A 115343-nucleotide genomic window follows, 5' to 3' on the forward strand; every position below is an offset into this window, starting at 1 on the left:
CAAAATTGGACCACGGTTTCTCATACGGTTAATGTAAACGCAGGTACATATCCTTTTGGTATTTATGCTGTATCAGGTGGTTGGAATATGAATTGGATTAAAATTACGAATCAAGATATACAAAGGCTCAATGAAATTGTTGGCACTCAATCGGATGATTTAAAAATAACAGTATATCCTAATCCAGTAACTAACCAATTAACTATATATGGAGTTACCAGTGAATCAAATTTACTTATCGTTGATGTTTCTGGAAAAACAATTAAAAAAATTCAAAAACCTAAAAATGTTGATTTGCTAACGGTTGATGTAAGTTCATTACAAACAGGAACTTATTTCATCAAGACGTATCAGAACAATGCTTGGAAGGTTTTAAGATTTATTAAAAAGTAAAATTATCTAACACAAACTAACAATTTTAATTATGAAAAAGGGCTTATTTTTTAAAGCTATTACTATTTGTATTTTTCTTTTTTGGACAAAAGAAAAAGGATATGCACAATGTTCAGAACTTATATTCAATGATGAATTTGATGGTTCATCTGTAGATCTTACTAAGTGGAGTTTTGATAATGGAGATGGATGTCCCACGCTCTGTGGATGGGGTAATGCAGAGGAACAATGGTACCAACCAGAGAACACAACGGTACAAAATGGAAATCTAATAATTACTACTAAAAATGAAGCAGCGGGAGGCAAACAATTTACCTCGTCAAAGTTGATTACATCAGGTAAGTTTAATTCAAAGTATGGGCGATATGAAGCTAGTATAAAATTACCTTCTGCTGGAGGAATTTGGCCAGCATTTTGGATGTTACCAGAGAATGGAAGTTGGCCTTTTACCGGTGAAATCGATATTATGGAAGCGGAACATAAAAACCCTGAAAGCATAGGTGGTACCGTACATTATTCTAATGGTGGTTGGCAATACAATGGCAGAGAATTTAATGCGGGATTAGATCTTTCTGCTGGTTTTCATGAGTATGCTGTAGAATGGGAGCCTCAGGAAATAAGATGGTATGTGGATGATCAATTATTTCATACCGTAACACCTGCTAACACAGTTGATCCTTGGCCTTTTAGTGAAGGAGATTGGTATTTAATTCTTAACGTCGCAGTTGGAGGACCTGGAACTCCTTATACAGGTAATATCCCGCCTACACCAGCAGATTACCCTACACAAATGGAGGTCGATTATGTGAGAGTATACAGCGGAACTTTTAATACACAACTTATAGGAGATAATAATGTTTATGAAGGAGAGATAAACAAACCTTATACAATTACACAAACTGAAGGAGCATCGTACAGTTGGACAGTACCTGCAGGTGCTACAATAACTTCTGGTCAAGGTACCAATACTATTTTAGTTGATTGGGGAACAACTGAAGGAGACGTAAAAGTTACTGTGAATGTTCCAGAATGTGGTACTAATGAATTTAAAATGAGTGTTTCTGTTAATCCTGTTAAAACTTTAGAATATGTTTTTGAGGATTTTGAAGGAAATAGAAACCTAACTTATACAGCTACTACAGATGGTACATTAAGTGAATCTGTACAGAATCCTGGAGCTAGTAATGTCAATAATTCTTCAATAGTAGGAAAGTATGTCCGAGCAACTGGTGCGCAATATGATGGATTATACATGACAACCGCTAATATAGGGAATGCTTTAGAATATACATCTGGAGAAAAATCTATTTGGTTAGATGTTTATAGTAGTGCTCCAGTAGGAACAGAGTTTGTTTTGCAAATTGAGAATAGCTCACTTTCATCTGGAGATTGGCCATCAGGTCGTCATAGTAGATATAGTGCAAAGACTATTTCGCAGAATCAATGGGAAACTTTAGAGTTTGAATTGCTAGATCGACCAGATGCCAGTGTGGGAGCCCTTGATGTAGATCAGTTCGTGCTACTGATTGACCCCGATAGTTATACTGGGCATACCGTATATATTGATAATATGAGAAAGATGGATGCACCTGATCCCGTATTATTAGAAGAAGTTGTTATAGCAGATTACGATGGAATTAATGAATTAGAGTTGTTTTTTGAAAATGGAGAATATACATCAACTGTTGCAAATCCAAGTCCCAATGGTGTTAACAATAGTGCTAACGTAGCGCAATATGAAAGAGGAGCCTTTGAATCATATGATGTTGTTAGTTTTAATATAGACGTTATAGAAGACTCAAGTCCTTTTATTGATGGAAAAAATATCTTTTTTATGGATGTTTATACATCAGCACCTGTAGGAACTGAAGTTTCTTTGAGTTTAGAAAATCGTGAAGGATCGGATAATGATTTTCCCGCAGGAAGAAATAGTCAATATTCGAGTGTTGTCAAAGAACAGAATCAGTGGCATACTATTGCATTTAGTTACACCGCAGCGCCAGATGCAGGAACTTCTAATTTATCGGTCGATGAGATTTCAATTCTTTTTGACCCTAATTCGAATGCTTCTGAAACATATTATTTTGATAATTTCAGATACGGTGTTACCGAATATCCACCTACTTATGAATTCTCTGAGATGATTCATAACTACAACGGGGTAAATAATATTTCATTAAACAATACTACTACCGGTAATTATGTTGAGAATATTGGGAATCCAGATACAAATGAAGTGAACAATTCATCCCAAGCGGGAAGATATGTCAGGGATAATACGGAACTATATGATGTTTTATTTTTTGACACGAATTTTATTACAGATGCTAGTGCCTACGTTTCTGAAGATAAGAGGTTTGCAATGGATGTCTATACAAGTGCACCCGTTGGAACCATTATTAGTTGGCAACTAGAAGCTAGCTCGCTATCAAACCCTTCAAATTATCCAACCGGAAGACATAGTGTATATCAGGCGGCAGTAAAAGAACAAAATAGTTGGCACACCTTAGAGTTTATTATTACTGGAACACCAGATTTAATTGTTGAAGATAGTCAAATAGACAATATAGTATTTCTTTTCGGACCAAATAGTACTAGTGGAGACACATTCTATATTGATAATCTAAGATCATTAAGAAAAGAGGATGTTATACAAACCCCTGTATTGGCATCAATTATTATTTCTCCTAACAATTCTGAAATTAATCAGGGAGGAACCATACAGTTCGAAGCAGAAGGGTTCGATCAAAATGGAGAACCGTATGACACCAATTTTAATTGGACAACTACTGGTGGTTCTATAGATAGCAATGGATTGTTCACAGGTTCAGATATTGGAAGCTATACAATTACCGCTGCCAACGGTTCAGTTACTGGTTCGGCGTCAATAATCGTGAATGAAAATTCTGGAACTTTTACTACTATCCCTGGAATCATTCAAGCCGAAGATTATGACGATGGAGGAGAAGGTATAGGATATTACGACCTCACATCAGGTAATACTGGAGGTGCTTATCGACAAGATAATGTAGATATAGAGAATACAGGGGATGCTCTTGGAGGAGCCTATAATGTTGGATGGATTGATGCTGGCGAATGGTTAGCCTATAGTATAAATGCTACAAATTCTAATAATAATTATGATATCGACTTTCGTGTAGCCTCCCCCAATGGCAATGGTAGATTTCATTTAGAGCTGGATGGAGTGACCATTACGGAAGTGATATCAGTACCTAATACCGGCAGCTGGCAACAATACGAAACAGTTTCAGTTACAGGTGTATCTATTAGTAGTGGAAACCACGAATTACGTCTTGTTTTTGATGCCAGTGGATTAAACCTAAATTATGCGGAGTTTAAAACTGCTACTGATACCACTATTAACAATTGTGATGGTCAGGCAGCAAATGGCCAATATAGCTACAAAGTTTCATCAGATAGTACAAATCCTTCAATAACATTTGTTCCAGAAATTACTGGAATGGGGGACAATGTTTGTATTCTATATTACAGTACGACTGTTACAGGGCCATATCCGGGATATATTGTTGAGCCAAATGTACCTTTTCAGATAAATGCCAATGTAGGAGAAGAGGTTTATTTCTATTATACCTACAGCTTACCAACTGGAGGAGAGAATAATACAGCAGCAACTAAACATGATTTTATAGTAGGGTCTTGTAGTAATCGTTTGGGAGTTGATACGGAAAAAGAACCCAATATAGAGGTGTATCCTAATCCAGTGAATGATGTTTTGATTTTCTCAAAAATGGAAAGCACATATCGGGTCTCTATTTTTAATATGACTGGCAAAGCCGTGCAAACAATTTCAGTAAATAAGACACAGACCGACCTAAGAATGAATGTTAGTTCTCTATCTAGTGGTTTTTACATCATAAAAGCATACAGTCACAATAGAAAACCTTCGATATACAAAATTTTGAAGGATTAATTTTAGATAAGGATTGATTCTACAAAAGGAACAATCCTTATTTTTTGACAATAAAAATTTAATATAAAATCAAATAACCAAAATTATGAAAAAGAATAAATTCATGTTAGTAATAACTTTACTATGTGTGATTTTTTCAGTGAAAGAGTTACGTGGTCAGATTGTTCCTGTTGGAAATGGGAGTTATACTACTTCTTTTCCTGGAGTAGATGCTGCCGGGAGAAATAGTTACCCTTCTGGAACTCCTTGGCTTTCAGGAGTAGCAGCTTCTAAACCTGTCCCAACCAACGATTGGTGGTCAGATATGATCAAGACTGATCACGGATCAAAAGCATTTAATTATCCTTTGTCCTTTAGATCTATAGATACAGGATTAAATATTAATTATACAATTCCTTTAGGTTCAGGACCTAGTGATTACAGACAACCTATGAGTGATGTACAAGCTATAGTTGTTGGTACAGAAGGTCTGAATGCATCAAATTCTACAGTGTCGGATCATTCCGATTGGAGCGTTACTATGAATTGGGATAATACCTTCTATAGTAAAGTTAATATTGGTTCTCCTTTTGTTTATTTTGAAAAAAGTAATACCGCTGGATTGGCAAGAGTATCTGTTAATTTTAATCAGGCAGGAGTAAGTATCGATACTAATAAATTGATTATTCAAAACAATATGAATAATTCAAACTACGTAGTTTTTGCCCCTTCTGGATCTACCTGGTCAGGAAGTAACGGAGTATATACATCTACCTTAAATGGCAAAAATTACTGGTCAATGGTATTGTTACCTTCTGGTGTAAATATAGATAATGCGATAGCTAATTATGAGAAATTTGCATTTGTATTTCCAGGCAACACTCAAGTTGATTGGGATTATAATGAAACTAATGGTAAAGTAAGAACCACTTTTAATATAATACCAGAAGTAAAAGAAGGAAGTTATAATCAAGTATTGCAGGGTTTGCTACCGCATCAATGGGATCGTTTAGCTTCAGATTCGCCTATACCAGCAGGTTATGAGTATCCGTCAGTAAGAGGAACGATAAAGACACTTGAATCGAATACATTTATTGTGGAGAATACCTTTAGCGGAATTTTACCTACACTACCGGATTTAGGGAAATACACCAATGGTTTTGATCTTAGCTATCTTTCGAATTCTATTGATCAAATTAAAAATGATGGTATGGCAGAATGGACTGATTCTTATAATCAAGGTCAAGACATGAATAGATTAGTTCAGGCAGCCAGAATTGCTAATCAAATTGGAAACATAGAAGCCAGAGATCAGTTAATTAATACCGTTAAGGTACGTTTAGAAGATTGGTTGTCTGCAGAAAGTGATGAAGTAGCTTTTCTTTTTTATTATAATTCAGACTGGAATGCCATGTTGGGTTATCCTGCAGGACATCGTCAGGACAATAATTTGAACGATCACCATTTTCATTGGGGATATTTTATTCACGCTGCTGCTGCTATCGAACAATTTAACCCTGGATGGGCTTCAGAGTGGGGAGAGATGATTAATTTATTAGTTCGAGATGCGGCTAGTCCTTCAAGAACAGATTCAATGTTTCCTTTTCTAAGAAATTTTAGCCCGTATGCAGGGCATAGTTGGGCAAATGGTTTTGCTACCGAACCTTTTGGTAATGATCAGGAATCAACTTCAGAATCTATGCAGTTTAATTCTGCTCTAATCCATTGGGGAACGATTACAAATAATGATGCAATAAGGGATCTTGGAATATATTTGTACACAACTGAGTTGTCTACCATACAAGAATATTGGTTTGATGTAGAACAGCGAAGTTTTCAGCCGGAGTATGCCTATGATATGGTTGCACGAGTTTGGGGAGGTGGTTATGATAATGGTACTTGGTGGACCAGCGATGTAGCGGCTTCTTATGGTATACAATTGTACCCGATTCATGCGGGTTCTCTATATTTGGGACATCGAAAAGATTATGTGGATAGAGTATGGGAGGAAATGACACAGAATACAGAGGTACTAAGTAACACACCTAATGACAATCTTTGGTATGATACATATTGGAAATTTTTGTCGTTTGCAGATCCTCAGCGAGCACTAGATTTATATAATTCTTATCGAGAAAGGAATATTAAGGTTGGTATATCAGATACACAGACGTATCACTGGTTACATGCAATGGTTACATTAGGACAAACAGCAAATGAGATCACAGCAAATCATCCAATTGCAGCTGCTTTTGCCAATAACGGAAGTCTAACCTATGTAGCTCATAATTATAATGATAGTCCAATTACAGTCAGTTTCTCTGATGGATATAATTTATTTGTACCAGCCAATAGTATGGCAACTAGTAAGGACATAGATATTGATGTAACGTTAACTACTGATAGTACAGAAATTCTATCCGGAGGTAATATAAACTTGACTGCAGTACTTACAGGAACAGCTGTGTCTAAAGTAGAGTTTTATGCTAATGAAACATTATTGAGTACTGATACAGAAGCTCCCTATATCATAAATAGTGGATCTCTGGCTCCTGGATTCCCCAGAGTTTATGCTAAGGCTTATGTTGGAGATAATTTCAATCTTTCTAATGCTATCCCTATTCAAGTAGGATCGCAATTATCATATTCAGGAACACCTGTAAACATTCCTGGAACTATTGAAGCTGGACATTATGATGTGTTTGAAGGAGGAAGAGGTCAGGGAATAACGTATGTAGACAACGATGCATACAACCAAGGTGATTTTAGAACAAATGAAGGCGTAGATGCTAACATTACGGACAATGAAGGTGCAACTGTTGGATGGACTGGTTCTGGCGAATGGCTAGAATATACTATCAATGTGTCCAGTTCAGGGTTATATAGAGTTACATCTAGATACGCATCGGGTGATGCTAATGGAGGAGGTCCGTTTTGGTTTGAAAGAGATGGAGTGAGAATTAGTGAGGATATTATCGCTCCCTTTACAGGAACCAATTGGGATGTATGGCAGGATGTAGTTACCGAAGATGTGCGGCTTATTGCAGGAGAACAGATTATCAGAGTAAATATTGGTGCTGGCGGGTTTAATTTAGGAAGAATGACTTTCGAATATACCGGATCCACTGATGATCGCGTATTAACCAGTATAGATCTAACACCTGTTTCTGGGAATATGGAACCTAACAGTACACTTCAATTTACTGCTGTAGGTTATGATCAGTTTGGGGATATTTTTACTACAAATTTTTCTTGGTCTACTACAGGAGGTTCTATTAATCAGAACGGATTATTTACTTCATCTACCAATGGCACGTATATAATCACTGCTACTAGTGAGAGTGTTACTGCGAGTGCTCAAGTTGTTGTGTCAACAGCAGCTAATATTATTTCTTTACCAGGTGTTGTTGAAGCCGAAGACTATAAAGAAGGAGGAGAAGGAGTAGGGTATTACGATCTGACCTCAGGAAATACAGGAGGTGCGTATCGACAAGATAATGTAGATATAGAGAATACAGGAGATGCTCTTGGAGGCACCTACAATGTAGGTTGGATCGATGCCAGCGAGTGGCTAGCATATAATGTAAACGCTACAAATTCTAATAATAGTTATGATATCGACTTCCGTGTAGCCTCCCCCAATGGCAATGGTAAATTTCATTTAGAGCTGGATGGAGTGACCATTACGGAAGTGATATCTGTACCTAATACCGGCAGCTGGCAACAATACGAAACAGTTTCAGTTACAGGTGTGTCTATTAGTAGTGGAAACCACGAATTACGCCTTGTTTTTGATGCCAGTGGATTAAACCTAAATTATGCGGAGTTTAAAACTGCTACTGATACCACTATTAACAATTGTGATGGTCAGGCAGCAAATGGCCAATATAGCTACAAAGTTTCATCAGATAGTACAAATCCTTCAATAACATTTGTTCCAGAAATTACTGGAATGGGGGACAATGTTTGTATTCTATATTACAGTACGACTGTTACAGGGCCATACCCGGGATATATTGTTGAGCCAAATGTACCTTTTCAGATAAACGCCAATGTAGGAGAAGAGGTTTATTTTTATTATACCTACAGCTTACCTGCAGGAGGCGAGAATAATACAGCAGACTCCAAAGATAATTTTATAGTGGGATCTTGTGGTAATCAAATACAGCGAGTCAATGATAATATTTCAGATATTTATATATTTCCAAACCCTCTATCAGATAAAGCAGAAATAATTTTACCTGTCAAGCATCAGTTTATTAGCTACAGAATAGTAGATATTACCGGGAAGATAATTATTGATAAGCAGATTGATCAAAACCAAGAAAAAGTCGTATTTGATCTAGGACAAAAACAGACTGGAATATATTTTCTTAAATTATATGGAAAGACATCAGCACCTAGTTTCAAATTAATAAAAAAATAATAACACGTTAAACGTAAGATAAGTAAAGTAGTTCATTTCTTTTGAACTACTTTACTTTTTTTGGATATGATATGTACAGACAATTTCTCATCGTACTTTTACATAGAAAATGTACGATGGTGTTATAAATGATACCTTTTTACACGGCATACGGTATTAAAAATAGTAGTAAAATACAAAAGGGGGAAGTTATAACTTCCCCCTTTTTATAAGGTTACTAAGTAATCGAATAGATGAATTACTTAGCCTTTTTAATAATATACTTAGCCATTTCTTTAGCAAGCTTAGCATAACTCTCAGCGATTCGTATTCCAGAGTTGTAATCACCCCCACCAAAAGTAGCGCCTGGCATATTTTTGTAAGCTACAGAGCAAAGAATGTTATCTCGATTAGCCGTTTCATATACTGTAATGGTGGCATTTACCTTAGAAGGTTGTTTCATAACACCCACATTATAACCAGGATAAATCCAAGTAGTCTTTACTATCATAGTGTGTTTAGCACTTTCAAGACCTTTGTCTACTTTTACTTCTTGCTTTTTGAATCGTTTGTTGAAAGATTCGATGTATTTTGGTTCATATAAATTCTCTCGATCCGCAAACCAGGATTTTTTGAATTTTTCGCCCCTACCTTCTCCAGGGTGTTTTGCTTCTCTCTTATCCATTTTATCCTTTAAGAAGTCTTCTTCTGTATCGAATTTGTGAACTTTTAAATTTTCGTAATCAAAAACAAGGTTGTATTCAGAAATTCCTTTTAGGTTTTTAATACTTCCTTCTATTTTCTTTTGAGCAAAGGTAATTGAGGTTACCATAAGAATGGCGAATAATAATAATTTTTTCATAATTAGGTTTTTTTTAACATTTGCAAATATATTTAATTTTTAAAAACATTAATGATTAACGTTGTAGAATTAATACCGCTACTTGGCAGATATCAACTAATATGCCAATTTTATGCAACTGGTAAGTTGTTTAAAAATAAGATGGTCCGTTCTAAAAGGCAACACCATTAGCAATTATACCGCTTTATTACCTTGTTTTTATATCAAGTATAAAGCTTACGAAATTCTTTCTGCATAAGAAGCAGGTTGTATTCCTGAACCGTATTTTGAAGCAAGCACACGGGTAAATTCAGCGCCAAAAAATAATATTAGACTAGAGTAGGACACCCAGAGCAGTATCAATATTACGGATCCTGCTGCTCCGAATGCAGATCCTGGATTAGTAGTTCCAAAATAGATTCCTAAAGCGGTTTTTCCGATACTGAATAATACTGTGGTAACAAAAGCCCCCAACCAGACATCTCTCCATTTGATTTCAACATCAGGTAGAATTTTAAATATTAAGGCGAATAATACAGTAGTTAGAGCAAATGAAAACACAAAATTTAATGCTTTTATTGCAGATACTATAAAATCAGGAAAGTGCAGGCCTATCCAGTCTGTGGTTGCAGTGATCAATGCGGTTAGCACCAAAGATGTTAAGAGAAGAAATCCTATCATTAGTATGAGCCCTAACGAAAAGATACGATCTTTAATCATTTTCAAGATTTCACTTTTAGGCTTTGGTTTTACTTTCCATATGGTGTTCAATGATTTTTGTAGAGCAATGAACATTCCTGTTGCACCGTACAAAAGAGTGATAATACCAATGACGATTACTAAGGTAGATTGTTCTTGATCGATTGCGTTTTTAAGCATAGACTCTACAGATTTTGCAGCATCCGGGCCGAGTACTTCAGTGATTTCACGTATGATTTTTCCTTTCACTTCATTTTTTTCATAAAACAGACCTGTAGTTTGTATAATAATGATCAGTAGAGCAGGAAAAGAGAATAGTGCGTAGTAACTTACAGCGGCACTCATCTGAAAAGGCTCGTTGTTATTCCAATTCTTAAAAGTCGTAACCAAAGTATGGAAAAAGGATTTTACTTTATTGATGGTTTGCATCATTCATATTTTTTCAAAGTTAATCAATTACTTGATCCAGGGGATTTCCTGTTGTGCTATTCGGAAAAGCAATTCCTAATAAGGTAGCAATTGTAGGGGCAATGTCTGAAACGGTAGTTCGTTTATATGTTTCTCCTTGTTTTATTCCGGAGCCATAAAACAATAGAGGAACATGTGTGTCATAGCTATATCCGCTACCGTGGGTAGAACCTGTCCTAGAATAGGCAACTATGGATGGATCTAAAACATAACAGACATCTCCGCTTCGTTTTGGATTAAAGCCTTTTTTTATTTTTGCTCCCATGCCGGATCGAAAATTTGAACTTTCTAACTGAGAACGCGTGTATACTTCGTGAATCCCTCTTGAATTTAAAAGATAGTTGGCTATTTTATTCTCAACAAGTTCAATATTCATTGAATGTTTATTGATAATTGAATGGTTCAAAAAAACTTGGTTGTTAGATATATTTTCGATAATACTGTCTTTTTTATAAAACGACTTTATGTGATTCTTCAACTCTAAATGTATGGAGGCTTCTTTGAAGTAACCCGAAGGAATTTTAGTAGAAGTTAAGAAATTAGGTACATGAGTCGCCCCGTGATCCGATGTAAGAAATAACATGTATTTTTTCTTACCTACCAATTTATCTAGGCTATTTATCAAACGTGCAAGATCTTTATCCAATCGTATATACGTATCTTCAACTTCTTTAGAATTTGCTCCAAAGTTATGTCCGATATAATCCGTACTCGAAAAACTAATCATCAAAAAATCTGTATAACTATCTTTTCCAAGCTTTTCATTTTTGATGGCTTCGAGTGTAAAATCTATTGTAAGACTATTACCAAAAGGAGTCTGCCTGATGATGTCATACATTCCATTGTATTCTTTTAAAACACTAAGATCGTAAGGTAATGTAACATCATCTTTACCTCTAAAACCCCTTTCGAATCGTGTAAGATCGGATCCACTTTCTATATAAGTGTTTACATTATATAACGTATTCCAAGTATCATAATAGGCATCAATAGTAGCAGATTCATTAAAATTTATCACCCACTTTGGTAATTTTTTCATGTAGTATGATGAAGAAATCCAACTGCCTTGACTTTTTCCTCTAAACCAGTATGCAGCATTTGCGGTATGTCCTCCAGATAATACAGCTCCTCTTTCTTTGATAGCAATACTAATAGATTTTCCTCTCATCTGAGTATGAAGTCTGTTTTGATCAGCTATTGTAGTAACCTGAAGTTTTGTTGGAGACATTTTGCCAATAAAACTACCAGTTCCTACAGGAGAAACATTAGAATCTGCTACACAATAAATTTTTTGTTTTTTATCTCTGTTATACCAATTATTACCTATAATACCATGAAAACGTGGAGTAGTACCTGTATAGATGGACGCATGTCCTGGGGCAGTATTGGTTGGCAGATAATCATAATGATGATTATTAAAAGCGAATCCCTTATTTATTATTTTTTTAAATCCTTCTTCACTATATTGATCATAAAATCTGGTTAGATAATCATAACGCATTTGATCTACAACAATACCAATCACAAGTTTTGGTTTTATCTTTTTCTGATCAATATCTGTTTGTAGCTGTGCGTTTACAGATACAAATGTCGATAGAAAAAATAGTAATATCCTATAAGACATAAATTTAATGTTTTTTAAAACCCTCAAATTAATCAAAAAGCAGGTAACTTAATAGAAAATTATGGATACAGATACAACTTCTAGGGATCGTGTTAAGTTTTTGGTTGTTCTGTTCCCGTATTTGTTTTTTTTGAAAAGCTGCCGTCGTGTACTTTCCTCATAGATTGAATACTATAGAGTTTTGATATGGGCTTAACCAAAAGAGTCACCCTTTATTTCATATGCATTAAAGACTGTCACTGCTCCCAATTATCTTGCAAGTTCAAAATGCAATATCCGATATTTTTTAAAACAATGATTAATAGCCACTTCATTGTGGTTCTAAATATATTTATGACTTTTTCCCAAAATTCGAATACACTTATAGAAAATAAAATTATTCCGGATGGTATCCAGAAAGAAGTACTTATTGCGTTGTCTCATTATCCGGAATTGGAAGAAGTGTATATTGAATTTAAGATAAAGCCTTCTTTGAAGAAATCATTCATGAAAGCGCAACCAAGATTCTCTTCACTTCTAAAATCTAAAAGTAAAAGAAAATACGTGATCCTAATGAGCGAAACTTTTAAAGTTGACGATTTAGAATTGAAATTTAAAGATGTTCCACCTAGGGTTTTGATAGGCTGGATCGGTCACGAATTAGGACATATTTTGGATTATCATCAAAGAAGTAGCTTAAATTTAATTTTTTTCGGTTTAAAATACTGGCTTTCAAAAAATTATATTAGAGAAGCAGAACGTGTAGCGGATACCTATGCGGTAACACATTCGATGAAAGATTATATTCTGGAAACCAAAAAATTTATCCTAAATCATAGTTCATTATCAGAAAAATACAAAGCAAGAATTAAACAATTATATCTATCTCCAGACGAAATATTGTTATTAGTTAAAGAACAGGAGGAAAATTAGTCCTTCCTTTTCTTACCTTACATATTACTAATTAATACAATCACAATGGGAACTATATTAGAAAAAGCAGAAGACTACATATTTAATCTATTCAAGAATGAATTGCCAAAAACATTTTTATACCATAATTTTTTACATACGCAACGGGTAGTAGAGAGTGTAGAAGAGATTTCTAAAAGTTCTGATTTAACGAAAGAAGAGAAGGAAATTGTTCTGCTATCAGCCTGGTTTCACGATGCTGGTTATGTAAAAGGAGTAGAAAACCACGAGGAGGAAAGTGTAATATTCTTAGAAAAATTTCTTACTGACCAGTCTTTTGATGAGATAAATAAAGCTAAAGTAGCAGGTTGTATAAGAGCTACAAAAGTGGGTATAGAACCTGATACCAAGCTCGAAGAAATATTAAAAGATGCAGACAATTCTCATCTGGCAAAGGATTATTATAGAGAAGTTAGCGAATTATTAAGACAAGAGTTGCGTTTACAGGAGATATCAGAATACTCATCTGTAGAATGGAGAGAAGAAAATTTAAGACTCTTTACAAAAGAGCATAAATACTATACCAGATATGCGATTGAAAATTGGGAGCCGCTAAAAAATAAGAACTTATTAAGCATTATTAAAAAAGGAAAAAAAAGAAAGAAAAAAAGAAAAAAAGAAGACTTAAAAGCTAAATTGAAAGCAAAATATAAAGACGAAAGCCCAGAAAGAGGAATTCAAACATTGTTTCGTGTAACATTGCGTAATCATATAAAACTAAGTGATATTGCAGATACCAAAGCTAACATATTGCTATCAGTAAATGCTATTATTATTTCGCTCGCATTGGCAAATCTAATTCCAAAACTAGACGCTCCTTCAAACAGACACCTTATGATACCCAGTTTGGTTTTAGTGTTGTTTAGTGTGGCTGCTATAATTCTTTCGATAATGTCTACTCAACCAAATGTAACAGGTGGAGAATTTACGAAGGATCAGGTACGAAAACGAAAAGTGAATTTATTGTTTTTCGGAAACTTCTTCAAAATGCCATATGAAAAATATCAAGAAGCAATTGATGAGGTTATTAATGACAAAGAATATGTGTACAAGATGCTCACTAAAGACCTGTACCTTCTTGGGTTAGTGCTCAAAAGGAAATATAAACTTTTAAAAATCACGTATATCGTATTCACTATAGGAATTATACTTTCTGTTGTTGCATTTATATTTGCTTTTGGCAATGTAGATCTTGCAGAAAAGGTAGCAGAACCAATCATTTCAAAATAAAATTCTATGAAAATTATAGGCAGTATTATTAAAGGCGCTATTGATTTGAAAGGAGCTTTAACCTCAGAACCTAATCATATAGAATCTCAACAAAAAGTATTGGAGCAGTTACTTACAAGTGCTTCAAAAACAGCTTTTGGAAAAAAATATGGCTTTGAAGAGCTACTGAAGTCTTCGCAGATTCAAAAAGATTTTGCAACCAACGTTCCCTATTTCGACTATCACCAATTATTCGAACAATGGTGGCATAGAGTTGTTGATGGAGAAGAGAATGTTACTTGGCCAGATAGTCCTAACTATTTTGCGCTCAGTTCTGGAACAACTGGAAAAACAAGTAAACGTATTCCTGTGACGAATGAAATGATAGAATCTATTCGCAATGCTGGAATCAAGCAGGTCGAAGCGTTATCGAATTTTGATCTGCCAGCCTCTTTTTTTGAAAAAGAAATTATGATGCTAGGGAGTTCAACAGATTTGCAGGAAAGAGACGGTCACTTAGAAGGTGAAATCAGCGGAATTAGCGCAAGTAATATTCCATTTTGGTTTGAAGGTTTCTACAAACCCGGAAAAGAAATTGCCCGTATTGATGACTGGGATAAAAGAGTTCAAAGAATTGCAGAAAATGCCAAGCAGTGGGATATAGGAGCGTTGAGTGGAATTCCATCGTGGATGGAATTAATGTTACAAAAAGTAATTGAGTATCATAAAGTAGATACCATACACGATATATGGCCCAATTTACAAGTATATACTTCCGGAGGTGTAGCGTTCGAACCTTATGAAAAAAGTTTTAATAGTTTATTGAAGCATCCTATAAAAGTAATTGATACCTATCTGGCTTCAGAAGGGTTTGTTGCATATCAAGAGCGTCCTGGAACGGATGCTATGAAGTTAATTACTGATAATGGAATTTATTTTGAGTTTGTTCCTTTTCAACCAGAATATATTAACCAAGATGGATCATTAAAACAGAATGCGCCTTCGATTGCGTTAGCAGATGTAGAAACAGATCAAGACTATGTATTGCTTATGAGTACTGTTTCTGGAGCTTGGAGATATATTATTGGCGATACTATAGAATTTACTGATGTTGAAAGAGCAGAAATTAGAATTACCGGTCGTACCAAGTTTTTCCTTAATGTCGTTGGATCTCAGTTATCAGTCAACAAAATGAATGCCGCTTTAAGAGAGATAGAAGAAAAATTTGACATAGAAACACCTGAGTTTACGTTGGCAGCGACTCGGATAAATGATGAGTTTCATCACCATTGGTACTTGGGAACAGAAACTTCTATTGACAATGAAACTTTAGCAGAAGCACTTGATAATGCTTTAAAAGGTGCTAATAAAAATTATAAAGTAGCCCGTAGTAAGGCGCTCAAAGGAGTTAAAGTAACGACTGTTCCTCAGGCCGTATTTTCAGAATGGAGCGGTGCTCAAAAGAAAAAAGGTGGACAAGTAAAAATGGAACGTGTCATGTCTGAAGAAAAGTTTACTGAATGGGAGGCTTTTTGTGAAGATTCAATTCAAAAAAAGCCAAAATAGTTTAATACAACCTATGAGTTATAAAAATATATTCTACATAATAATCGCGTGTATGCTATCAGGTTGTGCACTTTATGACCCACAATATAGGGATGAGTATGTTGAGGTAAATCCACCAAAAGAGAATAAAATAGAAAAAACATTTTATTTAATTGGTGATGCAGGGTATGCAAATTTTGGAGGTAGCACACCAGCATTGCTAGCGTTTGAGAAGTATTTAGAGAACAATAAGGAAACAGGTAACTACGCGATATTTTTAGGTGATAATATATATCCTGATGGGATGCCAAAAGAAGATGAAGAAGATAGGGAAATAGCAGAACACCGTCTAAATGCTCAAATAAATGCCGTTAAAAACTTCGCAGGACAGGTATTTTTCATACCAGGTAATCACGATTGGTATAATGAAGGCCTTAAAGGGTTAGAAAGAGAAGAAAAATACTTTGAGAAGAAACTAAAAGATAAAAAGGTGTTTAAACCATCCAAAGGCTGTGCACTGGAGAGTATAGAAATTACAGACAACATTCAGTTAATTATATTGGATTCTCAATGGTATCTCGAGGATTGGGACAAGCATCCTACTATAAACGATAATTGCCCTGAGATTAAAACTCGTGAAGCAATGTTCCTCGAGATTGAAAGTGAGTTGAAAAAAAGTCAGGATAAAACGATTATTTTCGCTTTGCATCATCCACTGTATACAAATGGTGTCCATGGAGGAAAATATGCTCCTGTAAAACACCTCTATCCTTCTCAGAAAAAATTACCATTACCAGTTTTGGGTTCACTCGCTATGCAACTTCGTACAAGTGGAGCAGTTTCTCCTCAAGACAATCAAAATAGGTTCTATAAATCTTTAGTAAGAAGGTTGGAGACAATAGCAAAAGGCTCGGATCGAATTGTTTTCGCATCTGGTCACGAACATTCTATTCAATATATTGAACATAATGGAATCAAACAAATAGTATCAGGAGCGGGAGCAAAAAATTCGTATGCTACGTTGGGTAATGATGGACTTTTTGCCTATGGAGGACAAGGTTTTGTAAGGTTAGATATTTACGAAAATGGTTCCTCTTGGGTTTCTTATTTCGGGGCTAAAAATAATGAGCCTCAATTATTATTTAAGAAAGAGATAGTAACAAAGAAGGAGTCTTTTGATTTATCAACTATCCCAGAGATTACAGAGAAAACCGTTAAGACATCCGTGTATCAAGAGGAGACCGATAAGACAGAAGTTTACGAGAGTATATGGGGAGATCATTATAGAGAATTATATGGAACGAAAATAAACGCTAAAGTAGCGGTTTTGGATACGCTATATGGTGGATTAAGCGTAGTTCGAAAAGGAGGAGGACACCAAACAAGATCATTACGATTGGTAGATAAAAATGGAAGAGAGTATAATATGAGGGCTCTCAAAAAGAGTGGAATAAGATTTTTACAGTCAACTGTATTTCCTAATAATTATATTGAGGAATCGTTGGAAAATACAGTTTCTGAAAGCATTCTACTTAATTTCTATACAGCTGCTCACCCTTTCATTTTTACAGTCATACCTGATCTTTCTGATGCAATCAATATCAATCATACAAATCCACAGCTTTTTTATGTGCCAAAACAAAGATCTTTAGGAAAATATAATGTTGATCACGGGGATGAACTGTATATGATCGAAGAAAGACCAGAAGAGAACCATAAAGATTTGGCATCATTTGGAAAACCGGATGATATAGAAAGTACATCTGATGTATATGAAAGATTAAGACGAGATGAAAAATATAAGATAGATGAATCAGCCTATATAAGAGCTAGAATGTTTGATATGTTAATAGGTGATTGGGATCGTCATCAGGATCAATGGAGATGGGCAGAATATGAATTAGGGAATGGAGATCATGTTTTTAAACCTATTCCAAGGGATAGGGATCAAGCATTCTCAAATTTTGATGGGGGATTTCTAGGTACACTAAAAGGACTGCTTGGTTTTGCAAATCAGTTTCAAATATATGATGATAAATTGAACGATGTGAAATGGATTAATGCATCGGCTATCAAATTAGACAGAACACTCATTAGAAACAGCGGAAGAGAAGAATGGGTAAAACAAGCTACTTATATCACAGAAAATCTAACAGATGCTGCCATCGAGAATGCTTTTAAAAATATTCCTCCAGAAGCTAAAGGAGAGGACTTAAAGGTCATCAAAAACAATTTAAAAGGGAGAAGAGAGAACTTAGTTGATATAGCAAATAGATACTATGATTTTTTATCGGATATAGCTGTAGTTATGGGAACTGATAAAGATGATCTCATTCAGATTGAACGGAAGAAAGAGGGAATTACTAAAATTACACTTTCAAGAATCATAGACGGTAAAAAATCAACGTCGTTTAGCGAAAGGGTTTTTGATAAAAAGGATACTAAAGAAATCTGGATTTATGGATTAGATGATGACGATATTTTTGAAGCATACGGTACACCAGATGAACCAATTAAAATTAAAATAATTGGCGGTCAAAACAATGACATTTATCGATTTGATAAAGGAAGAAGGATCGCTGTGTATGATCATAAGAGCAAACCAAACACCGTTCATAAAAAAGGAGGGGCAAGAATTAAGTTTACTGACAATTATGAGATAAATAACTTCGATAAAAATGAAAAAGTATTTATTGATTCTTCGATTCTACCTGTAATTGGTTATAATCCGGATGATGGGATGCATATCGGTCCATTGTCAATAGTCACATTTAATGGTGTACAACGGAATCCATTTTCCAGTAGTCATACATTTTCAGGAGGGTATTATTTTGCTACTCATGGATTTAACTTAGGGTATAAAGGAGAATTCGCCGGAATTTTGGGCAATTATAGTATGTTTATAGAAGCGAAATATACCAGTCCTAGCTACGCCGTAAACTTTTTCGGATTTGGAAATAACACTGTTAACAATCAGGACACAGTAGGTTTTAACTTTAATCGCGTTAGATTAAACAAATATAGTGCTTCATTAGGGGTGTTAAAAAGTGGTCGTTTTGGAAGCTATTTCGAGTACAAAGTAACAACAGAAAGTATAAAAATTGATGATACTCCTAATCGATTTATCACGCAAGGAGCAAACCTACAAAGTACAGAAGATTTTGAACGTAAGTGGTTTGTGGATCTAAGTGCAACATATAGGTATGAGAGCTACGATGTGATAGTAAACCCTACTAGAGGCATGAAATTTGAAATTAATGGAGGAGTGACTACCAATGTTCAAGATTCCAAACGAACTTTTGGACATATAGAATCATATTTGGGATTTTATAATTCAGTAAGCCGCAATCGTAGATTAGTATTGAAAACTGCCGCACAAGCGCAATTTAATATTGGCGAAAATTACGAATTTTATCAAGGTACTCGAATAGGAGCAGACCATTTATTAAGAGGATATCGAACTGAACGATTTACAGGACAAACTGCTTTTTCAGGTAGCGCAGATTTACGATATAGTTTCAAACAATTTAAAACAAATTTACTACCTCTTCAAATAGGAATTTTTGCAGGGGCGGATTCCGGTCGTGTGTGGGTTAGTGGTAATAATTCAGAGAAATGGAATAGTGATGTAGGTGGTGGATTTTGGATTAACAGTTTAAATGAGGTAAAAGGAACCTTCAATTTATTTGCTGGTGATGATGGAGCTAGATTCTCGTTCACATTGGCTTTGAAAATATAATAATTAATACTATTTATAAATTCTATGAAAATGAGAAATAAAATTACATTGGTCGCAATGCTTATTGCAGTTATGTTCAACGGGAGATCTCAAGATACAATGCGTACAACATCTCCTTATCAAACAGATTTTTGGAAGGACGGCGCTTGGGTAGCAGGAGGTCTTGCATTATCTACTTACGGACTTATTTTAGTTCAGAACAAGGATGATCTAACCGAACAAGAATTATCTGAATTAAACCGAGATGATATTAATGGTATTGATCGATGGGCTGCCGGATATGATGATGAAAATGCTAGTAAAATTAGTGATATTCCCTTTTATGGATCTTTTGCAACTCCATTTTTACTGTTACTTAATAAAAATACTAGAAATGATGCAGGACAATTATCTGTAATGTTTTTAGAAACAATGTCGACTACTGCTGCTATGTTTACAATAACAGCGGGTTTGGTACAAAGAAGCAGGCCGAGAGTTTATAATGAAGAACTAGCATTAGATAGAAGGTTATCCAACGACAATCAGCGTTCTTTTTATAGCGGACACGTTGCAGCTTCGGCGGCAGCCACATTTTTTGCAGCGAAAGTGTACAATGATTATTTTCCTGATTCTAAAGCCAAGCCTTACATTTGGGCAGGAGCAGCACTAGTACCTGCAACTGTTGGATATTTTAGAATCAAATCAGGAAATCACTTTTTAACTGATGTTATCTTGGGGTATGCTCTGGGAGCCGCAACCGGTATCTTAGTGCCAGAACTTCATAAAAAGAAAAATAAAAACCTAACTATCTCAGCTGGTTTGGGAAATCGCCAACAAGTAGTTTATCTTTCTTACCGGTTCTAAAGACTCAAGTCCGATTTTTAACTTAAAAAAAGCATTCTATGTATAGATATTTATTGATATTCATAATTTTTCTAAGTTTTTCTGCACAGGCTCAGGTAACAGATATTGCCAGAGTTGAATACACCTATTTTCCTCAACGAAGCAGTGATAATTCGTTCAAGCGTTTTCGTGCATTTGTAAATGTGCCAATTAAGCTAAATGACAAAGGATCATATCTAGTTCCTGGTTTTGAGTATAGAAGTGTAGCGTTTGATTATGAAGATGTCGTTTCTTTTAGTGTAGAAGACTTAGATCGTTTTGCCTCTTATGAACTTTCTTTGGGATATACATTTAAGATGAAAAATGATTGGCGCTTTGCAATAAAAGGAGGAGTGATGGCAGCGTCTAATTTTGAGACTAAAAAATTGATATCAGAAGATATACTGTATTCTGGCTCAATATTTTTTGTAAAAGACAGAACAGATAATCCCACTAATAAACCCTGGAGATTAATTCTGGGGTTGCAGTACTCGACCACTGCTGGTAGACCATTTCCGCTGCCGTTTATTAATTATTATAAAAAGTTTCATCCATCTTGGACATACGCTGTAGGTGTACCCAAGAGTAATCTCAAATATTTTATTAATAAGAAAAATGTGGTTCAAGCATTTGTAACTTTAGATGGTTTTTATGCTAATATTCAGAATAATAAAGAAATACCTAATCTTTCTTCTCCTGATCAACCAGATGTAGCAGAAGATATCTCTATGCTTATCGCTCTTGCAGGTTTAGGTTATGAGCGCTTTTTTACAGATCATCTATTGGCGTATGCCTATGGGGGATTTACAGTGCTTAATGATATTAGATTAAGAGATGTGGATAATAATGATGTGTTAACTATTAATGACGAGAATAGTTTCTACATTCGAGCAGGAATTAAGTTTAAAATTTAAATTACTACAACAGTGGACTAAAAAACCGGGCAATACCTTCTGATAATTTTCTTTGTAAAGGTCTGTTCTTGTAAGTATCATATGTAAGTAATAAGCTTTTTTCACAATCTGCCATAAAGTCTTTACAAATACTTTCTGCAACGGTTTTGTCATAAATGAGTGCATTAGTTTCAAAATTATGCTCAAAACTTCGATGATCAAAGTTACCAGACCCAATAGAAGCTATTTCTCCATCCATCACAATTACTTTGCTATGAAGAAAATCATCTTTTTGTTGATATATTTCAATCCCTAAAAATAATAGTTCTTCAAAAAAAGAAAGCATGCTGTATTTTGCTAGCCAAGAATCTGACTTTTTTGGAACCAGTATTTTAACCTTTACACCGCTTAATGCAGCAATTCTCAATGCTTCAAGCATAGCACTATTTGGAATAAAATAAGGATTCGATATATAGATATATTCATCTGCCAGGTTGATCATGGTAATATATTGCTGCATGATTGAAGGGTGATCTGAGTCGGGTCCGCCGGTAATTATCTGTACCGTTACGTCTCCTTTTTCTTCAATTTCAGGAAGATAACGTTCTTCTAATAATAATTCTTGATCACTGGCAAAATAGTAATCTTTAATGAATACTCGATGTAAATTACCTACCGCAGGACCTTTAATATATAAATGCGTATCATCCCAAATGCCTAATTCGTCATTTGATTTAATATACTTATCCGAAATATTGACACCACCGGTGAAACCTACTTTTCCATCTATAATCATAATTTTTCTATGATTACGATAATTTAATGTAAACATAAAACTTCCGTAACTCAAAGACATAATTGGATAAACTTTTGCACCGATGTTCTTAAACTTTTTAATGACTTCTTTTCGTAGAGAGTAACTGCCAATAGCATCATACAGAATACGAACTTCTACATTTTTTTCGAGTTTTTCTTTTAATAAAGAATAGATCCTGTCCATTAATTCACCTTCTTCAAAAATGTAATATTGGAGGTGAATAAAATTTTCAGCTTTCTGTAATTCCTCAAAAATGGTATCAAATGTCTTCTTTCCATTTTGTAGTACAGAAATTTGGTTAGCGGGTTGTGCGGCAAACTTAGAGCTGTTTCTTAATAATTTAGATAGTTTTGCGCTCTTCTTGTTTTTAAATTCAACCTGTCTTTCTTTAACTAATTTATCTCGAAACTTATCTTCATATAAACGTCTTTGAACAGTTTTTTTAAGTTTAAAAATCTTAATCCTTCTTCGGTTAATACCAAAAACAACATATAAAAAAACACCAACAATAGGTAAGATTAAAACGATCAGTAACCAGCTCAATGATTTGGTTGGTCTAGAACCATACAGAATGATATGTAAAATAGCAAGTATAGTAAGAACTCCATAGAGAACGAGTGCAATAATCATATCTAATATTTTTTACAGGGTTAAGTTTTTTTACTATTTTAAATGAGTTACTATTTATCCGTAATGAACTACATCGATTACGTGAAAAAGAATAATTTTATTAAAATTAAAAATTTAAATACTATGGGGGTCATTTCAACAGATAAAAATAAAATTACTTTGATTTATAATTCTGAGAATTCTATTGGTAAGCAGACATTAGGTTATGTAAAATCTTCCAAAAAAAAGATATTATCTATTGATACTTCTAAAACTAACATTGCGAATACGCAATGGATCGAAATTAAAGATCGTTTAGGTATTGATATCGATGAATTGATAGATAAACAGCATCCAAAATTTAATAAGTCCTATGGTACTGATGCACGGCTAGAAGTCGATGATTGGCTTAAAATTATTAATAATCATCCAGAAGTCATTAGAGGTCCCATTTTAATATTGGGAGAAAAATTTTATCAAATAGAAAATCCTTCGGATTTTGTAAAGCTTATAGAGCCGGATAGCGCAGGCGTATCTAGAAATCCATCTAAGAAAGAGGAGTGATCAGGATGTAGTATCAAGCTAATTTCGTTAGTTAAATTATAGTCTCTTATTTTCAATACTTTTATCCTATGCGGTATTTTTATCTGATCGAAGAACGCTTTCTTTTAAATTCAGGTTTTCCAGAATTTGTCAGCGTGTTTCGTGATCTTTTAATGTTATCTCCAAATTTTTGATTCCTAATTTATATCTTATATAAAGATATTAACAAAATATATGCACATTACTATAAATAATAGTACAAAAAAGTGAATCGCCAATCGTACAACTTTTTTTGGTTGAAAATTCTTCATGCTTGTTTTTTTTCAACGCTATCGTATATTAAAAAAAAAACAGGTAATTGCCTACCTTTATTACCTGTTTTTATTGCAGAAATTTCTACAAATAGCGCTTAGTTATCATCTGTAGCATCATCTACAGCGTCTTTGACATCTTCTGCTCCTTCTTCTACTTCGTCTCCTACTTCTTCTACAGCATCTTCAACTTTTTCTCCAGTAGTTTTCTTTTCTCTACAACTTAATGTAGTGGCGACAATTAAACACATTGCCGCAAATGATATGATTGATTTTTTCATAATAATATTAGTTTAATTTTAGGTTATGCTTTAAATCGTTTGCCGAATATAAGTGATAATAGAAATAAAACTATAAACACAAAGAAAAGGATTTTAGCAATACTGGCAGCTCCTGCTGCAATTCCTCCAAATCCAAATACGGCTGCGACGATAGCTAAAATGATAAAGATTACTGTCCAACGTAACATAATTTATTTTTTTTGGTTTTAAAATGACTCTTCACAGAGCGATCTGATGTTCAAATCTTTCAATAGTAAAATTCCTTAAATTATATAGAACTTGTTAGCTGTATCACTTCTATTATTAACTCCTTTAGTTTTAATCATTTTTTTAAGTCAAATATTACATATTAGAAGTATCTTTATATGCTATTATTTTCTAACCAGATTAAATGAAAAAAAAGATACAGATAAAAGACGAGGATGTTAAGGACATTATTGCTGATCTGGCTACAGTCCTAGGTGTTGCGCATGAAGAGTCAAATCGTGAACGTTGTTTGCGGTTACCTGAAGAGTTCGGATCCGGATATGTGAAATCGTATCATTTTGATTTTGGAATAGGTGTCATAGAAACTGATTATTTGTTAAAGAAGGATTTTCGTTTTGAAATGAAGAAGGGTGTAATGCATCCTCTAAAAATTATGTTTAACAGAGAATCAAGTTTTTATTACAAGTTAGAGGATACTGAGGATTTTCAGGAGATAAGAAGACTAGAGAATGTTATGATCTCTAGTACACCAAAGAATAATCATATCTTTAAAATACCCTCAAATACACCAATCTGTATTTTCACACTTCAGATCGACCGGAAACAGTTTGAGGAGAAGATTGAGTCGTTCCTTCCAGATATGAATGAGGATCTGATTGAACTATTTAGGGATGTAAATGGGATTAATGAGTTTTTTTATAAAAACTATTATAGCCTCGAAATTTCTAAGTTTATTTCCGAATTTACAGAATGTGAACTTACTGGGTTTATGCGTCAGGTGTTTCTAGAAGGGAAGGCGTATGAGATTTTAACACGCTTGTTGCAACAATACTTAGATGACCTTAATAAACCAGATAAAAGATTAATACTCAGACAATCTACTGTAGAAAGTATAGAGGAAGCTGTATCAATCATCAAAGAAGAATTAGAAAGTGTGGACAACGTAATAAACTTAGCAAAACGTGTCGGGTTAAACCAAAATACGCTTCAGAATGGATTTAAAAAATTATATAAAACATCTGTAAATGAGTTTATCAAAAACCATAGAATCCATACGGCTAAAGATCTTTTAGAATCATCTGACCTTAACATTACCGAAATTACATATAAAGTAGGAATTAATTCCAGAAGTTACTTTTCTAAACTTTTCAAGAAAAAATATGGTGTTACGCCAAAACAATATCTGGATCAAGTAAGAAATAAAACAAGAAGTTCACAATCTGCTTAAAACTTTGGATCAAAAAAAGTTATAGCTTTTTTTCCTATTTCATCCTCTATTTGATTTCCTTCTATAATTAAAACTGACCAATTGTGTTAGTATAAGTTTCAAAATTGTTAATCCGTTTAAGCTAAATCTAATTTCTTTGTACAAATTGTGAAACCAAAGTTAGATTGAGCAGCAACATGCAAGAAATTGACATACGTAGTGTTGAGGGTACAAAAATTTTAGAACAATTACATAAGTATTTACGAGGGGATATTATTGAACAATGGGGTGAATCTGTTCTCGAGTTTGATAATGAACTTGGTAGCGGAACAATTAGAAGTATTGCTTTTGATTGGGGAATAACATTAGTAGATTATGATGTTCATTTTTTTGAAGATACCAAGATCATCTTCAATATCGAAAATGCAAATCCGATAGAGTTTGTTTTTATATCCGAAGGGAATTTAGATTATATCAATGATGCCAGTAAAGATTCATATTCTTTCGAGAGTTATCAGAATATCATAATATCCACCAGGAAACTATCAAAAGAAACTTATATTTTTCCTAGTGCAGTTACAGTAAAGGTTAATTTTATATACGTTCTGCCAGATGAATATTCTAAGAAAAAAAACAACAATCTTTCATACCTTGGTAAGGGTTTACAATCGGTTTTTAATCAAGAAGAAAATGCTTTACCTTTTAAGCATTTAGGTAATTACAATCTTAAAATTGCTGATCAAATTAGGCAATTGCAGGAAAGTCATGGCAGTGGTATCGTAAGAACACTTTCTATAGAGGGACAGCTTAATTTGATTATAGCCATGCAAATGTTAGAGCATTATAATCACGAAAATAATGAGAGTTTACCCGAATCACTGTGCAAAGAAGATATAAAAAAGGTTCATGATTTGTCTGGCTATATTATTGATAATATTTCTGAACCCCTTTCGGTTAGCTCATTAGCAAGTAGAGTAGGTATGAGTCCCAAGAAACTACAGCTTGGGTTTAGAGTGTTGTATTCTAAATCTGTTAATGAATATATCCGTCAGTTAAAATTAGAGATATCTAGAGACTATATAAAAAACACTGATGACTCTATTTCTGAAATAGTGTATAAAATTGGTCTTAAAAGTCGAAGTTATTTTTCGAAGATTTTTTTCGAAAAGTATGGTATTCTACCTGCAGAATACAGAAAGAAAATCAAAGTGAAAAAATCAAAGTGAAAAATAGATTTGATTTTTTGAATACCTCAAGGAGCTTTTATTTACATTTTATCGTTTCAAAATTGCTTGATTATCAGTAAGTAAATCTTTTTACTAATAGTACCATATAACCCCAAATTAAAAATAATGAATTATAAAAAGGCAATAGTGAATCTGAAATTCAAGTCTAATTTGTCAATGGAAAGTATTGGTGAGGTTTCTAAGGAGAAAAATCAAATGCTAAAAGATACCAAAGGATTGATTTGTCTATTTTGTTATACAAATAGGGAAACAAAAACCATTGGAGGAACTTTTATATTTAGAAATATAGAATTTGCCCAACAATATATTGGTAAATTCTTAACTGAGGGTTTTGGTCCAAGGTATGGAATAATACCAATGACCTTAAAAATTGATATAGGAACTATAGAAGAAGAAATTATAGGTGCTGGCTGATGCAGAGTGACTTAATGTTAAAAACTAGGGATACCTTCATAATATACTGGCGTTAACATGGAGTCATAGGAAATATCATTTTTAAAAAATTCTTTGGCAATGGGATGTGCGCACAAGTCAGGCATTTCCCAATTCTCTAAAATATAATCAAGCTCTTTTTTATCAGCATGAACATCCAGCCAGGTGTTTTGATATTTTTTCGGAATAACTAAAGGCATTGATTTATTCAGATTCTGAACATTTTCAATTAAACCTTTTGATTTAGTCATTAACATAGAGCAGGTGATAAAACCATCATCTAATACGTTATAAATTCCAGCAATGTAAAAAGGTTTTTTATTTTTTAAATATACATAATAGGGATATAAAGAACCGCGGTATAAGTGGTAGACAAAAAAACCGGTAGCTATAATTAGACAGCGCCTTTGGAGATAGGGTTCCTGAAATATTTCATCAGAATTCAAATCTTGTCTTGAAACATATAGCGTATTGCGAACCTTTTGAAAATCAGTCCATTCATCCATATAATCCTCTGGTAATAACCCCCAAATACCATAAGAAATGAAAGTAGGATCTTCCATAGTGATGATGGATAATGTACATTCTTCAGAACCATCAATTACCTGCATTGGAAAATGAAGTTGTGGAAATTTATATCGTATTCCTACTTCATTCTCAATCAATTCCCTTTCTGCTATATTAGAAATTTTTTTGTACATATCTTCTGTTAACCGATGCAATTAAAAAAAAATTGCTTATAAGCATTATCTCTTATAGATTAATTAATGACGCATTTAATAGGGAAAATATTATTTTTTTAAGAGTGCTGGCATTTGTTTCAAAAAAGTTAACCAAAAATCGTAAAACGATAACGATTCGAGTTTACATGGATTAATTTTGTAATGTAACTTGGTGTAACTATTTGCTATTCAGATAGGATACCTTTAATATGGGGCGGTTTGGAAAAAGTAAGAAACGAGTATAAAAAAACTCCATCTGAGTTAAAAGATCTTAAAGCTCACCTTTCGGGTAATGTCAGCGTGAAAGGTGATATACATACACTCGCAATAGCTCCTTCATTAGGTCAGGGACAAGTTCGATATTCAAGTCTTCAGAATGGTTTGCAGACCTATGATTTCAATCTAAAATTACATAGTGATATAGAAATTCCTGTATGCTCTATTACATCAAATTCTTTGCAATTTATATACTGTCTTGAAGGACATTGTTATCATCAATTCGAAGCTTATGAAGAGACTGCAAAAATAGAACAGTTTCAAACTGCCGTGGTTCATAGCGATAGTGGTTTGTCAAGTAGTCTGTTACTTAAAAAAAATATTCCTTTAATACTAAATATTATCTGCATCGATAAAAATCAATACTTTGATAACCTTGGTGATGAGAACAACCATTTTAATGAAAAAATCAAAGGTTTATTAATCGATATTAAGAGTAAAGCAAAACACTTTCATTTAGGAAATTATAATTTAAAAATTGCAGAACATTTAAAACTTTTATTTAGTGTAGAATATGAAAACGAAATATCTGAATTATTATCTCAAAAAGCAAGATACTACCTTGTTTTAGCAAAGCATATTGAACAATTTCACGGTGAAATAGAAAATAATTCCAACACTAGTGGTTTGCTTAAAGATGAACTCAAAGCAATATCCGAAGTAAGTGACCGAATAAAAGAACATCCAGAGGTGCAATACTCAATTAAGTCCTTATGCCTGGAATCTGGGCTATCTCCTGCTAAGCTACAAGAAGGTTTTAAGTTTATGTTTGATAGAACAGTTTCTGACTTTGTTCGAAATGTACGCCTAGAAAAAGCAGAAAGACTTATTAAAACCACAGAATTAACAATTTCTGAAATCGTATATTCTATTGGGCTAACCAGTAGAAGTTATTTCTGCAAAATCTTTAAAAAGAGATATTACTGTAGCCCAAAAGAATACAAAACCAAAAAGTAAAGCACTTCATTCATATAGCATTTATTTTAGGACAAGAAGTAACTTTTGTGGGATTTGAGATATTATGAGATATCTTTTATGTTTATCTTTAAAATTATTCTGACGAATTTTAAAATAGATGAAAAAATCAAAAAACAGAAACCTATTTAGAAAAAAAAGATTCTTTATTCCTTTTGTTATTATACTTATACTTATGGTTGCAAGACTATTGCTGCCTTATTTTGTGAAGAAACATGTAAATACAGTTTTAGCTACTATCCCAGGATATTATGGACAGGTTAAGAATATTGATATTTCGCTAATACGTGGAGCCTATGTAATTGATTCCTTGTACCTCAATAAGATAAATGGCAGCTCTCAAATTCCGTTTTTGAATTTTCCTAAGACTGATATTTCTGTTGAATGGAAATCATTGATTAAAGGAAAAATTGTAACCGAAATCATCATGGCCAAACCAGAGGTGATTTATATATTTGAAGATCATAAAAATGATAATGAGGATACAGAGTTAAATGATTGGACTACTGCACTAACTGACTTAGTGCCTATTGACATTAATAGATTACGTATCGAAAGAGGAAAGGTCGCATTTGTAGAGCTTTCTGCTAACCCAAATATTGATTTGTATTTTGATGATATTCTCTTAGAAGCAAAGAATTTGAGAAATGTGGTTCGTGCGGACGAAACACTACCATCTGTTTTAAATGCTAGCGCGGTTTCAATCGGGCAAGGATCAGTAAAACTTAATGGAAAGATGGATCTTATCAAAACCATACCAGATATGGACATTTCTTTTTCTCTAGAAAACTCTGATGTAACTTCGCTAAACAATTTTACGAACCATTATGCCGGTATCGATTTTACTAGTGGAAGCTACAGTATTTTTAGTGAAGTGGCGATTGCAGATGGATACCTTACAGGCTATATTAAACCGATCGTAAAGGATGCTAAGTTGCTCGGGAAAGAAGATGGTTTTTTAAATACACTTTGGGAAGGGTTCGTCGGGTTTTTTAAGTTTTTACTTAAAAATCATAAAAACAATACACTGGCAACAAAAATTCCTTTAGAAGGTGATTTGAATAAAGTACAAACTAACCTCTGGTCAACTATCTTTAGTATTTTCGAAAACGCATGGATCAAAGCTTTTGAAAATATCACAGATGACTCGGTTAAGTTTGAGGATGCTCTAAAAGCAGGAAATGATAAAAAATAAAAAGATCACTCTTTATATAAGTCTAAATGGGAAAAAAGACATAAACAAAGAGCGATCTTTTTGGATAACAAATACTTATTTTAATTTAAATCTTCCAATTTTTTAATAGTGGATAATCCAGTTTGGATTTTCTGTTTTTGATTAGCCAAAATAGTTTGAGTACTTACCGGAAGCGATGTTTCTGAAAGAACATCATCATATTCATCTACAGATGCTTTTTCTCCCTTAATTGCTTCCTCTAACATAGATTCTTCATCATCCATTGATAAGAATGACTTTATGTCCATCCAAGCTCTATGAGCACTTCCGGTCACACTACCACCTTTATCAACATCTTGTCCAAATGCTTTGATCTCGTTTTTTAATTCATGACCAAAATCATAACGTTCTTGCGCCTTTCTGTTAAAATAATTTTTTAATGAAGAGTGTTCTACATTTTCTGCAGCTTTTTTAAATCCTTTTTCTGCATCATACGTTTTTTCAAGTAAGTCGTTTAATTTGTTACCGACTGTTTCAGAATACGTTGCCATATTTTTTTGAGTTTTAAGTTTTACAGTATTTTTTTAAAGATGTTTACCGCTTACCATCTTATCACTTCCTTTTAATCTTTGGAAAATAGTTGTCTAAAATTAATTTTTATCTTGAATATGTTCTTCGAGATCATAACAACAACTCCAAGAGCAAATCCACAAATAAAAATTAGAAGTATTTCTAATTCCATACGTAAGTTATTTCTATGTTGATAAAATTAAGCAGCTTATAGCTAAAACAATTGTTCAAAAAAATGAAAAGTGGACTCATTTGAAAATTAACATTTTATTGTCAGCTCACTGTATACAATGGTTTGAGTCAATAAAATTTTTGATTGGATCAATTGATACTTAGAATTAAAATAATCTTGCAGTAAAACAATTATGATACGAAAAGGCAGTAAAGTGAAATGGAAATGGGGGCAGGGAACTGCTCAAGGAAAAGTTATTGAAACTTACGTGAATACGGTTACTAAAACAATAAAAGGAAACAAAGTGACGAGAAACGGAGAAGAAAGTAATAAGGCTTTATATATAGAACAAGAAGATGGTGATCACGTATTAAAGAGTGAAAATGAAGTAACGAGATTAGATGAATGATAATAACTATTTAAAACCTAGAAATTATGATAAAGAAGGGAGTGAAGGTTCAGTGGAATGAAGGTAATATTTCGCTATCTGGAATTGTAGAAGAAACATATGCTTATAAAATTACAAGAAAAATTAAAGAAAACACTACGGTGCGTTTCAGTAGTGCAAGTATGGCGCTATACATAAGAACTGCAGATGGATCTCACACATTAAAAAATGATTCTGAAGTCAATTTTGTAGGAAATTAAAATAGAAAAATAGAAACAATACTAACTAAAACAAAATACGATGTCATTATTAACAATTATCTTAAACATTCTTTTACCACCTTTAGCAGTTTTTTTAAAGCATGGATTAGGATCAACCTTCTTAATCAGTTTACTTCTAACAATTATTGGATGGTTACCAGGTGTTATCCATGCTTTTATAGTCAATGATTAAATGATGTGATGCATAGCAGAACTGAATTGCAAGAACTATTGAGTATGTTATCTGTAGCTGAGAGAAAATATTATAAAGCGGCAAAAGAGGTGCAGACTGTACCTCTTTCAAGGTTTCTAAATCACCAGAATGTTATTCGGAATAAATATTATTTTGAGTTAAGAGAAGTTTGCTTTTATAATAATATTTATCTCGAATCAGTGGTGGATGATAGTTTGGAAAATATCATAAAGGAGAAATATAATTTGAATATACATTCTGTTAATTTTCGTTACATTCCTTTAGTTAGTCGATGTTTGGAATATGATCAAGAGCTGATAGTTAAGTGTGCTGAACTCCTGAAAAATAAAATGATTTCAGTAGATATTCTAGAAATAGTGACTAAGATGATGACATATATTATTTTTCAAGGTATTGAAGGTGAGGCTATTATCGATAGAATCCATTTTGAAGAACTTCAGCGTAAAAGATTGATGCGACTGGATAATAGAAAATATTTAAATTAATTATCAGTTTGATAATTAATTAACAAAACAGCTCTTAATGAAAAGAGTTTTTTTGTTTTAACTAGTATTGTCAACTTTTGAACGCCACTTATGGAATACCGTCAATAGGAAATGAATAACATTTCTAAATTAATTCATAAGAGAGGTTTGTTTTGGTATTACTTTTGAAAGTATATTAGTAAAACTTTAAGTATTCATATTTGTGAAATACTTTTTTTATGATAGATTGTATGGTATGGAGTTAAATTTTAAGCAATTATTTGAACATAGTGTCTTATCAACAATTTTGATTTTCTTTTTCTTTTTAGAAATGAAGGGGCAGTCAGAGTTGCCAATTACCTTAAGTGACAATATTCAACCAATCAGGGAATTACAGAGCGAAAAATTACAACAATTATTAGAAACTGAAATATGCTCAAAACCTAGATGGAAAAAATTAATTGATAGGAGGAAAATGTCTATTGGTATTGTAGATTTAAGCAATATAAATCAAATTGAATATGCAGGTCTTAATGATGATTTTATGATGTATGCGGCTAGTTTGCCAAAAATTGCAATTCTTCTGGCCGCCATGGACGCCATGGACAAAGGAGAGCTAGAGGAAACTAAAGAAGTTTTAAAGGATTTAAGATTAATGATTAGTAAGTCCAATAACAGGGCTTCAACAAGAATGATAGATAGATTAGGGTATGAAAAAATAGAATCTGTTTTACGAGGTCCAAAAAATAAATTGTATGATGAAGAAGTTGGAGGTGGTTTATGGGTCGGAAAAAGATATGCCGCTGGAGGTAGAAGATATCCTGAACCTCTGAAAGGATTGAGTCATGCAGCAACCACAAGACAGGTTTGTAGTTTTTACTACCAACTGGTATTAGGAAATTTAGTAAGCACAGAAAGATCTGCTCAGATGTTAGAAATAATGAAAGATCCAGCTTTACATCATAAATTTGTGAATACGCTGGATAAAATTGCACCCAAAGCAAAACTTTTCCGTAAATCAGGATCTTGGAAAAGCTTTCACTCTGATTCCATTCTTGTATGGGGTCCTAAACGAAAATATATATTAGTCGCTTTGATTGATGACAATTATGGAGAGCAAATCATAAGAGACTTAGTAATTCCGTTAGAAAAAGTTTTGAAAAAGTCACGTTCGTAATAAATTAGAAAGTATTTTTGGCTTTTATGATAAGAGAATTCTTTAAAAAAGCTTTTGATATAAGAGATGGAGAAATATTCATCTCTTTTTTAATGCAGCTATATATATTTATCATCATTACAGTTTTACTAATTGTAAAGCCTACTGTAAATGCCCTGTTTTTATCAAATCTAGGAGCATCCCATTTGCCTTACGGATATTTATTAGTGGCTCTAATAGCCGTAGTTAGCTCCTATTTTTACAATCGTGCTATTCAAAAGTTTTCAATTAAGAATGTCGCTATATTTTCATTAATCACATTTGGAGTAAGTTTTTTAGTATTAAGTGCATTGCTATATTATACGGTTATAAATGCCTGGGTACTCTATTTTTTCTATACCGCAGTCTCATTGTTTGCAGTACTTGCTACTTCTCAATTCTGGATTTTAGCTAATTTGGTTTACAATGTAAGAGAAGCAAAAAGATTATTCGGGTTTATTGGTGCTGGTGCTATAGCCGGAGGTGTTTTTGGAGGATATTTGACTTCAATTTTAGCTCCATATGTAGGTAATAGAACATTGATCTTCATAGCATCAATCTTGATCGTTAGTTGCATACCAATTTTACAAATAGTTTGGAGAATCAGAGTTCATAAATTAAATGTCTATATAAGAAAACAACGAAAAGAAGAAAAAGTATCAGGATATAGATCTTCTTTTCATTTAATCTTAAAATCAAAACATTTATCTTATTTGGCAGCGATCGTTGGGGTAGGTGTCATTGTTGCGAAACTGGTAGATTTTCAATTTAGTGATTTTGCCAACGCAGCAATTCCTAATACCGACCAATTGGCATCTTTTTTTGGTTTTTGGTTCTCTACTTTTAATTTGATCGCTCTGATATTACAACTATTTTTAACAAATCGAGTGTTACGATACTTAGGAGTAACTTCATCTTTATTAATCTTGCCTCTTGGTATTGCCTTAGGAAGCCTATTATTTCTTACGTTTCCAGAGTTATGGGTTTTAGTAATCATCAAAGGTATGGATGGTAGTTTAAAACAATCATTAAATAAAGCTGCTACAGAGTTATCTATTCTTCCGATTCCTTCTATTATAAAAAATCAGGCGAAATCGTATATTGATATTGTCGTTGACAGTATCGCAACTGGTGTAGCCGGATTTCTTCTGATTTTTATAGTACGGAAAATGAATTTAAGCAGTTCATACGTTACTGTGATCATTCTATTGTTTTTATTTATTTGGATTACGTTGATCTATAAGCTTAAGGAAGCATATTTTGATTCATTTCGTAAGAATCTTCAAGACTCCGTTATTTTTGATCAGGAAAGTAAAAAAAATCTAGCCAAAGAAACCACACTTAAAACTGTAACCAAGATCTTAAATAGTAAAGTAGAGAGCGAAATACTAGTGCTTTTTGAACGACTAAAAGATCATAAGATAAAACCATTAAAACATTCAATTGTACGATTACTGGATCATCCATCAAATCGCGTGAAAGCTGCAGCTATTGGTCAGTTATATGCTTATGACAGAGGTACAGCAGTAGAAAAAGTAAAGAAGTTGATGTTGATAAAAGATCATGAATTGGTTTATAACGCTCTTATGTATTTAATCGAACATACAGATCATATAGCAGAAACTGCTTTTAGGTCGTACCTGGATAGTGAGAGTGATTACATGGCAAATGCTGCTTTATTGTGTCTCGCAAAAGAATCTTCGCGTAATCAGAAGTTGGCAGCTAAATATAATCTTATTTCCAGAATTGAAGCTAAGATAAAAGAGTTTAGTGCTCCCGAAATTGACCATAGAAAGGAGAAGATAGCAGAGTTATTGATTACAATAGGATATACAAGAATACCTAAATACTATTCCTTTATTTCTGCTCATTTTAATCATAAGGATGCTTATGTTGTAAAACATGCTATAAAGGCCGCGGGGCTTACTTCGGATATTGACTTTCTCAATATTTTAATAGATTTTTTAACAGAAAAGAAATACAGAAAAGCTGCAACTAAAGCACTAAAAAAATATGGGCATGAAATAGCTAGAACATTGTTTCTATTAGATCAAAAAGAAGATTTGCCGGATAAAGCAAGGAGACATATCCCAAGGGTTATCGAAAAATTTAAAACCCAGACTTCAGTTAAGTTTTTAATTAAATTATTAAGAAGTAGAGACATATTAATCCGATTAGAAGCTTCAAAATCGCTAAACAAATTGAAACGAGGTTCGGTAGATTTAAAATTTGATCAGCGTAATTTGACCAGTCTTATTTTAAGAGAAAGTATATTTTATAAAAATACGATTAGAGCAACAGCTATTTTGCAACATGCAAATGACGCCGAACTACAAAGAAATGAAAAGTCTGATGATTATGAGGAAAGGCGTTTGGCAAGAGAAGGACTCATTGAAATTTTGTCATTTCAAATGGAGCAAAGTCTGGAGTGTATTTTTAAACTTTTGAGTTTGAAATATGAAAAATCTGATATGGACGTAGTTTATTTTGGATTAAAAACAGATATCACAGAAACTAAAGTAAATGCAATAGAATTTTTGGATAATTTACTTCATCATCGGTTAAAATCAACATTGTTACCTCTTTTGGAGATATATACTTTACAGGAAGATACCACCACTATTTATAGAACTTTTAATCTTAATAGAATAACAGAGAAAAAGTGTTTAGCCAGACTTATTAAGAATAGAGGTAGAAGGATAAAACTGGCTGTAATTAATCTTATACAGTATTCAGAAGACTTGAACGATATAAAGTTATTGAGTAAGCTAAAAAAACATAAAAATAACGAAGTAAGAAGATTTACTAATATAGCTATAGAACGATTATCAGCGGATCCCGAGCTTCAGGTTTAATACGCTATAAAATATGGCAAACTTATAACCTTTTACTATTCTGCAGGTTATAATTTTGTAATTATATACATAAAAGCTCTAAGACTACTATCGTTTTAGAGCTTTTATCATTATGGATAAGTACTATTGTTGACTTTTTTTATTTGTCTAGGGTATTGATAATCTTATCAATGCTACCGGCTAAATACATATGAGCACCTGCAGAGTTTTTATTTAGAACGTTTGTCATGAGACATACAATGTATTTAGCTCCATTGGGCTGTTCGACTATAATAACAGAGTTCATATAGTTAAAAACATTTCCTGCATAACTACTACAGTTAGGATCTTTTACTCGATCACACTTGTAAAAACTACCAGATTTAAAATAAACAGCGGCACTATCCAGTCTTGGAGATTTGGCATAACGAATTCTTCTATCCGTAAGATATAATAACCTCTTCATCTCTAAGCTTGATTTTTCATCAATTATATTACCTTGCTCCAACTGAACTAAGTATTTCATCAATCCTACCGGAGTTCCTATGCTACCTCCTTTGTCTCCTACGTAACGATTAGATGCGCCAGTAAAAAAACTCCCTAATCTCCATTCATCTTCACTTATGCCAAGATCCCGCAAAGGTTGGTTTACAACCAAGTTTGCTAAATTTGTTAAAGAATCTCTGGGAGTTTCCTTGAAATAAGTTTCCGCTTCTTCTTCTGTAAGGTATTCATACTTATCAGAAAAAGCAGCCATTAGTAAGGCTTCTCTCCAAACGACACTCGCAGCACCATTATTGCTCACCGAAACCATATGATCTGTCCATTCATATAATGAAAATTCATCGCTGGCAATGACTCTTCTTCTCGTTAATTTATCACTTTCTATATCGTAGATTGGGATGGTATGATGATCTCCAGTTCCCCAATATCTTGCGCTTACTCTTTTATTTTTAAGTAACGCTGTGCGCGCATCCCAAGACAGGGGACATAGGTTACTTAACTGTGTAAATAACGCTGTCAAAACAGCTATTTTACCAACACTACCAGGTTGATACCCTGCATTCTCTCTGTAAGCAGCGTATCTAATACTATCGGGATTGCTGATATCAAGTACGGTTGCAGAATAGCCACTTCCCGGAAATAAACGATTGATTTCTTTAGCAAATTCTGGATCTTCCGTAAGAATATCATTTATACTATCGTCTTTTCTAGACAGTAAATTTAATTTAATATCTGAAAGTTTTAAATGAGCTCCATCAGTAATTCTTCGTATATCGATACTATCATTCAGCATTTTCTGAAGTTGATATAATCGAGCGATTCCTGTTGTTTCATATCCATCAATTGGATAATATTTGGTAAAACCAAAAGATAGTGAAATCAGAAGCAACAGACTAAATTTTAAAATCTTTGTCATAGTTTAAAGTTTTGATGATAGTGCAATTTTTTTATCGTAATTGATTTTGGGAGTAATAGATAACAGGTAATCAGAAGTCTTAGCCTTTTTATTTTCTACAAAAGGTCTAATTTGAAATAACCATAGCTTATCATCCTTAAATCCTAATTCTACATCATAAGCGCCCTCATATTCAGAATTTGTACTCTTAGGAATTTCTTTTCGTATCAATCCCGCTATAGTTCTAATCTCCTGGATGTTTTTAGCGTTAAGAATTGGTTTTTCAAAATTTGTGGTGTTCTTAGAAGTACCACCAGTTACCGGTAATCGAATAAAATCTGGTTGTCTGGCTGGAGCTAATAAACGATTGTCACTTTCTGTTATCAATCTGGTTTCAGCAGATTGTCCATCAACAGCACCACCGGCGCCACGACTGAAAGCAACAGTTAAATCTTTTTCATTCCCAACATTAATGCCCTTGGTAATCATAACACCAGAATAATCTACATCCACACTAGGAATGATCAATATAGAAGGAAAAACATTTTCTGGATTTAATAGATATTGTTGTCGCCATTTAAAACTTCTTTCTGTATATGGTGAGGCCCAAACATCTTTGATGCCCTGAATTATTTTTTCTTCAGACAGGATATTAAAAAGGGTCAAGTTGAGTCCAGCTCCCGTAAACTCTTTTAAGTCTTCCATATTGGTATCGCTTCTTAAAAAAACAGGTACTGCGCCAATCGAACTTCCAAATACTTCTTGAAACTGATTTCTCAATTCAGTTATAAATTCTTTGTCTAAGGGTATTTTACGAATTTCGTTTCTTAGAATTTCTAATTGTTTTAATTGGAAATTCTCTATTTCTTTCTCAGTAACATTGTTTTTTCTCTTTTTATCCGCTTCGGTAAAAGTGTCATTTAGGAATTTCCAATACGTTTTACTGGAGTTGGGCATTGTTTTATCCATGTGCTTTCTAAAAATTCCGAAGGGTATTACCAAGCCTTCTACAACATGTTCTGGAAACATGGATTTTAGTTGCCCCAAGTTAGCAGCTTTGGGACCACAAAGTTTACCAGAGTCTTCAGCATTCAATTTTGCCATATTCAAAATGTTTGTTTGATCCAACCGAATTTGATCAACAGGAACAGTAATTTTATTTTTGTTTCTTTCCTTTTTACTAAAAAGAGCTATTTCCGCCTGATTCATTGTATTCTCTGGTTTCAGAATTACATTTCCTTTGTTGGAAACTGCATAGAAGACCTTTTGCCCATTGTACGGCAAAAGTGCTTTAAGGTTCTCTCCAGACAATGCCGCATTTGGAATCCCTAAATTTCTAGCAAGTAATTGTACATGAGAAACAAGATTTCCTTCAGAAACGGTCAGTATTCCTGCAACTGGCTTTAGATCCGATGGTGGTTTTTGAAAAATGTATATATTTTTAGTATTTACGACTACATTTTCAGGAGAACCTTCGACAACGATAAGTGTTCCATAGGCAAATCCAGGGTTGAGTCCACGTATCGAACTTTGATTACTAATATCCATTACCGTATTGGTTATAGATGATTTCTTGGCAATATATGTTCCTAAACTGCTAACTGTTTCCCCAAAATTAAGTGCTATTGATGATCTGATTCTGTCATCAATAAAGCCGTATGCTTTTGGTTCGAAAGAAGTGTATATGTCAGTTATGTCCTGATAATTTCCTTTTACAAGGGCTGTACTCCACTCTACTACGCTTCTTGCAGTTGATAAAAAATCGTTTAATTCCCGAAGTGTTAGTTCGCTTTTTACCAAATATGATTGAAGAGTGGATTCCACAGATTCCCATTCCCAGATTTCTATTAATCCAGTTCCCATAGTTGCTTTTCCTAACGTAAATATTTTTGACAGACTTTCCTCAATCGTAATTGGATTCCAACCCTGAACATCTTTGAGGATAATATTCTCCAACTCATTAGAAATGTCCAATATTCTCAGTCGATCACTACTCTTAGGAACTGCAAGGATATCTTTTCTGATCATGCAGAGCAACTCGGTTATTGCTGTAATACGTTCTCTGTTAGTGTTATAACTTTCGATTTGATCCGTAAACAGCAGTAGATTTTTCTTAAGGTTGTTCTCGGCTGTAATCTTCAGTATTTCTTGTTTTAAAGCAAATGCATCTACAGGAGCATAAAATTTTCTCATGGTATTGAGCAACTCAGAAAAGTCTTTTTTCAAGTTTGACGTTAGCTCGTTTGAATATTTAGATTCAAATTTTTCAACTAATTGTATGTCTCCCTCATCTGGTTTTCCATGAATTTTTATTCTTACATCCATAAAATCTGGGAAGTCTTCAGCTATTGTCTTTGATTGACTTCGCATTAATTGAGCAAGATTATTATCGCCATTATGAGGAATATCTCTAAGGGATTGTCTGATTAGAAAATAATTTTCTTCTAACTTTTGATTATCCTTAAGTAACCATTGATAGAAGTTAACGCCCCATTCTTCTTCATCCTCTGATTGGATAGCACCTCTATAATATTGCCCTTTTCTCATGATCCAACCGTTATCAACACTGGATAAATATTTCCCTAATTGATATTGCTTTAACCGACTATAGAAATTAGATTCGTCCCAAAAATCTTCTTTTTGAGTATGTGCCAAGATATCCCCAAAAAACAGATGATGCTCTTTTCCAAGTTTTTTCACCTCTTCTTTATAACTGGCGTGTTGTATTCCTCCTCCGATATCATCTGGGCACGGATCCCTAGGTTCTCTAATAGAACCATCTTTACAAAACCATTTTATTCTATAATAAGGTCCTCTTCTATCAAGTTTATAATCAGCTATTTGTTTTTTAACATATTCGACTGGTATTTCCTGTCCTTTTATTAAAAATGTACTAAAAAACACGAATAAAATGAAGAGCACTTTTTTTTGCATTATATTGTTTTTAGGGTTGTCGAGGTTATTTACTGTTGCTAATAATGAAATAAATTTATGCGGTACAAACATAATAATCAGATCCCAATTAGTGACTCTTTTTCCAATAAAGGATAGTAAAAGAATAACTAATTGAGACCTGATCAGTAATTGCTAAAATTTAGAGTGATAGCAGTTTTTTATTAAACTTATAATCTTCTACCTGTAATCAATTTGTAAACTATCACAATTATCGCAATTACTAGTAAAATGTGTATCAAATTTCCTACCGGAAATACTGCGAACCCTAGTACCCACCCGATGATTAAAAGTACTACAATGATCCAAATTAAATCTTTCATGTCTATATTTTATTTTAGTTAGTAGCTATCTTTATACTATCCGAATTGATGTATAAAGAAATTATAGATAATAAAGGAAAAATTCTAAATTATCTGCATCAAAATTATCCTGAAATTACTAATAATGTGTGCTATATCGCAAGAGATTTAAGCTGGTATAAATAAGATCGGTAATTAAATAAGAATCTTGAGTTAAAATGATTTTTGTTTGGTCAAATACTAACTTAATTTTATTTCCTTTTGATTTCCGCTCTAGATTATAGTCGGTTTCTTATGATATGTTGCATCTTTTAACTCAGCTTTTAGAAGGTTTTATTTGAATTTCAACTTATTCTGAAAGCGCTTTTTCAATACTTCTTTCTGTTTCCATACATTGACAGTAGGAGAGGAGTTAGCAAAATAATGTTTTCCTTTTATTGAAAAAAGAGACCTGTAGTCGTCATTCTTATCAATAGTATAATTAAGATCTGTTTTTTTAGATATTTCTGTATTTCTTTTCCAAAGATTTACATACCTCTTCAGGAACTTTTATTTGGGCTACAATTTTAAAATCTACTAACAGCTAATTTGACAAAGACTTACTGAGTTTACATTGTTTTCCGAAAGTACCAAATGATGATAATCATAATATTTCACCTTTTTTATTCGAAGATTTACCGTATTCAGATTTATAAATCTGTACAACAATTAAGAATAAACTTATTAGTAATGGTCCAAAAATAAGTCCGATAAATCCAAATAACGGAACACCAACAATGACTCCGATAAGTGTAATAATTGGGTGTACATTATCTAATCTTTTTAATATATATAATCTTACTAAATTATCTGAGGATCCCACAATCACCAGTCCGTAAATGAGGATTCCCCATGCCTGAAACGTATTTCCTGCGGAAAGCGTTATTATAAAAACAGGAAGAAAAGCTATTAACGTACCAATAAATGGTATCATAGAACCAACGGTAACTATTACAAACCAAAAAAGAGGATCTTCTATACCAAATATTAAAAAACCAATTAGAGCAACTACCCCTTGTATGATGGCAACTAACGGAATACCCAAGGTATTGGATCGAACCATTTTTTGACTTTCCTTACCGATAATTTTTAAGTTATCGTCATTAATAGGTATATATTCAAATAAAGATTCTTTAAGCATTTTTCTGTTCGTAAACATATAGTATAAAAGAAAATACATAATACCTATGGAGATGAAAACGTTAAAAGTGCCTCCTGCAAAAGTTTGAAGGTTTTCAGTGGTCCAATTTGATATAGCTTCAGCATCCAATTGCGCGCCTAGGTCATAACCAATTTCGTTTCCCATGGACTTCAATCTACCTTCTAATGCTCTGATCACTTTTTCCGAATTTTCAGCAACATAGCCGATCTTATTACCCAACATCAATATTAAACCGGCAACAGGAACCAATATTCCTATAAATGACCCAATAAGTAAAGTGGCGGCGGCGAGATCCGGATGCCAACCTCTACGAACAAGAATCACCATCCATTTCCTTAAAATTACATATATAGTAATTGCTCCTAGGACTCCGGAAAGATAGGGCAGAATCTCTCTGAAAATAAGACCTCCTATGAGTATCATCATTAAAAGAACAAAGATTTGTCTAATAATACCTGGGCTAATCGTTTTCATTTATATTGATATTTTTCAAAAAGTTACTTACAATGTACAGTTTATTTGTGTACTTCTGGTATTCAAAAATGCATAACGTTCACAAATATTTTTTTTGAGCTACACAAGGTTCAAATGATATTATATTTTTAACAAAAAGTTTAATTATGAAATCATCATCCATTCTAGGTATCGCTTCTATTTTAGTAAAAGGCAAGAAATATAGATTACTCCTTGCAGGAGCTCAATTTGCTTATTTAGGCTTTAAATATTATCAAAAGAAAAAAAGAAAGCACAACATATCCAACACAACTCCTCCTGGTAAAGAAGATCTCATTTCTTAAGCAACTTTTCATATTTTTTAATCGAGGCTCTCATCATCATCATCATTATAAATTAAAGGATGATCGGATATTCCTAAACCAATAATCTTGATGATGCTCGTAACCGCATTATAAAGCATTAAAACAACACTTATCAATGCACCACTTAGGATGGCTGACAGAGAGAGACTGGTATAATATATTATAGAATACCAAGAGCTAGGAACATTATCTGCTTCAGTAATTGGTATGTTTAAGATCTGGAATACAATCATAGCAGATACAAATACAATCGTATCGATTTTGGCAATGATCAATACGTGTTTATAGTGTTCATCTTTTAATTTTGATTTTGTTCCTGAGCTAACACTTAACAATGTTAGTAACAACGCTAAGATTGTTGCAGAAGCTAAAACAATAGTATTACAAAGTGTATTGATACCAGGTAAGGATGATTTTATTAGAGATTTTGCTTCGTATCCGCTCAAACTACCAAGTAAAAAAGCTCCTACACCTGTTATTAAAGCTGCTATAACGCCTCCATACAAAGCTCTTTTATTATAAGTTGTTAGCTTCAAATTAATCATTTTTATCGGATTCTTTATTTTGATTTTCAATTGTTTTAGAAGCTTTATCTTCTTTTTGATTTAGATTAAAACCTTCAGGAAAATCCAAAGTTCGAATTGGAAATGGGATGTTAATATTATTCTCATCATACACTTCTTTTATTAGCATTATTGTTTCACTTTTGGCTTTGGCTACTTCTAATGCCGAAGTAGATTTGATCCAAAACCGCAACTCATAGTTAATAGAGCTATCGCCAAACTCTTTCCATAAAAACAGAACATCATCCTTATTTTCAACTGCTTTAAAGTGATTTACGACAGTTTCAATAGTAAGTTTTTTAACTTGTTTAAGATCCGATTTATACCCTACACCACATTCTAAAATTACTCGCGATTGAGCAGTAGTAGAGTAATTTTTAATTGGATTTTCTACTACTAATTTATTAGGTATGTATACAAGGTTGTTGTCAATTTGCTTTACGGTAACGGCCCTTAGATCGATATCAATTACCTCTCCTTCATAATCATTGGTTTCTATCCAGTCTCCATATTTTAGATTCTTGATATACGACAGAACGATACCGGAATATGTATTGGCGAGAGCCCCTTGCAGTGCCAAACCAACAGCCAGACCGGCAACCCCAGCACCGGCTAAGATAGTATTCAGAGCTTTTCCAAGATTTAATATACCTAGAACTAGAAACAGTCCAAAAAGTATCACAATTATAGAAACTAGTTTTGAGATAACTTTTTTCATGGAGCGCTGGAGACTGCTTTTATCCAAAAGTTTTAAAACGAGTCTACTTATATATTTAGATGCTATCAATGCAATAATAAAGACTATTAAAGCAATTAATAAATTAGGCAAGTTTACCACAATAGTATCGAGCCAAGACTCTAGTTTTGAAAGCATTTTGCTCCAAGCTTCTACTAGTTGATCATACATAATTGTTATATTTTTATTTGTGTTATTTTTATTTTAGAAATTCTGGCGTATAGTTTTTTAATAATGCTAAAATAATGTGTTCTGTACTAGAAAAATATTCTGTAGTATCTGGATTCTTGTCAACTTTCTCAAAATATTGTTGTAATGATCCATCAGTATAATGCGAAATTATCGCGGGATGTACATAGTATTTCCTACAAACATTTCTGGTGTTCCCTAAGCTCTGCGCTGCTGCATCATATGCAGCAAGAACATTTTTATGCAATTTTCTTTCGTTCTTTGCGATCCCTAATTCCATTAGTTTTTCAAACGCGATAGTAGTAGCTCCCCAAGTTCTGAAATCTTTTGCAGTAAAAAGTTCACCACCGATTTCGTGAAGATAGTTATTAACCATACTGCTTTCTATAGCGTTTTTGATACCTTTATCATCATAATATTGAAAAAGTTCCCATCCTGGAATCTCTTCACATCGGTTCACCAAATGTATTAATTTTTTATTTCGTAATGTAACCGCGTGTTTTTTCCCTCTTTTCCCTACAAAACTGAATTTAATTTTATCTTTTTGAATATTGACATGACGAGTTCTCATAGTGGATAAACCATATGTTTTGTTTCGTTTTGCATATTGCTCATTACCTATACGAATATGTGTTTCTTCCATCAACCGTATAATAAGCGCCAACACTTTGTTCTGTGGCCAGCCATTTTGTTCCAAATCTTGATCTACTTTTTTTCTGATTTTAGGAAGTTGTTTTCCAAAATCATACATTTTATAGAATTTTGTCTGATTTCTAACTGTTTTCCACAGCGGATGATAGCGATATTGTTTTCTTTTTTTTAAATCTCTTCCTATTGCTTGTAAATGACCATTATCCAAAGCGGCGATTCGTACATTTTCCCAAGCTGGGGGAATCACCAATTTTTTAATTCTATCAATATCGTGTTTAGCTGATAATACCTCTCCATTAAGTTTATAAATAAATTTGTTTCCTTTTTTATGTCGGTAAATGGTTAGTTTATCATCATTTAGATAAACAAGATCTAATTTATCAATCACCTTTTCTGGTGTCTTGATAAGTTGTTTTATAAATGTTGGGTTTGTTATGTTCGTAATCATCAATTAAATTACTCCATTTGTATTATCGATTCTCTTTGATATAAGAAGAATATTCGTCAGCTAGTGTTTGTTTTTGCTGTTCTGTTAAAACTTTTCCTGCCATTTGGAATATCTCATGCTCTTCTTCGTCCAAGTGATGTTCTACTTTTTCTTTAAGTTTCTTTGCGATTTGAAGCCAAACCGGAGATGAATATTCCGTTTTTTCTAATTGCTCAACAAGTTCATCGATTTCATGGTGTTCTGCAATACCGTGTCTTGACTTTTCCTGAGTGTTATCATCATCAATTAAGGGTACATAAAAATGTCGTTCTTCTGCATCCGCGTGAATAGATAATTCGTTTCGCAGTTTTTTAAAAATATCATCCCTTTTTGTTGTATCCCCAGAAGTGTTGACTAGATTCTTCAGTAAAGTCCGTTGTATTTCATGATCTTCTCTAAGCGCTTCGAAAATGTTCATTGTATTCTATTTTAAATGAAAATGATCTCGTTTACCAGAAGCAAAGAGACCATTTTCGGTTAAAAATCAACCATATCTATCGTTGATATTATCTAGTATAAATTACTTTAGTATTTTTTAGATCAGATTTAAAAGTGTTGATGCTATTTACATACTTATACTGATCATTAAAAACACGATCAGGTTTTTCTCCTATTATAATATGTTTTACGTTTAAATCAGGAGCATTTAGAATTACTCTGTCGGACACACGTAATTTTTTATCACCTAAGGTTTGATCAGTTTCTTTTAATTCAGAAATTACATATAATTTGTCACCAGTAGCAATAATCTCTTGTATTTGTATGGTATGTTCATTATCACTTACTTCCGCTTCTACGGTAAGGGTGAGTTCTTCTTTTTCATCATCATTGGGCATATCTACATCCACATAAGGTACTTCAACCTCTACTTCTTCCATCACAACAACAACTTTAGGAACGGTTACCATTTTTGTCTTGGTACCTACATTAACGTCTGCCCAATCTACATCATAAGTAGGTAATTGCCCAGCCTCTGTATCAACTTCTACATCAACTTCAGGTAATTTTGCTTCTTTTTTCTGTTGTACATCACAACTCGTTACAAGGAGAATGACTATTACGATTCCTATTAGTTTTTTCATAATTATAAAATTTTAATTTAGATTAAAAAGAGCTACTTATAGTAACATATTACATTTGCCCTAATGATATTTTACGTATTTATTTTTAGTAGCCCTTTTTACGATTTGTATTAATTTATGAATCAAAGGTAAGTTACATTAGTTTATAAGTTGTGCGCATATACACTTTTGGTTGACTGATTTAGTAGATACTGATAATAAAAAATCTGAGAATAATTTAAAAGTTGTTTGAGTTAACAATAGTGGCGATTGCGCACCTTTACTAAGTGTCAATTAGTGACCTTACCAGATGGTATTATAACTAATAACTCTCTCTACAATGAATAAGGATGTTAACAGCGATTTTTCTCATCTTAAAGCAGTTTATATTAACTGTACTTTAAAAGACACTTCTAAAAAAAGTCACACAGAAGGATTAATGAAGGTTTCTATGGATATTATGAAGGCCGAGAATGTGTCAGTAGAATATCTTAGGTTGGTAGATTATGATATTGCTTATGGATTGATGCCAGATATGAAAGAAGAAGGAAAAGAAAAGGATGATTGGCCAGAGATTTACAAAAAAATTATGGATGCAGATATATTAATAATAGGGACACCTATATGGTTAGGAGAAAAATCATCAGTGGCAACAAAATTAATAGAAAGATTATATGGGATGAGCGGAAAAACTAACGAAAAAGGTCAGTATATATATTATGGTAAAGTTGGCGGTTGTGTAATAACAGGAAACGAAGATGGTATAAAACATTGTGCCATGGGAATCCTATATGCTTTACAACATTTAGGCTATTCAATACCACCTCAAGCAGATTGTGGTTGGATAGGTGAAGCTGGGCCAGGTCCAAGTTATCTTGATGAAGAATCCAATGCCAAAAATAATCAATTTACGAATCGAAATACCACTTTTATGACGTATAACTTGTTACATCTGGCAACTATTCTTGGAAAAAAGGGAGGGTATCCGGCCTACGGAAACTCCAGGTCAGCATGGGATGACGGAACTCGATGGAATTTTGAAAATCCTGAATATAGATAACTAAACTCTGTTTGATTGATATGAAATTTTTAACTATGAAATCTACCTTTAAGTTTATCAAAAAATTAAAACGTACCATATTTCATAGTATTGCTTTTTACCCTGTTTTGATTAGTAGCGGATTTTTTTTTCTGGCAATTGTATTAATATTTGTAGAAAATCTTGAAGTAATTGATGCTATCAAGAAAAAAGTACCTTACCTTTTAGTACAGGATAACGAAACAGCAAGAACTATTTTATCTACATTATTTGGTGGAATATTATCGCTTACCGTATTTAGTTTTACGATGGTTATGGTGGTATTGAATCAGGCGTCTTCTAATTTCTCACCAAGACTGTTGCCAGGATTAATTTCTAATAAAAGGCATCAGATTATACTTGGGTTTTATATAGGAACGATATTATATACGATTATCGTTTTAATGTCCTTAGGAGCCTATGGTTCTGAGACCAACGCTGTAGGTTTTTCTGTGATGGTAGCCGCAGTACTAGGTTCCATTTGTATAGGATTATTCGTTTATTTTATACATAGTATTTCTCAAGCGATACAAATACATAATATTATCGATAAGATTTATGATTCTAGTTATCAATTGATTAAGAAAGAAATTGAAGAGCAGCAAAACTCAGAAACGGTAATTAAGCTTGAAAAGGAGAACTATTGGGAAACGATTTATAGTAGAAAGACAGGATATTTTAGATCATTTGATTCGTATTTATTAGACGACTCTTTAAAGGTAAAAAAGAATGTTATCGATATAATTCCATACGCCGATCAACATATTTGGAAAGGAGCTCCTATTTTAAGAATAAATACATCTATTTCAGAAAAAGAATTAGAGTCCTTACAGATCGGCTTGTCTATATTATCTAATCAGCATGAAGACGATAGCGGTGTAGGAGGAATGATTAAATTAACAGAAGTAGCCGTTAAAGCCTTGTCGCCTGGTATTAACGATCCTGGTACAGCAATAAACGCAATTTCTAAACTTGGACAACTTTTGCATGAAGCATTGCGGATCAGACCAAAAATAACTATCTGTGAACCTGATTCTGAGATATTAGTCATACATAATAAAATTTCGGCTTCAGAAATGATGCGAATTATCGTGGAACCGATTCGTGGATATGCAAAAGCAGATAGTGCAGTCTCTTATGAGTTATTAGATGCCTTAATTTATCTAAGAAATAGTAGTAAGATTATTCCTGAATATTTAGTGGCTGTAGAAAATGAAATCGATTCTTTGGTTCAGGATTTGAAAAACAATATTACAAATACTCAAGACCTAAAACGTATCCTAGGCTTACTAAAAAAGTGATTTAAATATGAGTTCAGAATCTATATTAATTTGTATACCAGATATTAGCGGTTTTACCGAGTTTATGAGTTCTACAAATATTGAGTTAAGTGCTGAGGTAGTTCCAGCTTTGTTAAATAAGGTTATTTATGCTAATCAGATTGGTTTGAAGGTGTCGGAGATTGAAGGTGATGCTGTTTTATTCTATAGATCTGGCAATCTTCCACCATTCACAGAACTTATTAATCAGTGTAGAAAGTTCTACGAAGAGTTTTATGTTCAATTAAAAATGTTATATGAAAAACATAAAGGAAATGAAGAAAGAAACCACATTCCAGATATGCTTGGTCTAAAAATTATACTTCACTATGGTAAACAAATAAGTGCTGTACCTATTGGTAAAAATATCAAACTAATGGGAGAGGATGTTATTGTAGCGCATCGATTACTCAAGAATGACGTTCCTTTTGATGAGTACATACTTCTTTCGGAAGCGTTGTTATCAGAATACAACGATTTGGTTATAGAACGTAATTTTGGGTGGGGCAAACTATATGATCACGAAACCAACTATAATCATATAGGCGAAGTCAATTATAGCTACGTGAACTTAAAGCCACTAATACCTTAGTATTTTATTATTTATTGGGGTATGACGGACTAAAAAAAGTCTTCTTGAATGATAACGTTAAGATTAATGGTATATGAGCAAAAGATCACTTTTGTATTATAGTATATTTGAAATGAAGCACTGAGAACAATATACTTGGTGTTTAGTTTAATAAAACAATTAATCTTACAAAACTATTATGAATTATTTAGATATAGAAGAGAAAAAGTTAGTGCCAGTCGTTTTAGAACTTAATGTTTTACTGGCAGACTATAACTTGTATTATCAAAAATTGAGAGGATTTCATTGGAATGTTTTGGGAAAAAACTTTTTTGATCTCCACGTTAAATTTGAAGAATTATATAATGATGCAAAAATTAAGATAGATGAGATTGCAGAACGTATTTTGACACTACAACATCACCCTGCAAGTCAGTTCAAAGAATACATCAAATTGGCATCAGTAGAAGAAATTACTCCGTTATTGAAAGATACTGAGATGATTAAAGAGCTTTTAGGTGACCATAAGAAAATATTGAAGCAAATGAGGGCGATTTTAAAACTTGCAGACGAGGCTAGAGATGAAGGGACCATAGATATGATTGGTGCCTATATAAGAGAATTAGAAAAATATAGCTGGATGTTATACGCTTGGTCAAAAAGCACTTCTGATAATTTAGACACGAGTTTAATAAAGCAGTAGTCGAAAATGAAAAATAATAATAACCATCAAATTTTTATATCATGAATATAACTAAATTAATAACAGCATTCCTTATTACTTTTTCAATAACTGGAGTTATTGCTCAAAGCAATTCCCAGATGATGAAAACAAAAACAACCAAATCGTTTGAATTTAAAAAAGACGGTAAAACAGTTCCATATCGTGTGACTGTATATAAATCAAGTAAGACTCCGCTAAAGTTACAGAAGGAGGAGAAAGGAGAATTAAATCAAGATAGAAAAATTACTTCATCCCAAGTGACAAAGTTAATTTATGTAGATAATGACATGTGGAGTGATTATGATAAATATATTGTATTGCGTTATGATAAAGAGGGTAATGATAGCTTTGAGTTGAAACCAACAGAAAGAGGTTTTATGGTTGTAGTAAATAAGAGAAACGTAGAGTATATTTTTGGAGAAGGATTGTACTTTGTGAATAATGCAGACCGGGATTTCTTTTATGTAGATGCATTTGATGCTATCTAGACATTAAGTAATAGAAAATTTTCAAAAACTCCTGTGCGCAGGAGTTTTTTTAATATGAAGTTTTTGGGTTTCAGTTGTTTAGTGTTTTGAAGATAGTCTTTTAACAAACTTTTATAAATTACCCGTGTTTTGTTCATTAAATTTGACATATAAGTTAAACAAAATTAAATTAATATCTTCCATATACCTATGCCATCAACCACAACCATAGAAATTAATATTACTGCAAACGATACAGCAGGAACTGTAAGACAAATTCAAGAAGTTATAGGTGGTGATATTGAAGAACGCTGGGGCGAATACATTCTTACAGTAAACAATCTCAACGCACATGGTTCCATTCGTTTTATTACATTTGATTGGGGAGTCAACTTATTAGAGTATGATATTATATTTCATAAAGAAGTTGTGCTTATTATGGACGCTTCAGAGTATAATCCCCTACATTTTTCGTACTGCCTCAAAGGTGAGTGTGAACACCGTTTTGGATTTCAAAAAGAAACTCACACTTTAGAACAATTTCAATCGGTTATCATCACCAGTCGAGATGGCGGTTATAATTATGGATATTTTCCAAAAGAAGAAAAGCTAGAGATCAATGTTATACAAATAGTTAGAAAAAAGTATCTAAAGAAAAGATTGAATAACGTATCACAACTTAATGAAAAGCTCCATAAAGTATTTGTTGATGAAGATCATGAAAAAGCCTTTGCATATTTTGGGACGTACAATCTTAAATTAGCTGATAAGATTGGAGCTTTACGAAAAATCAAACAAAAGGGTATGATTCGAATGCTCCAAATGGAGGGAATGGTTTATCAAATTTTGTCAATGCATATTCAACAACACGACAAGGACATGAAAAAAGAAGTTTTGCCAACCACATTATTAAAGAGCGAACTAAAAATCATTAGAAACCTTGCTAAGAAAATCATTAATAACGTAGCAAAAGATTATTGTTTAAACCAATTATCTGAAGAAACTAGATTAACACAAGCTAAATTGCAGGAAGGATTTAAGTTGTTATATGCAAGAACAGTTACAGAGTATATACGTCACGTAAGATTAGAAGCAGCCAGGGATTTGATAAGAACGACTGAAATGAATATCTCAGAAATCGTATATTCTATAGGATTTAGTAGTCGTAGTTATTTCTCGAAGATTTTTAAAGAGAAATATAATATCAGCCCAAACGAATTTAAAAACCGAACAGAATATCAGGTAGAAGAATTGCAGGCTATAAAATAAAAAACTATCTAAACAATCGTCGAATCAAATATAAAATCCCATATTTTTTAAGTGCACTTAAAAATGTCGAAACCCATTGGTAAGGCTGTAAATCTTCTTTGAAATCTGATTTAACAAGTTTTAATTCTTCTAAAGCTATTTTTCTTCGTAATGATAGCATTTGCAAGTCATTATCTATTTCATCAAAAGAATTATACATTTTAATTTTACTCATAATTACTAATATTAATCAAAAAATTCTTTTGATGTTTTACGAATAACATATTTGTCAATTTTTTTACGAAGTAAATATCCTACTAGGGCACATATAAAAAGGATGCCAGCGATAAGTAGACAAGACAAAATAATACTGCCTACTAATTTTCCCAACCAAATTGCTCCGGCGACAGTAATAAATATCAACCCTAGAAAAAATAAACTTCCTATTATTACCACCTTAGCTAGAGTACTAAAAGATTTCGTTAATTGCTGAAAAACTTTTAATTTGTAATAGTCTTTGGTGGTTTGGAAATATTCTTCTCCAGAGTCGATTGCTTTATTGGAAGTTTGATTTAATGCATCAAAAACACCCATATTATGATTTCTGTAGTTTTTTATTCTTAGCTTTCAGTTCACTTAATTTTTTTTCCAAAGTGGAAATAAGATCTTCTGCTTTGTAGCTTGCATCAGACACTAAAGATTCAACTCTTGTATCTAAAGATTCTTTTTTGGTAGATACCGTATCAGCAATTCTATGTTGCAACACCGATGCTTCACGAGACAAGTTATCTTTCGCGATTTGAGCTTCCTCTGCTATTTTTCGTCTTGTATTCTCGCCCTTGTCTGGGGCAAATAAAACTCCTATCGTTGCACCAATTGCTGTAGCCGCTAGGATACCTAATAATGAATTACTGTTATTGCTCATTTTTGTTATGTTATATTGTTATGTTATACAAAATTCGAAAAAAATAATTAACAACATTGACTCAAATCGTTGTGATGTTGACGTATTTGAAAATTTAGTAAAAGAATTAAAATTTATCTCAAATGCGTTCAGTGAGTCAATAGTATCATAATATCTTTGATTGTTAATTAATTTCAATGATTATGTCGAATAAAATTACAACAAAATATCCTTTCACTGGCGAAACTATTCAAGAATATAATGAATACAATGATCATGAAATTGATACTATTTTAATAAAAGCAAACAATACCTTTCTGGAATGGAAAAAAGTTTCCATAAAAGATCGAACAGAACACTTGCAAAAATTGGCAAAAGTATTGCATCAGGAAAAGGAAATGTACGCAAATTTGATCACACAGGAAGTAGGAAAGCCTTACAATGAAAGTATCGATGAGATTGAAAAATGTATTTGGGTAATAGAATTTTATGAGAAGAATGCTGAACAATTTTTAGCAGATCAACTCATTGAAACAGAAGCTCAGGAAAGTTTTATCAGTTATGACCCTTTAGGGTGTATATTAGCGATTATGCCATGGAATTATCCTTTTTGGCAAGTATTTCGTTTTGCTATACCAACAATAACTGCTGGAAATACAGCTTTGCTAAAACACGCTAACAATGTAACAGGTTGTGCTTTAGCAATTCAGGATATTTTTGAGGCAGCGGAATTTCCTAAAGGAGTTTTTCAAACATTATTAGCTTCACACGATCAAATAGAAGAAGTCATAAATAACGATATTGTAAAGGCAGTTAGCTTAACAGGAAGCGAAAAAGCAGGTAGAATTATTGCTAAAATTGCAGGTCAGAATCTAAAAAAAACTGTTTTAGAACTAGGAGGTAATAATGCTTGTATTGTTTTGAAAGATGCAGATTTGGATAAGCATATGGAGACCATTGTAAATGCAAGAATGCAGAATGCAGGGCAAAGCTGCATAGCCGCAAAACGTTTTATAGTTGCTGAAGAAATTTATGATGAGTTTCTCAAAAGATTTAAGGATAGGGTTGCTTCGCTGAAATTTGGTGAGCCATTAGATCCTAAAACAGAAATAGGCACTATGGCTAGAGTTGATTTAGCCGAAGAAGTAGAGCGTCAGGTTTTAGAATCTATGGAAAAAGGTGCTAAAGTTGTTGTTGGTAATAAAAGAAATGAGGCTTATTTTGAGCCTACTATTTTGACAAACGTAGAACCAGGTATGCCGGTTTTTGATGAAGAGGTATTCGGACCAGTTGCCGCAATTATAAAAGCAAAAAACACCAATCACGCTGTAGAATTGGCTTCAAAATCAAAATTTGGTTTGGGAACAATGATTTTTACAGAAAAAAAGGAAGAGGCCAAAAGACTTGTTGGTACTATAGAAGATGGAGCCTTTTTTATCAATGAGTTGGTTAAATCCGATCCCAGATTGCCTTTTGGAGGAACCAAATTATCCGGCTATGGTAGAGAGTTATCAAAAGAAGGAATCTTAGAGTTTGTAAATAAGAAAACAGTGTATATTAAGTAACTAAATTATAATTTTAAAATAGAGCAGTACCATATGAAATTCGTAAAAGACGACGAGGAAAAGAGAAGTGATTATATACTTCAAAAAAATCCAAAGACCAAATTTGGTGTAAAATTTATAGTAATCGTTTTGGCACTATTAATTGTAGGGGTAATAGTTTCCGGATTAATTTTAGGCTATTTCTAGAATTCAAAAGAAAACAAATAATGTTGCTGTTATAGAAATTTAAAAATAACTAAAAAATGGCAAAAATTAAGCAAGTAACGCTAGATAGAATACCCGAGTATGTAGAGGTTGATAATAGGAAGACAAATTCAATTATTGTGAATACTGAAATTGAATTTCATCCTATAGATATATCTGGAGATATGGAATATTTATTACATGTCTTTGTTTATGATGTTCATGGGATAAATGATGTTCCTGTATTAATTGCAAATTGGGATGATACTGAAATATCCAGAGTGGTAAAAAATGATAGAGAGGATGATTTTTTATGTAGAGAAAGTCGACTGATAAAATGTAATGAGGTTACCAAAGAGCAAGTGACCATCAAGACCCCAATGTCTGTTTTGTTAGGCAAACTGCAAGGAAATACTTCTGTGTATACAAGAAAATTTAAAGTATTCGCTACATTGATTCCGGCAGTTTATCGGGCATCAAAATGGTCAGAAACTTTTGAATCCCATTTGGTATTTTGATTTAGATCCACTAATAGGAGTACAGATTAATTAATAAAAGAAAGATAGAAGATGAATGTATCCGAACAATTACTAAAAATACTACAAGACGAAGGAGTGAAACATGTTTTTGGTGTAGCGGGTGATGCACTCAATCCTCTAGTCGATGCCATAGGAAGACAAGATGTGATTAAATGGATAGGAGTAAACCATGAAGGAAATGCTTCTTATGCTGCGTTTGCACAAGGAGAACTAAATGGTAATTTCGGTGTTTGTGCCAGTACGGTAGGACCAGGAGCTTTACATTTAATTAATGGTTTGTACAACGCAAAAAAAGAGAGATCTCCAGTCATTGCAATAACAGGGCAAATTCCTATTGAACATTTAGGGACAAATTATCATCAGGAAGCAGATCTCAAAAAGATTTATGATGATGTTTGTGAATATCAGGCAATCATAAGATCACCAGAAGAAGCACCTAGGGTTATTTTAAGAGCCATTCGTATCGCGGTTAACCATAAATGTGTATGTAGAATAGAATTGCCAGCAGATATTGCACAAATGAAAGCCGAAAATGGGGACTATGTACATACAGTTTTTAGATCCAATAGTACTATCGTGCCAAGTTATCCTGAACTGGAGGCAACAGTAAAACTTATTAATGAATCTAAAAAAATTGGTATTTTAGCCGGAGCAGGATGCAGAGAAGCCAAAGACGAGGTAGTTCGCTTTTCGAACTTGTTAAAAGCACCCATTACACATACCCTAAGAGCTTCAGATGTGTTCGATCATACGATCAATAATGTTGTGGGGTTGTCAGGACTTATAGGAAATCCATCTGGTTATAAAGCAGTGATGGACTGTGATCTGTTACTGATGCTGGGGACAGACTTTCCATACACTGATTTTCTTCCTGAAAATACGAAGACTATTCAAATTGATATCAGACCAGAGAATATTGGCAATCGTTCGTCCGTAACGCTTGGACTTCACGGAGATATTAAAAGTACCATTACATCACTTATTGAGTTATGTGCAGAAAAGCTTGAGGATAGCTTTTTACAGGAGTTAACCGAAGAATTCGAAGAATGGAAAACTTCTAATGATCAAAAAGCCGATCCCGCTCGTGATATGGAGCCTTTACATCCTCATATTTTTACAAAAGGAATTAGTGATATTGCTTCAGATAATGCTATTTTTGCAATCGATACCGGAACGGCGGCTATATGGGCTTCTAATTTTATGAATTTCCATTCTGATCGACGGATTATTGGTTCATTTAATCATGGTTCAATGGCTGTAGGATTACCTGCTGCAATCGGGGCACAGCTCCAATTTCCTGATAGAGAGATTTGGGGATTGATAGGCGACGGTGCTTTTAATATGTCGTTACAAGATTTTTCTACTGCAGTATATAATAAACTGCCTATAAAAATCATAATATTCAATAACGCTCAACTAGGTTTTGTTAAAATTGAAATGGAAGAAGCAGGATTGGCGCCTAATTTTGATGCCCTAAGAGTAGATAATTTTAATTTTGCTGAATATGCTAAATTATGTGGAGGAGACGGGATAAAAGTTGAACATGCTAAAGATATTCTTGCCGCAATACATCTGGCAAAAAATGCTACAAAACCATTTATAATCGATGCCGTAGTTACCAACGCAGAATTATCTTTACCTCCAAAAATAGGATTTGAAGAAGCTAAAGGCTTTGGAATATCAAAAGTAAAGGAGCTCTTTAGAGCTTTTAATGGAGAAAAAGAGCAATGGGAAAATATTAAACAAGAAATCGAAGCATATTTTGATTAATAAAATTTAGAGCTCATTTCAATATATTGAAAAAACAATTTAATAATTAACTATAAATATTTTAAAATTAATATGGAAAAATTGGGGCTTACAGAAGAAAATTGGGAACAATTTGTAGCATGGATTTGGGATTTTGTACCCGGAGTAATTTCTGCAGTTGTAATATTTTTTGTGGGAATATGGATTATCAATGTTTTTAGTCGAGGACTTCGTAAGTTCTTTAAGAGAAAAGACTACGATGAAACCTTAGAGAGATTTTTATACGATCTTATAAATATTGGTCTTAAGATTTTATTAATTGTTTTGGTAGTTACCCAGTTAGGAGTGCAAACTTCTTCCTTAGTGGCTATTTTGGGTGCTGCTGGTCTGGCAATAGGTCTCGCACTACAAGGTTCATTAGCTAATTTTGCGGGAGGAGTATTAATTTTATTTTTTAAACCTTTTAAAATAGGCGACTTTATCGAAGCGCAAGGTGTTTCGGGAACTGTAAAAGAAATTTCAATATTTACTACAAAGTTGAATACTTTTGGTAATCAGTTAGCAGTGATCCCGAATGGTAAGATTTCTAACGGAAACATACTCAACTACTCTGCAGAAAATATGAGAAGAGATAAAATAGAAATAGGGGTTTCTTACAATAGTAATATAAAAGAGGCAAAAGATATATTATTGGAGCTTATTAATAGTCAGGATAAGGTAATTAAGGACCCTGCTCCAGAGATTTATGTGTCTGAACTGGGAGACAGTTCTGTAACATTATCTTTGCGATATTGGGCAATGAATGAAGATTTTTGGGCTATTCATTTTTATACTATCGAAGAAGCTAAAAGACGTCTTGAAGATAAAGGAGTTTCAATACCGTTCCCACAGAGAGAAATTAGAATGATTGCCGAGCATACTACAAACAAGGCGGTAGAGAAGGATGAAAATAAAAACGAAACCCAAAAGTGATTGAAAACCTAATTAATAAAAAATGTAATTATAGATATGGGAGATATACCCAACATAAAAAATGAAGATCAATATGAGGCGCTAAAGAATCAGGGCTACAGTAAAGAAAAAGCTGCGCGTATAGCGAATACTCCTAACAGTGGTAAAAAAGGAGGAGCTGCCAAAAAATATGAAGATCGTACCAAAGCAGCCTTGTATAATCAAGCAAAGGAAATTGGTATCAAAGGCCGGTCGAAGATGGATAAAGAATCGTTGATAGAGGCTTTAAGGAATAATTAAATTCGAATTATGAATTATGTAATCATTGCAATGCAGGTTATTGTTGGATTAAGTATTCTAAATGTTTGGCTTATCCAGAATAAAAAGGAAACAAAATGGCGAGGAGGTAATGCTTCTACTATTATTGAAGAATTTGAAACCTATGGACTTCCGAAATGGTCGTGTTATTTAGTAGGATTTTTAAAAGTAGTCCTTGCCATTTTATTGATAATAGCTATCTGGTATCCATTAGTAAAAGAACCATCTGCTCTTGGATTGGCATTTTTGTTACTAGGATCTATAGCTATGCATTATAAAATAAAAGACCCTCTATATAAATCTTTCCCGGCATTTTTGCTTCTAATTATGTGCACATTGATAGCTGCAAGTAGTCATATCAAACTTTATTTTTAAATAAATCCAAAAGTGAAAGCATATTTGCACATGCATTTACCTTTATAAAAGTGTAAAAAAGGCGATACAAAAGTGATCATGGGTATAAGACTTTTAGTAGTTGAATAAGCTTATAAGAGCTATTTTATACCATTTCTTCATCTGTTAGGATAAATCAAAGAAATCAAAGGTTTCTAAAAAGAAGAAGCCTATAATAAAGAAATATTGTTATCTCTTTATAATCTAAAGAGAATTGTTCGAAGATTTATGAATATAGCTGGAGTAATTTTCTTCTTGGTGTATATACATAAAACGTACGGTTTGATAAAAATTTAAAAGCTGTAGTATATCTAATACTTCAGCTTTTTTAATATAAGCGTTTAGCGCGTACATATTTCTCCAGAAGAAAGTAAGGTGATAATAATAGCAGGTTATTTCTGTTAGAAGTTACGAGCTAATTGGTTTATACATCGCTCAGAAACCTTGTTATAGCTGTATTTACAGGATTGTATAAAACTATCTGAAAATTGTGTAACGGATTGTCGTCTATTGTTTTGGATATTTGTGTAAATGTAAACGCGATTGATTTAAAACACCTTTAAAACGAAGCCAAAATTAAGGGACTTGTAAATTATTAAAGGAAAACATCTTTTTCAGGTAGTTCCATCGTTTTAAGCGCCAATTTGGCGACAGATCATCATCAGGTATCGTATAACAATGTATTGTTATGCAAAACAATCCAACAAGCTCACCGTATAATTCTAAACTTAACATTATGATAGTTCTACAAGAACCTCAAGAAATAACTCATTTTTTTTATAATCTAAATGATCAGCTTCAAGGCAAATTATCCCAAAATTTTGGGGAATACGTAATAAAAGTTAACAATGCACTCGTAACGGGTACTGTCAGGGGAATGAAAATTCAAGAACATAAGATTTTCTTAGAGTTCGATTTACGATGTCATGAAGAATTTTCGCTAGAATTGACTGATTCTAACTTAAATCCTGTTCATTTTTTATATAGTCAAAAGGATCAAAGCTTGGTTAGTTTTACAGGTGTAACTAATCAATATTCCTTAGAAGAATTCCAAACAGCAATCATTTATAATAAATTTAAAAATTCTCAGCTTCATTTTCATAAAAATTCTCACGTAAAAATATGTGTTATCTCTGTATGTGCTCCCGAAAATATTAACATAGCTTCTCCACTTGTCCTAAACATACATTCATTATTTACGAATAACTTGGCAGAAGGGGCATTTGTATATTTTGGATCATATAATTTAAAAATTGATACTCAAATTTCAAAATTAAATGAAGTGACGGAAGAAGGGGTTATTAAAAAGTTATTTATAGAAGGGATGGTGCAATTGATTCTGGCTATGGAGATTCAGCATCATCAAGATGATATAAATTCTAATATTCCTGTTTTTGATTCGCTTTCAAAAAATGAACTTAAAATTATCAAAGATCTTTGTAAGCAGATTAAGGATCAAGCAGATGTACAGTATTCTATTGAGGCGCTAACACTTCAAACAGGTATATCCGCTGCAAAATTACAAACCGGATTCAAACACCTTTATGGTAGAACTGTGACTGATTTTATTAAAAACACTCGATTAGAAATTGCTGAAAATTTAATTAAAACTACCGATTTGAATATTTCTGAAGTGGTTTATAGTGTCGGGTTTAGCAGTAGAAGCTATTTTTCGAAGATATTTAGAGAGAAATATGGATGTAGTCCAAAAGTTTTTCAAGATAATGTCAAATACAGAGCAGTTTGCGCTTAAATTGATTTTAGTATACACCCTATTAAGTAAAAAAAAGAGCAGGTTAAAATTACCTGCTCTTTTTCTGTTGTTAACGCTAGTTTTAACTATATCAAACTTCTTAGTTTTTCAATAGGTTTAAAAGTTTTTCTGCCACTTCTTCAGAAGATGCTGGATTTTGTCCTGTAATCAAATTTCCGTCCTGTACAGAATACGACTGCCAATCATCAGCTTTACTGTATGTGGCACCATTTTCTTTTAACATGTCTTCAACTAAAAACGGTACTACATTGGTTAGTTCCACAGCTTTTTCTTCACTATTTGTAAAACCGGTAACTTTTTTTCCTTTAACCAAATACTCTCCGTTTGCTGTTTTTACGTTTTTTAATGCTGCAGGAGCATGACATACCAATCCTGTGGGTTTATTATTTTCATAAAATGACTGTATTAAATTAATAGAGTCTTGATCATTGGATAGATCCCACAAAGGTCCGTGACCACCTGGATAAAAAACGGCATCATAATCTTTTTCATTAACTTCAGAAAGCTTCAGCGTTTTGCTGAGTTTTTCTTTTACTTGATTGTCGTTATGAAATCGCTTTGTAGCTTCAGTTTGATTTTCGGGTTTGTCGCTGCTAGGATCGATCGGAGGTTGCCCGCCTTTTGGAGAAGCAATAATAACCTCAGATCCTTTGTCGGTTAAATAATAATAAGGTGCGGCAAATTCTTCAACCCAAAACCCAGTTTTTTCTCCAGTATCGCCAAGTTGGTCGTGTGATGTTAATACAAATAAAACTTTCATATAATTTTTTTTAATTAATAAGTTTTCATTTTATCTTTCCTTTTTTGCAATTGATCGTTGAGATCTCGAATCGTTTCGGTAATAGCTTCTTCAAAATTTGTTTCATCAGATGAAGCGTACAACCTTGGACCAGGAGCACTTAATCGAATACCGCAGACGTGCCCGGTATTATCATCTCTATTTTCTTTTTTTAGAAATATGTCTCCTCGAATTACAAACGGATATTTTTTGGATAGGTTATTTAATTTTTCTTCTACAAACGATTCTAGTCGATCACTTGCTGATACATTTGTATATTCAAATACTGTTTTCATATAATTTTTTAATTTTAATTAGAAGGCTTTTTTACGACAACGGGTTCTATTGGTTGATAAGTTGACTTTAACTTTTTATATAAATCTAGTTGGGGTTTTGTTAAAATATCACCCATATCTTTACTTTCATTAGCATAGTTTAATTTAAGTTCAGTAATTTTTTGTTCAGTTTGCAAGTTACTGTTTCTTATTTTTTTTGCATTGATCAAATATTCTTCCACTTTAGTCTCAAAGAGCAGTATTTGTTTGCCAGTTAGCCCTAATTGATCGTTGTACTTTTGAGTAAGTTCCTTAGCTTCTTCTTCGAGCTTAGGGTCTTCCATATTTTGAGTGATTGGATTTTGTGCCAGAGCTATTGCGCTCATAGACAAGGCAAATGCTATTACTAGATTTTTCATAATAATTATTTATATGTTAGTTTAGTAGATATAATTCTTACTGTATTTAGGACAGGACAATTGCTAATCGTCTGAGGCGATAGCCCCTGAAGTTGAAGAGTTTAACCCTGGTTCATTCATGTAATCACCATTAAAAGTAAACTCTCGTTGCAAGAGTCTCGTTCGAGTTGCGGGACTTTCATCTTCTCTTAAGTCTTCTGGTAAATCACTTACATCTCCTCCGTAATATCCGACGGCAACTGCAGTAGCTACGTGATATTCATCAGGAAATCCAAATTCTTTCTTAGCCTTTTCGTAATGTACACCGGCCATTTGATGTAAAGCAATACCAAGATGTTGTGCCTGTGCTGTGACGTTTCCCATAAATAAACCTAAATCGTGCAACGCGTGAAAATTATCTTTCCCTTCTTCTGTTGTTTTTTTGTATGCATTTAGCAAAAGTACAGGTGCATTACTGGCCCAAGATTGATTAAATTCATCTAAGCAGTTAAATATTCTTTCGTATGTTTTACTGCCTTTGAGCCCCCAAATCACTCGCCATGGTTGTCTGTTGTATGAGCTTGCTGCCCATCGTCCGGCTTCAAAGAGAGACCTGAGTTCGGGTTCAGTAATTGGTATATTTGAAAATACTCTGGGACTGTATCTTTCTTTTAAAATGGGAAGAATATCAAATTTAGTAGTGTTTTGGACTGTTTCTTTCATATATCTTTTTATTTTAAAGATACTTTTAACTAAAGAATAGTATTAACTCAAAACAATTAGTCCTTGACTCTTATACTGTATGGGTAGTTTTGATTCAATAAAAAGAACAGAATTTTTACTTTTTATACCTAAGTTAGAAAGGTAGATTGATACAAAAATTCTTGGAGCCTCAATCGATCAATTGCGTAACTCCTCATTGACACACTATTTATGTCAGATTTTTTTTGGTTTTGTGATTTTCCGGATTTTCTTTCTAGCATTTCTTAAAAATGCTTTGCTCCCAAATTTCTTTCTTCGCAATCCTGGTCTTTGTATGTTATCTTTATTTTTCATTTAGGTTTTTAAAATTTATTATTGGTTTTAAAAGAAGTAATGAGGTCTAAAATAATATAATTCGAATTAATTAATAAAAAATAATGGACATTTTTCAATGTCCAACTTTTCGATAATTATCCAAAGGAGTGATTGATCATGTAAGTAAAAAACTTAATGCCACGACAAACATACTGATAGAGGTGATGGCCAAAATCAAAAATGATCTTATCATAAAATGTATTCTCTTTTTTTCTTCAGATTCCATGTGTTATTTTATCGAAATATTGCATATCTACTAGCACTCGGCAATTCTTTTAAGAACTTGAAAAGTGGATTAAAGTAAATGTTAAAAAATCGGTAATAAGTATCCATAATTGTGTTTTTAGAATTAGATAATGTTTTTGTGTTGCTTCTCGTCAGAAGTGTATCACTTACTAACTGGTCTGTTTTTAAAATTTATAACAAATTTTTCGTAAAACTTTTATTTATAAAAGGTAATTAAGATAAGAAGCCGTTGCGACCATTTGAGAGACGAAATTCTTTATATATTCTTTAACTTACAGCGTATAACGTCGTTTTAATATATGAACCAAGAGGGATTTGTCAAGTGAATTAACGGGTTTTAACTGTTGAAAATGTTTTTTAACTTAAAAAATTGTTAAAATTATTTCTAAGGATTAAGTTATTTAACATTGTAGCCAAAATTTATTAAAGTCATTAGATAGTCTAAAAATGCGATGAATTTTTAAAAATTTTGATTTTATGATAAAAAAAAAGACCGATTCATAAGGAACCGGTCATATTCTAAGTACTGTAAGAATGTAAATTTTATGAAGGTTTTGACCAGGCAGTAAACATCCAATGTCTTTTTTCTAAACGTCTCATAAACTGTGTTGCTATTTCTTCAGTAGCAGAATCTCCTGCCTCCAAAGCCGAAGTCATTACATCGAGCAGAGAATCGTGTAATATTTGAAAATCTTTCAGCGCTTCTTGTACCATAGTTAACGGTGTTAATTCTCGCTCAATTTCTTGGATGCGTGATGCTTTGAGATGTTCTTTTAACGTCTTTTTTGGTTTTAAACCAAAAACACGTATACGCTCCGCTATAATGTCAGTTTGTAATTTCACCTCGTTATACTCAATTTCAAATTGTTCATGAAGTTCGAAAAAATCACCTCCTTCTACATTCCAATGAAAGTTCCTTAATTTGTGATAATGAACGATATAATTAGATAAAAGTCGATTTAGCGCTACCACAATTTCGGCAGTTTCTAAGTAAGTAAACCCTAGTTTTTTATACGATTTTTGTGTTTTATTTGCTTCTTTCATATCCATTTTTAAATCTATAATTATTTGATAATAAATTATTTTAATTTCAAATTCTGAATGTGAGTTTTTACGCCATTCAGAAAGTAATGATTTGGTTATCAGTTAATAGTTGCTGATTTGTCATTCTTAGCAAGATAAAAGAATACGCACTGTAGTATTAACGTATATGATATTATTGATATCGCAAACGAAAAACAGGATCAAAAAGTTTGTGAGGATCTAAGAATAGGAATGATGCTATTTAATAAAAATCAAAAACCCTATATAGCAAAATATAGGGTTTTACAAATTATCAATGATTATAAGAAGTCTCAAATTATCATTGATAAAATCATATCAATATTATTTTAAAGAGGTATAAGCAAACTTTTGCCCTCCGATAGATGCATCCACCATGAGTCCTTTTTTAGGAATAGCAAATACAGCAATACCATCTTTATATTTGGCATTAACAGCTGCTCCTGATTTTAAAACCACGGCAGATGCTTCGGCAGCAAACTCAAAATTACCTTCTTTAAATTCTTTGAGTGCGGATTCGGATTCAAAAAAGATAATTTCTGTAATTACTTGTCCACCAGCTTGAAGTCCTACATTTAATTTTTTCAAGTCAGCCATACCTACCACAGTACCGTTCTGAAAAACGGCTCCGTTTCCTGATGCTCCACCTACTATAAAGCCTCCTTTGCCAACATTTGGAAATATTACGTATCCAGCAGAATCATCAAAGAAGCGGTCTAATACACTATTTTTTTTCAATAATTCCTGTTTTGCCTTTTGGGCATCATTGATAATTTCCTGATCTTTTTTGTTTTGAGAAAATACCCCAAACGTTATGAATAATATCATAAGAATGGTTGATGATTTTAGAGTTTTCATGATTTTAAATTTTAAATTCTTCTAAAATTATTGAGATTTAGAAACCAGTAGTAACGCAATCAATATATTAATAAGATTTTAACGATACATACGGGTTAGAGAGCTTTTTTGTCTAAATAATTCAGAAAAACTACTTGCATTGCGGTAAAATTTAAGACTGTTTTTAGAAAAAGCAATTGTTTTTTATAGAAGTGTTTTTTGATAGAGCACATTTTAAAGAATTCCTTTTAAAGTAAGATTATTAGTGAGTTAATCTTTGTTTCTTTTGAGTCAAATAATTTATCATAAGTTATGTATCTATGGAATTAATACGATAAAAAATGTGATGTAGACCTGTTCATTTCATTATCACAAAACAGGATACATTTTAACGGATAAAAAAGAAATGATTATGGAAATTAAAAAACTGAAATTTACTATCGATACCACTGACAAAATATTCTATACTCACGTAGCAAATCGAAAGGCCTATATAAGATATCGAGAAGCTAGACCTGATATTCTTGATCTGAGAGAAACGTTCGTGCCCAAAGTAGCAAGAAACGAGGGGATAGCTAGTAAATTAGCTAAATATGCATTAGAATATGCAAAGTCGAAAGAATATTTGATAATACCAACATGTTCTTTCATCACTGATTTTCTTCAAAAAAATGAAGAATATCAATTTTTGATACATAAGAAATAGCAGTATAACATTTCGTTTGATTTTTAGTAAAAAAGCCAAACTAATAGCTATGACTGTTATTAAAAAACATGTTTACACAATTAATTTTGCACAATATGTAAAATCTTTTTCGATTTTTGATATGAGCTTACTGTACTTATGTGATTAAGTTATAATGTAGCCCTTTTTTTTATAGAGCTTTAGACAAAAGCTTACAAAGCTCTTATGAGTTCTCTGTACTCAACAGGAGCGCAACTAAAAGCGTTATAAAAAAGTTCGTAAAACGCACTACGTGTGGTAAACCCGTTTTGATATGCGATATCTGCTATAGTTAAATTAGGATTTTTCATCAATTTTGTAATGTTGTGTAGTTTTACCTTCTCTATTAGAGTAGGGATATCACATTTAAAAATATCTTTACAGCCAACACTAATTTTCTCTATTTCCATACCAGTTAACCTAACTAAACTTTCCTCGGATAGTTTTTTTCCAAGATTTTTAGAAATGATTTCAGGAATTTTGGCGATTTCTTCATAAACGAGATGATTTGGATTGCTGTTATACTGATAAATTAAAAAATGCTGGATATATGCATATTTTAATTCTTGTATAAAGGCATATTGTAAAACATCAAAATTTTGATGAAGCTTATATTTATTAATGGAATCTATTTTGTTTGCAATCTGTTTATCATAATAAAAGTTTTCTGCATAACTTATTGTACAAGTATCTTTCTTCCAATATTGTTTTAAAGATTTTTCTATAGGATTTTTGGAGTTATTTTTTAAACTTTTGATATCAATGCTCAGAATTGCAATATGTTGGTCAATGATGCTAGCTACACGAAGCGGGATGTCCTCATCACTTTGATTTTGTAAAAAGCTTACATAAAAAGGTTTGCATCGTAACTCTTGTGAGTTCCCAAATTCAATACTAAAATCAGAATGATTACAATAAATAAAATGTAATGCTTTTTTCTGTAAAGTACGAGTTATCGCTTCTGGATCTGAGCAATTTTTTTTACTAAAATTCAAATAAATAACATCTTTATCAGATTCTTTAGGGGATCGATCATTGTTTACTACCAAAGCAGAATTTAGAGGAACATCTTGATTTGGTTGCGAGTTTGATGATGTGTGAGAAGTTCTTTTCAAGTTAAAGAAGTTTTTTATAATTTATTGCAATAAATGACAACACTATGAAAATTAAATAAGTAAGTAAAAAGACCATGAACATGGAAGAATCAGAAAAAAGGATTAGCAAAGCCCATCCAATTAAATATAAAATGAGTAAATAGGGTAATGATTTATTCATAAGGTTGGTTTTAAAAGTTATTTTTTTGTCTTAACCTAGTATTAATGACACATAAAATGTCTAGAAAAGTAGGTTTATGAAATTAAGACAGAATTGGTTTAGTAAAGATATATATTGAATAGGCTCATCATTTATACAATTTCACCCTTAACTTACATTATTTTGTGTTTTGAGATAAAATAGTATTGCATTTATGCTGTATCGCATTTTTTTCTGAGCTCTTATTGTATAAGTGAAACAATACGTTTTCTGCATAATATTGGTGTTTTTTCTCAAATGTGTTATAACCGTAGACATTGCATTAAAAAACTGGAAAGAGATGAACATTAAAAAGTATATTGCAGAAAAAGTTAAAATTATACCGCATATAGTTCATATATTTATAATGAACTTGTTTATTTTTACCAAAAAATAGTACCAAATCTTATATTTTATGCTTTGATATTGTATGCCTCAGATTTATTAAAAACCAATAAAGAAAAGAAGTTTTAATCTTTTCATAGAAAAAGTTCTAATTCTGATTAAATGTTTTAATAATGAAAATACAAGTAAAATTTGATACTTTAGAAATTTGTAATAACGCATTAAAAGATAAGCTCGATTCGCTAAAACTGAAATATAGGTTAAATACATTTGGCGAAGTAGAAATATTAGAATCTTTAAGTCAGGAAGAGCGTGAAAATTTATTCGAAGTGCTTAATACTGGGGGGGTAGAAACTGTTAGCAATCATCAGATGATACTAGTAGATAAGATTAAAAAGTTAATTGTGGATCTGATTGAAAGTGAAACCAGTAAGGAAAAAGTTAACTTTTCAGAATATCTAGAGCAAAAATTACCGTACTCTTATGCCTATTTATCTCGAATTTTTTCGGATTTAACACATATTACTTTAGAGAAATTTATCATACTCAAGAAAATCGATTATGTAAAGGAACTACTAATTGAAAAAAACCTAAGCTTATCTGAAATTGCTTATAAACTTAATTATAGTAGTGTTGCTCATCTTTCAAATCAATTTAAAAAAACCACAGGCTTCAGTCCATCTAGTTTTGTAGATCTAAAACACCAACTTAATACACGCAAATAAATCGTATTTAATGAATATAGAGACTTTAAAAATTTTACTTGCTGATGATGACGAAGACGATAGAGCATTGTTTGAAAAGGCAATAAAGGAACTCGGTCTTCAAACCGACCTAAAATTGTTTATTAATGGAATGGAGTTGATTAAGTATTTGCGTCAGCCTGATACTGCTTTGCCAAACGTATTATTTTTAGATTTAAATATGCCTACGATGGACGGTTTTGAATGTCTTAAAGAGATCAAAGATGACCCTGGTCTAAAAGGTATTACTGTGGTGATTTATTCTACCTCTTCTTCAGAAAAAGATATAGAAGCAACATTTTTGAACGGAGCCAATATTTATGTTAATAAACCAACTAATTTTAATGATTTGAAAAATATTTTAAAAAAAGTATTAACTATTGATTGGCAGTATCATACATCTAATTTAAACCGAGAGAATTTTTTGTTTCGTTTATAAAAGAATTAGTAGTGTCATTATTTGATAATGGTATTTCAACAGGGTTCGTGGTAAACTGCACAAAAATCTTTTAAATTTCACAATTTCAATACGCGTACAAATGTCTAAAGATTTGAGAATTTTTGTTATTGGAGCATCTGCTGGAGGACTCAAGGCAGTAAAGACCATCTTAGTGGGCATACCACAGGGACTTAACGCAGCTTTTTTAGTAGTTGTTCACAACACCTTTAAATCGTCAAATTCATTTTTCAAAGTATTAGCGAATAAAATCAATCTAGAGATAAAAGAAGCAGAGAATCACCTTTTGATCGAACCGGATACGGTATATGTTGCGCGACCCAATCACCATTTATTTGTTAAAAATGATAATAAAATTGTATTATCTAAAGGCCCTAGAGAAAATCTTTTTCGTCCTTCTATAGATGTTCTATTTCGCTCGGCCGCTGTGGCTTTCAAAAATAGATGTGTAGGTATTTTGTTGACTGGCAGACTAAATGATGGAACAAACGGATTAGTTGCTATACAAAAATGCGGTGGATTAACGATCATCCAAAACCCAGATACTGCTGAGTTTGGGGATATGCCACTTTTTGCAAAAAGTACAATTGATATTGATTATATCGTTAATCTGGAAGATATGGCTGGAGTACTCCAGAAGATAACCGAAGAAGAGATTCCTGTAGAAAAAGAAATTCCGTTATCGATAATTAAAGAAAACGACATCGCTATGCGTTTTAAGAGTCAGGTGGGGTTACAAAAGGAATTAGGTCAGCAAGTCCCGCTAAGTTGTGCAGAATGTGGAGGACCTTTATGGAAAATGGCTGATTCTGATCCAGAGCGATACCGTTGTCATGTAGGGCATTCATTTACCCAGGAAGCGTTAGAGCAATCGCAGGAAGCATCATTAGAAGAAGCTTTATGGGTTTCTATTAGAACATTAGAAGAAAAGAAAACGCTGTTACGTAGAATGGCTGATGAATATGATAGAAAAAAAATGACGTCTTTATCCGCTTCCTATGCAAATAAAATTGAAGAAGTAACAGAACATATTACCAATATAAAAGCTGTTTTACAATTAAATGATTAACTAGTAAATTGTATTACAAACTTTAAGAAAAAAAAGAAAGAATCAATTATGTATATTGTTGGAGTAGGGGCATCAGCAGGAGGATTGGATGCCTTATCAAAATTTCTAAATCAATTTAATGGTACCAAAACTGAAATAAGTGTTGTTATCGTTATGCATCTTAGTCCCGATTACAAAAGCGAATTAGCTGCTATTTTGAACAAACGTTGCAAATGGCCTGTTCTCACGGCAGAGAATAATATGCAGATCAAACCTTTTCAGGTGTATGTAACTCCTCCAAATCATCACATCCATATAGAATCAGAAACCCTGGTATTAGAGAGCTTATCAAGAGATTATACTTCCTCACCATCCATAGATAATTTTTTTATTTCTCTATCTAAGGAAAAACAAAAATATGCTATTGGCATCATTTTGTCTGGTTTTGGTAGTGATGGCTCACAAGGTATTCAGTCTATAAAAAAGCATTTGGGTTTTACGATCGCCCAGTTACCAGAGACCTGCGAGCATAAAAATATGCCGACAGCAGCTATTGAAACTGGTAAAGTTGATGCAGCATTGCCACCAGAGCAGATGTTTGATGAAATTATTCAATTTATTAATAATAGTAAGGCAATTGCCTCTAGTGAGAATAAGAAAAGTGCTGTGGACGCAATTTTTGATTTACTCGAAAAAAGATCCGGAACAGATTTTTCGATGTATAAGCCTACTACCATTATGCGTCGAATTAATCACCGAATCAAAACACTACAATTATCGACCATACTAGAGTTTTATGAGTTAATTAAAGAAAACCCAAGAGAGTTAGATATTTTGTTTGATACTGTCTTAATAGGGGTTACCGAATTTTTTAGAGATTCTGAAGCTTTTGATAGTTTGAGAAAACAGTTAGAAAACATGCTTCAAAATAAGGAGTATGGAGATTCTATACGAGTTTGGAGCGTTGGGTGTGCCACAGGCGAAGAACCGTATTCGATAGCCATACTGTTACACGAACTTTTAAGACAAGAAGTAGGACATTATCATATTCAGATCTTTGCATCAGATATAGACGAAAGAGCCATTAATTATGGTAGAAAAGCAATTTATAATAAAGAAAGTTTGATCAACTTGCCAAAGGAGTGGATTGATAAATACTTTGATAAGAGAGATGAATTGCATTATGAATTGAATAAAGAAATAAAACAACATTTATTATTTACAAGACACGACATAACCAATGATCCACCTTTTGTTAAATTGGATTTGATAGTTTGCCGTAATTTGCTTATTTATTTTAATAATAATTTACAAAAACAAAGTTTTCAAATCTTTCACTATTCACTGAGGCCTAAAGGATTGCTATTTCTGGGAAAATCCGAAAGCGTAAGTGTTGCCGCCGATTTATTTACAAAGGTTAATAAAAATAAAATTTACCGTAAAGCAGATGCATCCCTTGGATATCAGTTAAAATTTTCAAGATTTAGAAACAGGAACCAAAACACACAAGGTGACGAGCACAACAACAATACGCAGGATATGAGTATTGTTGATATAGCCAAAGAAACTTTATACTACAAATTTGAACATCCCTTTGTCGTTATAGATGAACAATCAGAAATTAAAGAGGTTCACGGTAGCTTACGACTTTACTTAGAAATCAGCCAAGGTGCAATGAATGTCAATTTGCACAAAATGGTCAATCCAGAATTACAGACTGTCATCAAAGCTTTGCACTCTCAGGTTAAAAAAACCGGAATTTCTCATACAAGCCATTTGGTGAAATTTAAACTGTATGAGCAAGAACATTATGTGAGGGTTAAGATTATTCCGTTGGTCTACAGAATTAGTGAAGTGCAGTTTTATATGGTCATATTCGAAAAGATCGAACCCAGCGAACGGCATCTGGAATTGCATAAAAAATTAGAAACAATCGATTTCGAAAATCTTCGAATAAATGAACTAGAAGATGAACTTTCGTCTACAAAGGAACATCTACAGGTGTTTACCGAAGAACTAGAAGCTACAAATGAAGAGTTACAAACGATCAATGAAGAGCTACAATCAGCTAATGAAGAGCTGAAATCCAGTAATGAAGAATTAGAAACCAGTAATGAAGAATTACAATCGGCCAATGAAGAATTGAATACGGCCAATAATGAATTGAGGCTCACCAATGAATTAATGATTGAGAAAGAAGAAGAGCTGAAAGCTGAAAAAAATATAAGTGAGAAAAATGAACTTATTTACCGAACCATTGCAGAAAACATACCGAATGGAACAGTGGGTATTCTTAATGATAAGTTTGAAATTGAATATGTAGCTGGGCAAGGTTTAGACCAATTAGAAGCAGACGAAATAGTAGGAAAATACATGCCTGGTATTAATCCATCAAAAGAAGAAGAGAAACGACTTCATAAGCTGTGCGCCGATACATTACAAAAAGGATCAGGTAGATTAGGAGTTAGTTATAACGATCGTTTTTATGAAATAAAAACAGAGTTATTCAATTTTTCTTTCGACGATGGTGAAAAAATTCTATATCTGGTACAGGAAGTTACAGAAACTAAAAGAAGCAAGCGTATTCTGGAAACGGCCTTAGAAGCAGCAGAACTCATTGTTTTTGAATATAATTTTGAAGAAGATAGTTATCGTAATAATAAGGGGCTTTGTGAATTTCTGGGATATCCTTCAAACAAAAAACTCACCGAGAATGACCTTGTGGCAAAGATTCACCCTGAGGACATTATTATAAGAAAAAGAAGTTTAAAAAAGGCTGTTAAGACTGGTAACATATATCACGAACTTAGATTGATAGTAAAAAATATAACTAAACATGTAAGAGTAAAAGGTAAAATTATTTTTGATGAAAATAATGTGCCGCTGATAGCAGTAGCCAGTATATTTAATATTACGAAGGACAAAAAATTATTATACCGTATTCAGGAAAGTGAGCAACGGTTTAAAACGATAGCAAGTGCAGCTCCATTAACCATATGGATCACCGATAAGGATAAAAACTGTACCTATATAAACGAAACCTGGCTTAACTATACAGGAAGTAAACTTGAGGATAACCTGGGCGATAAATGGCTAAATTTTCTGCATCCAGAGGACAAAGAAAAGGCAATGGCCTTGTTTGCAGATGCCTCAAATAAGAGGCAACCGTATTCTATGGAATATCGGGTAAAAAAACATGATGGTACGCACGAGTGGTATTACAATCGTGGTATTCCGATCTATGATGATGATAATAATTTTCAAGGTCTGATAGGTTCGAATGTCAATATTAATGATAAGGTAGAATTTACTAATGAGTTAGAAAAGAGAGTGTTTGAAAGAACCAAGGAGCTTACAGAAGCGAATCAAGAGTTGACCAGACTAAATATGAACTTAGAAGAATTTGCGTATATGGCAAGCCATGACTTGAAGGAACCGCTTAGAAAAATAAGAACATTTAATTCGCTCCTAGAATCCAATGCAGCGGATAAAGAGGCTTTTGTGCTATATACAGAAAAAATTGAGAAATCTGCCGAACGAATGACGGATTTAATTAATAATATTTTGGAGTATAGTAGAATTGAAAAGAAAGTTGCAAAGAGGGAAACGGTCAATCTGGATGAGCTTTTAGAAGAAGTTATTTTTGATTTGTCAGTGCTTATTGAAGAAGAGAAAGTAAAAATAGAAATTGATGCATTAGGGGATATACAAGGAGCACCCGTTAGGATATATCAACTATTTTCTAACTTGATAAGAAATGGTATAAAGTTTAACAAAGAGGTTCCGGAAATTGAAATTTATGCAAAAATTATTAAAGGCGGTATGCTCCCTAAAAGATTGAATGCCAATAAAAAACTTGCATTTAAATTAATTACTTTTAAGGATAATGGTATTGGACTTGATACTGCTAAACGTGATTATATTTTTAAACCTTTTAAGCGGTTAAATTCTAGAAGCGAATATGCTGGAACAGGGATTGGACTCGCTATTTGTAAAAGAATAATGGATCTGCACGAAGGGTATATCGATGTTGAAAGTACCGAAGATAAAGGAGCTGAGTTTAAAGTTTATTTCCCGATCATTGAATGATCGGGATTTATAACGAAAAGTTATTCTACATGTGTTAGTTGATTTTTAAAAACTTCAAATAAATCTTTATAATTATTTGGCTTTTGTATGTAAAAATCACCACCATATTCGTGCGCTTTTTCTATATCCATATAATTATTTGATGTCGTAAAAACTACTACCGGAAAATGTTTGAGACGTTCAGTGTTTTTTATTTCTTTAAGACATTGAAAACCATCTATTGCAGGCATATTTAGATCAAGGAAAAGTATGTCAGGCAATTCATTGGAGGTATCATTTAGATAATCCATCAATTGCTTTCCATTCTCCTTTACTGCTATAGCAATATTTTGACTAATTTCGTTGATAATTCGAGAAAATAACTCACTATCATCTGGATCATCTTTTGCTAATAATAAAAATAATCGATCTTGATTCATTATTCTTAATTTATATGATAAGGTATAACTCCGGCGATCAACTAAATGGTCAAACCCTTGATTTGTAAAATCAGAAAAAAGATAATAAAAAAAGGGAAATATCACACTATGAATTGATCATAAATGATTGTTAATTAAGTTGTTTTTTCTAAGGGAACTGAGTTTTTTTAAGAAAAATATAGTTTCTAAAGAGTTTATTAATTGAGGTTTTCCAGTGTTTTAAGAATAATTTTTATAACAGAAAGAGGGTATCTATTGAAGAAAATTTTAAGGAGAATTTTCCCTTATAAAATTTAGTTAATTTGCTGTACAAAAATTAAGAGGTGTTTTTGGGTCAATATTCTTATCTTTTAGGTCAATTAATAACTAATAAATCTAGTTAATTGAAAAAAAAAGAAAATGTTCTATAAGCTTTCAAGTGACATAAAATTGGATTTTCTTGAGGAAGAATTTGGTGTTCCATTCAAGTATCCCAAATTATATGAACAAACTCCTATAATCAATGGTTTCAATGAAGAAAGCTTATCTGTCATTACAAGTAACGATCCAGATCAGGTATCTTATGCGATATGGGGGATGCTTCCTGAAGGTTATGAAGACACTTGGGAATCGTTTCAGGATAGCAAAAACACTTTGAATACAGATATTAGTACCGCTGGATTTGAAAAAGTAAAACATTATAAGAGATGTCTTATTTTGGTATCTGGTTTATTTATTTTGCGTGTTCATAATGGAGAGTTGTATCCTTATTATGTTTATTTGCAATCTAAAAAGCCATTTAGTTTGGGAGGGATCTATACTAGATTGGATGATGGTTTTCTAACGTGTTCTGTAATCGTAACTTCCTCTAATAACTTCATGTCAAAAATTAATAATTTGAGTACAACAATGCCGCTCATCGTTGAAAACCATCATAGAGAAAAATGGTTAGAACCATCGACTCCAACAAAAGATATCAAAGAAATTATGGAATTTACAAAAGATATTGATTTGTGTGCTCACACAGTTTCTAAAGAGTTCTATAAAAATAACATCCTTTTTGAGAATGTTCTAGAATGCGTATCTTATAAAGGCTTACCTTCTTACTACGATAAAGAAGGATGTAATAAAAGTGACTAAAAAGACTTTTTTTATACTATCTGTTGCTCTATACCACGCTTAACAAGGTTTGATAATAATTATAATCGGATTGTAAAAAAATCAGAATAGCTTTAGGTTTGCGTCATTTTTTTGTATGATAAGATTCCAATAATTTTTATAGGTATCGTTTTTAATCTTCAGAAATATCCGATTAATTGTTGTGATGGACGTAGTATCCAACTAAAAAAACATAATATTTTTACTTAGAGGAACTATTATATTTCATTAATTAGCGATTAAATAACTATAAACAAGTTTAGAACATATGAATATCCAATTATCAGGCAGAAGATGTAGTGTTTTTTCGTCTGCTACCAATGCATAGTGTGTTTAATCTGCACTTCGACCTGTGCTGCCAGCATAATTTGGTTATAAAATAAGCGTAAAGGGATTACTGATCTGCATAGATCAATATTTTGTTGGAACAAAGTGTATAGTTAATAAGCAAATAAGATAATAATGATTATTTTATTTGCTTTTTTTCTCTTTGATAGTATCCTTGTCCAGGCTTGGTCTTTTATTTTTTGATTTTGGTTTCCCTAAATCAGTTAATGGTTTTTCTTCTTCTTTTCTTTCAAATTTCTTTGCCATGATATAAAATTTTTAGATTTAAATTATTTAAAACAGTTTCTTTCTTATGAATCAAGATCAATATTTGCGGCGTTAGAATGCTGCTCCTCAGGTATAGATTTAAAAAAATCCGCAAGTTCTAGATTCCCTGAGGGACCGTATCCTGCAAGCACAATACCTTTAGAATTGTCTTCCATTTTTACAACATATAGAATAGACATATCATTAGGGTTGCTTGCACCTTCAAAGCGATGCTCAGCAACTACATGTACTTGTTTAGGATTGTATTCATTCTTACTTTCAGAATTGAATAGTTTTCCATCCTTAAAAATAAAGTTGGCTGTATATCCTTTATCCTGATATATCGTAATATATTCTTTTTCGCTTTTAGTGTTAGATAAATTCATTATTGTAGTTGTTTTTTATTGAAGTAAAATCGTAAAATTAATATGCTTTTATTTTTAAAGTATGAACGATTTTTTAAAGCACGGTTTAAATATGTTGAATTATTTAAACAAGGATTGACGCTATCGAAAACAATCATAATGCTTTTGCTAAAAAAATGCGTAATTATAGTTTTTTCTTGTTTTTTTGAAGTATCGATAACGAAATCCTACAAACCAACTTTGGAAAACGTATGATTATTTTGCAATTAATGTTTTGTGATAATATTATGATATTTAAGCTTTTAGAATGTTCATTACAGCTAAAAAAATTCTGGAAAACGTTAAGAAAAACAAGGAACTTTTTTAAATTATAGAGATCATAAAAAGAACCACTTAAGAATGAAAGTTACAACCGATATCATAAAAGAAATTAAACCTCCAAAAGAATTCATCTCAATTCAAGAAAGATTGAATGGCACACTTCTTCAAAAACAGGGTGGTTTTGAATTGATCCCTGATCCTGAAATTGGACATGGAAAGATTAAATATACGTATATCCAGCCTGGGCTGCATTCTTTGGATTTTAATGTAAAGATGGGTAGAGACATTAAATTACCAATTAATGCTTTTTCTACAGATGAATTAAACTTCATATACTGCCTAAAAGGATCGTGTTTCTATCATTTTCAAGATTCAGGTCAACCTTTAGAGATAAAAGAGTTACGCTCTGCAGTAGTCCACAATAAAAAAGAACACCAAGGTCAGGTTCATATCAAAAACGGTAAAAATTTAATTTTAAACTCGATATGTGTAAATAAAAGTGAATATCGTTATCAATACCAATCCATTCAAGATCATTTTACAAGGAAGTTTCAGATTTTAATAAGTGATATTGATAAAAAACCTAAACGTTTTTATCAGGGGAATTATAATTTTTCTATTGCACAACAAATAAAATCAATTGATAACCAGGATTTTAGAAATTTAATGCCAGATTTACTCTGTCATAGGGGGAGATATCTAATCATCTTAGCAAAACACATAGAACAATATTTTTCAGAAAAAAATGATAAGCATAACGATAGTGGATTATTAAAGGAAGAATTAAAAAAAATCACCCGATTGGGTCAACATATTATGCAACAGCCAGAAAAATCACATTCAATTAAAAGCTTATGCAAACGATCGGGATTGGCACCTTCGAAACTTCAGCAGGGCTTTAAATTTGTTTTTGATTGTACGGTCGCAAGTTATATAAGAGATATAAGGCTAGAAAAAGCAGAGCAACTGCTTAGAACTACAGATCTTAATGTGTCTGAGGTAGTGTACTCCATTGGTCTTACCAGTCGAAGTTATTTTTGTAAAATTTTTAAGAGGAAATATAGGTGTACCCCAAAAGAATACAAAACGAAGCCACAGAAAGATTAAACGCTACCTTCAAGAATACAAAAGTAAAACCTTTAAAGAGAAAAAAAATAAATTTTCAAAAAACAAAAAAGTCTTACTTGTGAAAGTAAGACTTTTTGTGAGCCCGATAGGATTCGAACCTATGACCGCCTCCTTAGAAGGGAGGTGCTCTATCCAGCTGAGCTACGAGCCCGTAACTCTCTAATATTAGTCGGGGTGGCAGGATTCGAACCTGCGACCTCCGCGTCCCAAACGCGGCGCGATAACCGGGCTACGCTACACCCCGAAGTGTAACTATTCAAAAATTCAACCATTAAAATACTAATAATAATTGAAATAATTGCGGAGAGACGGGGATTCGAACCCCGGCAACACTTACGCGTTGACAGATTAGCAATCTGCTCCATTACCACTCTGGCACCTCTCCTAAATTCAGAATTTGTTATGAACTTAGCATTAATATCTCAAATGCGGATGCAAATGTAGCTTTTATGACTCTACAATGCAACATTTTTTTGTCATTATTTTTGTTTTATTCACTATGTAATTTTAAAAAGTTGAAAATCAGTTTTTTCCTTACTAGTAGATAAATAAACAAGCGCTAAAACAGTTTAAAATTAAACGTTTCAATCAAGAATCATATATTTGTGTTACTTGACCTAATTATATATTGTATGAATCTCAATAAAAAAATAGCCGCAATGCAAATAAAACACATCTTACTTTTTTTAATGTTTATAAGCACATATTCGTTTGCCCAGAAACCTCTTCTTTCTGAGGACTTTAATTTTAAAATAGGGGAAAAGTATAAAAGGATTAAGAATCTCAATGCATATTACGTAGCTTCTGGAGACAGAATGGTGGCTGTCAAAAAAGGTCGGAACGATATGACAATCCAACGTTTTTCTCTAAAAGACCTTAAAGAAGAAGTTAAAAAAAGACAGGTTATAGAGGACAAAGGAGATTTTCAAACAGTTATGAACCTGAACGGAAAAGCAGTGGTGTTCTATACAGTAAAGGATAAAGCTTTTGCTCAAAAAATATCACTAACCGGGATCATAGCAGAGAAACCTGTACTTGTAGGTAGCGATAAAGACAATATCACAAATGATGTAGGTTTTAAAAGCACGTATGGTTTTGATGCGGGTGGAAGAATTAACAAATTCGTTTTTAAAAAATCTTTTGACGGCACAAAATTACTGGTACTTTTTAGAGTTAAAACCGCTGATGATAAAGCTGATAAGATAGGCATCAGTGTATATGACTCTAATTTGAAGTTACTGTGGAGCAGAAAAGTAAGATTGCCATATGCTAATAAATGGTTGGAGAACGAAGATTTTGCAATTGATAATGAAGGAAGTTTTTATATGACTGCGTCGGTATTTAACTCCAGAGCAGAGGAAAAGAATAAAGAAGAATACACCTACAGGACAGAGGTTTTTAAAATAAAGGAAAGCCCCAAAGAAATTGTTAAAAGTAAAATTGAGCTGCCTGGTAAATCAATAATGGATGCTGTCATTGGGTTAGATAAACAAGGTAAGATCAGGGTTTCTGGATTTTATGTTACTGATACTAATAAAATAGAGATGTCAGGTTTGTTTTCAGCTATTTTGGATGAAACAGGTCTTGTGAATTCAGTTGTAAAAACTGATATTCCGACAGAGATAATAAAACAGTATGCATTAAAAAGAGAAGAACGAATTAATGAGGGAACTCAGGATGATAAGGATAAAAAAGATTTTGAAAACATTAAAGTTAATGACATCCTTTATAATGAAGATGGTAGTTTGGTCATACTAGGGGAACAACGGTATGTAGAATCTTTTACAACATCCAGTTCTTCTGGATCCAGAACAACATATAAATATTTTTATAGAGATGTGATCGCGTCAAAGCTGTCTTTAGCAGCGCAGGTGCAGTGGTTCCATAAATTACCAAAATATCAAATGGGCGCAAGAGGGAAACGAAGTATGTCATACATCAACTTTAAAAATAAAGGAAAGCATTACCTTTTTTTTATAGATGACTTTACAAATCTTAAAAGGTCTTTTGATGAATACCCAACAAGATATTTTGATGGTAAAAAAGAATTTTTGTATTTAACTTCTTACACTATTGATGACGTTAGTGGAGAGGTGATTAAAGAACCTATTCTTACCGGAAGTGATATTAGAAATTCACGTTTGGACAACTTAGAAGTATATAAAGCTGCTACATTACCAAATCAGGATATGATTTTTGAAGCTTATGATGGTAAAAAGAATAATTTGCTGTTGAAGGTATCTTTGGCTGAATAAAATATAGCATAATAATATTGACATAAAAAAGGGAGGCATTTGCCTCCCTTTTTTATTTTATACGAATTATAAGACCTTATTATTCAGACATGTTTTCTTCCATTTCTACAAGCTTTGCCACATTTCTTACGATATGACTATGCTTTTTTACAAAAGGGTTGGTTTTATCCCAAACATATCCGGCAAGTACCGCACAGATTTGCTCTTTGAATTCTTCATTAGGTTTATCGTGAAAAATAATCTTTTGTAAGTTTCCGGTATACCATTCTTTTACATAGGTAGTAAATACATCAACTCCTTGTCTCATGTAATCTACAAAATCAGTTTGCCAATCAACTTCTTCATTATTCAGTTGTTTGATAGCTAATTTAGCAGATAAAAGACCTGTCTCAGTTGCAAAAGATACCCCTGATGAAAATACAGGGTCAAGAAACTCAGCGCTATTACCAGTTAGGACGAAACCATCACCAAATAATTTTGTTACATTTTTCGCAATATTTTCAACTTTATAAGGCTCGAACAAATAAGGAACATCCTTAAATTGTTCATAGTAGTAAGGAGAAGTTTTCATCATTTCTTGTAAAACTTCCGTTTTATTTCCTTCAAATTTATTAATCCATTCCATCGGCCCTACAAATCCAATACTTGTGTTTCCATTAGAAAAGGGAATGTACCAAAACCATACTTCGGTTTCGATGATTTCAAAAGTAATTGTTGTTCCTTCAACACCTTCAGGACGATTAACATCTTTGACCTGGGTAAAAATTGATCCATGTTCTGCAAGTTTAGAAGGTGCTTCAAGTCCTAGTTGTCGTGCGATCACACGACCAAAACCGCTAGAATCTATAATAAATTTAGCGTCAATCTGGCTTTCAGAACCATCTTTGTGCTTTACGGTTGTTAGTGAATCGCTACCGTTAAATTCTACCTGAGTAACTTCAGTTTCAAAATCAACGTTAACACCTTGTCTAATAGCTTCGTCTATAAGGGTCTTGTCAAAATGATCTCTAGGTACCTGCCAAGTCCAATCCCAACCTTCTCCATATTTTTTGCTGAAGTCAAAACATCCATGAACTCCATCTTTAATAAAACGGGCGCCATGTTTTTTTTCGTACCCTTGCTTCATTAGACAATCCAGAAGACCAGCTTCTTCAAAATTATCCATACATCTAGGGATCAAACTTTCTCCAACTTGGAATCGAGGGAATTTCGTTTTTTCCACTACCTTAACATTGACCCCCATTTTGTTAAGATAGGCAGCACTCACACTACCTGACGGACCAGCACCGATAACTAGTACATCTACATTTTCTTTTTTCATAATTTTTAAAGGTACATTAAATACATTACATTTGCCCTCTGTAAAAATAAAGAGTAAACTTGAATTTTTTTACAAATATTGGAAAAAACTTACTAATTCGCGAATGCTAATACTAAAAGAAAGATTAGAAATAAAAGATTTTCTGCGCATTATTTTTAATGACGAGGATCTTGCTGTAGACGAATCTATAGTGAAGAGAGTGGATGATAGCTTTAGATTTTTGGAAAAATTTTCTGAAAATAAAGTAATCTATGGAGTAAATACTGGATTTGGGCCAATGGCGCAATATAAGATTGATGAAAAGGATAGAATTGAACTACAATATAATTTGATCAGAAGCCACTCTTCAGGTACAGGCAAAGCGATGGAACCGGATTATGTAAAAGCATTAATGCTGGCTAGACTCAACACCTTATCTTTAGGTAAATCCGGTGTAAACACTTCAGTTATAGAAGGCTTGAAAAATCTTATTAATAACGACATTACACCATTGATTTTTGAACACGGAGGAGTTGGTGCAAGTGGTGACCTAGTTCAATTGGCACATTTAGCACTAGTACTTATTGGTGAAGGAGAAGTTTTTTATAAAGAAGAGAGAAGAAATACCTCAGAAGTTTTTAAAGAACTCGGTCTAAAACCAATAGAGGTGAAGATAAGAGAAGGATTGGCATTAATGAATGGTACTTCGGCTATGACCGGAATAGGTATTGTAAATGTAATCAACGCTCAGAAATTATTAGATTGGTCTATTTCTTGCTCTTCAGCAATAAATGAAATTGTAGAAGCTTATGATGATCATCTTTCTGAGGAATTGAATCATAGTAAACTCCACTTAGGGCAACAAGAAGTTGCTCGTAAAATGAGAGAACATCTTTCTGATAGTAAGCTTACAAGAGATCGTACAGAACACTTGTATTCTGGACAGAATGGGGATACCTATTTTAAGGAAAAAGTTCAGGAGTATTATTCGCTTCGATGCGTTCCTCAGATTTTGGGCCCTGTTTGTGATACTATAAAACACGTAGGCAGAATATTGATTGAAGAATTAAATTCTGCAAATGATAATCCAATTATTGACGTAGCAACAGAACACGTATATCACGGTGGTAATTTCCACGGAGATTATGTTTCTCTGGAAATGGATAAACTTAAGTTGGTTGTTACTAAATTATCCATGCTCGCAGAGCGTCAATTAAATTACCTTCTTAATTCTAAGCTTAATGATATATTACCACCTTTTGCAAATTTAGGTCAATTAGGATTTAACTTCGGGATGCAAGGTATTCAATTTACTGCAGTATCTACAACAGCAGAAAATCAAATGCTCTCTAATCCAATGTATGTACACAGTATACCTAATAATAATGATAATCAGGATATTGTTAGTATGGGTACAAATGCTGCTAATATGACAAAAACGGTGATAGAAAATACTTTTGAGGTATTAGCTATTGAATTGATGACTATTGTACAGGCATTGGAGTATTTAGATTTTGGAGATAAACTATCTAGCAGAACTCAAAAGCTGGTTAAAGATATCAAAAAAATTGTTCCTCCTTTTACCAAAGATTATATTACATATCCCTTCGTTCAACAGGTAAAGGACTTCCTGAAAAAAAACGATGCATATTAAATATTTTGATTAAGATTGTATTCAGAATAAACATGAGTAAAGCATGTTTACCTGTGCGGATATATGGGGACTAATAGATAAACCTTAAATATAAATATGATGAAAAAAGCACTTTTAATCACACTAACATTAGTATTTGGTTTACAAATATTATGTTCTCAAGAACTTGCAAAAGTTAGAGAAGACGGAAAATTTGGATACATCAATAAGAAAGTAGAATTTATAATTAAACCGCAGTTTAAAAAAGCCAATAGTTTTGCAGATGGCGTTGCATTAGTTTTAGATGGTAAAAAATGGGGATACATAAACCCTGATGGAAAGTGGCTTCTGGAACCTCAATTCGATAAAGCAAAAGATTTTGACGGAGGTGTAGCCTTGGTTGTAAAAGACAAGAAATGGATGTATATCGATAAACTAGGGAAAGAATTAAACTTATCCAGCGCAGAAAAATTATATCCTTTTAACGATGGTGTAGCTTTTATTAGAGCGGATAAGATGGTAGGTTTAATGAATCCAAAAGGAGAAGTTATCGCAAAACCAACCTATAAAATAATTAAAGGTTTTCAGAATGGGTATGCAAGATTTGCAAATCAGTCCGGCCAATGGGGTATCATAGATAATAAAGGAAATATAGTCATCAAGCCAGAATATACTTCTATCGGGAATTATGTAAATGGTGTTGCTCGTGCAGAAAAAGGAGAAAATGTGTTCGGTATTGCTACTGCTGAATCATTCAAAAAAGTTGATGGAGCAACAAAAATATGGGATTTTAGAGAAGGAGGAAGATACACCATTGCAGAGAAAAATGAAAAAATAGGCTTTGTTGATAAACAGGGTGCTTGGGTAATTGAACCTCAGTTCGAAAAAGCAAAAACTTTTGAAAATGGATATGCGGGTGTTTTTAATGGTAACAAATGGGGCTTTATTGATACTAATGGTAAAGTAGTTATAGAATATCAGTATGATGATGTTGATTTTTTTGACGTTAACGGACTTGCTCCGGTTAAAATTGAAGAATGGGGATTTGTAAATACCAAAGGAGAATTAGTTATAGAAACTAAATATGGAATTACTGCGGGTAGTTTTGGGTTTTTATCTGGGAGAGTAGCTGAAAAAGGATTTGTAGATGGTTTGGCTCGTGTAAAATATAACAAACAATGGGGGTTTTTAATGCCAGACGGAAAACTTTTAGGCGATAAATGGTTTGAAAATGCAGAGCCTTTTGTGAAAATTAAATAAGCGCTTCGTTTCCTGATAACATTAGACGTTTGTTAAAGTTGTTAGGAATCTTTTAAATTTGTTAATTAAATCTTAATTTGGAATAATTGTTGTTTCTGTAGATCCAATGATTGTTTTAATTTTAAAACCGATGTTGTAAATGAAATACGCCCTTGTTACTGGTGGATCCAGGGGAATAGGAAAAGCAATTGCCATAAAATTGGCAAAAGAGTTAGCATATCCTATTCTGATAAATTATCAGTCAAATGATGCCGCAGCTAATGAAACTAAAAAACTGATACAAGATGATGGAGGTCAATGTGAATTGTTAAAATTTAATGTTGCCGATTTAGAAGAAACACATCAGGTTTTAGATAGTTGGAAAAGTGATAACCCGGATGCAACAATAGAAGTTATTGTTAATAACGCTGGAATTACCAGAGACGGTTTATTTATGTGGATGAAACCGAAAGATTGGCACGATGTGTTGAATATAAGTCTAAACGGTTTTTATAATGTAACGAATCATCTTATTCAGAAAATGTTAACAAACCGTTATGGACGTATAATAAATGTAGTATCCGTTTCTGGAGTTAAAGGAACTGCCGGACAAGTTAATTATTCTGCAGCAAAAGGAGCTTTAGTAGCCGCAACAAAAGCATTAGCTCAAGAAGTAGCAAAGCGTAAAGTGACAGTAAATGCGGTTGCACCAGGTTTTATTAAAACAGATATGACAGCGGCAATGGACGAAAAGGAACTAAAGCGTATGATACCAATTAATCGTTTTGGTGAAGCAGATGAAGTTGCTGATTTGGTTGCTTTTTTAGCATCAAAAAAAGCATCATATATAACAGGGGAAGTTGTTAATATAAATGGAGGAATTTATTCATAAATGAGTATGCGAAGAGTAGTTATCACTGGAATGGGAATTTATTCCTGTATTGGTACTAATGTAGATGAGGTAAAAGAATCTTTGTACCAAGGGAAATCTGGTATTGTTTTTGAACCATCTCGAAAAGAATTTGGCTATAGATCAGCACTCACAGGAACTGTACCTAAACCAAATTTAAAAAAAGAATTAAGCAGAAGACAACGGGTGAGTTTTGGTTCGGAGTCCGAATATGCTTATATCGCAACAAAACAAGCATTTCATCAAGCTGGTGTTGATCAGGATTTTTTAGATAAAGAAGAAATCGGTATTCTGTTTGGTAACGATAGTACTGCAGAGTCGGTGATGGAGGCTATTGACAAAATAAGAATTAAGAAGGATACTACATTGGTAGGATCGGGAGGAGTTTTTAAATCAATGAATTCTACAGTAACGATGAATCTTTCTACCGTCTTTAAACTTAAAGGAGTTAACTTCACCATTAGTGCGGCTTGTGCCAGTGGTTCTCATTCCATAGGGATGGGATACCTTTTGATAAAACAAGGGTTGCAGGATTATGTATTGTGTGGGGGAGCTCAAGAAATAAATGACTATGCGTTTGGTAGTTTTGATGGATTAGGTGTTTTCTCAATAAACGAAGCGAACCCTACCAAAGCATCAAGACCTTTCGATAGTAAGAGAGATGGACTGGTTCCTAGTGGAGGAGGAGCAGCACTGTTTATGGAGTCTTATGAAAGCGCCATAAAAAGAGGGGCTACGATTTTGGGAGAAGTCGTGGGTTATGGTTTTTCTTCTAATGGAGATCATATTTCTACCCCAAATCAAGAGGGACCCGCAAGGGCAATGAAGCGTGCTGTGGAACAGGCTGATATAAAGCCTGAAGATATAGACTATGTAAACGCACACGCAACATCTACACCTATTGGAGACGCAAATGAAGCAAAAGCGATCAACGAGGTTTTTGGGGAGTCAAAACCATACGTAAGCTCTACTAAATCCATGACGGGACACGAGTGCTGGATGGCAGGAGCTAGTGAAATAGTATATTCATTAATTATGTTGAATAACTCATTTATTGCGCCTAATATTAATTTAGAAGTTCCTGATGAGGATTCAACAAAGTTAAATTTAGTAAAAGAAACGGTAGATAAAAAAATTGATGTATTTTTGTCGAATTCATTTGGGTTTGGGGGCACAAATTCTGCAATCGTCATTAAAAAGATTGAATAGAAAAAAATTACTAGAAAGATGATGGAAACAAGTGTAATTGTCGAAAAAGTTGATGAATTTTTGATAGAAGAATTTGAGGTGGAAGCAGATGAAATTGCTCCTGATGCGAACCTTAAAGAAACATTGGATCTCGATAGCCTAGACTACGTTGATCTTGTAGTGGCCATAGAAGCTACTTTTGGAGTTAAATTGGCAGGAGACGATTTTGTCGGTATAGAAAGCTTCAAAGATTTTTATGATTTGATAGAACGTAAAGTCAATATTTAGAGCATACAATGGCCCAATGGGAAGGTAAAGCTAAAGGAACACCTTTAGGATATAGGATTTTTATTTTTTTTATAAAGAACTTAGGTCTTAATGCTGCTTATTCTGTATTAGTATTTGTAGCAGCTTATTACGTTGTGTTTTCGTTTTCTACAACTAAGACAAGTTATTATTTTTATAATAAAAGACTCAAACAATCCTTCTGGAAATCACTGATAAGTGTTTATAAAAATTATTTTGTATTTGGTCAAACTCTCATAGATAGAACAGCTATATCTTTTGGTTTAAAAGATAAATTTACTTTTACCTATGATGGGAGGGATAAAATACAAAACCTTTTGGACAAAAAAGAAGGAGGAATTGTCTTTAGTGGTCATGTTGGTAGTTTTAATATCGCACGTTATTTTTTTGATGAATTTGACCTTACTAACACTGGAGTTAATCTAATAGTAACAGATCAGGAGAATGAGCAAATTAAGCAGTACGTGGGAGCGGTTTCTGACGATACTACAATGAAATTTATCGTGATTAAAGACGATATGTCGCACATTTTTCAAATGAATAATGTTTTAGCTAATGGAGAAGTTATTATTTTTGCGGCAGATCGATACGTAGAAGGGATTCAGTTTATAGAACATCACTTTTTCGGAAAACCTGTAAAATATCCCTCTGGACCTTATAAACTAGCTGCGAGAAAGAAGAAACCTATTCTTTATATGTATATTATGAAAGGATCAGGTAAGAAATATCATTTATATGCACGAGAGCCTGAGTTTTCAGAGTCCTCTGTAAAACCTAGCCATGTATTAAAAGAGTATGTTAGAAATACTGAAATTATGGTTAAAAAGTATCCCTTACAGTGGTTTAATTATTATGATTACTGGGATGACCTTAACACCTAATTTATGAAAAACATACTTGTACTCTATTATAGCCAAAGTGGTCAATTAGGTGAAATAGTAGCAAACCTTATAGAACCACTAAAGTTAGATGAAAACTGCTCGGTAACGGTTCGTGAAATTCAACCCAAAGAATCTTATCCATTTCCGTGGGATAAGAAAGATTTTTTGCAGGTTTTTCCAGAATCATATTTGCAAATTGCAAAACCAAATGCGCCTATTCCTAAAGAAATAAAAGCAAAAAAATACGATTTAGTTATACTTGGGTATACAGTTTGGTACCTTTCTCCTTCCATACCAATAAATTCTTTTTTGAAAAGTGATGAGGCAAAAGAACTACTTTCTAATACACCAGTTATTACGGTTAATGGATCCAGAAACATGTGGATTTTAACGCAAGAAAAAGTAAAAAGATTATTAGTAGATTGCAAAGCCGAATTAGTAGGAAATATTGCGTTTGTTGATCGGCATTGGAACCACATTAGTGTGATTACAATTGTCCATTGGATGATGACTGGTAAGAAAACCAAATATTTGGGTGTTTTTCCTAAACCCGGAGTTTCTGATGAGGATATTAGTGGGGCAGATACATTTGGAAGAATCATAAAAAGACATCTTTTTCAGAAAAATTTTGAACAACTTCAACAGGAGTTAGTAAGCGATGGAGCAGTTAGGATAAAACCTTTCTTAATTCGGTCAGATAAATCTGGAAATCATATCTTTAGTAAATGGTCAGCACATATATATAAGGTAGGGCTTAAATCACCAAAAAGAAGAGCAAAATGGTTAAACTTTTTTCAGTATTACCTACAATTTGCGATTTGGGTTTTTGTACCTATAGTTTTTATTATATTTTTGTTGACTTATGTGCCTTTTTACGCACGCATTAAAAAGGATATTAAATATTATCAATCAACAAGATTACGGTAAGTAATCATTATTTATGAAAAACGTTTACATAACAAAAACAGGGCATTTTTTGCCGAATGAGCCGGTATCGAATGATGAAATGGAGAAAAGATTAGGGATGATTGATGATCAACCTTCTCGGGCGAGAAGGATTGTTTTAAGAAATAATGGTATTAAAGAAAGATACTATGCTGTGGATAATGATGGAAATTTAACTCATAATAATGCCCAACTGACTAGAGAAACGATTAAAAATCTTTGTGATTCTGAATTTTCCGAAAACCAAATAGAATTACTTTCTTGTGGTACATCCACTCCAGATAATTTATTGCCATCTCACGCGTCAATGGTGCATGGTTTATTAAATACGAAGAATAGTATTGAGCTTAATACAGCTTCGGGAGTTTGTTGTTCAGGAATGAGTGCATTAAAATATGGGTTCCTTTCTGTTAGATCTAATAGCACAAAAAATGCGGTATGTACTGGTACAGAAAGGGTTTCTACTTGGATGCAGTCCAGAAAGTTTGATAAAGAAGTAGAAAATTTAAAATCGTTAGAGGAACAACCAATTATTGGTTTTAAGAAAGATTTTTTACGATGGATGTTGTCAGATGGAGGAGGTGCATTTTTATTAGAAGATGAACCAAGAGGAGAAAACCCATTGAGGATTGATTGGATGCAAGCATATTCATATGCACACGAATTAGAAGCGTGCATGTATGCTGGAGGAGATAAAAGTGAAGATGGAAGCCTAAAACCTTGGAGTGAATATGAACCCGAAGAATGGTTATCAAAATCTGTTTTTTCACTTAAACAAGACGTTAAAATATTAGATAAGCATGTGGTTCCTAAAGCCGTTTCTAGTATGAAAGATGCTTTTCAGAAAAATAATTTGAAGGAAGAAGAGATAAACTATTTTTTACCTCATATATCCTCATTTTATTTTGAGGAAAGATTGAATAATGAAATGGTAAATCAGGGAATTTCAATTCCTAAAAATAAATGGTTTACAAACCTGGAAAGAGTTGGTAATGTTGGATCTGCATCGATTTATTTAATGATTAATGAACTTAAAAATTCTGGAAATTTAAAAAAGGGAGATAAGGTTCTAGCAATGGTTCCTGAGAGTGGTCGTTTTTCGTATTTTCATATTTTACTCACAGTATGCTAATGGATAATCAGCTAGATGATAAGATAACAGATGCAAACTTCATCAAAAAGTTGATCCCGCAAAAAGATCCTTTTGTGATGATAGACAAATTGATACATTTTGATACAGAAAAGGTAATTTCTGGATTGAAAGTAACATCTGATAATCTATTGAGTACGGATGGATATTTTACGGAAGGTGGCCTTATAGAGAATATGGCGCAAAGCATTGCGTTACATAGAGGATATAGAGGCTACATAAATCGTGGTAAAGATCAAAAACCAAAGACTGGCTTTATAGGCTCCATAAAGTATGCGACTATTTATACCTTGCCAAAGGTTGGAACAGAGCTCATAACTACTGTAGAAATTATTGCGGAAATTATGCAGGTTTCTCTTGTGAAAATAGAAGTGAAAGATATAGAGGGTATTTCGATAGCGTCTTCTGAAATGAAGACCATTATTGTAGACTCTTAACACTTATCGATTTCCTTTATAACAACCTAAAAATTAATTAGTATGAAAAAAGAGGAAGTACCTCAGGACGAAAGTAGCCTTTCAAAAGCTAATATAAAGGAAGTAGTGTATGCTGTTGATAAAGATGGTAATTATGGAAAAGCACTTAGTTCTGGTTGGGATGCAAAGACGATTGCATTGAATGAGTCTCTAGAATTAATAGAAGAACAACTTCGGGAAACTATTCAAAAAATAAAACAGGGCGTATTGAGTCCAATCGCCTATTATATGGAATTACAGCGCATGGATGTCGTGGTCTTATCAGGGTATGTAGGTTTATGGCAATGGCGTGTAAAAAGACATTTAAAAGCAAAGACCTTTAATAAACTAAGCGAAAAAATACTAAAGAAATATGCCAAAGCTTTCGAGGTTTCTTTAGAAGAACTTAAAAATCCAAAGATTTGAAAATAAACTTCGAACACAATCAATCCGCTCATTGCGAAAATGGGGTGGTTTCTAATTTATTGAATTATAATGGACTAAAAGTAAGCGAACCCATGGTTTTTGGTATTGCTTCTGGGGTCTTCTTTATTTATATTCCTTTTATAAAAGTGAATTTTGCACCAATGTTTAGCTTTAGACCAGTGCCAGGGTTTATCTTTTCTCGGGTAAGTAAAAGGTTAGGGTTTAAGATCAAAAGACATAAGTTCAAATCCACAGATAAAGCGCAACAAACATTAGATGAGGAACTTTCAAAGAAAAACCCTGTTGGCTTACAAGTTGGTGTCTATAATTTAACATACTTTCCAGATGAATATCGTTTTCATTTTAATGCACATAATTTAGTCGTCTATGGAAAAGATGGTGATGACTATTTAATTAGCGATCCTGTTATGCCTGAGGTGACCACGTTAACTTCTAAAGAGTTAGAGAAAGTGCGTTTTGCCAAAGGACCATTTGCTCCTAATGGGCATATATATTATCCAACGCAATTACCAAAAGAAGTAGATCTTAAAAAAGCAATTACAAAAGGCATTAAAAAAGCCTATAGACACATGTTAGCACCTGTTCCAATTGTTGGGTTTAGAGGTATTAGATATGTGGCAAAGCGAATCCGTAAATGGCCCGAAAAAATTGGAGTAAAGAAAACAAATCATTATTTGGGTCAACTAGTGCGTATGCAAGAAGAAATAGGAACTGGTGGAGGTGGTTTTCGATTTATTTTTGCTGCATTCTTACAGGAAGCTTCCATTATTATGGAGAATCCAAGGCTTGCAGAGCTTTCAAAAGAAATGACTGTAATTGGTGATCAATGGAGAGATTTTGCTATTGATGCTTCTAGGCTTTATAAAAATAGGAGTAGAGAAACAGATGCATACAATAAGATTGCTGATAAATTAGATACAATTGCTCTGGCTGAGAGGGCTTTCTTTTTAGATCTTAAGAAAGCAATTAAATAATTAGCCATGGATACTACTCCGCTTATTCAGGTACAAAAAGTCTCTAAACAATATAAAGGAGCGGCTTTTCTTTCTTTAAATGATGTTGATTTACAAATAAGTAGAGGAGAAGTGTATGGTTTATTGGGACCTAATGGAGCTGGGAAAACTACATTAATATCTATTTTATGTGGTTTAATTAAACCAACTTCGGGAGATGTAATGATTGCTGGTAAGAATTTTAAAAACAATACCAAAGAAATTCAAAAAATAATAGGGGTGGTGCCACAAGAATATGCATTATATCCAAAATTGACAGCAAAAGAGAACTTGTTATACTTCGGAAGCTTGTTTGGAATGACAAAGGCTGAATTAAAACCTATTGTGTTATCACATTTGGATCAATTAGGGCTACTACCTTTTGCAGATAAAAAAATAAAAACCTTCTCTGGGGGAATGAAAAGAAGGGTAAATCTTATTGCAGGGATACTTCATAATCCAGAACTTTTGTTTTTAGATGAACCAACTGTTGGGGTAGATGTGCAGTCAAAACAGGCAATTACTAAAAAGCTTAAGAAACTCAATGAATCGGGTACTACGATAATTTATACGTCTCATCATCTTAGAGAAGCACAGGATTTATGCTCTTTAGTAGGCATTATAGATGCGGGAAAAATAATTGCAGAAAACACTCCAGACGCATTGATTTTAGACACAAAGGATGCAAGAAATCTAGAAGACGTATTTATTGTACTAACAGGAAGAGAACTGCGGGATTATGCATAGAATTTTAGCTTCCATACAAAAAGAGTTTCTTCTATTACTTAGGGATCCTGGTGGTCTGGTTATTTTATTTCTAATGCCAATAGTTCTAGTGGTGACCATAACTCTAATTCAAGATGCTACTTTCAAATCCGTTACCAGTAATTCTATAGAAATCCTTCTAGTTGATAAAGATCAAGGAAAGTTATCTGATGAAATTCAAAAAAGTTTTGAAGATATAGAGTTTCTAGAGCCAATTTCTGAAATAGACAATAGTCCCTTAACTGAAGAAAAAGCAAGTTTATTAGTAGCTTCCGGCAAGTATCAACTAGCAGTAATAATTCCTAAAGGATTAAGTAGTGATCTCCAAAATCAAATAGACAAAAATATTAATAAAATTCTTGAAGAATTCGAGGGGACAGAGAATGCTACGAAAGTAGCAGATGTCCAAGGTAAGGTATCTAGTAAAGTAGTGAAACTTTATTTCGATCCAATAACTCAGGAAACGTTTAGGAATGCTGTCATTTTTGCGGTGGATAAATTGGTGGCTACTATAGAGACCAAATCGATCTATGAAGCTTTTGAAAAAGAATTGGGGGAGTCTCAGAGCCTTACGTCTTTTAATAGGGATAATTTTGTAAAATACGAACAAATCAATCCGTCGTTATCTGGAGAATTGGTGATACCTAATTCTGTACAGCATAACATCCCCGCCTGGACATTATTTGCAATTTTTTTTATGATTCTACCTTTGTCATTAAATCTTGTACACGAAAAAGGTCAGGGAACCTTTGTGCGATTGCAAACCACACCGGTTCGTTATGTTACAATCATAGGTGGTAAAGCCTTTTTGTTCTTATTGGTAAGTTTGTTACAGTTTACATTAATTTTATTATTTGGGATATATGTGTTTCCTGAACTAGGTTTACCCATTTTGAACTTGGGGGATCATTTAGTATTGTTGTATCTTGTGGCTTTAGCTTCTGGATTAGCTGCTATTGGATTGGGTATTTTACTAGGAACGGTTTTTAATTCTCATGAACAAGCAGCTCCGTTTGGTGCAGTTTTGGTTGTCTTATTAGCTGCGATTGGAGGAGTTTGGGTACCTGTATTTGCGATGCCAGACACTATGCAAATTATAGCTAAAATATCTCCTATGAATTGGGGGCTGGAAGCTTTTTATGATTGTTTCTTAAGAAAAGGAAGTTTAGAGGATATTCTTCCTGAAATTGGTTTGCTAATTGGTTTTTTTATTAGTACTATCGTAATTGCTATATTATATTATGAAAAGAAAAAGGCGGTCTAAAGAAATTATAACAGATATCAAACATCTCCACGAAGTGAGAGTCAGGTTTAATGACTGTGACCCATTAAGCATCGTGTGGCACGGAATCTACATAACATATTTTGAAGAAGGGCGCGAAGCTTTCGGTAGGAGTCACGGAATTTCTTATCTACACGTTAAAGACAACGACTTTGTTACCCCTATTGTTAATTCTAATTGCGACCATAAATTACCATTAAAATACGGAGATATAGCAACGGTAGAAACAATTTATGTAGATAGTCCTGCGGCCAAAATGATTTTTAGATATAATGTATATAATCAAAATAAGGAATTAGTTTGTGTTGGTCAAACTACCCAAGTATTCTTAGATATGGATGGAAATATGTCTTTGAGCATTCCTGAATTTTTTCTGGATTGGAAACGTAAAGTTGGGTTGCTATGAAAAAAGTCTACTTAGTTTCAGATAATATAATTTCACCTCTTGGATTTTCTACTAAAGAGAATATACAAAATCTTCGCTTAAATAAAACAGGAATTAGAAAAATTGAAGATGATCAAATATGGTCAACCCCATTTTTTGGTGCTGTAATTAAAAGTGATAAACTTTCTGCTGCCTGGAAAGATATTTCAGATAAAGAAGGATATACCAAGTTAGAAAAGATGATGCTATTGTCTGTTTCTAAATTATTGGATGATAATCCATCAATCGATATAACAAAAAGTGGGGTCATCATTTCTACTACCAAAGGAAATATCAACAGCCTAAGAGCTCAAGAAAGCGAAAAATCATATTTGAGTAGTATTTCTAAAACTATACAACGATTTTTCAAACTCGATCAAACACCTGTAGTACTATCCAATGCATGTATTTCTGGCGGATTAGCCCTTGCGGTAGGAAAGCGCATGATTCAATCTCAACTTTTTGAAGATGTGGTGGTAATTGGTGGTGATTTACTTTCTGAATTTACACTCTCGGGTTTTTTTTCTTTTCAGGCTGTTAGTCCAGCACCCTGCAAACCATTTTGTAAATATAGAACCGGAATTAGTCTTGGCGAGGCAGCTGCAAGCGCTTGGCTTAGTGCAAACAAAGAGAATGTAACAGAATACGCAATAAGTATTACAGGAGACGCTTCGGCAAATGACGCTAATCATATTTCTGGACCCTCAAGAACTGGAGAAGGGCTTTTTATAAGTGTTACGAAAGCATTAAACGAAGCCGGTCTTGAGAGTGATCAGATTGACTATATTACAGCACATGGAACGGCAACTCCATATAATGACGAGATGGAGGCTATCGCTTTTAATAGAGCAGGAATGAAGCATATTCCAATCAATAGCCTAAAAGGATATTATGGACATACATTAGGAGCTTCAGCATTAATCGAAAGTATCGTTGCCAGACATTGCTTACTTAATAATGAGCTGTTTGCTTCTTTAGGTTTTCAAGAACTTGGAGTGTCAGAGGCGATTAATGTGATTACAAAAAATTACCAAAAAGATATAAGCAAAGTATTAAAGACAGCTTCTGGTTTTGGAGGATGCAATGTGGCGTTGATTATCGAAAAAGAAGAACTGTGATTAAGGAAAAATTATACATATCAGATTTTTGCTCACTCCGCGACCATAAAGTATTTAAAAATGGAGAACAATTATACGCAGATTCAAAATCTGATAATCTGAAAGACTTTACCAAAGGGATTTACAAATTTTTGGATATGAAGTATCCAAAATTTTATAAGATGGATGAGTTGTGTAAACTAGGGTTTTTAGCCTCAGAGATTTTATTGAAAGATATGAATGAGGTAGATGAGAATACAGCGTTGGTGTTATCGAACAAAGCATCGAGCCTTGATACAGACAGAAAACATCAAGAAAGTATTCAGGATAAGAATAATTTTTATCCATCTCCGGCAATATTTGTTTATACCTTACCAAATATTATCATGGGAGAGATAAGCATCAGAAATCAGATGAAAAGCGAAAATGCCTTTTTTGTAACAGAAAGTTTTGATACTAATTTGATAACTAAATATGCTGAAGTTTTATTACAGACAGGAAAAGCCAGTAATGTTATTTGTGGCTGGGTTGATTTGGATAATGATAAATATGACGTATTTTTGGCTTTTCTTTCAAAAAAAGGCAAAAAAGAGCTAACAAAAGAAGAATTAAATAAATTATATAATCAATAGTTATGGCTGAATTAAGAGAAGAGCTAAAGGAAAAATTAATAGAGCAACTAAGCCTTGAGGATGTAGAGGCAAGTGAGATAGGAGATGATGATCCGCTTTTTGGTGATGGTTTAGGGTTGGATTCTATTGATGCCCTTGAACTGATTGTATTGTTAGAAAAAGATTATGGAATTAAACTAAAAGATCCTAAAGAAGGTAAAGCAATATTTGAGTCAATTAGCGTCATGGCCGATTATATTTCAAAACACCGCACAAAATAATATGAATAAAGGCATTGCCATAACTGGTATGGGAATCATTTCTTCTATCGGAAACACGGTGGAAGAAAATTTTAATGCTTTAAAATCAGTATCCCACGGGATTTCTAGAATAGAAATACTGAAAACGCGTCATAAAGACGAAATCATGGTTGGTGAGATTAAGAAAACCAATAGCGATTTGGAAAAAGAATTAGGATTGGAACCAATGCATAGTTTTTCCAGAACAGCGATGATTGGATCCATTGCTGCAAGAGAAGCTTTACAAGATGCGCAGATTTCTGATATTAATAAATATAGAACAGGTTTTGTTTCTGGAACCAGTGTAGGTGGCATGGATACCACAGAAAAATATTATTTAGGATATACTGAGGTTGAGGATTACAGAAGATTCATTCAAGCGCAACACGCTGGTTTTACAACCCAATCTATTTCTAATTACTTAGGAGTAAATGGGTACGTTTCTACGATTAGTACGGCATGTTCTTCTGCAGCAAATGCCATTATGCTTGGTGCACGAATGATTCAAGCAGGAAAGATTGATAGAATGATCGTTGGTGGTACAGATGCATTATCTAAGTTTACTATTAACGGATTTGGAACATTAATGATTTTGTCTGATTCAGAGTGTACTCCCTTTGACGATAACAGAAAGGGATTAAATCTTGGGGAGGCTGCGGCTTTTTTAGTCTTAGAAAGTGATGAAGTAGTTAAGAAAGAAAGTAAAAAAGTATTAGGTAGGGTTGCAGGTTGGGCTAATGCTAATGACGCGTTTCATCAGACAGCTTCATCATCTGATGGAGAAGGTGCATTTCTAGCAATGAATGAAGCGTTAAAAATAGCAGATGTAAAGGCAAAAGATGTTGATTATATAAATGCACACGGAACGGCAACACCAAATAATGACTTGTCTGAAGGAGTAGCGATGACCAGAATTTTTGGAGAGGACAACACTCCGGTTTTCAGCTCCACAAAAGCCTTTACCGGGCATACACTAGCAGCAGCTGGTTCAGTGGAAGCCGTATATTCATTATTATCACTTCGTGAAAATCTTATTTTTCCTAACCTAAATTTCAAAACTAAAATGAAAGAATTTTCTTTGGTTCCACAAACGGCATTGGTTTCTAAGGAAATGACTACTATTTTGTCAAATTCTTTTGGTTTTGGTGGCAATTGTTCCACTTTAATTTTTACTAAATAATGAGTGATTGTTATATTAATGGTATTGCGTGTATTTCTGCACAGCCTACTACAGATCAAAATACATTTTTAGAGGAAATCATTCCTCATACGGAATCTATATTTAGATCTCACGATCCTAATTATAAAGAGTATATTAAACCTGCGGCTATGCGACGCATGTCTAAATCTGTAAAAATGGGAGTGACTGCTGCATCAATGGCACTCAACCGCTCTGGTGTAGAAATGCCTGATGCGATTATTACTGGTACCGGAATGGGCTGTAAACAAGACTCTGAAAAGTTTCTGGAAAATGTTCTTCATAATGACGAACAGTTTTTAACGCCTACTTTATTTATTCAGTCTACTCATAATACAGTTGGTGGTCAAGTAGCTTTAGGTCTAGGTTGTAAGGCATATAATGTGACCTATGTTCAGGGTGCTGCTTCGTTTGAAATTTCCTTAATGGATGCACAATTAATGCTATCCGAAGAACCTGAAAAAAACATTCTCGTAGGTGGTATTGATGAAGTAGCTAAAAACTCTACGTTACTTCATAAATTAGATGGTCAGATTAAGGCGGATAATATTGAAGTAGTTAAATTGTTGGATTCGGATACTTCGGGTACCGTGGCTAGCGAAGGTGCTACATTTGTAGTATTGGGAGCAAAAAAAACAGATAAAAGTGTAGGCAAACTTGTCAATGTTGAGACCGTAAGTACTGCGACACCAGATGAGATTAAAGCATATATTCAGAAATTTATGCTAGATCAGAATATTTCGGTAGATGATATTGATGCTGTAATTCTAGGAAATAATGGGGATGTAACATACGATAACTACTATAGGGATCTACAAACCACTATTTTTTCTAATACAGAACAACTTTGTTATAAACATCTGATCGGTGACTATCACGTAGCTTCCAGTTTTGGATTTTGGGTGGGTTGTAAAATTTTCGAAACGAATCGGGTACCTGCTATTTTAAAAGTTAATGATGTGGTTGCAAATAAGTACAAAAATATACTGTTGTACAATCAATATTTAGGAAAAAATCATACTATTGCATTGTTACAACGATGCTAATTAGAAAGATAGTTAATATTATATCCATTATTGCCGGTGTTCTTATGATTTCGGCAGTGAGTTTCAATAAACTTCCGTGGTGGAGTTTACTTGTACTGGCGTTTCTTTGGCTACTTATTACTGCCTATGGGGTAACAAATATAAGATCTGGATATTTTCTTAGAAGTTTAAGCGGTAATCCTGGTGTTAAGGGTAAAAAAATAGCAATTACTTTTGATGACGGTCCAGATGTGAATACATTAAAAATCCTAAAAATATTAGATGAATACAATGTCAAAGGGACTTTTTTCTGCATTGGTAAACAAGTAGAAAAACATCCTGAAATACTCAAGAAAATTATTGATGCCAACCACGTAATCGGTAATCATACTTTTTCTCACGATACGATGATCGATCTTTATAGTACTGATAGATTTATTGAAGAAATTGAGGATACAGATGAAATCATCAGAAAAATTTCAGAAAAAACACCCCTATTGTTCAGACCACCGTATGGCATCACCAATCCTAAAATTGCCAGAGCTGTTAAAAAAACAGGACACGCCGTAATCGGGTGGAATAAGAGATCATTTGATACTACGATTCCTTCAGAAAAGGTAATATTAAAAAGAGTTACCAAGAACCTTAAAAGTGGTGATGTGATATTATTACACGATACTAAAAGTATTACGGTGACAGTATTGGAACAATTGTTGCTATTTTTGCAAAGAAACAATTTTACAACCGTTACCATAGATGAACTATTTTCAATTAAGGCATATGTTTAAAAATTTAGTATATATCAGCTGTTTTTTCTGTTTTTCAATGCTTCAGGCTCAGGAAGCAGAACTTTCCAATACAGAAATTGATGCTTTTAAAGAAGGGGTAAGCTCCAGTGCTCAGAAATCTAAAACAATAGTAAATACCTTTGTGCAACTAAAGCATATTGATTTTCTTTCTGACGATATAGAGAGTAGTGGAGATTTATATTTTAGAGCACCTGATATTATCAAATGGTCTTATACAGAACCATATGAATATAGTGTGATTTTTAAAGATAAAAAGTTGTTCATTAATGATGCCGGTAAAAAAAGTGATATAAACCTCGCTTCTAATAAAGTCTTTAAGAAGCTAAATGATTTAATAGCTAAGAGCGTAAGTGGTGACATGCTTGATGAATCGCAGTTTTCCATAATGTTTTTTAAACACGAGAAACGATATATTGCAAAATTATCTCCAAAGGATCAAACGCTAAAAGAGATGTTTAAGGAGATTATTTTGAATTTCGAGTCAGACGATTATCTTGTATCCAGTGTTAAACTTGTAGAACCTTCTGGGGATTATACACTTATAAAATTTCAAAATACTTCTGTAAATAAACCAATTCCTGATGCGATTTTTTCTCATTAGCATATGCATTGTTTCTGTTTTCAGTTGTAAGGTTGCTACCGTAGAAAATTTTACAAAATCTGAACTTACAGCTAGAGACAAGATTGAAAACCCATATTTTTCTAATCAGAAAATTGACTATGTGTATAAAGCTGATATAACGATTTATGGGAATGAATTTAGTGGTATTCTTATTCTAAAAAAGATAGACCTGCAAAATCACCGTATGGTGTTTACCTCGCAATTTGGGAGTACATTTTTTGATATAGAATTTAAAAAAGGAGCGTATAAAATCAATTCGATTGTTGAACAATTGGACCGAAAAATAATTCTGAATACCTTGATTAGAGATTTTTCGTTGTTGGTTAAAGAGAAGGCAACAGTCGTAGAAATTTTTCATAATAAGGAGTATAACGTTCTTAAAAATCAAGAAGACAACCGTAGTAACTATTATTTTTATAATCAATCAGGCTTTGGGTTAGACAAAATAATTCACACGACAAAACGAAATGAAAAGTTTACCATACATTTTAATAATATTTCTGAAGATAAGGTAGCAAAAAATATACGTATTGATCATCAAAATATCAAACTGAATCTAGTATTAAACTTCTTAAAAAAATAATATGTTAATAGCCGATTTATACAAAATTAAAGTAGATGTTGTAAGGGATGGTATACAAACTACGACTATTGCTTTGAATCCCAATAGTAGCGTGTTTAAGGGGCATTTTCCTGGTAATCCAATCACTCCTGGTGTTTGTACCTTACAGATTATTAAGGAGCTAACCGAAAAGAGACTAGGGTGTTCTTTGTTTATGAAAAAAGCTTCAAACGTAAAATTCATGGCCGTTATTAATCCAGAAAAAACTCCGGATTTAATTATTACCAATGATTTTACGGATGGAGAAGATGAGATTAAAGTGAAAAGCATCGTAAAATATGACGACACTATAGCCCTGAAAGTTGTAGTGACTTTTGTTAAAATATAAATGAATTTATATGAAATTTCTAGTTTTATTTATCGGATTGTTGATTACAAATTCTACTGTTAGTGATGTCACACAAGTACGGGAATTGTATAGGAGTGCTAAAGACTCTAAAGTTAATACAGAGAAGTTTCTTGAATTTGTAAAGAATACAGATTACCAAAACGATTTGGTGTTATCTGCCTATTATGGATGCGCGTTAACATTAAAAGCATCTTTTTCTGAAAAAAGAGGAGATAAAATATCTTTTTTTAAACAGGGTAAAAATTTAATCGAAAATGCCATTGAAGCTGCTCCTGATAATATTGAATTAAGGATGATTAGATTAAGTGTGCAAAGCAGTGCTCCAAGGATTACCAGATATTATAGGGAAATAGATGAAGATAAAAACTATCTTATTAATAATATAGACAAGATTACATCTCCAAAATTAAAAGAATTTATAAAAGGTTATATGTCGAAGTCTACTATTTTTGAAAAGTAATCTTTAATCAATCTTTTAATATTCTGAACTCATTAATTCTTCTATACTATAATTATCCTATTTTTGCAACGGTAAAAATAGTATTGTGACCCAATCTACATTAAAAGATAATCGTTTCGAAACACTGAATTGTTGTGTTTTAATACCCACATATAATAATCAGAATACACTGGATCGAGTTATTCAAGGTGTTCTGGAATATACAGATCAGATTATTATTGTTAACGATGGAGCTACGGATGATACTGCTACAATTTTAGAAAAATACCAAGAAAACCTCACGGTTGTCACTTTTTTGAAGAATAAAGGTAAAGGAATGGCATTACGAGAGGGCTTCCAACAAGCACATCGCTTAGGGTATGACTATATGATAACCATTGATAGTGATGGTCAACATTTTCCTAATGACCTGCCTGTTTTTTTGGATGAGCTTGAAAAACAAAACACTAATACCCCATTATTGTTGATTGGTTCTCGTAATATGGATGATCCTTCTGTACCAGGTAAAAGTAGTTTTGGAAATAAATTTTCTAACTTTTGGTATTATATTGAAACAGGTATTAGGCTCAAAGATACCCAATCGGGCTATAGATTATATCCAATAGAAGAAGTCAATAGGCTAAGATTATTTACAACCAAGTTCGAACTAGAAATAGAGGTGATTGTAAAACTTGCCTGGAAAAATGTAGAGGTCCGAAACATACCTATTCAGGTTTTGTATGACGAAACAGAGCGCGTATCGCATTTTAGACCTTTTAAAGATTTTACACGGATTAGTATTCTCAATACCTGGCTAGTTACCTTAACCTTGTTTTTTTACTTGCCAAAGCGACTTATATATCGGGTTAAAAAAAAGGGTTTTAAGAAATACTGGAGAGAAAATGTCCTTAGAAGTAATGAGCCTCCATTAAAAAAAGCAAGTGCTATTGCTCTAGGTCTTTTTATAGGGATCGCTCCTTTTTGGGGTTTTCAAACAATTTTAGCAATATCATTGGCCATAGCTCTAAAGTTAAACAGACCTATCGCATTTTTGTTTTCTAACATTAGTATTCCACCGTTCATTCCTTTTATTATTTATGGTAGTTATCAAATTGGTGCTATTGCCATGGGAAAAGAAATGGATGCGACGCTAAATATTGAAGATATAAGATCAGGTGTTGATGTCTTTAAAAGCATTTGGCAATATATCTTTGGAAGTTTTATTTTAGCATCATTTGTGTCATTGACAGGAGGAATCATTGCGTATTTGTATTTTAGCTTCCGTAAATCCAAAAATAGTGCGACCGATGCATAATTTTTTTCTTTCAGTATATCAATATATCAGACAGAATAGATTAATCGCCTGGCCCATCATTGTAGGCTTTTTTGGAATCTTTGCATTTTTGGCTAGTAATATAAGGTTTGAAGAAGATATTACCAGATTAATCCCTAACAGTGACAAATCTGAAATCACACAGAAAGTTCTGAAAACCGTTTCATTTTCAGATAAAATTGTGGTTAACATTGCAAATAGAGGAAATGATCCAGATGATCTTACAACCTACGCTTCAGTATATGTAGATTCTCTAAACACACACCTTTCTAAATACGTAAAAAAAATTCAGGGTAGCGTAGCGGATGATAATGTGATGGAATTATATGATTTTGTGTATCAGCACCTTCCTTTTTTTCTTTCAGAAACTGATTACGAAAATATCGCTGCTAAGATTAATAAGGACTCTATTACAAAGATCATTGAGAATAATTATAAAACTTTGATTTCTCCAACAGGTTTGGTCACCAAAAAATTTATCGTAAAAGACCCTTTGTCATTAACACCAAAAGGACTTCAAAAACTGGCTCAGCTCCAATTAGGCGATAATTATGACTTGTACAATGGCTTTTTAATAACTAAAGACAGAAAAAACTTATTATTATTCCTTACACCTGAATTAGCCACGAATGAAACTGGAGAAAACACGTTCTTTGTTGAAAGACTGAAAGCGATAACATCCGAACTTAATAAGAAATATTCAGAACAAGCTGAAGCTACTCTGTTTGGCGCTACCTTGTATGCCGTGGCTAATGCCAAACAAATAAAAAGAGATATACAGCTTACTGTAAGTATTGCTATGAGTATTTTGTTACTGATCTTAATTTTGTTTTATCGAAAATTAGCAGTACCACTAATCATTTTTACACCAACCGTTTTTGGTGCAATCTTGGCCATTGCTATTTTATATCTGGTCAAGGGAAAAATATCAGCTATATCCTTGGGTATAGGTTCTGTGTTGCTAGGAATCACGTTGGATTATTCATTGCATATTCTTACGCATTTCAGAAATAACAATAGTGTAAAAGAGCTTTACAGAGATGTATCTATGCCAGTTGTTATGAGTAGTTTGACAACTGCTGTTGCTTTTTTATGTTTGATTTTTGTGAAGTCTGAGGCGCTAAATGATTTAGGGATTTTTGCTGCTGTTAGTGTCGTAGGAGCCTCTGTATTCGCACTTATATTTATTCCGCAGGTGTACCGGTTTTCAGAAAGTAAGAAAACCAAAAGGAAAACATATATTGATAAAATTTCTCAAACAGAATTTCACAAAAGTAAAATACTGATTTCAATAATTGGGTTGAGTTTTATTGTAGGATTGTTTCTTTTTCACAAAGTTGGGTTTAATACAGACCTGAATACAATGAACTATCAACCAGAAGAATTAGTAGCTGCCGAAGAAGATCTGGATAGAATTAATAACAATAAAGCAAAGTCTATTTATTTAGTTTCTTACGGTTCATCACTCAATGAAGCTCTAAATGCCAACAACAAACTGTTTGAAACATTACAGCAAAGAAAAACAGCTAAAGAACTCATTAACTTTAGTTCAGTCGGAGGTGTGGTATTATCACAAGAAACACAAATAGAAAAGATCAAACAATGGAATGATTTCTGGACGAAGCAAAGAATAGATACGCTTACTAATTTATTAAAAGAAAAAGGACGTCTCGTTGGTTTCAAACCTAAAACGTTTACGCAATTTTATACGACACTTAATAAAGAAATAAAACCTATTGGTTTTAATGAGTATCAGAATATCAAAGAATTGTATCTCGATGAGTTTGTTACTAGCGAAAAAGGTTTTTCGACCGTAGTTTCGGCCATAAAAGTAGATCATAAAGATGCTGATAATATAAGTGCTTCTATTGGTAAAGTGAGAAATACTGTCGTAATTGACAGAAAGCAGCTTAACGAAACATTATTAGGAAATCTCAAGAATGATTTTAATTCTTTAATAGGTTATTCTTTAGTAGCGGTTGTCTTATTATTATTGCTGTTTTATAAAGACCCAATGCTAACGTTACTAACAGCTTTGCCAATTGCAGTAACATGGGTAATTACCTTGGGAGTAATGAAAATTTTGGGAATAGATTTCAATATTTTTAATGTAATTATTTCCACGTTTATTTTTGGTCTTGGAGTAGACTATAGCATTTTTATCACCAATGGACTGATCAAAGAGTATACGTATGGAGTAAGACAATTATCTACTTATAAAACATCTATATTATTATCAGTAATCACTACTATTTTAGGAGTTGGTGTCTTGATATTTGCAAAACATCCGGCACTTCGATCTATCTCTATTGTGTCCTTAATAGGAATTATATCAGCGGTTTTAGTGGCATTTACAATACAACCGATGTTGTTTAGACTTTTTATTACCAATCGCGCAAAGAAAGGATTAACCCCGCTAAAAATTCGTCAAACACTATGGTCTCTTTTTAGTTTTGGATATTTTATAGTTGGAGGATTTATTGTTTCGTTACTTAGTAGTCTTATTATTCCTTGGTTTCCTGTTAATAAGAAAAGGAAAATGGCGGTTTTTCATAAGATTGTTTCTAAACTAATGCGGTCAGTTTTATACTCCAATCCATTTGTAAAAAAACGAATATTGAATCCTGAAAATGAGGATTTTGGTAGACACTGTATTATAATAGCAAATCATTCTTCATTTTTGGATATTATTGCTGTTGGAATGCTGTACCCAAAGCTAATATACTTGGTAAAAGATTGGGTATACAATAATCCGGTTTTTGGAAGAGCAGCTAAATTAGCTGGCTTTTATCCGGTTTCTTCAGGTATTGAAGGCGGAGTAGAACACTTGCGCGAAAAAGTAAAACAAGGATATTCTTTAATAGCATTTCCCGAAGGATCAAGAACTGATACTGCCAAGATGAGTAGATTTCATAAAGGATCTTTTTATCTGGCTCAGGAATTAAACTTGGATATAGTACCGGTGGTAATTCATGGAAATGCTCAAGTATCCCCAAAAGGGGATTTTATTATTCACGATGGAGCAGTTCAATTGAAAATTTTACCGCGAATCACCCTAGATGATAAAGAGTTTGGAATTGGTTACGCAGAAAGGACCAAGAAGACAAGTACTTATTTTAGAAACCAGTACTTTGAATTACAAAACGATTTAGAAGGAGTTGATTATTATAAAAAAGCATTATTGAATAATTATAGATATAAAAGTTGCTTTAAAAAAATTCAAAAAGATTATACAATACACAAGGAGAAATATTACAAAGCCGCAAGCTTTGTCAGAAATAATGATAGTGTGCTCCAATATAGCGATGATTATGGTCAGTTTTTATTGTATCTAAGCTTTAAAAGACCTTACACAAAGTTAAAGGGAATCATAGCCAATGATGAGAAGTTATCAATCGCAAAGAATTGTTATACTGCCAAAAGAAACAAAGTCGAATTTGTAAACGAACTACATTTGTCATCGATAAAATTTGATGTACTTTTGCTAAAAACAACCATACCGACGCAACCAGAATATTTAAAAGAATTAATATCTGAAGATATCAATAGAATTATTATATTTTCTGATCATAGTAGTTTTCCCGAATTACTAAAAGCTACTTTTAAAGTGGCGATTGATGATTTCGGGTTAATAGTTTTGAATAGAATAAAATAGATGCAAGAGAAATTTGATGTTATAATTATTGGAAGTGGATTAGGTGGATTGGTATCTGGAAACATTCTTGCCAAAGAGGGTAAAAAAGTATGTGTTTTAGAAAAAAATAATCAATTCGGAGGAAATCTACAGACTTTTGTTAGAGATAAGAGCATATTTGATACGGGTATTCATTATATAGGAGGATTAGGGAAAGGTCAGAATTTATATCAGTACTTTAAGTATTTGGATATCATGGATGATCTGAAGATTAAAAGAATGGATCTCGACGCATATGATGTTGTTTCTTTCGACAATGATGAATTAGAATATCCACACGCACAAGGCTATGACAATTTTGTAAAGCAGTTAGTGAAGTTTTTTCCAGAAGAGGAAAAAGGGATTCGAGCATATGTAAACAAAGTCAAAGATACTTGTTATAAATTTCCTTTATATAATTTGGAACATGGAGATCGATACTATGGAGAAGATTTGTTAACACTAAAAGCAAAAGATTATATTGATAGTGTTGTTAAGAATCCAAAACTAAGAGCTGTTTTGGCAGGTTCCAATTTATTATATGCAGGAGATCCTGAAAAAACACCATTTTATGTTCACGCATTATCTATTAATTCCTATATGGAGAGTGCTTGGCGATGTATTCAGGGCGGAAGCCAGATAGCTAAGCTACTAGTAAAAAGATTCAGAGCACTGGGAGGAAGAATTCATAAATATCAAGAAGTTAATCAATTTAGTTTTGAAGAAGGAAAAGTAGTATCGGTTAGTACAACTAAAGGAGATACTTTTTATGCAGATAATTTTATCTCTAATGTGGATCCAAAACTGACTCTACAAATTATAGGAAAAGAACATTTTAGGAATTTATATTATAAACGAATTCAAAATACTGAAAGTATCATATCTTCTTTCAGTTTATATATAGTTTTCCAAAAAGGAACATTCCCTTACATCAACAAAAACTATTATCATACCCATACACCAGAGAAAGTATGGACTACCCAAAATTATACAGAAGAAAATTGGCCCGAAGCCTATCTTATTTCTACAAATGAAGATCTCAAAAATCCAGGGTACGCTGAGAATTTAACCTCTATCGCTTATATGAGATTTGATGAGGTCGAACCTTGGGCGGATACTTTTAATACTGTGGCACAAAAAAATGATAGAGGAGAGGATTATGAAGAGTTTAAAGAGCGTAAGGTCGAAACATATTTAAAAGAACTAGAGAAAAAATTTCCAAACATAAGATCATGTATAAAATCGGTTCATACTTCTACGCCTTTATCTTACAGGGATTATATAGGTTGTTATGAAGGCTCTATGTATGGTTTTGCAAAGGATGCCGATAATCCTATGAAATCCTTTTTGTCGCCAAGAACTAGAATTCCTAACCTGCTATTTACCGGACAGGGCTTAAATATGCACGGTGTCTTGGGTGTCACTATAAGTGCAGTGGTAACTTGTGGAGAATTGGTGGGCAAGGACTATTTACTGCAACGAATTAAAGATACTTTGGTAGCAAAAGAATTGTCTGATTCATAATGAAAAATACTTTTTATTACATATTTTTTCTGTTTTTCGTTTTAACTGCATCATCTTGTGGTGTAAAGCGGTCATTGGCAGCCAGACCAGATATTACAGGAATTGAAAGTGTCGATACAACAAGAGTAAAACATAGCGAAACATTTTTTACACTCAACAATAATCTCCTTCGAAAGAATGAACAAGGGGTATGGGAAATGTATATAGAAGGTAACCCTTTAGAAAGAGGGGTCGCTGCGGGAAGCTTAGGTAGAGAATTGATTAAAATTCAGGAAGATGCGTTTATAGGAAAAATTACCGAGTTAATTCCATCAGAAACATATCTCAGGTTTTTAAGTAAAATTGTTGCCTGGTACAATCGTAAATTACATCTCAATGTACCAGAAGAATACAAAACTGAAATTTATGGTGTATCCAGATATGCTTCTGATGAGTACAATAACTTTGCGGAACCTTATGTGCGAATGTTATATGCACACGGAGCTCATGATATTGGTCACGCACTACAGGATCTGATGTTAGTAGGGTGTACATCTTTTGCAGCCTGGGATGATAAAACTGTAGACGGAAAGTTATTAATCGGACGTAATTTTGACTTCTATGCAGGAGATGATTTTTCTGAAGAAAAATTAGTCACCTTTATGAATCCTGCAGAAGGATTTAAATTTATGACCTATGGATGGGCAGGAATGATGGGAGCTTTATCTGGAATGAATGAAGAAGGATTAACCGTTACAATCAACGCTGGCAAATCTAAAATTCCGTTGATTGCCAAAACCCCGATATCTATTCTAACCAGAGAGATATTACAATACGCGTCTACCATAGAAGAAGCTATAGCGATTGCAAAAAAGAGAGAAGTGTTTGTTTCGGAGTCTATCATGATTGGTAGCGCAAAGGACAAGCGAGCTGCGTTGATAGAGGTTTCTCCGGATAACTTTGGAGTATATGAGGTTCCTAATTCAAACCAATTGGTGTGCTCCAATCATTTTCAAAGTGATTCGTATACTGAAGATAAACGAAATCAACAAGCAATCGAAGAAAGCCATTCGTTGTATAGATATAAGCGAATGACAGAGCTTTTATCAGAAAAAGATAAGCTAAATCCAGAAAAGGCAGTTGCTATTTTACGCAACAGAGATGGTCTGGATGATAAGCGTATAGGATATGGTAATGAAAAAGCTCTGAATCAAATGCTGGCGCATCATGGTATTGTTTTTCAGCCGGAAGAAAGAAAAGTGTGGGTTTCTACCAATCCATACCAGATGGGAGAATTTGTAGCATATGACTTGGATGACGTTTTTAAAAGATTTAAAGTGAAAAAAGAGGAAACTGTAATCGCTTCAACATCGCTTAATATTCCTGAAGACCCATTCATTCATACACAAAAATATACCAATTATGAGTCGTTTAGGGTATTAAGTAGAAAAATTGAAAGTGTCACAGAAAGTGAAGAAAAAATTTCTGAGGAAGAACTTAGAGAATATGAAATTCTAAACCCTAATTATTGGGCAACATATTTTATACTGGGCAAATATTATTATGTACAGCAAGAGTATAGAAAAGCTTTGATTGCTTTTAAGCAAGCACAGAAAAGAGAAGTAACTACAGTTCCTGACGTAAAAAACATTGAGAAATATATCAGGAAGTGTCAACGAAAAATATAAATTGCACGCGAGACCTGTCGGGTTTTCAAAACCTGACAGGTCTGAAAACAGTAATAAGTATAGGACTATCATAACATGATCCAGAACATAGAACAATCTACACAAACGGAAATATCGAACCTTCAGAATGAAAAACTTCAGGAGTTGGTAAGTTTTGTTTCGCATAACTCACCATATTATAAAAGATTGTTTGCTAATCTTGGTATTTCTAAATCAGCTATCAAAACTGTTGATGATCTTAAAAAACTTCCAATTACGACCAAGGATGATTTACAGGCGTACAACGATGATTTTTTGTGCATTCCTAAATCAGAAATTGTAGATTATGTAACCACTTCTGGAACCTTAGGAAAACCTGTTACGTTTGCACTTACTGAGAAAGATCTACAAAGATTAGCGTATAACGAAGCAACTTCTTTTGAAACAGCAGGAGTTACCAAAACAGATGTGGTACAGTTGACCACGACGTTGGATCGTAGATTTATGGCAGGTCTTGCCTATTTTTTGGGAACCAGAAAGTTAGGAGCAGCCATGGTTCGAGTGGGGTCGGGTATACCCGAACTGCAATGGGATTCTATAGAGCGTTTTCAGTCTACCTATTTAGTAGTAGTACCTTCTTTTTTACTAAAGTTAATTTCTTATGCAGAAGCACATGGTATTGATTATCAAAATTCTTCTGTTAAAGCTGCGATTTGTATCGGAGAGCCCCTAAGAGATCAGGATTTTAATCTAAATACTTTAGGAAGTAAAATTAAGGAGAAGTGGGATATAGATTTATATTCTACCTATGCATCTACAGAAATGAGTACGGCATTTACAGAATGCTCAGAACATAGAGGAGGACACCATCGCCCAGAGCTTATTATCGCTGAAATTTTAGATGAAGATGGTAGTGCAGTAGAAGAAGGAGAAGTAGGAGAGTTAGCGATTACTACCTTAGGTATTGAAGCAATGCCTTTATTGCGATATACCACAGGCGATATGGTACAAGCACATTATGAACCGTGTAAATGTGGTAGAACAACCATGCGTTTAAGCCCGGTTTTGGGTAGAAAGAAGCATATGATTAAGTATAAAGGGACTACTTTATATCCGCAAAGTGTGATCGAGGTACTCACAAGTTTCGAAGGATTGGGTATGTATATAATCGAAGTAGTTATTGGCGACTTAGGAACCGATAAATTATTGATTCATATTTCAGATTCTCTAAGTGCTTTGCAGCAAAAAGAGTTAAAAGAACATTTACGAGCAAATCTTAGAGTAGTACCAGATCTGGTATTGAATTCTAAAGAAGCATTAAAAGCCAAAAAATTCCCAGAGATGAGTCGTAAACCGATTTCTTTTATAGATTCTAGAAAGACTATTCATAATTCTTAGATTTAAGATCGAGATCTGACAGGTTTCCAAATTCTATTAGGTTGTAACATTAAATGACACAAAGGAACTTAAGTCACTAAAAATCATTACGATTACTTGTTTTACCATGTTTTTGTATTGCTCAAAATCATTTGAAATCTTCAAAGAGTGTTCTTAATTTTGATTTAAGATTACCATCATTTCTTTGAGCTTTAGTTTTCTGAATACTATGGGTTAGATTTCTATTCATTCTATTTATCTCAGAAAAATGAAAAATTCTTTATATGCAATTATTGCATTTATAAAAATTGACAACCTCTTGATCATTTTTCAGTTTACTTTCTACATATTTCTTCGACTCTTCCAAAGATAAAGTAGGAACTTGTATTTGCATTGATCTCAATGATAAATCTTTCTGCGGAACAATTAATATCATTTTCCCAATATTTAAATCAAAAATTCGATTATTAACTACGGCATAAGAATTTCGATCACCGGTTATAAGTGCAGTATAACTAATTACATTATTTTTTGTTTTACAGGTCCCTGCAGCCAGGTAATCTGGGTGATTTCTTGAAATTATGTCAGCTTCCATATGGGTTAATCTTTTTTTATCAATATAATCAGTAGAAACAGCTATTATAAAAAAGATATCTTCGTTTAAGTTAGCTATAAAAGGTTTATTAAATTTATTCCTTGTAGCAAAAAAACAATAATAAACAAATTCTTTATCATTAATTGTAACACCCAAATTAACGCCATCAAATCCTAATCCAACAAAACTTTTATCCCCAACTAAGTTGTATTTAGGAACTGGAAAGATACCTCCAGGTTTATTTAAATTTTTGAAATTTTGTAAGTCCATTTCAAAAATTTTTTGATTCCATGATAGTGAATCTCTTCTATACTTTTCATATTTGATTTTTGCTTCCTTATTCCATGTCAATTGGCTATATGACATTTCGCTATGAAAGATTATCATAAAGAAGATTAAAATATTCCTGCTTATACAAACTATTTTCATCTATTATTCGTATTTATTTTTGGGCTGAATCTAAACTTTAAATTCTTTGTGATTCCCAACTTTTTTCTTTATAATTTCGCCGGATAATTCATTCTATATTCCTTGGTATAGGTATCAATCTGCTCTTCAGTTACACCCCATAACTCTTTGATCGCAGAAAAACTTACAACTTGTTTACTTCAGGTATCAAACATGTTACCAAAACTTCTTTTCATTGTAGGACAATTCTTTACATTTCCACCCTGATCTGTACGATTTTTTGTTTAGGAGCTATTATACGATTTGTTATATTTAAATCTTAAATACTCGAAACATTAAAAGAATATAAGAATAAAGTTAATTTAAAATCTAAAAATATTAAAAATTAATAGTTCTTAAAAAATATAAACGTATATAGCTGATTTTTATATATTTAACATGTTGTAACATTATTTAAAACGTTAATACTAATCTTATCGATAGTTTTAAAATATCATAGACCTTTTTATATTATGGATCAACCATTTTTACCATTCTATTCCGATTCCAAGAAGTGTGGTTTTATAATCATAATAAATCATTAACAAGTATTATTGGCTATTTGAACTTTTATTAAAACCTTGTTTTTCATAAAGAAAGAGATAAATTATGTTGAGTAGATATAAATTAGCTCACAAGAGTCACTTAACAGGTCTTTTTTATTTAATAATTATTCATTCAGTGTTCTTGAAAAATTAACAGCTGTTTATTTGTCTGAATATGTTTTTTGTGTTTTTGAGGGAAAATATTCCTTAGAAGATGACGTAGTGTAAACTATGGGTGAGCTGTATTAATGGTAAAAGGATGGATATATTTTAGAGAACAGTCCTGACAGGTTTTCAAAACCCGTCAGGACTTTTAAAATAGAGTTTTTATAAATTGAGTATTTATTTTTCTGGTTTTCAGTAAAAAAAAAAAGGGCTTGTTATATGAAGTAAATAATTTTTCATACTTACGTAACGATTTAAATAGTATTTATCATAAATTTAAGGACATTTAATGTAAGTCTATTTATTAGAAGTATCTTTTAAAAGATAGCATTAGATGTTTATTTACATACCCATACTCCATATTTTGTAAACTTATTTTAATAATAATACTAATTTAAATCAAAAACAAAAATGAATCCAGACAAAAAACACAATCCCGACAAAACGAATACAGTTAAATCAGATGTAGCTGCAGAATGGACAGCAGCATGGAGAGAACAATGTCCTGATAATTGCAGAGCTTTTTTGATACCTGCTGTTGATTTAATCGAAGTATTAAACGAAATGGGTATTCTGGGTAATAAAGCAGCAGCAAAGGCTCAGAAAAAAGCTTCTAAAAATAGATTAGATGTACGAGCCTATATGGCGATCGGATCTGAAGATGGCGGTCCGGTAGAAGAGAGGCTATTAATCGTAGGTACACAAGAAGTGGACGGCGTGTATAGAGATATTATTGATGGAGAGATAGATGGGAAATCAGCAGGCTTAGCAGATGGCCCTAGTAGTGGTATTTATGATGTAACTGCTCCTTGTCCGCCTGCTTGTGATGATCTTAGCCCTCTAAATTAAAATATGAATGTTAGTTTTTAAATTTCTAGTTTATATTGGGAATATTTTCTTAATTTTTAATACTATTATATACGTGAAAGCTTTATGTAAAAATAAAGCTTTCCAAGTTTTTACAGTGTTTCTTTCGAGTATATCATTAATCCAGACTAGTATGGTAGTACTGGGGTTTATTATGCATTTGAATAATTTATTTCTCAACAATATTTTTTTGGTAGTACAATTTATTATTCTATCAACATTTTATCAAATTTTGTTAAAAAAGAAAACATTAGCATTTGTAACGTTAGCTGTTTTTTTGTTTCTATGTTATCAGTATGTAAATGATTTAAATTTATTTTATAGATATAATTCTATAGGTATTACTTTAACTCAATCTATTTTGATTGTTTATTCAATATATTATCTTTATAAATCTTTACAAAATGTAAAACCTCAATTCCTTTTTGTAAACATAGGATTGTTTCTATACCTTCTTGGTAGTACACTAATATTTGCTTCTGGAAATTTAGTTTTTAATGCGAATATTCCAGAAAAAACCTATTTACTGTTGTTGAAGTTAAATGCAATATTGTATATTATTTTTCAAATCCTAATCTTTATTGAATGGAGAAAGAATTACTACAAGAAGATTCCCAAATCATAGTGGTTATCTTAATTGCTATTATGGTATTGCTATTAATGGCGGTATCTCTGGTGCTTTTCTTTTTCTTTTCGCGTAAAAAAATAATTGCTGCAGAACTAGAAAAGGCAAATCTGGAGATCTCTTACCAAAAAGATTTGTTACACAGCACTATAGAAACGCAAGAAGAAGAACGTAAACGAATAGCACAGGATTTACATGACGCTATCAGCGCAAAATTGAATGTAGTAAGTCTTAGTACCAATGTATTAATCGATGGTACACTAAATAAAGAAGAGCAGGAACAGACGCTACAGCATATTCTATCGGTTACTACAAAAACCTTAGAAAGTTCCAGAAGATTAGCACATAATCTTTTACCGCCAATTTTAGAAAATTTTGGGCTTCAGGCGGCGATAGAAGAACTCTGCGATGAGTTTATAAGTAGTAAAAAGGTAACAGTAGATTATAAGATTATATATAATAATTTATTGTCTAAAAGAAATGAATTGCATATCTTCAGAATAATTCAGGAACTATTAAATAATTCGGTAAGACATGGTCAAGCCACTCACGTAATTTTAAATATTAAAGAAGATAATGAACAACTACATCTTACATATTCAGATGATGGAAAAGGATTCGACATAGCATCTGTAAGTAAAAATAAGGGAATAGGACTCAGAAATATTGAAAGTAGAGTAGACATACTCGATGGGAAGCTTTCATATCATAGTGAGATCGGTAATGGAGCAATGTTTACTATTAGCACTAAAAAACTTCAACCATGAAAAAAGACATCATTAAACTAGCGATTGCCGATGACGAAACATTATTTAGACAAGGAATCACTTTCATCCTGGACAAAGAAAGTAATATAGAAATAAGTATTCAGGCAGAGAATGGTAATGACCTCATCAAACAATTAAATCTAACCAGAGATTTACCCGAGATTATTTTAATGGATTTAAAAATGCCGGATCTTAACGGGGTAGAAACCACTAAGATTGTTAAGAAGAAATTCCCTGAAATTAAAATTATTGCACTAACCAGTTATTATAGCAAACCTTTTATTACGAATATGATGCAACAGGGTGCCGTAGCTTATCTGGCCAAAAATGCAACCCCAACAGAGGTGATAAATACGATAAACCACGTGGCAATTAAAGGGTTTTACTATGACGAAAGTGTGATGAGTATTTTGGAAGAAGCTTCTTTAAAAACGAATAAAACGTTCAAAGATGACGAATATTTAACCAAGCGTGAACGAGAAGTATTAAAACTAATTTGTGAGCAAAAAACTACTACAGAAATAGCAGAACAATTATTTATAAGTCCAAGAACTGTTGAAGGACACCGTAATAATTTATTGGTAAAAACAGGTTCTAAAAA

General features: G+C 32.9%; 108 protein-coding genes and 3 tRNA genes (1 of these 111 running past the window's edge). 76 read left to right on the plus strand and 35 right to left on the minus strand.

The features are described 5' to 3' along the window. From ACWGOQ_RS06835 to ACWGOQ_RS06845, 3 genes are all read left to right on the plus strand, one after another. Positions 1-393: T9SS type A sorting domain-containing protein (locus tag ACWGOQ_RS06835; protein WP_458202516.1), on the plus strand; the 393-nt coding region annotated here is incomplete at its 5' end. A 31-nt stretch (positions 394-424) separates the two neighbouring features. After that, on the plus strand, positions 425-4345 hold the full coding sequence (locus ACWGOQ_RS06840) for a family 16 glycosylhydrolase (protein ID WP_458202518.1): 3921 nt from the start codon (positions 425-427) through the stop codon (positions 4343-4345). Between the two features lie 85 nt (positions 4346-4430). Further along, on the plus strand, positions 4431-8750 hold the full coding sequence (locus tag ACWGOQ_RS06845) for a glycosyl hydrolase (protein ID WP_452057209.1): 4320 nt from the start codon (positions 4431-4433) through the stop codon (positions 8748-8750). A 238-nt stretch (positions 8751-8988) separates the two neighbouring features. On the opposite strand, the gene ACWGOQ_RS06850 is transcribed toward ACWGOQ_RS06845, so the two are convergent. The 3 genes from ACWGOQ_RS06850 to pafA form a co-directional block, all read right to left on the minus strand. After that, a complete protein-coding gene (locus ACWGOQ_RS06850) occupies positions 8989-9591 on the minus strand; it encodes a hypothetical protein (protein ID WP_452057210.1) in 603 nt (200 codons plus the stop codon). Between the two features lie 216 nt (positions 9592-9807). After that, positions 9808-10701, minus strand: coding sequence for a YihY/virulence factor BrkB family protein (locus ACWGOQ_RS06855; protein ID WP_452057211.1), 894 nt, complete (start codon positions 10699-10701; stop codon positions 9808-9810). Between the two features lie 16 nt (positions 10702-10717). Further along, positions 10718-12361: an alkaline phosphatase PafA gene (gene pafA / locus ACWGOQ_RS06860; RefSeq protein ID WP_452057212.1), complete on the minus strand. Its 1644-nt coding sequence runs from the start codon at positions 12359-12361 to the stop codon at positions 10718-10720. Positions 12362-12694: 333 nt separating this feature from the next. Between pafA and ACWGOQ_RS06865 the strand changes: the two genes are divergently transcribed. From ACWGOQ_RS06865 to ACWGOQ_RS06890, 6 genes are read left to right on the plus strand one after another with little or no spacing between them, the layout of a single operon-like run. Next, a complete protein-coding gene (locus ACWGOQ_RS06865) occupies positions 12695-13273 on the plus strand; it encodes a hypothetical protein (protein WP_452057213.1) in 579 nt (192 codons plus the stop codon). 45 nt (positions 13274-13318) lie between these two features. Next, entirely contained in the window at positions 13319-14542 is a 1224-nt protein-coding gene (locus ACWGOQ_RS06870; RefSeq protein WP_452057214.1) for a Pycsar system effector family protein, read from the plus strand. 6 nt (positions 14543-14548) lie between these two features. Continuing rightward, a complete protein-coding gene (locus ACWGOQ_RS06875) occupies positions 14549-16087 on the plus strand; it encodes a GH3 family acyl-acid amido synthetase (RefSeq protein WP_452057215.1) in 1539 nt (512 codons plus the stop codon). 52 nt (positions 16088-16139) lie between these two features. Beyond that, positions 16140-19805, plus strand: a complete 3666-nt coding sequence (locus tag ACWGOQ_RS06880) for a metallophosphoesterase (protein WP_452057216.1) — start codon at positions 16140-16142, stop codon at positions 19803-19805. Between the two features lie 30 nt (positions 19806-19835). After that, entirely contained in the window at positions 19836-20648 is an 813-nt protein-coding gene (locus ACWGOQ_RS06885) for a phosphatase PAP2 family protein (RefSeq protein WP_452057217.1), read from the plus strand. A gap of 38 nt (positions 20649-20686) precedes the next feature. Beyond that, positions 20687-21580, plus strand: a complete 894-nt coding sequence (locus ACWGOQ_RS06890; protein WP_452057218.1) for a DUF6268 family outer membrane beta-barrel protein — start codon at positions 20687-20689, stop codon at positions 21578-21580. A 4-nt stretch (positions 21581-21584) separates the two neighbouring features. Here ACWGOQ_RS06890 and cls read toward each other — a convergent pair whose 3' ends face one another. Continuing rightward, the gene (gene cls / locus ACWGOQ_RS06895; protein WP_452057219.1) at positions 21585-23006 is read right to left on the minus strand and encodes a cardiolipin synthase; all 1422 of its coding nucleotides are present in this window, start codon (positions 23004-23006) and stop codon (positions 21585-21587) included. A 123-nt stretch (positions 23007-23129) separates the two neighbouring features. Here cls and ACWGOQ_RS06900 point away from each other — a divergent pair, with 123 nt between their 5' ends. Further along, positions 23130-23549: an arsenate reductase family protein gene (locus ACWGOQ_RS06900; protein WP_452057220.1), complete on the plus strand. Its 420-nt coding sequence runs from the start codon at positions 23130-23132 to the stop codon at positions 23547-23549. Between the two features lie 388 nt (positions 23550-23937). Here ACWGOQ_RS06900 and ACWGOQ_RS06905 read toward each other — a convergent pair whose 3' ends face one another. Together ACWGOQ_RS06905 and ACWGOQ_RS06910 are read right to left on the minus strand one after the other, a co-directional pair. Beyond that, complete coding sequence (locus ACWGOQ_RS06905) at positions 23938-24120, minus strand: hypothetical protein (protein WP_452057221.1); 183 nt, start codon at positions 24118-24120, stop codon at positions 23938-23940. Between the two features lie 23 nt (positions 24121-24143). Continuing rightward, positions 24144-24308, minus strand: coding sequence for a DUF1328 domain-containing protein (locus ACWGOQ_RS06910; protein WP_452057222.1), 165 nt, complete (start codon positions 24306-24308; stop codon positions 24144-24146). 203 nt (positions 24309-24511) lie between these two features. Between ACWGOQ_RS06910 and ACWGOQ_RS06915 the strand changes: the two genes are divergently transcribed. From ACWGOQ_RS06915 to ACWGOQ_RS06925, 3 genes are all read left to right on the plus strand, one after another. Continuing rightward, complete coding sequence (locus tag ACWGOQ_RS06915) at positions 24512-25555, plus strand: helix-turn-helix domain-containing protein (protein ID WP_452057223.1); 1044 nt, start codon at positions 24512-24514, stop codon at positions 25553-25555. A gap of 164 nt (positions 25556-25719) precedes the next feature. Then, on the plus strand, positions 25720-26760 hold the full coding sequence (locus ACWGOQ_RS06920) for an AraC family transcriptional regulator (protein ID WP_452057224.1): 1041 nt from the start codon (positions 25720-25722) through the stop codon (positions 26758-26760). A 126-nt stretch (positions 26761-26886) separates the two neighbouring features. Beyond that, positions 26887-27195 carry a hypothetical protein gene (locus ACWGOQ_RS06925; protein WP_452057225.1) on the plus strand — a complete coding sequence of 103 codons (309 nt, stop codon included), beginning with the start codon at positions 26887-26889 and terminating at the stop codon, positions 27193-27195. A 17-nt stretch (positions 27196-27212) separates the two neighbouring features. Here the strand turns inward: ACWGOQ_RS06925 and ACWGOQ_RS06930 are convergent, their stop codons facing one another. After that, entirely contained in the window at positions 27213-27914 is a 702-nt protein-coding gene (locus ACWGOQ_RS06930; RefSeq protein WP_452057226.1) for an SOS response-associated peptidase family protein, read from the minus strand. Between the two features lie 240 nt (positions 27915-28154). Here ACWGOQ_RS06930 and ACWGOQ_RS06935 point away from each other — a divergent pair, with 240 nt between their 5' ends. Continuing rightward, positions 28155-29168, plus strand: a complete 1014-nt coding sequence (locus ACWGOQ_RS06935) for a helix-turn-helix transcriptional regulator (RefSeq protein WP_452057227.1) — start codon at positions 28155-28157, stop codon at positions 29166-29168. A 118-nt stretch (positions 29169-29286) separates the two neighbouring features. Beyond that, the gene (locus tag ACWGOQ_RS06940; RefSeq protein ID WP_452057228.1) at positions 29287-30381 is read left to right on the plus strand and encodes a DUF748 domain-containing protein; all 1095 of its coding nucleotides are present in this window, start codon (positions 29287-29289) and stop codon (positions 30379-30381) included. Positions 30382-30461: 80 nt separating this feature from the next. Here ACWGOQ_RS06940 and ACWGOQ_RS06945 read toward each other — a convergent pair whose 3' ends face one another. After that, entirely contained in the window at positions 30462-30911 is a 450-nt protein-coding gene (locus tag ACWGOQ_RS06945) for a ferritin-like domain-containing protein (protein ID WP_452057229.1), read from the minus strand. Positions 30912-31295: 384 nt separating this feature from the next. Here ACWGOQ_RS06945 and ACWGOQ_RS06950 point away from each other — a divergent pair, with 384 nt between their 5' ends. The 6 genes from ACWGOQ_RS06950 (at position 31296) to ACWGOQ_RS06975 (ending at position 36478) form a co-directional block, all read left to right on the plus strand. Beyond that, positions 31296-31511, plus strand: a complete 216-nt coding sequence (locus tag ACWGOQ_RS06950; RefSeq protein WP_452057230.1) for a hypervirulence associated TUDOR domain-containing protein — start codon at positions 31296-31298, stop codon at positions 31509-31511. Between the two features lie 26 nt (positions 31512-31537). Continuing rightward, on the plus strand, positions 31538-31750 hold the full coding sequence (locus ACWGOQ_RS06955) for a DUF2945 domain-containing protein (protein WP_452057231.1): 213 nt from the start codon (positions 31538-31540) through the stop codon (positions 31748-31750). A gap of 40 nt (positions 31751-31790) precedes the next feature. Further along, positions 31791-31943 carry a YqaE/Pmp3 family membrane protein gene (locus ACWGOQ_RS06960; RefSeq protein ID WP_452057232.1) on the plus strand — a complete coding sequence of 51 codons (153 nt, stop codon included), beginning with the start codon at positions 31791-31793 and terminating at the stop codon, positions 31941-31943. A gap of 8 nt (positions 31944-31951) precedes the next feature. After that, positions 31952-32449 carry a hypothetical protein gene (locus ACWGOQ_RS06965; RefSeq protein WP_452057233.1) on the plus strand — a complete coding sequence of 166 codons (498 nt, stop codon included), beginning with the start codon at positions 31952-31954 and terminating at the stop codon, positions 32447-32449. Between the two features lie 235 nt (positions 32450-32684). Then, positions 32685-33605: a serine hydrolase gene (locus ACWGOQ_RS06970; protein WP_458202526.1), complete on the plus strand. Its 921-nt coding sequence runs from the start codon at positions 32685-32687 to the stop codon at positions 33603-33605. Positions 33606-33631: 26 nt separating this feature from the next. Continuing rightward, the gene (locus ACWGOQ_RS06975) at positions 33632-36478 is read left to right on the plus strand and encodes an Npt1/Npt2 family nucleotide transporter (protein ID WP_452057234.1); all 2847 of its coding nucleotides are present in this window, start codon (positions 33632-33634) and stop codon (positions 36476-36478) included. A gap of 139 nt (positions 36479-36617) precedes the next feature. On the opposite strand, the gene ACWGOQ_RS06980 is transcribed toward ACWGOQ_RS06975, so the two are convergent. The 4 genes from ACWGOQ_RS06980 to ACWGOQ_RS06995 form a co-directional block, all read right to left on the minus strand. Then, positions 36618-37877 carry a serine hydrolase gene (locus ACWGOQ_RS06980; RefSeq protein WP_452057235.1) on the minus strand — a complete coding sequence of 420 codons (1260 nt, stop codon included), beginning with the start codon at positions 37875-37877 and terminating at the stop codon, positions 36618-36620. 3 nt (positions 37878-37880) lie between these two features. Then, a complete protein-coding gene (locus ACWGOQ_RS06985) occupies positions 37881-40790 on the minus strand; it encodes a PEP/pyruvate-binding domain-containing protein (RefSeq protein ID WP_452057236.1) in 2910 nt (969 codons plus the stop codon). Positions 40791-40978: 188 nt separating this feature from the next. Beyond that, the gene (locus ACWGOQ_RS06990; RefSeq protein ID WP_452057237.1) at positions 40979-41131 is read right to left on the minus strand and encodes a lmo0937 family membrane protein; all 153 of its coding nucleotides are present in this window, start codon (positions 41129-41131) and stop codon (positions 40979-40981) included. Positions 41132-41753: 622 nt separating this feature from the next. After that, a complete protein-coding gene (locus tag ACWGOQ_RS06995) occupies positions 41754-42785 on the minus strand; it encodes an AI-2E family transporter (RefSeq protein WP_452057238.1) in 1032 nt (343 codons plus the stop codon). Positions 42786-42931: 146 nt separating this feature from the next. Between ACWGOQ_RS06995 and ACWGOQ_RS07000 the strand changes: the two genes are divergently transcribed. Continuing rightward, entirely contained in the window at positions 42932-43108 is a 177-nt protein-coding gene (locus tag ACWGOQ_RS07000; RefSeq protein WP_452057239.1) for a hypothetical protein, read from the plus strand. A gap of 17 nt (positions 43109-43125) precedes the next feature. On the opposite strand, the gene ACWGOQ_RS07005 is transcribed toward ACWGOQ_RS07000, so the two are convergent. The 5 genes from ACWGOQ_RS07005 to ACWGOQ_RS07025 all read right to left on the minus strand — a co-directional run bounded on the left by ACWGOQ_RS07005 (position 43126) and on the right by ACWGOQ_RS07025 (position 46837). Then, positions 43126-43665 carry a hypothetical protein gene (locus ACWGOQ_RS07005; RefSeq protein ID WP_452057240.1) on the minus strand — a complete coding sequence of 180 codons (540 nt, stop codon included), beginning with the start codon at positions 43663-43665 and terminating at the stop codon, positions 43126-43128. Position 43666: 1 nt separating this feature from the next. Continuing rightward, on the minus strand, positions 43667-44599 hold the full coding sequence (locus ACWGOQ_RS07010; protein WP_452057241.1) for a mechanosensitive ion channel family protein: 933 nt from the start codon (positions 44597-44599) through the stop codon (positions 43667-43669). A gap of 28 nt (positions 44600-44627) precedes the next feature. Continuing rightward, complete coding sequence (locus ACWGOQ_RS07015) at positions 44628-45716, minus strand: DNA topoisomerase IB (protein WP_452057242.1); 1089 nt, start codon at positions 45714-45716, stop codon at positions 44628-44630. Positions 45717-45738: 22 nt separating this feature from the next. Further along, positions 45739-46173: a hemerythrin domain-containing protein gene (locus ACWGOQ_RS07020; protein ID WP_452057243.1), complete on the minus strand. Its 435-nt coding sequence runs from the start codon at positions 46171-46173 to the stop codon at positions 45739-45741. An 88-nt stretch (positions 46174-46261) separates the two neighbouring features. Continuing rightward, a complete protein-coding gene (locus tag ACWGOQ_RS07025) occupies positions 46262-46837 on the minus strand; it encodes a hypothetical protein (protein ID WP_452057244.1) in 576 nt (191 codons plus the stop codon). Positions 46838-47156: 319 nt separating this feature from the next. Here ACWGOQ_RS07025 and ACWGOQ_RS07030 point away from each other — a divergent pair, with 319 nt between their 5' ends. The 6 genes from ACWGOQ_RS07030 (at position 47157) to ACWGOQ_RS07055 (ending at position 52244) form a co-directional block, all read left to right on the plus strand. Beyond that, positions 47157-47876: a flavodoxin family protein gene (locus ACWGOQ_RS07030; protein WP_452057245.1), complete on the plus strand. Its 720-nt coding sequence runs from the start codon at positions 47157-47159 to the stop codon at positions 47874-47876. A gap of 35 nt (positions 47877-47911) precedes the next feature. After that, entirely contained in the window at positions 47912-49195 is a 1284-nt protein-coding gene (locus ACWGOQ_RS07035; RefSeq protein WP_458202531.1) for a DUF2254 domain-containing protein, read from the plus strand. A gap of 7 nt (positions 49196-49202) precedes the next feature. After that, positions 49203-49805, plus strand: coding sequence for a DUF2652 domain-containing protein (locus ACWGOQ_RS07040; RefSeq protein WP_452057247.1), 603 nt, complete (start codon positions 49203-49205; stop codon positions 49803-49805). A 178-nt stretch (positions 49806-49983) separates the two neighbouring features. Then, positions 49984-50487, plus strand: coding sequence for a Dps family protein (locus ACWGOQ_RS07045; RefSeq protein ID WP_452057248.1), 504 nt, complete (start codon positions 49984-49986; stop codon positions 50485-50487). Positions 50488-50528: 41 nt separating this feature from the next. Continuing rightward, positions 50529-50996: a hypothetical protein gene (locus ACWGOQ_RS07050; protein ID WP_452057249.1), complete on the plus strand. Its 468-nt coding sequence runs from the start codon at positions 50529-50531 to the stop codon at positions 50994-50996. A gap of 189 nt (positions 50997-51185) precedes the next feature. Next, complete coding sequence (locus tag ACWGOQ_RS07055) at positions 51186-52244, plus strand: helix-turn-helix domain-containing protein (protein WP_452057250.1); 1059 nt, start codon at positions 51186-51188, stop codon at positions 52242-52244. A 4-nt stretch (positions 52245-52248) separates the two neighbouring features. On the opposite strand, the gene ACWGOQ_RS07060 is transcribed toward ACWGOQ_RS07055, so the two are convergent. From ACWGOQ_RS07060 to ACWGOQ_RS07070, 3 genes are read right to left on the minus strand one after another with little or no spacing between them, the layout of a single operon-like run. Further along, positions 52249-52458: a DUF6327 family protein gene (locus ACWGOQ_RS07060; RefSeq protein WP_452057251.1), complete on the minus strand. Its 210-nt coding sequence runs from the start codon at positions 52456-52458 to the stop codon at positions 52249-52251. 11 nt (positions 52459-52469) lie between these two features. Beyond that, entirely contained in the window at positions 52470-52817 is a 348-nt protein-coding gene (locus tag ACWGOQ_RS07065) for a hypothetical protein (protein WP_452057252.1), read from the minus strand. A gap of 1 nt (position 52818) precedes the next feature. Further along, positions 52819-53148: a YtxH domain-containing protein gene (locus ACWGOQ_RS07070; RefSeq protein ID WP_452057253.1), complete on the minus strand. Its 330-nt coding sequence runs from the start codon at positions 53146-53148 to the stop codon at positions 52819-52821. Between the two features lie 182 nt (positions 53149-53330). On the opposite strand from ACWGOQ_RS07070, the gene ACWGOQ_RS07075 reads away from it, so the two are divergent. From ACWGOQ_RS07075 to ACWGOQ_RS07110, 8 genes are all read left to right on the plus strand, one after another. Continuing rightward, on the plus strand, positions 53331-54692 hold the full coding sequence (locus tag ACWGOQ_RS07075) for an NAD-dependent succinate-semialdehyde dehydrogenase (RefSeq protein WP_452057254.1): 1362 nt from the start codon (positions 53331-53333) through the stop codon (positions 54690-54692). A 33-nt stretch (positions 54693-54725) separates the two neighbouring features. Beyond that, entirely contained in the window at positions 54726-54878 is a 153-nt protein-coding gene (locus tag ACWGOQ_RS07080; protein ID WP_452057255.1) for a hypothetical protein, read from the plus strand. Between the two features lie 56 nt (positions 54879-54934). After that, the gene (locus tag ACWGOQ_RS07085; RefSeq protein ID WP_452057256.1) at positions 54935-55393 is read left to right on the plus strand and encodes a hypothetical protein; all 459 of its coding nucleotides are present in this window, start codon (positions 54935-54937) and stop codon (positions 55391-55393) included. A 51-nt stretch (positions 55394-55444) separates the two neighbouring features. Then, positions 55445-57184: a thiamine pyrophosphate-dependent enzyme gene (locus tag ACWGOQ_RS07090; protein ID WP_452057257.1), complete on the plus strand. Its 1740-nt coding sequence runs from the start codon at positions 55445-55447 to the stop codon at positions 57182-57184. 72 nt (positions 57185-57256) lie between these two features. Continuing rightward, positions 57257-58135: a mechanosensitive ion channel family protein gene (locus ACWGOQ_RS07095; protein ID WP_452057258.1), complete on the plus strand. Its 879-nt coding sequence runs from the start codon at positions 57257-57259 to the stop codon at positions 58133-58135. A gap of 36 nt (positions 58136-58171) precedes the next feature. Then, positions 58172-58414, plus strand: a complete 243-nt coding sequence (locus ACWGOQ_RS07100) for a DUF7218 family protein (RefSeq protein ID WP_452057259.1) — start codon at positions 58172-58174, stop codon at positions 58412-58414. Positions 58415-58423: 9 nt separating this feature from the next. After that, positions 58424-58807, plus strand: coding sequence for a DoxX family protein (locus ACWGOQ_RS07105; protein ID WP_452057260.1), 384 nt, complete (start codon positions 58424-58426; stop codon positions 58805-58807). A 754-nt stretch (positions 58808-59561) separates the two neighbouring features. Continuing rightward, a complete protein-coding gene (locus ACWGOQ_RS07110; RefSeq protein ID WP_452057261.1) occupies positions 59562-60578 on the plus strand; it encodes a helix-turn-helix transcriptional regulator in 1017 nt (338 codons plus the stop codon). 100 nt (positions 60579-60678) lie between these two features. Here ACWGOQ_RS07110 and ACWGOQ_RS07115 read toward each other — a convergent pair whose 3' ends face one another. The 6 genes from ACWGOQ_RS07115 to ACWGOQ_RS07140 all read right to left on the minus strand — a co-directional run bounded on the left by ACWGOQ_RS07115 (position 60679) and on the right by ACWGOQ_RS07140 (position 65293). Beyond that, positions 60679-61359: a type 1 glutamine amidotransferase domain-containing protein gene (locus ACWGOQ_RS07115; protein ID WP_452057262.1), complete on the minus strand. Its 681-nt coding sequence runs from the start codon at positions 61357-61359 to the stop codon at positions 60679-60681. A 14-nt stretch (positions 61360-61373) separates the two neighbouring features. Continuing rightward, positions 61374-61673, minus strand: coding sequence for a ribosome hibernation-promoting factor, HPF/YfiA family (gene hpf, locus ACWGOQ_RS07120; protein ID WP_452057263.1), 300 nt, complete (start codon positions 61671-61673; stop codon positions 61374-61376). Positions 61674-61687: 14 nt separating this feature from the next. Further along, positions 61688-62071, minus strand: coding sequence for a hypothetical protein (locus ACWGOQ_RS07125; protein ID WP_452057264.1), 384 nt, complete (start codon positions 62069-62071; stop codon positions 61688-61690). Positions 62072-62134: 63 nt separating this feature from the next. Next, complete coding sequence (locus tag ACWGOQ_RS07130; RefSeq protein WP_452057265.1) at positions 62135-62773, minus strand: nitroreductase family protein; 639 nt, start codon at positions 62771-62773, stop codon at positions 62135-62137. Positions 62774-63916: 1143 nt separating this feature from the next. After that, the gene (locus tag ACWGOQ_RS07135; protein WP_452057266.1) at positions 63917-64417 is read right to left on the minus strand and encodes a Dps family protein; all 501 of its coding nucleotides are present in this window, start codon (positions 64415-64417) and stop codon (positions 63917-63919) included. Between the two features lie 342 nt (positions 64418-64759). Then, on the minus strand, positions 64760-65293 hold the full coding sequence (locus tag ACWGOQ_RS07140) for a lipid-binding SYLF domain-containing protein (RefSeq protein ID WP_452057267.1): 534 nt from the start codon (positions 65291-65293) through the stop codon (positions 64760-64762). A 391-nt stretch (positions 65294-65684) separates the two neighbouring features. On the opposite strand from ACWGOQ_RS07140, the gene ACWGOQ_RS07145 reads away from it, so the two are divergent. Continuing rightward, on the plus strand, positions 65685-65978 hold the full coding sequence (locus ACWGOQ_RS07145) for a GNAT family N-acetyltransferase (RefSeq protein ID WP_452057268.1): 294 nt from the start codon (positions 65685-65687) through the stop codon (positions 65976-65978). Positions 65979-66169: 191 nt separating this feature from the next. Here ACWGOQ_RS07145 and ACWGOQ_RS07150 read toward each other — a convergent pair whose 3' ends face one another. Then, the gene (locus ACWGOQ_RS07150; RefSeq protein ID WP_452057269.1) at positions 66170-67111 is read right to left on the minus strand and encodes a helix-turn-helix domain-containing protein; all 942 of its coding nucleotides are present in this window, start codon (positions 67109-67111) and stop codon (positions 66170-66172) included. Positions 67112-67807: 696 nt separating this feature from the next. Between ACWGOQ_RS07150 and ACWGOQ_RS07155 the strand changes: the two genes are divergently transcribed. The 4 genes from ACWGOQ_RS07155 (at position 67808) to ACWGOQ_RS07170 (ending at position 73971) form a co-directional block, all read left to right on the plus strand. Further along, positions 67808-68359 (plus strand): helix-turn-helix domain-containing protein, encoded by a 552-nt coding sequence (locus ACWGOQ_RS07155; protein ID WP_452057270.1) that lies wholly within the window; start codon positions 67808-67810, stop codon positions 68357-68359. 10 nt (positions 68360-68369) lie between these two features. Beyond that, complete coding sequence (locus tag ACWGOQ_RS07160) at positions 68370-68816, plus strand: response regulator (RefSeq protein ID WP_452057271.1); 447 nt, start codon at positions 68370-68372, stop codon at positions 68814-68816. Between the two features lie 100 nt (positions 68817-68916). Continuing rightward, entirely contained in the window at positions 68917-69903 is a 987-nt protein-coding gene (locus tag ACWGOQ_RS07165) for a chemotaxis protein CheB (RefSeq protein ID WP_452057272.1), read from the plus strand. 48 nt (positions 69904-69951) lie between these two features. Continuing rightward, on the plus strand, positions 69952-73971 hold the full coding sequence (locus tag ACWGOQ_RS07170; protein WP_452057273.1) for a CheR family methyltransferase: 4020 nt from the start codon (positions 69952-69954) through the stop codon (positions 73969-73971). Between the two features lie 20 nt (positions 73972-73991). Here ACWGOQ_RS07170 and ACWGOQ_RS07175 read toward each other — a convergent pair whose 3' ends face one another. Continuing rightward, entirely contained in the window at positions 73992-74390 is a 399-nt protein-coding gene (locus ACWGOQ_RS07175) for a response regulator (RefSeq protein ID WP_452057274.1), read from the minus strand. A 399-nt stretch (positions 74391-74789) separates the two neighbouring features. Here ACWGOQ_RS07175 and ACWGOQ_RS07180 point away from each other — a divergent pair, with 399 nt between their 5' ends. After that, the gene (locus ACWGOQ_RS07180; protein WP_452057275.1) at positions 74790-75509 is read left to right on the plus strand and encodes an SOS response-associated peptidase; all 720 of its coding nucleotides are present in this window, start codon (positions 74790-74792) and stop codon (positions 75507-75509) included. A 489-nt stretch (positions 75510-75998) separates the two neighbouring features. Here ACWGOQ_RS07180 and ACWGOQ_RS07185 read toward each other — a convergent pair whose 3' ends face one another. Both ACWGOQ_RS07185 and ACWGOQ_RS07190 read right to left on the minus strand, forming a co-directional pair. After that, positions 75999-76121: a hypothetical protein gene (locus tag ACWGOQ_RS07185; protein ID WP_452057276.1), complete on the minus strand. Its 123-nt coding sequence runs from the start codon at positions 76119-76121 to the stop codon at positions 75999-76001. Positions 76122-76165: 44 nt separating this feature from the next. After that, complete coding sequence (locus ACWGOQ_RS07190) at positions 76166-76507, minus strand: hypothetical protein (protein WP_452057277.1); 342 nt, start codon at positions 76505-76507, stop codon at positions 76166-76168. Between the two features lie 378 nt (positions 76508-76885). Here ACWGOQ_RS07190 and ACWGOQ_RS07195 point away from each other — a divergent pair, with 378 nt between their 5' ends. Continuing rightward, positions 76886-77914 carry an AraC family transcriptional regulator gene (locus tag ACWGOQ_RS07195; RefSeq protein ID WP_452057278.1) on the plus strand — a complete coding sequence of 343 codons (1029 nt, stop codon included), beginning with the start codon at positions 76886-76888 and terminating at the stop codon, positions 77912-77914. 98 nt (positions 77915-78012) lie between these two features. Here the strand turns inward: ACWGOQ_RS07195 and ACWGOQ_RS07200 are convergent. The 3 genes from ACWGOQ_RS07200 to ACWGOQ_RS07210 form a co-directional block, all read right to left on the minus strand. Further along, positions 78013-78086, minus strand: a tRNA-Arg gene (locus tag ACWGOQ_RS07200). 18 nt (positions 78087-78104) lie between these two features. Further along, positions 78105-78179: transfer RNA gene (locus tag ACWGOQ_RS07205), tRNA-Pro, on the minus strand. Between the two features lie 57 nt (positions 78180-78236). After that, positions 78237-78320 (minus strand) — tRNA-Ser (locus ACWGOQ_RS07210). A 247-nt stretch (positions 78321-78567) separates the two neighbouring features. Between ACWGOQ_RS07210 and ACWGOQ_RS07215 the strand changes: the two genes are divergently transcribed. Further along, positions 78568-80190, plus strand: a complete 1623-nt coding sequence (locus ACWGOQ_RS07215) for a hypothetical protein (RefSeq protein WP_452057279.1) — start codon at positions 78568-78570, stop codon at positions 80188-80190. A gap of 79 nt (positions 80191-80269) precedes the next feature. Here the strand turns inward: ACWGOQ_RS07215 and ACWGOQ_RS07220 are convergent, their stop codons facing one another. Continuing rightward, a complete protein-coding gene (locus ACWGOQ_RS07220; protein ID WP_452057280.1) occupies positions 80270-81511 on the minus strand; it encodes an NAD(P)/FAD-dependent oxidoreductase in 1242 nt (413 codons plus the stop codon). A gap of 103 nt (positions 81512-81614) precedes the next feature. On the opposite strand from ACWGOQ_RS07220, the gene flxA reads away from it, so the two are divergent. From flxA to flxY, 29 genes are all read left to right on the plus strand, one after another. Continuing rightward, positions 81615-83144, plus strand: coding sequence for a flexirubin biosynthesis tyrosine ammonia-lyase FlxA (flxA, locus tag ACWGOQ_RS07225; protein ID WP_452057281.1), 1530 nt, complete (start codon positions 81615-81617; stop codon positions 83142-83144). A 99-nt stretch (positions 83145-83243) separates the two neighbouring features. Next, positions 83244-84383, plus strand: a complete 1140-nt coding sequence (locus ACWGOQ_RS07230) for a WG repeat-containing protein (RefSeq protein ID WP_452057282.1) — start codon at positions 83244-83246, stop codon at positions 84381-84383. A 139-nt stretch (positions 84384-84522) separates the two neighbouring features. Beyond that, positions 84523-85254, plus strand: coding sequence for a flexirubin biosynthesis SDR family reductase FlxB (gene flxB / locus ACWGOQ_RS07235; RefSeq protein ID WP_452057283.1), 732 nt, complete (start codon positions 84523-84525; stop codon positions 85252-85254). A 6-nt stretch (positions 85255-85260) separates the two neighbouring features. Beyond that, positions 85261-86481 (plus strand): beta-ketoacyl-[acyl-carrier-protein] synthase family protein, encoded by a 1221-nt coding sequence (locus ACWGOQ_RS07240; protein WP_452057284.1) that lies wholly within the window; start codon positions 85261-85263, stop codon positions 86479-86481. A 21-nt stretch (positions 86482-86502) separates the two neighbouring features. Next, the gene (locus ACWGOQ_RS07245) at positions 86503-86748 is read left to right on the plus strand and encodes an acyl carrier protein (protein ID WP_452057939.1); all 246 of its coding nucleotides are present in this window, start codon (positions 86503-86505) and stop codon (positions 86746-86748) included. A gap of 8 nt (positions 86749-86756) precedes the next feature. Further along, positions 86757-87647 (plus strand): lysophospholipid acyltransferase family protein, encoded by an 891-nt coding sequence (locus ACWGOQ_RS07250; protein ID WP_452057285.1) that lies wholly within the window; start codon positions 86757-86759, stop codon positions 87645-87647. 3 nt (positions 87648-87650) lie between these two features. Next, positions 87651-88574 carry an NADPH-dependent FMN reductase family protein gene (locus ACWGOQ_RS07255; protein WP_452057286.1) on the plus strand — a complete coding sequence of 308 codons (924 nt, stop codon included), beginning with the start codon at positions 87651-87653 and terminating at the stop codon, positions 88572-88574. A 13-nt stretch (positions 88575-88587) separates the two neighbouring features. Next, entirely contained in the window at positions 88588-89724 is a 1137-nt protein-coding gene (gene darB, locus ACWGOQ_RS07260) for a dialkylresorcinol biosynthesis protein DarB (protein ID WP_452057287.1), read from the plus strand. Continuing rightward, positions 89724-90179, plus strand: coding sequence for a hotdog family protein (locus ACWGOQ_RS07265; protein WP_452057288.1), 456 nt, complete (start codon positions 89724-89726; stop codon positions 90177-90179). The genes darB and ACWGOQ_RS07265 overlap by 1 nt, the downstream gene beginning before the upstream one ends. Positions 90180-90221: 42 nt before the next feature. Beyond that, positions 90222-90623, plus strand: a complete 402-nt coding sequence (gene DarG, locus ACWGOQ_RS07270) for a flexirubin biosynthesis protein DarG (RefSeq protein WP_452057289.1) — start codon at positions 90222-90224, stop codon at positions 90621-90623. Then, a complete protein-coding gene (gene darH, locus ACWGOQ_RS07275) occupies positions 90620-91618 on the plus strand; it encodes a BtrH-related acyltransferase DarH (RefSeq protein ID WP_452057290.1) in 999 nt (332 codons plus the stop codon). The genes DarG and darH overlap by 4 nt, the downstream gene beginning before the upstream one ends. 6 nt (positions 91619-91624) lie before the next feature. Further along, positions 91625-92383: an ABC transporter ATP-binding protein gene (locus ACWGOQ_RS07280; RefSeq protein WP_452057291.1), complete on the plus strand. Its 759-nt coding sequence runs from the start codon at positions 91625-91627 to the stop codon at positions 92381-92383. After that, positions 92376-93665: an ABC transporter permease gene (locus tag ACWGOQ_RS07285; protein ID WP_452057292.1), complete on the plus strand. Its 1290-nt coding sequence runs from the start codon at positions 92376-92378 to the stop codon at positions 93663-93665. Before ACWGOQ_RS07280 ends, ACWGOQ_RS07285 begins: the two co-directional genes overlap by 8 nt. Next, positions 93643-94089 (plus strand): acyl-CoA thioesterase, encoded by a 447-nt coding sequence (locus tag ACWGOQ_RS07290; protein WP_452057293.1) that lies wholly within the window; start codon positions 93643-93645, stop codon positions 94087-94089. The genes ACWGOQ_RS07285 and ACWGOQ_RS07290 overlap by 23 nt, the downstream gene beginning before the upstream one ends. Beyond that, entirely contained in the window at positions 94086-95225 is a 1140-nt protein-coding gene (locus ACWGOQ_RS07295; RefSeq protein WP_452057294.1) for a beta-ketoacyl synthase N-terminal-like domain-containing protein, read from the plus strand. Before ACWGOQ_RS07290 ends, ACWGOQ_RS07295 begins: the two co-directional genes overlap by 4 nt. Further along, positions 95222-95836 (plus strand): 3-oxoacyl-ACP synthase, encoded by a 615-nt coding sequence (locus tag ACWGOQ_RS07300; protein WP_452057295.1) that lies wholly within the window; start codon positions 95222-95224, stop codon positions 95834-95836. Before ACWGOQ_RS07295 ends, ACWGOQ_RS07300 begins: the two co-directional genes overlap by 4 nt. 2 nt (positions 95837-95838) lie before the next feature. Then, positions 95839-96096: a phosphopantetheine-binding protein gene (locus tag ACWGOQ_RS07305; protein WP_452057296.1), complete on the plus strand. Its 258-nt coding sequence runs from the start codon at positions 95839-95841 to the stop codon at positions 96094-96096. Position 96097: 1 nt separating this feature from the next. After that, a complete protein-coding gene (locus ACWGOQ_RS07310; RefSeq protein ID WP_452057297.1) occupies positions 96098-97294 on the plus strand; it encodes a beta-ketoacyl-[acyl-carrier-protein] synthase family protein in 1197 nt (398 codons plus the stop codon). Next, entirely contained in the window at positions 97294-98358 is a 1065-nt protein-coding gene (locus tag ACWGOQ_RS07315; RefSeq protein ID WP_452057298.1) for a beta-ketoacyl synthase N-terminal-like domain-containing protein, read from the plus strand. The genes ACWGOQ_RS07310 and ACWGOQ_RS07315 overlap by 1 nt, the downstream gene beginning before the upstream one ends. Beyond that, on the plus strand, positions 98352-99125 hold the full coding sequence (locus tag ACWGOQ_RS07320) for a polysaccharide deacetylase family protein (RefSeq protein ID WP_452057299.1): 774 nt from the start codon (positions 98352-98354) through the stop codon (positions 99123-99125). The genes ACWGOQ_RS07315 and ACWGOQ_RS07320 overlap by 7 nt, the downstream gene beginning before the upstream one ends. After that, positions 99118-99747, plus strand: coding sequence for a flexirubin biosynthesis/transport protein LolA2 (gene lolA2 / locus ACWGOQ_RS07325; RefSeq protein ID WP_452057300.1), 630 nt, complete (start codon positions 99118-99120; stop codon positions 99745-99747). Before ACWGOQ_RS07320 ends, lolA2 begins: the two co-directional genes overlap by 8 nt. Beyond that, positions 99728-100351, plus strand: a complete 624-nt coding sequence (gene lolB2, locus ACWGOQ_RS07330; RefSeq protein ID WP_452057301.1) for a flexirubin biosynthesis protein LolB2 — start codon at positions 99728-99730, stop codon at positions 100349-100351. The genes lolA2 and lolB2 overlap by 20 nt, the downstream gene beginning before the upstream one ends. Position 100352: 1 nt before the next feature. Beyond that, positions 100353-100718 carry an ApeI family dehydratase gene (locus ACWGOQ_RS07335; RefSeq protein ID WP_452057302.1) on the plus strand — a complete coding sequence of 122 codons (366 nt, stop codon included), beginning with the start codon at positions 100353-100355 and terminating at the stop codon, positions 100716-100718. A 10-nt stretch (positions 100719-100728) separates the two neighbouring features. Further along, positions 100729-101199, plus strand: coding sequence for a hypothetical protein (locus tag ACWGOQ_RS07340; protein ID WP_452057303.1), 471 nt, complete (start codon positions 100729-100731; stop codon positions 101197-101199). A gap of 85 nt (positions 101200-101284) precedes the next feature. Further along, positions 101285-102493, plus strand: coding sequence for a DUF2062 domain-containing protein (locus ACWGOQ_RS07345; protein ID WP_452057304.1), 1209 nt, complete (start codon positions 101285-101287; stop codon positions 102491-102493). Further along, a complete protein-coding gene (locus tag ACWGOQ_RS07350) occupies positions 102486-106166 on the plus strand; it encodes an MMPL family transporter (RefSeq protein WP_452057305.1) in 3681 nt (1226 codons plus the stop codon). The genes ACWGOQ_RS07345 and ACWGOQ_RS07350 overlap by 8 nt, the downstream gene beginning before the upstream one ends. Continuing rightward, a complete protein-coding gene (locus ACWGOQ_RS07355; protein WP_452057306.1) occupies positions 106167-107708 on the plus strand; it encodes a phytoene desaturase family protein in 1542 nt (513 codons plus the stop codon). Beyond that, complete coding sequence (locus tag ACWGOQ_RS07360; protein ID WP_452057307.1) at positions 107708-109375, plus strand: C45 family autoproteolytic acyltransferase/hydrolase; 1668 nt, start codon at positions 107708-107710, stop codon at positions 109373-109375. Before ACWGOQ_RS07355 ends, ACWGOQ_RS07360 begins: the two co-directional genes overlap by 1 nt. Positions 109376-109450: 75 nt before the next feature. Further along, positions 109451-110752, plus strand: a complete 1302-nt coding sequence (gene flxY, locus ACWGOQ_RS07365; RefSeq protein ID WP_452057308.1) for a flexirubin biosynthesis putative acyl-CoA ligase FlxY — start codon at positions 109451-109453, stop codon at positions 110750-110752. A gap of 259 nt (positions 110753-111011) precedes the next feature. On the opposite strand, the gene ACWGOQ_RS07370 is transcribed toward flxY, so the two are convergent. Further along, the gene (locus ACWGOQ_RS07370; protein ID WP_452057309.1) at positions 111012-111692 is read right to left on the minus strand and encodes a hypothetical protein; all 681 of its coding nucleotides are present in this window, start codon (positions 111690-111692) and stop codon (positions 111012-111014) included. 1202 nt (positions 111693-112894) lie between these two features. On the opposite strand from ACWGOQ_RS07370, the gene ACWGOQ_RS07375 reads away from it, so the two are divergent. The 3 genes from ACWGOQ_RS07375 to ACWGOQ_RS07385 all read left to right on the plus strand — a co-directional run. Next, a complete protein-coding gene (locus tag ACWGOQ_RS07375) occupies positions 112895-113332 on the plus strand; it encodes a hypothetical protein (protein WP_452057310.1) in 438 nt (145 codons plus the stop codon). Between the two features lie 603 nt (positions 113333-113935). Then, entirely contained in the window at positions 113936-114742 is an 807-nt protein-coding gene (locus tag ACWGOQ_RS07380) for a sensor histidine kinase (protein WP_452057311.1), read from the plus strand. Continuing rightward, positions 114739-115343 carry the 5' portion of a response regulator gene (locus ACWGOQ_RS07385; protein ID WP_452057312.1) on the plus strand. The gene runs 64 nt beyond the window's last position, so 605 of the gene's 669 nt are visible here — the first part of the coding sequence; it begins with the start codon at positions 114739-114741; its stop codon lies beyond the right edge, outside the window. Before ACWGOQ_RS07380 ends, ACWGOQ_RS07385 begins: the two co-directional genes overlap by 4 nt.

The organism is Aquimarina ulvae (assembly GCF_053613295.3).

Coding starts and splice junctions, on each gene's coding strand:
- ACWGOQ_RS07255 (WP_452057286.1), top strand. CDS start 87,651: ATGAAAAACATACTTGTACTCTATTATAGCCAAAGTGGTCAATTAGGT.
- DarG (WP_452057289.1), top strand. CDS start 90,222: ATGAAAAAAGAGGAAGTACCTCAGGACGAAAGTAGCCTTTCAAAAGCT.
- ACWGOQ_RS07180 (WP_452057275.1), top strand. CDS start 74,790: ATGTTCTATAAGCTTTCAAGTGACATAAAATTGGATTTTCTTGAGGAA.
- ACWGOQ_RS07105 (WP_452057260.1), top strand. CDS start 58,424: ATGAATTATGTAATCATTGCAATGCAGGTTATTGTTGGATTAAGTATT.
- ACWGOQ_RS06855 (WP_452057211.1), bottom strand. CDS start 10,701: ATGATGCAAACCATCAATAAAGTAAAATCCTTTTTCCATACTTTGGTT.
- hpf (WP_452057263.1), bottom strand. CDS start 61,673: ATGAAAACAGTATTTGAATATACAAATGTATCAGCAAGTGATCGACTA.
- ACWGOQ_RS07285 (WP_452057292.1), top strand. CDS start 92,376: ATGCATAGAATTTTAGCTTCCATACAAAAAGAGTTTCTTCTATTACTT.
- ACWGOQ_RS06890 (WP_452057218.1), top strand. CDS start 20,687: ATGTATAGATATTTATTGATATTCATAATTTTTCTAAGTTTTTCTGCA.
- ACWGOQ_RS07125 (WP_452057264.1), bottom strand. CDS start 62,071: ATGAAAAATCTAGTAATAGCATTTGCCTTGTCTATGAGCGCAATAGCT.
- ACWGOQ_RS07075 (WP_452057254.1), top strand. CDS start 53,331: ATGTCGAATAAAATTACAACAAAATATCCTTTCACTGGCGAAACTATT.
- ACWGOQ_RS07315 (WP_452057298.1), top strand. CDS start 97,294: ATGAGTGATTGTTATATTAATGGTATTGCGTGTATTTCTGCACAGCCT.
- ACWGOQ_RS06955 (WP_452057231.1), top strand. CDS start 31,538: ATGATAAAGAAGGGAGTGAAGGTTCAGTGGAATGAAGGTAATATTTCG.
- ACWGOQ_RS06960 (WP_452057232.1), top strand. CDS start 31,791: ATGTCATTATTAACAATTATCTTAAACATTCTTTTACCACCTTTAGCA.
- ACWGOQ_RS07350 (WP_452057305.1), top strand. CDS start 102,486: ATGCATAATTTTTTTCTTTCAGTATATCAATATATCAGACAGAATAGA.
- ACWGOQ_RS07070 (WP_452057253.1), bottom strand. CDS start 53,148: ATGAGCAATAACAGTAATTCATTATTAGGTATCCTAGCGGCTACAGCA.
- ACWGOQ_RS06950 (WP_452057230.1), top strand. CDS start 31,296: ATGATACGAAAAGGCAGTAAAGTGAAATGGAAATGGGGGCAGGGAACT.
- ACWGOQ_RS07355 (WP_452057306.1), top strand. CDS start 106,167: ATGCAAGAGAAATTTGATGTTATAATTATTGGAAGTGGATTAGGTGGA.
- ACWGOQ_RS07025 (WP_452057244.1), bottom strand. CDS start 46,837: ATGAAAAAACTAATAGGAATCGTAATAGTCATTCTCCTTGTAACGAGT.
- ACWGOQ_RS07195 (WP_452057278.1), top strand. CDS start 76,886: ATGAAAGTTACAACCGATATCATAAAAGAAATTAAACCTCCAAAAGAA.
- ACWGOQ_RS06845 (WP_452057209.1), top strand. CDS start 4,431: ATGAAAAAGAATAAATTCATGTTAGTAATAACTTTACTATGTGTGATT.
- ACWGOQ_RS06850 (WP_452057210.1), bottom strand. CDS start 9,591: ATGAAAAAATTATTATTATTCGCCATTCTTATGGTAACCTCAATTACC.
- ACWGOQ_RS07320 (WP_452057299.1), top strand. CDS start 98,352: ATGCTAATTAGAAAGATAGTTAATATTATATCCATTATTGCCGGTGTT.
- ACWGOQ_RS07090 (WP_452057257.1), top strand. CDS start 55,445: ATGAATGTATCCGAACAATTACTAAAAATACTACAAGACGAAGGAGTG.
- ACWGOQ_RS07295 (WP_452057294.1), top strand. CDS start 94,086: ATGAAAAAAGTCTACTTAGTTTCAGATAATATAATTTCACCTCTTGGA.
- lolB2 (WP_452057301.1), top strand. CDS start 99,728: ATGCGATTTTTTCTCATTAGCATATGCATTGTTTCTGTTTTCAGTTGT.
- ACWGOQ_RS07135 (WP_452057266.1), bottom strand. CDS start 64,417: ATGAAAGAAGCAAATAAAACACAAAAATCGTATAAAAAACTAGGGTTT.
- ACWGOQ_RS07115 (WP_452057262.1), bottom strand. CDS start 61,359: ATGAAAGTTTTATTTGTATTAACATCACACGACCAACTTGGCGATACT.
- cls (WP_452057219.1), bottom strand. CDS start 23,006: ATGATTATTGCACTCGTTCTCTATGGAGTTCTTACTATACTTGCTATT.
- ACWGOQ_RS07145 (WP_452057268.1), top strand. CDS start 65,685: ATGGAAATTAAAAAACTGAAATTTACTATCGATACCACTGACAAAATA.
- flxB (WP_452057283.1), top strand. CDS start 84,523: ATGAAATACGCCCTTGTTACTGGTGGATCCAGGGGAATAGGAAAAGCA.
- ACWGOQ_RS07110 (WP_452057261.1), top strand. CDS start 59,562: ATGATAGTTCTACAAGAACCTCAAGAAATAACTCATTTTTTTTATAAT.
- ACWGOQ_RS07140 (WP_452057267.1), bottom strand. CDS start 65,293: ATGAAAACTCTAAAATCATCAACCATTCTTATGATATTATTCATAACG.
- flxA (WP_452057281.1), top strand. CDS start 81,615: ATGCTAATACTAAAAGAAAGATTAGAAATAAAAGATTTTCTGCGCATT.
- ACWGOQ_RS07310 (WP_452057297.1), top strand. CDS start 96,098: ATGAATAAAGGCATTGCCATAACTGGTATGGGAATCATTTCTTCTATC.
- ACWGOQ_RS07030 (WP_452057245.1), top strand. CDS start 47,157: ATGAATAAGGATGTTAACAGCGATTTTTCTCATCTTAAAGCAGTTTAT.
- ACWGOQ_RS07230 (WP_452057282.1), top strand. CDS start 83,244: ATGAAAAAAGCACTTTTAATCACACTAACATTAGTATTTGGTTTACAA.
- ACWGOQ_RS06865 (WP_452057213.1), top strand. CDS start 12,695: ATGACTTTTTCCCAAAATTCGAATACACTTATAGAAAATAAAATTATT.
- ACWGOQ_RS07100 (WP_452057259.1), top strand. CDS start 58,172: ATGGGAGATATACCCAACATAAAAAATGAAGATCAATATGAGGCGCTA.
- ACWGOQ_RS06915 (WP_452057223.1), top strand. CDS start 24,512: ATGAAAAAAAAGATACAGATAAAAGACGAGGATGTTAAGGACATTATT.
- ACWGOQ_RS07085 (WP_452057256.1), top strand. CDS start 54,935: ATGGCAAAAATTAAGCAAGTAACGCTAGATAGAATACCCGAGTATGTA.
- ACWGOQ_RS06880 (WP_452057216.1), top strand. CDS start 16,140: ATGCTATCAGGTTGTGCACTTTATGACCCACAATATAGGGATGAGTAT.
- ACWGOQ_RS06940 (WP_452057228.1), top strand. CDS start 29,287: ATGAAAAAATCAAAAAACAGAAACCTATTTAGAAAAAAAAGATTCTTT.
- ACWGOQ_RS06990 (WP_452057237.1), bottom strand. CDS start 41,131: ATGAAAGATTTAATTTGGATCATTGTAGTACTTTTAATCATCGGGTGG.
- ACWGOQ_RS07045 (WP_452057248.1), top strand. CDS start 49,984: ATGAATTATTTAGATATAGAAGAGAAAAAGTTAGTGCCAGTCGTTTTA.
- flxY (WP_452057308.1), top strand. CDS start 109,451: ATGATCCAGAACATAGAACAATCTACACAAACGGAAATATCGAACCTT.
- ACWGOQ_RS07130 (WP_452057265.1), bottom strand. CDS start 62,773: ATGAAAGAAACAGTCCAAAACACTACTAAATTTGATATTCTTCCCATT.
- ACWGOQ_RS07240 (WP_452057284.1), top strand. CDS start 85,261: ATGCGAAGAGTAGTTATCACTGGAATGGGAATTTATTCCTGTATTGGT.
- ACWGOQ_RS07245 (WP_452057939.1), top strand. CDS start 86,503: ATGGAAACAAGTGTAATTGTCGAAAAAGTTGATGAATTTTTGATAGAA.
- ACWGOQ_RS06985 (WP_452057236.1), bottom strand. CDS start 40,790: ATGCAAAAAAAAGTGCTCTTCATTTTATTCGTGTTTTTTAGTACATTT.
- ACWGOQ_RS07185 (WP_452057276.1), bottom strand. CDS start 76,121: ATGGCAAAGAAATTTGAAAGAAAAGAAGAAGAAAAACCATTAACTGAT.
- ACWGOQ_RS07370 (WP_452057309.1), bottom strand. CDS start 111,692: ATGTCATATAGCCAATTGACATGGAATAAGGAAGCAAAAATCAAATAT.
- ACWGOQ_RS07165 (WP_452057272.1), top strand. CDS start 68,917: ATGTCTAAAGATTTGAGAATTTTTGTTATTGGAGCATCTGCTGGAGGA.
- ACWGOQ_RS06970 (WP_458202526.1), top strand. CDS start 32,685: ATGGAGTTAAATTTTAAGCAATTATTTGAACATAGTGTCTTATCAACA.
- ACWGOQ_RS07155 (WP_452057270.1), top strand. CDS start 67,808: ATGAAAATACAAGTAAAATTTGATACTTTAGAAATTTGTAATAACGCA.
- ACWGOQ_RS06925 (WP_452057225.1), top strand. CDS start 26,887: ATGAATTATAAAAAGGCAATAGTGAATCTGAAATTCAAGTCTAATTTG.
- ACWGOQ_RS07055 (WP_452057250.1), top strand. CDS start 51,186: ATGCCATCAACCACAACCATAGAAATTAATATTACTGCAAACGATACA.
- ACWGOQ_RS07050 (WP_452057249.1), top strand. CDS start 50,529: ATGAATATAACTAAATTAATAACAGCATTCCTTATTACTTTTTCAATA.
- ACWGOQ_RS06885 (WP_452057217.1), top strand. CDS start 19,836: ATGAGAAATAAAATTACATTGGTCGCAATGCTTATTGCAGTTATGTTC.
- ACWGOQ_RS06995 (WP_452057238.1), bottom strand. CDS start 42,785: ATGAAAACGATTAGCCCAGGTATTATTAGACAAATCTTTGTTCTTTTA.
- ACWGOQ_RS07175 (WP_452057274.1), bottom strand. CDS start 74,390: ATGAATCAAGATCGATTATTTTTATTATTAGCAAAAGATGATCCAGAT.
- ACWGOQ_RS07095 (WP_452057258.1), top strand. CDS start 57,257: ATGGAAAAATTGGGGCTTACAGAAGAAAATTGGGAACAATTTGTAGCA.
- ACWGOQ_RS07020 (WP_452057243.1), bottom strand. CDS start 46,173: ATGAACATTTTCGAAGCGCTTAGAGAAGATCATGAAATACAACGGACT.
- lolA2 (WP_452057300.1), top strand. CDS start 99,118: ATGTTTAAAAATTTAGTATATATCAGCTGTTTTTTCTGTTTTTCAATG.
- ACWGOQ_RS07035 (WP_458202531.1), top strand. CDS start 47,912: ATGAAATCTACCTTTAAGTTTATCAAAAAATTAAAACGTACCATATTT.
- ACWGOQ_RS07290 (WP_452057293.1), top strand. CDS start 93,643: ATGAAAAGAAAAAGGCGGTCTAAAGAAATTATAACAGATATCAAACAT.
- ACWGOQ_RS06910 (WP_452057222.1), bottom strand. CDS start 24,308: ATGTTACGTTGGACAGTAATCTTTATCATTTTAGCTATCGTCGCAGCC.
- ACWGOQ_RS06905 (WP_452057221.1), bottom strand. CDS start 24,120: ATGAAAAAATCAATCATATCATTTGCGGCAATGTGTTTAATTGTCGCC.
- darB (WP_452057287.1), top strand. CDS start 88,588: ATGAAAAACGTTTACATAACAAAAACAGGGCATTTTTTGCCGAATGAG.
- ACWGOQ_RS07335 (WP_452057302.1), top strand. CDS start 100,353: ATGTTAATAGCCGATTTATACAAAATTAAAGTAGATGTTGTAAGGGAT.
- ACWGOQ_RS07360 (WP_452057307.1), top strand. CDS start 107,708: ATGAAAAATACTTTTTATTACATATTTTTTCTGTTTTTCGTTTTAACT.
- ACWGOQ_RS06900 (WP_452057220.1), top strand. CDS start 23,130: ATGGGGGTCATTTCAACAGATAAAAATAAAATTACTTTGATTTATAAT.
- ACWGOQ_RS07190 (WP_452057277.1), bottom strand. CDS start 76,507: ATGAATTTATCTAACACTAAAAGCGAAAAAGAATATATTACGATATAT.
- ACWGOQ_RS06870 (WP_452057214.1), top strand. CDS start 13,319: ATGGGAACTATATTAGAAAAAGCAGAAGACTACATATTTAATCTATTC.
- pafA (WP_452057212.1), bottom strand. CDS start 12,361: ATGTCTTATAGGATATTACTATTTTTTCTATCGACATTTGTATCTGTA.
- ACWGOQ_RS07215 (WP_452057279.1), top strand. CDS start 78,568: ATGAATCTCAATAAAAAAATAGCCGCAATGCAAATAAAACACATCTTA.
- ACWGOQ_RS06980 (WP_452057235.1), bottom strand. CDS start 37,877: ATGACAAAGATTTTAAAATTTAGTCTGTTGCTTCTGATTTCACTATCT.
- ACWGOQ_RS06930 (WP_452057226.1), bottom strand. CDS start 27,914: ATGTACAAAAAAATTTCTAATATAGCAGAAAGGGAATTGATTGAGAAT.
- ACWGOQ_RS07080 (WP_452057255.1), top strand. CDS start 54,726: ATGAAATTCGTAAAAGACGACGAGGAAAAGAGAAGTGATTATATACTT.
- ACWGOQ_RS07000 (WP_452057239.1), top strand. CDS start 42,932: ATGAAATCATCATCCATTCTAGGTATCGCTTCTATTTTAGTAAAAGGC.
- ACWGOQ_RS07250 (WP_452057285.1), top strand. CDS start 86,757: ATGGCCCAATGGGAAGGTAAAGCTAAAGGAACACCTTTAGGATATAGG.
- ACWGOQ_RS07040 (WP_452057247.1), top strand. CDS start 49,203: ATGAGTTCAGAATCTATATTAATTTGTATACCAGATATTAGCGGTTTT.
- ACWGOQ_RS07010 (WP_452057241.1), bottom strand. CDS start 44,599: ATGTATGATCAACTAGTAGAAGCTTGGAGCAAAATGCTTTCAAAACTA.
- ACWGOQ_RS06945 (WP_452057229.1), bottom strand. CDS start 30,911: ATGGCAACGTATTCTGAAACAGTCGGTAACAAATTAAACGACTTACTT.
- ACWGOQ_RS06875 (WP_452057215.1), top strand. CDS start 14,549: ATGAAAATTATAGGCAGTATTATTAAAGGCGCTATTGATTTGAAAGGA.
- ACWGOQ_RS07340 (WP_452057303.1), top strand. CDS start 100,729: ATGAAATTTCTAGTTTTATTTATCGGATTGTTGATTACAAATTCTACT.
- ACWGOQ_RS06965 (WP_452057233.1), top strand. CDS start 31,952: ATGCATAGCAGAACTGAATTGCAAGAACTATTGAGTATGTTATCTGTA.
- ACWGOQ_RS07380 (WP_452057311.1), top strand. CDS start 113,936: ATGGAGAAAGAATTACTACAAGAAGATTCCCAAATCATAGTGGTTATC.
- ACWGOQ_RS07170 (WP_452057273.1), top strand. CDS start 69,952: ATGTATATTGTTGGAGTAGGGGCATCAGCAGGAGGATTGGATGCCTTA.
- ACWGOQ_RS07060 (WP_452057251.1), bottom strand. CDS start 52,458: ATGAGTAAAATTAAAATGTATAATTCTTTTGATGAAATAGATAATGAC.
- ACWGOQ_RS07220 (WP_452057280.1), bottom strand. CDS start 81,511: ATGAAAAAAGAAAATGTAGATGTACTAGTTATCGGTGCTGGTCCGTCA.
- ACWGOQ_RS07265 (WP_452057288.1), top strand. CDS start 89,724: ATGGATAATCAGCTAGATGATAAGATAACAGATGCAAACTTCATCAAA.
- ACWGOQ_RS07065 (WP_452057252.1), bottom strand. CDS start 52,817: ATGGGTGTTTTTGATGCATTAAATCAAACTTCCAATAAAGCAATCGAC.
- ACWGOQ_RS07160 (WP_452057271.1), top strand. CDS start 68,370: ATGAATATAGAGACTTTAAAAATTTTACTTGCTGATGATGACGAAGAC.
- ACWGOQ_RS07305 (WP_452057296.1), top strand. CDS start 95,839: ATGGCTGAATTAAGAGAAGAGCTAAAGGAAAAATTAATAGAGCAACTA.
- ACWGOQ_RS06840 (WP_458202518.1), top strand. CDS start 425: ATGAAAAAGGGCTTATTTTTTAAAGCTATTACTATTTGTATTTTTCTT.
- ACWGOQ_RS07015 (WP_452057242.1), bottom strand. CDS start 45,716: ATGATTACGAACATAACAAACCCAACATTTATAAAACAACTTATCAAG.
- ACWGOQ_RS06975 (WP_452057234.1), top strand. CDS start 33,632: ATGATAAGAGAATTCTTTAAAAAAGCTTTTGATATAAGAGATGGAGAA.
- ACWGOQ_RS07375 (WP_452057310.1), top strand. CDS start 112,895: ATGAATCCAGACAAAAAACACAATCCCGACAAAACGAATACAGTTAAA.
- ACWGOQ_RS07280 (WP_452057291.1), top strand. CDS start 91,625: ATGGATACTACTCCGCTTATTCAGGTACAAAAAGTCTCTAAACAATAT.